We start from the raw sequence: 112,387 nt of genomic DNA, 5'->3' as shown, positions 1-112,387 counted from the left end.
ATCAAGGTTGCCGAGTTGCGGCCGGTGTTGCAGGCTGCCTTTTGCATCGACGTGCGCTCGGAGGTCTTTCGCCGATCGCTCGAAAGCGTTGATCCGGGCGTCAGGACGCTCGGCTTCGCCGGTTTCTTTGGGCTCGGCGCAAGCCACAAGGGCTTTGCCTCCGACGTCTCCGAGCATCGTCTGCCGGTTCTCCTGAAGCCCTCGGTCTTCAGCTGCAGCGCGGTAGATCACGACGGCGATGCCGATCAGCAGGCGCGGTTCAGCGCCCGCGCCACCCGCGCCTGGGGACGGTTCAAGCTGGCCGCCGTTTCCTCCTTCGCCTTTGTCGAAGCGATGGGGCCGGTCTATGCCGGCAAGCTGATCCGCGATGGTCTCGGCTTCCACAAGGGCAAGGGGCCGGATGCCGCCAAGCCTCGCCTTGCGCCCAGCCTTGATCTCGACACGCGCGTCGTCATCGCCGAAACGGTGCTGAAGGCCATGTCGCTGACGGAAGGTTTCGGCCGCTTCGTGCTGATCTCCGGTCATGGGGCGAATGTGGTCAACAACCCCTATGCCAGCGCACTTCACTGCGGCGCCTGCGGCGGTTATGCGGGTGACGTCAACGCGCGTCTGCTGGCTGATCTTCTGAACGACCGCGCCGTGCGGGAGACGCTGGCGATCAACGGAATGACCATCCCGGCCGACACCGTCTTCCTCGGTGGTTTGCATGATACGACGACCGATACCGTGACGCTTTTCGAGGACGACCTTGAGACCGACATTCAGCCGGAGGATATTGTCCGCATCCGGCAGTGGCTGGCCCAGGCTGGCCACCTGACGCGCGCGGAGCGGGCACGGCGGCTGCCACGGGCGACAGCCGACAGCGTCATCGAGCGCAGTCGGGACTGGTCGGAAGTGCGGCCCGAACTCGGGCTTGCCGGCTGCCGTGCCTTCATCGCCGCACCGCGCACCCGGACGGCTGGTCGATCGCTGGAAGGCCAGGCCTTCCTGCACGACTATGTCTGGAAGACGGACGAGGGCTTCAAGATTCTCGAACTCATCCTGACGGCACCCGTCGTCGTCGCGAGCTGGATCAGCCTGCAATATTTCGGCTCCTGCGTCGCGCCCTCGCTTTTCGGGGCCGGCAACAAGCTCCTGCACAATGTCGTCGGCGGCATCGGCGTGGTCGAGGGCAATGGCGGCAATATGCGCGCAGGGCTTCCCTGGCAGTCGGTGCATGACGGCGAGCAGTTCGTGCATGAGCCGCTGCGGTTGACGGTCGCCGTCGAGGCGCCGAAAGAGGCGATCACCGACATCCTCAAACGGCATGCCCAGGTGCAGGCGCTGTTCGACAATGGCTGGCTCAGCCTGTTTGCGCTCGACGAACGGGGCCAGATGGCATGGCGTTATACTGGCAGTCTCGCCTGGACGGATATGCGCCAGGATGCAGTGTCTGACGTCATCCAGAAGGCCGCGAGCTGATCAACGCCTGCGAAATGGCTTCCGGCCGGCCTGCGGCTGCCGGCCGGAGCCGCTGAGGCCGCGTGCCCCCCTGGACCCACGGGCTGCCTTCGGCCGAAGCTGCAGCTTCGCGGAGCTGTCGTTCGAGACCGTTGCTCAGATGCCCGTCAAGATGCCGTTGATCCTGTCGATAATACCGGCGGCCGCAGTCTCGGCGTTGAGCTGGCCGTAGGCAAAAGCTTCGAAAGTGCTGTCGAAGGCTTCTGCGACGCGCGGATTTTCATTCAGCGGAGAGACGTCGACGCCCGTACTTTGCATGACAATCTTGTTTGCCTCGATCTGCGCCGGCTCGATCGTGCCCGCCCTGGTCAGTACTTCAAGGGCGACTTTGCTGGAGGGCAAGCCGCGCGTTGCACCGAGTTTACGGATCGCTTCGGGATCGTTCAGCAAGCAGTTGACAATCTCGGCCGCCGCTTTCGGCTCCTTGCTGTATTTTGATATGGCAAACAACATCGAGGGCTTGCGATAGATGCCTTCCGTGGTTGCGCCATCGACCTTCAGCATTTCGACCGGCACGAGTTGCTGGCCTTCCTGCATCGGGCCGACGATCTTGCTGTATGTGCTGCTCCACTGATATGTTCCGGCAATCTTGCCGCTGGCCCATTCGGGGTTTTCATGCAGCGGCGCGTTGCCTCCGGCAGCCTCGTCCTGCCAGGACTTGACGACGCCCTGTTCGACCATGGATTGATAGAAGTCGAGGCTTTCTGCCAGTTCTTCCACGGTCCAGGCGACCTGCCGGGTGGCCGGGTCGATCAGATCCTTTCCGGTCTTCTGCGTGGTGCGCAGAATGACGATGAGACGCGCGTCGGGGCCGTTTCCTTCGAATGGATAGTAGTCCGGGCCGAGCCTTTGCTTCATGACAGGGGCTGCGGCGAACAAGTCGTCCCAGGTGGTTGGAATGGCAAGGCCAGCCTTGTCATAGGTGGCCTTGTTGAACATGAAGACGCGGCCCGTGATGGACACCGGCAGGCCATTCAGCTTGCCATCGACACTGCCGCTTTTCCGATCGGCCTCCGACCATTGATCGAGGTCGATGACGTCCTTGAACTGGTTGAGATCGGCAAAGCCGTTGCCGCTCTTCGAGAAGATCGGGAGCCAGGGCCAGTTGATCTGCATGATGTCGGCTTCGGTTCGCCCGGCGAGCTGGGTGGCGATTTTCTCCTGATGGCCGGTCCAGCCGGTCATTTCCGGCGCGATCGTGTGGCCGAACTTGTCGCCGCAGAACTTCAACGCTTCCTGCGTGGCGATATGGCGGTCCTCGCTGCCCCACCATGACATGCGCAGATCCGCGGCAGAGGCCGTAGCAAGGCCGTTTGCCGCGACAAATACGGCGGCGATGATCAAGGTTCTCATTCTGCGTCCTCCCGAATTGGAACGATGACGGCTTGCCTGCAATGCACTTCTTCCCTGTTGCTTCCGACGGGGAGTTCCAGCGATGAGGAAAGTCGTCCGGGCCGAGACAAATATAGGGGAGAGGTCCTAGGAAAACGTTGATCCAGTTGAGGAACGCGGAAGTCGCCTGCCGCAGTGGTGGGTGATCGGCTTTGCCGCCGGTACTCCCCCTCATCCTTGCCTCGGGGGATGGGTCAGTGAGGCCCCCCATTAAGCGCCTATTAGTCTTCCTTGCCCATGATCAGCAGGATTTAGACGTGGGCGCTTCGGCTCCGCCATTTGCGGACCGTCGGCGTTGGAGGAGACATTTCGTGTTCATCGATCGTGTATTGTCGCGCTTTAACATTCAGACAAAGGTCCTGATTTTCATCCTGCCGTTTGTCATCAGCATTTCCGCCGTCGGCTTTACAGGGCTCTATGCATCGGGCCTGCTGCAGGGGCGGATCGAGATTTCCAACAGTGTGCTTCAGTCCCTGAGCGGTTTCCGCGATGTCTCGGCCTCGATGTCCACCTTCCTCGCCAATACGACAGACGAGGCGAAGGCCGATCTGACAGGGCGGCTCGAACAGCAGCGGCGTGACCTCGATGCAACCCTTGCCCAGCTTGCTCCGGATGCCGATGGTCGAGCCGAACTGGAAGAGGCCGGCAAGCTCATCGACAAGGTCTTCATGCATATCGACGATCTCTGGACGCTGCATGCCAGCGAGACGGGCCTTGTCGATACGCTGCAGCACGGAGGCAAGCAGGTCATCATCGCCCAGGGTCGCGTGAACGCTGCCATGGCGACCATGGAGCGTGCGGTGCAGGCCGATGATGCGTCCGCCAAGACCATGCTGCGCGACGCCGAAAGCATCCGCAGCACTGGCACTTTCCTGACCGAAACCAATTCCGCCTTTACCAAGGCGAAGACACCGGACGAGAAATTTGCGGTCATAGCGGGACGGGTGGATGAAATCATCGCCCGCCAGCAGGTGCTGGCTGCTGTCCTGCCAAAGGCGAACCAATCGGCCGCCAAGACGCTAGACAAGATCGGCGGCGAACTGAAAGCGGCGGTCGCCGCCAATGACAAGTCCGAGGCCGTGATCACGGATCTCGCCGGCAAACTGCGCAATTTCACCCAGTTGAATGCCTATCTCGGCCTTGCCGCCCAGCAGAAGATGAAGGATGCGACGATCAAGTTCGGGGAACTCGATGCGCCGCTGGCCAAGGCTCAGGCCGTCATCGAAGACGGTCGTCAGGTCATGGCGGCAGGCTATGCGCTGCAGATCATGATGGCGCGCTTCCTTCTCGATCCTACCGAACAGAACCGCATGCTGCTTGCGCAGCAGTTCAATGCTGTGAAGAAGTTCCTTGCAGAACTCGACAAGACCGCCGCCGATCAGCCGATCCTGATGCAGGTGAAGAAGGATCTCGGCCCGGCTGTCGACACAATGCTCGGCGCGAGTGCAGAACTGGTGAAGGTCAGTCAGGAGCGCAAGTCAAGCTTCGAGCAGGCCGCTTCCGAACTCAATGTCATCTGGAAGCAACTCACCGCCTTTGCCGAGATGCAGAAGGTCTCGGCCGGCCAGGAGCGGCAGGAGGCCAATTCGATCTCCCTCGGGGCGACGGGACTCGGCATCCTGATCTCGATCTTTGCCGGCATCGGTCTGGTGCTTACCTTCAAGGGCCCGATCGGGCAGATCACCGGTGCCATGCGCCGGCTGGCCGAAGGCGTGCTCGACACCAAGATCAACGGTGAGGCCCGCGTCGATGAGATCGGCGAGATGGCCCGTGCGCTTGGCGTGTTCAAGCAGAATGCCCTGTCGAAGATCGAAATCGAGAGCCGCAGCGAAGCCGAGCGGGTTCAGGCCGAGGACGAACGCCGCCGCAACGATCTCGAAAAGCAGGAGATCGACCGTCAGATCGACTTTGCGGTCAATGCGCTTGCCACCGGCCTCGGTCGGCTCGCCAAAGGCGATATCTCGGAAACCATCGATACGCCGTTCCACGGCCGTCTCGAGCAGTTGCGCAACGACTTCAATCAGTCTCTCGAGCATCTGCAGGATACGATGAGGCAGATCCGCTCGAACACCTACATGATCCAGCGCAACGCTGCCGAGATGAGCACTGCGGCCGACCAACTGGCCAAGCGCACCGAACAGCAGGCCGCCTCACTGGAAGAGACAGCGGCTGCCGTCGAGGAGATCACAGTCACGGTGAAATCGTCTGCCGAACGGGCCGAAGAAGCAAATACCATCGTCGCCGACACGAAGGGCCGAGCGGACACCTCGTCCACCGTCGTGGCCAGCGCCATCGACGCGATGGGCAGGATCGAGGACGCTTCGGGGCAGATCGTCCAGATCATTGACGTCATCGATGAGATCGCCTTCCAGACCAACCTGCTTGCGCTCAACGCCGGCATCGAGGCGGCGCGTGCGGGCGAGGCGGGCAAGGGCTTTGCGGTCGTGGCCCAGGAAGTCCGCGAACTCGCCCAACGCTCGGCGGGTGCTGCCCAGCAGATCAAGGACCTGATCCACAAGTCGAGCACGGAAGTCTCCTCGGGGGCCAAGCTGGTGCAGCAGACCGGATCAGTGCTTGCCGACATCTCGGCCAACATCATCACGGTTGCGGACCGCGTCTCGGTCATCGCCATGGCGAGCCGCGACCAGTCGAATGCGCTGGCGGAGGTGAATTCCTCGGTCAACGAGATGGATCAGATGACCCAGCGCAACGCGGCCATGGTCGAGGAGACCAATGCTGCGACCCGGCAACTGGCTGACGAGGCCGATGCACTCATGCAACTGATCAATCAGTTCAAGCTCGCGCCGGAGGCCGGCCGTCCGGCGACGCAGTCGCAACGCCACGCGGCATGACTGGTTCAGGTGCCGCAAGAATCCAGAGCCGCCGGACCTTGAAAGCCGGCGGCTTTTTCGCGGCCAGGAGGCCGCGCTCGCAAGTCCGCTTGGAATGCGGCGGACAGGCGGTTATCCTCACGCCAGGAGGACAGCGCATTTGATGACGGCAACGGTACCACCCGCAAGACGATTGGCTGCTGCCCGACGCACGATCATGGCGCTTGTTCTGGTTCTCGTTGCGGCAAGTCTGGCGCTGCTGACCGTCGGCAATCGGTTCTTGACCCGCAATGTCATGGAAGAAGCCTCGCTGCAGGCCAACAGCGCGCTGCGTCTTGCGACGTCGGCCCTGGCCGGTCATCTGAGCCGCTATGAGACCTTGCCGGCCCTGATCGCCGACCATGATGACATGAAGGAGCTTGTGCTCGACCCTTCCAACCCGGCGCTTCGACAGGCGGCCAATCTCTATCTCAAGGACATCAACGCCCTGCTGGAGTCCTCGGACATCTATGTGATGACCATGGATGGTAACACGGTCGCGGCGAGCAATTTCGACGGTGCGGCAAGCTTCGTCGGCGAGAATTTCATCTACCGGCCCTATTTCTACGAAGCGGCGGCCGGAATGCAGGCGCGCTTCTACGCCCTCGGCACGACCTCGGCGAAACGCGGCTATTATTTCTCCTCCCCGATCAGGGTAAACGGAGCCGTGCGGGGTGTCATCGCCTTCAAGGTCGACATCGAGGACATCGAGACATCCTGGCGGGGCGGCGAGTACAAGATCCTCGTTCATGATCCCGAAGGGATCATCTTCATGACCGGCAATCCGGAATGGCTCTATGCCTCGGTACTTCCGCTCACGCCCGAACGGCTGGAGCGCACGACCGCGTCCCGGCGATATTCCGACGCGACGCTCCGGGAACTGCCCATCGGGGCCGGCAGGATCAGCGAGCACACGTTGATGACTGTCGACCAGGCGGGCGGGGCGCGGGAATATCTGGTGCTCGAACAATATATGCCGGATGCAGATTGGACGGTGAAGGTGTTGTTCGACACGGGCAACATTCACGCGCAGGCGCGGACCATGCTGGTCGCCATCCTTCTTTTCCTCTGCCTCTTCGTTCTGGGGCTTGCCGTCGTCATCCAGCGCCGCGCACGGCTGCAGGAGCGCATGCATATGCAGATCGAGGCGCAGGCTGAGCTCGAACGCCGCGTCGAGGAGCGCACATCCGACCTCGCGCGGGTTAACCTGCAGCTGCGGCAGACCCAGGCCGACCTCATTCAGGCCGGCAAGCTCGCCGGGCTCGGACAAATGTCGGCCGCTTTGTCACACGAGTTCAACCAGCCGCTTGCTGCCGCCAAGACCTATGCCGACAGCGCCACGATGTTGATCGACCGAGACCGGATTTCGGAAGCGCGCGACAATCTGGGCCGGATCTCCAACCTGATCGATCGGATGGCCTCGATCTCGCGGCATCTGCGCAATTTTGCCCGCAAGCCGAATGAGAAACTGGGCGCCATTGCCATCGAGGACGTGGTGGAGGAGACGCTCGAGATCGTCTCGGCCCGCCTTGGCACGGCCGATGCGACCCTCATCATTGATCTGCAGCCTGCCCTGCCGTCAGTCCGAGGCGGGCCCGTTCGTCTCCAGCAAGTGCTTGTCAATATTCTGACCAATGCTTGCGACGCCGTGGAAGGGCTGGACGACCGCAAAATTGAGCTCTCCGCCCGCAAGGCAGGCGGTTCCGTGGTGATCGAGATCGGGGATCGGGGACCAGGCGTTCCGCCCGCCATCATGCAGCGCATCTTCGACCCGTTCTTCACGACCAAGGGCGTGGGCAAGGGGCTCGGCCTCGGTCTGTCGATCTCCTACAACATCATCAAGGATTTCGGCGGCAGCCTGACGGTCGGGCAGCGTGACGGTGGTGGGGCGCTGTTCCGCATCGAGCTGCTGGAAGCGGAAGCAATGAATGAGGCGGCGGAATGAGCTCAGGACAGGTGTTGTTCGTCGATGACGAGGAGGAGCTGCGCTTCTCCACCAGTCAGGCTCTGGAACTGCACGGGCTCCAGGTAAAGGCCTTCGCATCGGGCGAGGAAATCCTGTCGCGGGTCGGCTTCGGTTTCGATGGCGTCGTCGTCAGTGATATCCGCATGCCGGGGCTCGACGGCATGACGCTGTTGCATCGGATCCGGGAGCTCGATCACGAGATCCCGGTCATCCTTGTCACCGGGCATGGCGAGGTGCAACTGGCGGTCAAGGCAATGCGCGAAGGCGCCTATGACTTCATCGAGAAGCCTTTCGCCAGCCAGGCGCTGGCCGGCGTCGTTCGACACGCACTCGACCGTCGTTCGCTCGTCTTGGAGAACCGACGGCTGAGAGCTGTTGCGGGCAAGCGCGATGATATCGAGACGCGGCTTCCCGGGCGCACGCCGGTCATGGTCGACCTGCGCTACCGTCTCCGGGCGATCGGAGCGACCGAGGCCGATGCGCTGATCATTGGTGAGACCGGTGCCGGCAAGGAGGTCGTCGCCCGCGGCTTGCACGATGTCAGTTCCCGTTCGAAGGGCCCCTTCCTCGGGATCAATTGTGCGTCGCTTCCTGAAACCCTGATCGAGAGCGAACTCTTCGGTCACGAGGCTGGCGCCTTTCCCGGTGCGCTCCGAGCGCGCTACGGAAAATTCGAGCACGGACGCGGCGGCACCATCCTGCTCGACGAGATCGGCTCGATGCCCTTCGAGCTGCAGGCGAAGTTCCTGCGGGTCCTGCAGGAGCGCACGATCACGCGTCTGGGGTCGAACGAGACGGTTCCGCTCGACGTGCGTTTCCTTGCCACAAGCAAGGTGGACCTGGAAAGCGAGGTGGCGGCGGGTCGCTTCCGGGCGGATCTCTTCTACAGGCTGAATGTCGTGACAATCCATGTCCCGTCGCTTGCACAGCGTCGCGCCGACATTCCGCTGCTTTTCCTGCATCTGGTGCGTGAAGCCTCGGCGCGATACGGCCGCGAAGACATCGAAGTCGAACCGGAGATCCTCGCCCAGATTGCGGAGCGTGACTGGCCCGGAAACGTCAGAGAGTTGCGCAACGCGGCTGACCGGTTGGTGCTCGGCCTGGAGACAGGACTTGACGGTACGGCAGACCACGAAGCGGTTGCGACACGTCTTGCAGAAAAGATGGCAGCTTACGAGAAGCAGCTGATAGCCAGCGCCATCGCGGCGCATGGTGGAGCGCTCAAGCCGGTCTACGAACAGCTCGGCATCTCTCGCAAGACGCTCTACGAGAAGATGCAGAAGCACGGTCTGGACAAGAGCCTGGCCCTGGATGGACGCGACTAGCGATCGATCAACAGGCTCACTCTTGATCGTCGGATGGGTGACTTTCCACCCACGGACTCGACAAAATGTTACGATCTCCCCCCACGACCTGCGTGAAAATCGCGCGAGACGGCTGACGCGCCCGGTCGCGCGTTGCCTCTCCGACCCAGCCGAGGCTTAGCTCATATCAGGTTCGGCCCTGAGGAGGCGCCGAATTCAGTCGCATTCAATATACAGGGAGGACTTCATGAAAAAGTTCGTGATCGCTATGGCCGGTGCCATGGCTCTGACGTTTGCTGCACCCGTTTCCGCTCAGGACAAGGCCGACTGGCCGGGCAGCATGACCATTGGCACCGCCAGCCAGGGCGGTACCTACTTCATTTATGGCACGGGTCTCGCCGGCCTGATTACGGAGAAGCTCGGCGTCAACACATCGGCTGAAGTGACAGGTGGCCCGGTGCAGAATGCCACGCTGATCGAAACCGGTGACCACCTCATGGGCCTGGTGACGATGGGCCCGGCATACGAGGCCTGGACCGGCAATAGCGAGCTTGCGCCTGGCGTCGAGCACAAGAGCCTGCGCGCCCTTTTCCCGATGTACCAGACACCGTTTCAGGTCGTTGCACTGAAGTCGTCGGGCATCACCTCCGTTGCAGATCTCGATGGCAAGCGCGTCTCCGTCGGTCCGGCCGGTGGCACGGCCGCGACCTACTGGCCGCGCTATTTCGAAAGCGTCGGCGTGAAGCCTGAGATTTCGTTCTCGGGTGCAAACGACGCAACGAGCCAGGTCAAGGATGGCCTGATCGATGCCTTCGCCTTTGCTGCCGGCGTTCCGATTTCTGCCTTCGCGCAGATCGCGGCTGAAAACGATGTCAACATCTTCGGCTTCAATGCTGACGAGCAGACGAAGATCCTCGAAGCCATGCCGGAACTGGCAGCCTTCGAAGTGCCCGGCGGCCTGTATCAGGGCTTCCCTGATCCGCAGAGCACTGTCAGCCTCTGGAACTTCGCTGTTGCCAATGCCGAAATGCCGGAATCGCTTGCCTATGAGATCACCAAGCTGGTCATGGAAAGCAATGATCGCATGATGCAGATCCATGCCACGGCTGCGGAAACCATCCCGGCGAACATCGAGAAGAACTCGTTCCTGCCGTTCCACCCCGGCTCCGTGCGTTATTTCGAGGAAAAAGGCATCACCATTCCCGATGCTCTGAAGGGCCAGTAACGCCCATACCTGCGCCTTGATGCGCAGGCAGGAGGCGGCAGCATCGGCTGCCGCCTCCTTCGTGCTAGATCCGGCTTCCTTATCGGGACACACAATCATGACACAAGCTGACAATATCTCAGCGCAGCAAGCCGCTGGGCCCATCCTGGCTCACAATGTCGATGAGGAGCCGGTTGCGAGCAACCAGCGGCTCCATGCAGGCTGGCTCAACAAGGCCATCATTGTTCTCTGCATCGCCTATACCGCTTTCCACATCGGGGTGATGAACCTCTATCCGCTCGAAACCTGGACCTATCGCCTGATCCACGTTTGCGGCGGACTGCTTCTCGGCTTCCTGATCTATTCTGCCGTGCAATTGCCGACCACCGCACCTGGGCAGTCGCGACGCAACCCGATCGCATGGCTTCTCTTGCTGGTGGGCATCGGTGGCATCGGCTATGGCTTCGCCATGATTGCCTATGCCTGGGGCGCCTACTGGATGACGGGCAATGCCCGGCCACCCGTCTTCGTCTTCTCGAGCTTCGGTCTGCCGCTTCTGGCCGGCACGGTGGCAGCCCTCGCGGCCGTGTGGTTCTTCCCCAGCCGTGACCGTACGCGTGTCGACTGGGCAGACTATGCGCTCGGTCTCGCCTCGATCGCCGTCCTCGGCTACATCCTGTTCAACGTCGGACCGCTTCGTCTGAGGGCCGGGACGGCCATGGCGCAGCCGGCGGACTTTTATGCCGCCCTCGTCGGCGTCATCCTCATTCTCGAAGTGACGCGTCGCGTTGCGGGTCTCGCCCTTGTCGTGATCGCCTCGATTTTCATTCTCTATTCCTTCGCTGGTCCCTATCTGCCCGGCTTCCTGGCGCATCGCGGATACGACCCGCGGCGCTTCTTCACCTATATCTTCACCGATCAGGGCATCCTCAGTGATCCCGTGGCGGTGTCGTCGACCTACATCATTCTCTTCATCACCTTCGCGGCCTTCCTGCAGGCGTCGAAAGTCGGCGACTACTTCGTGAACTTCGCCTTTGCCGCCGCTGGACGTGCGCGAGGTGGCCCGGCGAAGGTGGCCGTTCTCGCCTCCGGTCTGATGGGCATGATCAATGGAACCTCTGCCGGCAACGTGGTCTCGACCGGTTCGCTGACGATCCCGCTGATGAAGAAAGTCGGCTATCCGGCCAAGACATCGGCGGCCATCGAAGCTGCTGCGTCGTCCGGCGGCCAGATCATGCCTCCGATCATGGGGGCAGGGGCCTTCATCATGGCGGAAGTGACGGGCATTCCCTATACGGACATCGTGATTGCGGCGATCATCCCGTCGGTCCTCTACTTTGCCTCCGTCTACTTCATGGTCGATCTGCAGGCCACGAAACTCGGCATGAAGGGTCTTCCGAAGGAAGAATTGCCGGTCTTCAAGGAGCTCCTGAAGCAGGTCTACCTGTTCATCCCGATCATCATGCTGATCTACACCCTGTTTGCGGGGTACTCTGTCATCCGCGCCGGCACAGTGTCGATGATGGCGGCCGCCGCGGTCAGCTGGTTGACGCCGCATCGCATGGGGCCGCGGCTGCTGGCGAAGGCATTCGACATCGCCGCACGCATGTCGATACAGCTGGTGGCAGTCTGCGCCTGCGCAGGCATCATCGTCGGCGTCATTGCGTTGACCGGCGTCGGGGCGCGCTTCTCCAGCCTTCTGCTGGGGATTGCGGAACAGAACCAGTTGCTGGCGCTGTTCTTCGCGATGTGCATTTCCATCGTGCTTGGCATGGGCATGCCGACGACCGCTGCCTATGCGGTCGCGGCAGCCGTGGTTGCACCGGGTCTCGTCAATCTCGGCATTCCGGTTCTGACGGCGCACTTCTTCGTGTTCTACTTCGCCGTGATGTCCGCGATCACGCCGCCGGTGGCGCTCGCCGCCTATGCAGGGGCAGCCCTTTCGGGGTCCGATCCGATGAAGACGTCCGTGGAAAGCTTCAAGATCGGTCTTGCCGCCTTCGTGGTGCCGTTCATGTTCTTCTATTCCCAGGCCATGCTGATGCAGGGAACCTGGCTCGAGATCTTGCACGTGTTCCTGACGGCAAGCCTTGGGATCTACATGCTCGCGTCCGCGGTTCAGGGCTGGTTCTTCGGTCGGCTTGGGGTGCCGCTTCGCCTGGTGCTGCTAGTCGCCGCCCTCAGCATGATCAGCGGCGGTCTGATCTCGGATCTGATCGGTTTGTTGGTCGGCGGTTCGCTCTTTGCCTATCAAAGACGATACGTCACCCCCGTGGTGATTGCTCGCGGCGTCGACTAAGCTGGCGCCATCGGCTTCGACAAGACCATAAAGGCGGCGCCGTCATCCGACGGCGCCGCCTCTTCCGTTGATGTTGACTGTACGGGCCTGGATTCCTGCGTTTCTATTGGGCGCCGGGCGCCAGCAGCGATGTCCAGTTGCGGATGAATTCTTCCCGGGTCGCTCGGTCCTGCGCGGCGAGGAGCGCGGGGCCGACGCGAATGGGGCGGCCGATACCGGATTCGATCAGCGAGATGGGCCCGTCTACCCCGGGTGGCAAAGGCGCGTTTTCGGCGAAGTAAAAGGCCTTTTCTCGCGCGACCTTCTGCCCGCGTTCCGACACCAGATGATCCACAAAGCGGGCGGCAAGGTCTGGTTGCGGCGAGTGGGTCGGGATCATCGCGCCCCTTGTCAAGATCAGGGTGTAATCGCGCGGCACGACGACCCGCATGTCGTTGTTGCGCAGATAGCGTGCATAGGCATAGGAACCGAGGATGTTGTAGGCAATCTTCAGGCGGCGGGTCTCGATCAGGTCGAGCACTTCCTTGTTGCAGCAACTGGTCACGACTTCGGCACGGCTGAAGCTCTCCAGAAGCCGGCCGTAACTGGTCGGGGCCTGCAGGGCGTCATGGAAGGCCAGGAGATAGCCGACGCCCGAGAGCTTGACGTTGTACGTGCCGATCCGGGTCCAGTATTCGTCCGGCTTGCGGCGCAGCAGTTCGGCGATTTCCACATGCGAACGCGGCACGTCTTCCGGGGGGACCTGGGAGGCGTCATAGACGATGACGGCGGGTTCGAAGGCGAAGCCGAATATCTCGTCTCGCCAGTTGGCCCAGGCAGAGACCCGTTCGGTCTCTGACGATCGATGGGACCGGGCGCAGCCGTCATTGGCGAGCTTCACCAGATGGTCGACCGAGGAGGAAATCCAGAGGTCGCCATGGCTGCGCTTCTCGCGACACGCCAATTCCGCCTCGCGAAACAGATCGTTGCTGACATAGTCGTTGAACTCGACCGCGACATCCGGTGCCTTCTGCTGGAAGTCGCGGATCAGGGGCGCGATCACCTCCGCGTCGGTCACGCCGTTGATGACCAGCCGGGCGCGTTCCGTACCCGGCGCCGGGAAGATGGACCGGTCGCCCTCGAGCGCCAGAACGGACGTCGAGGCGAGGGAGCTCGTCAGCAGGCAAGCCATCAATGACGCGATCTTGCGCTTCAGGCTCATGGCGCAGACCTCTTGTCTAGCAGGGGGAGTTCGAGGAAGACGGTGAAGCCGCTCTGAGGCGTGGGCTCGCGGAATGCGAGGGCCCCGCTCAATGTCGTGGCCACTTCCGATGCGATGGCGAAGCCGAGACCGGAGCTGCCTTCGCCGCTCTTCGAGGAGACGAAGCGGCGGGTGACCTGTGGCCAGTCCTGTGCGGGAATGCCGGGACCGTCGTCTTCCACCTCGACCAGCACGAAGTTGCCGCGCCTGACGATCCGAACGGCAAGGCTGGAGATAACGCCGTGGCGGAGCGAATTGTCGATGACGTTGACGATGGCCTCGCGCAGACTCAAAGCATCCCCGAGCACCATCAGCGCCTCTGGCGGGGCCTCGAAGGAAACGACGATATCCGGATCGATGGTGATCGGAACGGCGGCGCGGAAGGCCTTGCGGGCCACGTCGACCACATCCACCGGCGAGAGCTGGACCGAGTCGAAGCGGTGGATGACCATGGCGTGGTTGAGCAGCTGGGTGGTAAAACGGGCAAGTTCGGAGGCGCGGTTCTTCACCCGGTTCAGGTGGCGGCGATCGTCATCGGAGAGTGCGTCCTCGTCGATCAGGCTCACCTGAGCCGAAAGTGCCGTCAGCGGCGTACGGATCTGGTGGGCGCTGTCGGCGATGAAGCGCTGCAGGAGGCGCAGACGATCGTCGAGACGGCGCATGAAGTGGTTGATCGACTCGACGAAGGGAGAGAGTTCGCGGGGCACGTCGATGGCCAGCGGCGTCAGGTCCTGGCTGTCGCGGCGCCGCAGGGTGTCGCCGAGCGCATCCAGCGGGCGGAGCGAATACCGCACGGCCAAAATGGTGCCGCCGAGGGCCAGAAGGCTCATCACGCCGACCAGAACGAGCGCGCGGGTGGTGAGTTCCGTGGTCAGTTCCTGCCGGGCTTCGGTCGTCTGCGCAATCAGGACATTCGCCCAGCCACCGATCGAGGGATCCGCGATCGCGCGGCTCGCGGCAACCATGCGAACCGGCAGGTCGCGGAAGCTCGCAGTCTCGAAAAGCGCCTGTGTCCGGGCATTGGCCACGTCGGCGGGAAAGTCGAGGTCCTCGTATCCCGTCAACGTGGTGCCATCGGGTGCCACGACGCGGTAGAAGATCTTGTCGCGCGGAGCGAGGCCGAGCAGCTCGAAGGCGCTCGGCGGCAGATCGACTGCAATTCGACCTTCCTCGACCACGAGGCTGTCGAGGATCTGGATGGCTGCGCCCTGGAGGAGGCGATCATAGGCCTCGTCGGCGGCGGCCCGCGCATAGAACCAGGCGGCGGTCATCAGAATCGCTGCGCCGCCTGCCAATACTGCAGCCACGCGAATGACCAGGCGGGCGAAAAGAGAGCGCCTAGTCCTCTGCATCTGACACCAGTTGATAGCCGACACCGCGGACGGTGACGATGCGTGCCTTTGCTCCTTCGAGCTTTTTCCTCAGGCGTCCGACATAGAGCTCGATGGCGTTGGGCCCTGCGGGCTCGTCGAAGCCGAAGATCTGGTCAAGAAGCTGGTCCTTGCTGAACACGCGGCCCGGCCGGCTCGCGAGGATTTCGAGCAGGGTCATTTCCCGGCGCTTGAGCGGCACTTCGCGATTGCCGACCTTGACGGAGCGCTGGCTTCTGTCGAGCAGCACATCGCCACAGACGATGACATTGGTCGCTTCGCCTCCAGTACGGCGCCGCATCAGGACACGCGCGCGGGCTTCCAGTTCACGAAAGTCGAAGGGCTTCACGAGATAGTCGTCGGCACCGAGATCGAGCGCGCCGACCCGATCGTCGATTTCGGATCGGGCCGTCAGCACCAGAACCGGAACGGTGCTGCCCCCATCGCGCAATCGCTTCAGGATCGAGAAGCCGTCCATGCCCGGCAGCATGACATCGAGAATGACTAGGTCGTATTCGGTGAAAACGAGGATGTCCGCCGCAGCACGGCCGTCGGTCTGCCAGTCGACCGTATGGCCGATGGTTTCAAAGCGGCGTGAAATTGCCTCTCCGACGTCGAGCGTGTCTTCCACGAGCAGAATTCGCATGGCCGGACGCTCGCATGTCTGATGTCTCCAATCAAGCTGAAGGAAAGCCTGTATTCAGCGCTTCCAGTTAACTCGACGATAAACCGGGGCCTCTAGACTTCGCCGGCAACGGGAACGGGAGACGCGGTCTTGGCAGAAGAACAGAAGGAAAGCTTCATCCGGGCTGGTTACGACCAGAATTCGTTTCGCTATCTCATGAAGCGCATCTTCTGGCGCCTGATCGCGCCGCTGCCGGACAAGCTCTATATCCAGCTCAAATTCTGGAGCATCAAGGGCGAATGGCCCGATGTCGATCAGCCGAAGACGTTCTCGGAAAAGGTCCAGTACCGGAAGATACATGACCGCAATCCGCTCTATGGAAAGCTGGTCGACAAGCTCGCGGTGAAGGATTACGTCGCCGAGAAGGTCGGAGCCCAGCATGTGATCCCGACCTTTTGGGCCGGCACGAAGCTTTCGGATGTCGACTGGTCGACGATCCCGCTGCCGGTCGTCATCAAGCCAAACCATGCGAGCGGGCTCGGTGAGTTTCTCTATACGCCCGAGGATGTCGAAGCGCTCAAGCGCAATGATCCCTGCGCCGAATGGTTGTCCATCGACCATGCCCGCTACAACAGGGAATGGGCCTATTCACAGGTCGACCGCAAGGTGGTCATCGAGCAGATGCTGAACAAGGACGGCGGTATTCCCTGGGATTATCGCTGTTTCGTCTTCAATGGGCGGCTGTCGTACATCATGATCGATACGCGCACGGACAATCAGGGCTACTCAGCGACCTATTCCCGCGATTGGGAGCGCCTGCCGTTCTATGACCCGGACTATTATCCGCCCTATCCGCATGAAATCCCACGTCCGCAATTGCTTGAGATGATGGTCTCTCTGTCGGAGGCTCTTGGACGCGACCTGGATTTCGTTCGGGTCGATCTGTTCGATACCGGCGACAATCTCTATGTCGGCGAGCTAACGCTCTATCCCGGCGGCGGCTTCGAAGCGTTTGAACCGCCGGAATATGATCGTCTTGTCGGAGACAAGTGGGCTCTGCCTGCCCGCCGGTCGTGACGCTTGCCGGTGATCAGGCCGGTGTGACGATCCGTGCTTCCATCGGCGAGACCGTCTCTGCCGGTGGAGACTTCAGCGCCTCGATCAGCGATGCCATGATCGCAGTCCGCAACGCATAGGTGTTGGCGGTGGTCTTCTTGTGGTCCAGTCTCTGAGCAGCCACGACCAGATTTGCGCCCTGCTGCATGATGATCTGATGAGCCCGGACCATCGCCCAGGTCTCTATATCCGTCTGTTCCCGCATGTCCGCATCCCCAGCTAAATCATTTAGCCTGCGAGGCTTTCTCGAATCAACCTCACCTTTCCAAGATATTTGATTATCTCGATTATTTAAATCCGCGATCCAAAAAAGGTCAAGAAAACCCATCCATGGCAAGACGGACGCATGCCATGCTCAGCGGCGTTGCCATACGGAGAACTCGGCTTGCACGAGCAGTTGTGCATCCCATCGTTCCGGGTGGAACAAGGGTGGCAGGTCGGCGTTAGCTGACGTCGGTCACCCCCACGCCAAGGATGCCAGCATGCGAGTTCCCGTTTCGACCTATCGCCTGCAATTTCGCGGCGGCATGGATTTCGACCGCGCCATCGGCCTGGTGCCCTATCTGAAGCGGCTCGGAATCACGCATCTCTATGCTGCGCCCGTTTTCGCTGCCACGGCAGGGTCGACCCATGGTTATGATGTCACCGATGCCAATCTCGTCGATCCGGTGCTTGGGGGGCGCGACGGCCTCGAACAGCTCGCAGCTACGCTGAAGGCAGAGGGGCTCGGCCTGATTCTCGACATCGTGCCCAATCACATGGCGGCGAGTCTGGAGAATCCCTGGTGGCGTAGCGTGATCGAGTGGGGGAAGGCGAGCCGCTATGGTCATTACTTCGATATCGACTGGAGCCAGCGACTGACCTTGCCTTTCCTCGGCAAGCCCTTCGAGCAGGCGGTGGCGGAGGGGGAGATCACGCTTACGCTCGACCGCGAAAACGGGGTTCTGGCGATCCGGTATTTCGACAGTTTCTACCCGGTGCACCCTTCGACCTATCCGCTTGTCCTTGAAGAATTCACCGATCCGCTCGCAGAACGGCTTGCCGATCTGGGGCGGCACGCCGATGCCGGCGCGGAGGAGGATTTTCACGCTGCGGTTCGTGCGCTTTGCGCGGGGAACGACTGCGAACCGCTGATTGCGGCTCTGAACCAACGCGCGCACGAGCCGCAATTCCTCATGTCGGTGCACGATCTTCAGCCCTATCGACTGATGTCCTGGTCTGAGGCGGCCAAGGGCCTGAGCTATCGGCGTTTCTTCGAAATCGCTGGATTGGTCGGGCTCCGCGTCGAGGCGGAGGACGTGTTCGCCGATGCTCATCGAACCATCCTGGAGCTGGTCCGATCCGGCCATGTGGACGGACTGCGCATCGACCATGTCGATGGTCTCGCCGATCCGGCCGGCTATCTGCAGCGCCTGCGCCACAGCGTCGGCAAGGACGTGTTTATTGTCGTCGAAAAGATCCTGGCACCGGGCGAGCAGCTGCCAGCCGACTGGCCTGTCCAGGGATCGACAGGATACGAATTCATCGCGGCGCAGGTGCCGGCCTTCCTCGACTTGGAGGGCTTCATCACGCTACGCCAGACCTACAATCAGCTCGCCGGTGAGACCTTGTCCATTCCGGAGCGCATGCGCGAGGCGAAGCTTCGGATGATCCGGGTGAACTTCGCCGGAGAAGTCAATGCGCTGGTCAAGCAGGGAAGAGACCTGCTCGGGCTGGACGAGGAAACGATCTGCAGGGCGCTGGAAGAGCTTCTTCTGGCCTTTCCCCGTTATCGGACCTACAGCGTGCAGGGGGAGATGTCCTCGTCGGACCACCATCTCCTCGATCAGGTGCTTGCCGCAATCAAAACTCGGCTGGACGAGACCGCCGCCGATGCCGCCTGGTCAATCGTCGATCTTCTCAAGGGGGCCGGGCGCTTCGAGGATCATCGCGTGGCGGATGATATCTTCCGCTGCCGGTTCCAGCAGTTGACCGGGCCGCTGATGGCGAAATCACTCGAGGACACGCTGTTCTTCCGGCATGTCGAGTTTCTTGCCCTGAATGAGGTGGGAGGCGAACTGGAGCCGGACGAGGGAGGTCTCGACCATTTTCATTCGTTGATGCGAGAACGGCGGGCGACCCAGCCCTTCGGCCTTTCTGCCTCGTCCACCCATGATACGAAGCGCGGCGAGGATGCGAGGGCGCGGCTCTTTGCGCTAGCGGAAGATGCCGGACGGTTCGTCAGCCTCTTCCAACGATGGCGGGAGACGAACAGGGGGACTGTCCAGGTTCTAGATGGCGGCCCGGCTCCGGATCCCGAGCTGGAATGGGCGATTTTCCAGGCAATCATCGCGCATTGGCCAGCAGAACTCGATGTCGAAGATCGGGAAGGCGTTGCCGATTTCACCGAACGTCTGCTCGCTTTCCTGGAGAAATCCATGCGCGAGGCCAAGCTGCGTACTGACTGGAACGACGTGAATGATGTCTTCGAGAGCGTGGTGAAAGACCATGTCCGGTCCCTGATGCTCGACAACCATGCCTTCGTTCGGGACGTCTCCGAAGAGATCAGGCCGATCATCCGGGGTGGGCTGATCAACGGCTTGAGCCTCACCGCGATCAAGCTGACTGCTCCGGGCATTCCCGACATCTATCAAGGCAGTGAGGGCATTGATCTCAGTTTCGTCGATCCCGACAACCGCCGCCCTCCGGCATTCTCCGCGCTATCGGAGTTCGATCCGGTTGCGCCGGTGTCCTGGAACGATCGTAAGGCACTGGAGGCCGGTTGGCTGAAGCAGGCCCTGGTGGGTCGCGGGCTTGCCCTGCGCAATGAACGCCCGGATCTCTTCTTGCGGGGAGACTATATTCCGCTGCGCTGCGAAGGTCGTCGAATGCGGCATGTGATCGCCTTTGCGCGCAGGCATGCCGAGCAACTGGTCGTCACCCTTGCCTGCCGTTGGCCCGTGGCCATGACGCGGGATGGCGAAGGGTTGAAGGCGGATCAGTTCTGGGGTGACACCAGGCTCGCTTTGCCCGAGGACATGCACCATCGAACGTGGAGCGAGATTCTCTCAAGGCGATCAGTGGCGGGGGGCGAAGCCTTGCTGATGCGGGATCTGATGGATGGTCAGACCGTGGCTATCCTGAGTTCTGATGAATGACTTCGGCGACGCTTGCGCAACACCGAAGGGGCGCGCGGCCTTGCTAGCCGCCGCCTCATGAGGCGCTGCGCTAGAGCGAACTGCGGAGCGTTTGGCTGTGTTCGGACTGCAGAGAAATCAGAGCGTTCGGTGCGGGCGGCAGCGCCCGCGCACAGGCCGGTCAGGCAACGTCGCGATTACGTTGCGGACGGAAGCTGACGTGGCGCGCCGGATTCAAGCATTGTGAAATCCCGGCTTCGGCGGCCGCGGCGAGAAAAGCGCTGCGGGCCAGTTCCGAGGAGCGGCTACCACGCAGGGCCTGCCTGCACAGGCGAATGGCACGCTCATAGGCGTAGCCACGTCGCGTCGGCCATTCGGCATCGAGAAAATCGAGTGCGTCATAGGCATTCAGGAACCGCCGTGTCAGACCGCAGGGTAGTTCCAGTTCGACGGGGCGGGTCCAGGTGATATCGGCTTCGGTCATGCCTTCCTCCATTTCGCTGCCATGAACTCACAGGCGGCTCACCGGTTCCCGGAAGGCGATCAAATAAAGATGTTAAGAGATTGATTTCTCGATTGCCGAGACGTGGGCAGCCTGTTCGCGCTGCTCCAGCCAATCTGTCGTCGTGTCTCCTGCAAGCCTTGTCGCCTCGACAATGCCGCGACCTTCGAGCAATCCATGCAGCAGGGCACCGCTGAAGGTGTCGCCGGCGCCGATCGTGTCCGGAACGCTGACCGTGCGGGCAAGAGATACGGTCTGCTCGAGATGTCCGTCAAAGAGCGAAATCCTATCCGGTCCGTCGGTCATCACGAGGTGTGTCAGGCGCTTTGTCCCGAGCTCTGCTGCAACGCGCCAGACATCTGCCAGTGCCATCCCTGGAAGATCGGCCTTCGACCCCACGATGATATCGGCCGGTCGCGGCCCACCCTCACGTATCGGCAGCTGCGACACGACAAGAGGGGCTCGTTCGAGCGAGTCCACTAAGGTCTGCGGTAGCTTTGGCGCATTCACGTAAAAGGCATCGGCATGCACGGGCTTGTCGAGCAGGAAGGTTCGAGACAGGCGGCGCTCGCTCGACAGGATGGTGCGGTCGCCGGTCGGATCGAGCAGGATATCGGCAAAGTCGGTTGCGCCTTCGCGGCGGGCGATCAGGCTTGTGTCGAAGCCTGTCGCCTCCAGGTCCGCAAGCGCAGTCTCGCCATGGTCATCCGTCATCAAGTTCGAGAGAAGTGCCACGTCATGGCCGAAGTCGAGAAGACGCTTGGCGGTGAAATATCCACCGCCGCCGAGGCGTGTATCGCGCGACGACCAAGCGATGCGTCCGCCGGGACGCAGCGGCTCGGTCAGGCGCCAGATGCGATCGTGGTTGATGTGGCCGATCACGACGACCTGGGTTGATCTTCTGTCCGTCATGTCGACTGTTCCCTCGATACGGGGCGGCTCGTTTCACGCAGGATGAGTTCAACCGGCCAGAGTTCCCTGACATCGGTCGTCTCACGGCCTGCCAAAATCTGCAGAAGGAGGTCAGTGATCCGGCTTCCGGCAGCGCGGATCGAAGAACGGGTGGTGGATAGCGACGGCGTCATGTTCTCCGCGGTCAGATAGGGGAAGACGTCGTCATGGGCTATGACGGATATGTCCTGACCGATCACCAGGTTCCTCGTCCTGGCCGCGCGATATACACCGAGTGCCGTCATCATCGAGCCGGCGACGAAGGCTGTTGGGCGCGGGCGCTGCTCGAGTGCCGCGCGGGCGAAGTGAAAGCCGATCTCGTCGGTGAAGTCGCCATGCGTGACAAGCTTCGGGTCGAAGTCGATGCCACGGTCGCGCAGCGCTTCCGTGTAACCGGCGAGCCGATGCAGGGTGAAGGTCAGGCCCTCGCGTCCGTTCAACAGTGCGATGCGCCGGTGGCCGAGATCGAGCAGGTGTTCGGTACTGCGCCGGATGGCGCCCTCGTTGTCGATATCCAGCCAGGCATGCGGCACTTCTGTGGAAGAGCGGCCGTGAACGATGAAGGGCAGTTTCAGCTGGGACAGCAGGGCGATGCGCGGATCCCTGGGGCGTGGCGAATGAATGACGACAGCATCGACGCGGCGACTTTCTGCGAGGCGTCGGTAGAGTTGAATTTCATCGCCCGTGTCGTGTTCGGCCATCGGCGTGATCAGCATGTCGATGTCTTCGCCGCTCAGGCGGTCGGCCATGCCGCTCATGAATTCGGAAAACTGGTAGTCGCCGGTCTTGGTCATGACAACGCCGATGGCGCCCGCCCGTCCGGTCGCGAGGCGAACGGCATTGATATTGGGCCGGTAGCCGAGGCGGGCGGCCTCCTGCAACACCCTGGTGCGTGTCGCTTCGTTCACCTCCGGATAGCCGCTCAAAGCGCGGCTCACCGTTGTCGGTGACAATCCGATCTGCTGGGCGAATTCCTTGAGCTTCATTCGTGCCGTCGAACTCCTGCGGGAACACCCCGGCTGCTGCCGCTTATCACATGCTCCCGGACATCTGGCAATTCTCGACCCCGGCTGTCAAAGCGCTTCCAAAGCGGTTCTGATCCGGGAGAGAGGGGCTGTCTGCAGGGCACACCCGCGAGTGCTTGAAGTCAGGAAATCGCCATTTGACAGACGTTGACCGGATTGCAAATGATGACGGCCAAAGCGGTTTCAATTATTTGCCGACATGCCCTAGTTTCGTTCGTTTTCATGCCTAGGTGAGACAGAGCGACGGGCCCATGGAGGCGTGGCGCATGGCCGGTCGCTCCGGTCTCAACCAAGGAGGAAGCACGTGGCGATCAGAACTGTTGTCTGGGGTGAAAATATTCACGAGCGGGAAAACGCAACCGTCCGGGAGATTTATCCCGATGGCATGCATGCGACGATTGCTGCTGCGCTGAACACGGATTCCGAGATCGAGGCGACGACGGCGACCCTGCAGGAGCCGGAACACGGTTTGCCTTTGGACCGGCTCGCCGAGACCGATGTGCTCGTGTGGTGGGGTCACAAGGCGCATGGCGAAGTCTCTGAGGAGGTTGTCGAGCGGGTTGCGAAACGGGTCTGGGAAGGCATGGGTCTGCTCGTCCTGCATTCCGGGCATTTCGCCAAGCCGTTCAAGCGGCTCATGGGCACTCCCTGCGCGTTGAAGTGGCGCGAAGCGGGCGAGCGCGAGCGGATCTGGACCGTCAATCCCGGCCACCCGATTGCCGCCGGAATCCCTGAGAATTTCGTCCTGGAAAACGAAGAAATGTACGGCGAATTCTTCTCCGTGCCCGAGCCGCTGGAGACCGTGTTCATCTCCTGGTTCGCCGGTGGCGAGGTGTTTCGCTCGGGCCTGACCTGGCGGCGTGGGGCCGGCAACATCTTCTACTTCCGTCCGGGCCACGAGACCTATCCGACATACCACGATGCCAATGTGCAGCAGGTCATTCGCAACGGGGTCAAGTGGGCCTATAATCCGATGCCGCGTTACGGCGCCGTGCATGATGCGCCGAATGTCCCGGTCGAAGAGGCGTTGGAGCCAATCACCGAGCGAGGGCCGCGTTTGCACCAGGCTGGCGAGGAAGGCTATAAATGAGCACTGCCCCCATCCGTCTTCTGGTGCTCGGCACCGGGGGCATGGCCAATTCCCATGCGATGAACTTTTCGACGATATCCGACGTGCAACTCGTTGCGGCGGTCGATCTCGATATGGCCACAGTGCGCGCCTTTGCGGCTCGGCACCACATTCCCAACACCTTCACCTCGCTCGACGAGGCGATCGCCTGGGGTGAATTCGATGCCGTCACCAATGTAACGCCGGACAAGGTGCATTATCCGACGACGCTCAAGCTGATTGCTGCCGGCAAGCATGTCATGTGCGAGAAGCCACTCGCGGAGAATTACGCCAAGGCCGACGAAATGGCGACGGCGGCGGAGAATTCCGGTCTCGTCAACATGGTCAACCTCACTTACCGCAATGTGGCGCAGGTGCAGAAGGCCCGGCAGATGGTGCTGGCCGGCGAGATCGGCAAGGTTCGTCATATCGAGGCTTCCTATCTGCAGAGCTGGCTCGTCTCCAAGGCCTGGGGGGATTGGGCGACCGAAAGCCAGTGGCTGTGGCGGCTGTCGACGAAACATGGCTCCAACGGCGTGCTCGGCGATGTCGGCATCCATATCCTCGACTTTGTCGGCTTTGGCGCGGTGACGGAGATCGATCATGTCTTTGCCCGGATGAAAGCCTTCGAAAAGGCGCCGGGCAACAAGATCGGCGAATATGATCTCGACGCCAATGACAGTTTCACCATGACGGCCGAGTTTACCAATGGTGCCATGGGCGTCATCCATGCGAGCCGCTGGGCAACGGGCCATTTGAACGAGCTTCGCCTACGCGTGCATGGCGACAAAGGCGCGCTGGAAGTCATTCATCGTCTGGACAAGTCCAGCCTCAGGGCCTGCCTCCAGGAGGATGTCGAGAAGGCCGTCTGGCGTGAGATCGAGGTCGATCCGGTGGAGACGAATTATCAGAAGTTCATCACCGCGATCCGTTCCGGCTATGCGCAGGAGCCGAGCTTCCGCCATGCGGCCAACCTGCAGAAAATCCTCGACCTTGCCATGTTGACCGAAGTCGAACGGCGCGAACTCGTCGTCTGACAATCACCATGAGAAGCGGAAAACGCCACCCGAGGAGGTTCGGGCGGCGTTTCCAATCTGCGCCGCCTTGCGGCAGCGCGGGAGCTCTTTGTCGTCAGTAGGCGACGGTGACTGCGGATTTGTCCCTGGCCGACCTCACTGCGGCGTCGGCGAGCGCCAGCGCGATCAGGCCGTCTTCGGCTGACGGCGCCATCGGCGTGCCGTTGTCGAGCGCGTCGATGAAGGCAGAGATCTCGGCCGCGTAGGCTGCCGTGTATCGGGTCATGAAGAAATCATGCAGCGGCGGGCGGGTATAGCCGTCCTTGTTGGCGACCTCGATCGAGACCGGCCGCTGGTTTTCGGCCGAGACCGAGCCGAGCGAGCCGTGCACCTCGATGCGCTGGTCGTAGCCATAGGATGCGCGGCGCGAGTTGGAGATGATCGCCTGGCGGCCGCTCTTTGTCGTCAGGATCAGCGAGGCGCTGTCGTAGTCGCCGAGCTCGCCGATCTTGGGGTCAACCAGCACCGAGGCCGAGGCCTGGACCGTTTCGATTTCTTCGCCCAGCAGGAAGCGGGCCATGTCGAAATCGTGGATGGTCATGTCGCGGAAGATGCCGCCGGAGACCTTGATATATTCGGCAGGAGGCGCGCCCGGGTCCCGGCTGGTGATCGTCACCATCTCCACCTTGCCGATCGAGCCCTTGTCGATTTCCTTGCGCACGGCCTGGAAGTGCGGGTCGAAGCGACGGTTGAAACCGAGCATGACCTTTCCGCCAACAGCACGCACGGTCTCAAGGCAGGCCTTCGCCCTGTTAACATCCAGATCGATCGGCTTTTCGCAGAAGATCGCCTTGCCGGCCTTGGCGAAACGTTCGATCAGGTCGGCATGGGTATTGGTCGGCGTGCAAATGATGACCGCGTCGATGTCCTTGTCCGCCTCGATTTCCTCGATCGTCTTCACAACGCAGCCGGTCTGCGTGGCGATGGCATTTGCGGCTTCCATGAATGCGTCGGCGACAGCGACGAGTTTCGCGCGCTTGTCTTCCGCGATGGCTTTTGCATGCACCTTGCCGATGCGGCCAGCGCCCAGAAGTGCCAGTCTCGTGACCATGTTCATTCCCTCCCTGCCACGCCCTGGTCTCTCGTCAAGAGGAGGCGATCGTGATGTCGTTGGGCGCTCCATATGGAGACACCTGATCAATGTTCCATTTCACGCTGGCAAAACCCGCGTTTTGGAATATATGTTCTATTTTGCTAGATCGTGACACGGATTCTGTCAAGCGTGACGATGTGTCCGGATGAGGGTGAGGGGCGGAATGAGCGAAAGCGGCGGAGCGCAGACGATCAAGGAGTTCGAGGACCGGTTGCTGGAAGTCTCCGGCAGCCTGCCCAAGCGACTAAAGCAATGCGCTGACTATGTTGCAGCCAACAAGGACCGCATCGCCGTCTCTACCGTTGCAGAGATGGCAGAGGGTGCGGGCGTGCAGCCGTCTGCCTTCATGCGGTTTTGCCAGATCATGGGGTTCTCCGGGTTTTCCGAAATGCAGAAGCTGTTTCGCGAGAGCTTTGTCGGGGGCTGGCCCGATTATTCGACACGCCTCCAGCATCTGCGAGAAAAGGCCGAGGGCTCACCTTCGGCGCTGTTGGCCGAATTTGTGGAGGCGGGCCGACTCTCGCTGGAAAATCTCGTCAAAACTGTTGATCCGCCGACGATGGAGGCCGCCGTCAGGCAGCTTTCCGAGGCGCGGATGATTCATATCATCGGTCTGCGGCGGAGCTTTCCGGTCGCGAGTTACATGGCCTATGCCTTCGAGAAGATGGGCGTTCCTGCCATGTTGCACAGCGTCGTCGGGCGGCTCGACAATCACCATGCAATCCGCGAAGGCGATGCGCTCCTCGCCGTAACCTTTTCGCCCTATTCGACCGAGACACTCGAGCTCGTCGAACAGGTTCGAGGGCGCGGTATTCCCGTCATTGCGGTCACGGATACGGTCGTCAGTCCGCTCCGGCGCATGGGGGCGACGCTGCTGTCGGTGTCGGAAGTCGATTTCGGGGCATTCCGCTCGCTGTCGGCCACGCTTTGCCTGGCAATCACGCTCTCGGTTGCTGTCGGCACTGCGCGACAGGATGACTGAATGTTCGTATTGAAATTCTGAAAAATAGAATTTATAGTCTATTTCAGAAGGGCGCCGTTCCAAATCGCGGACGGGGGCTCGAGGCGGGGCGCGAGATCCCGCGTCACAGGGAGGAAATCGCTTGGCTTCGCTCGATCTGATCACGATCGGCCGCTCGTCCGTGGACCTTTACGGGGCACAGGTTGGTGGTCGGCTGGAGGATATGGCCTCCTTCAACAAGTATATTGGCGGGTCGCCGACCAATATCGCGGCCGGAACTGCGCGACTTGGCCTCAAATCGGCGCTGATCACCCGAGTCGGTGACGAGCATATGGGGCGCTTCATTCGCGAACAGCTGGTGCGCGAGGGCGTCGATGTGCGCGGCGTCAAGACCGACAAGGAGCGCCTGACGGCGCTGGTGCTGCTTGGCATCCGCGACGAACACCAGTTTCCGCTGATTTTCTACCGCGAGAACTGCGCCGACATGGCGCTGTCGGAAGAGGACATCGACCCGGACTTCGTTTCCGAAGCGCGTTGCGTGTGTGTGACGGGTACGCATCTGTCGAACCCTCGGACCGAACAGGCCGTTCTGAAGGCGCTGGAAATCGCCCGGCAGTCGGGAGGGTTGACCGCACTCGACATCGATTACCGCCCGAACCTCTGGGGTCTTGCTGGCCATGGCGATGGCGAAAGCCGGTTCGTCGAATCCGAAAAGGTGACAGCAAAGCTGCAGTCGACGCTGCATCTGTTCAACCTGATCGTCGGCACGGAAGAAGAATTCCATATTGCCGGCGGCTCGACCGATACGATCGAGGCACTAAGAGCCGTGCGGCAGGTCTCGCCGGCGACGCTGGTCTGCAAACGCGGGCCGATGGGCGCCGTGGTCTTCGAGGATGCTATCCCTGACAGTCTCGACGAGGGGCAGGCCGGCGAGGGATTTCCGATCGAAGTCTTCAACGTGCTGGGCGCCGGCGATGGCTTCATGTCCGGGCTGCTCAAGGGCTGGCTGACGGGCGAGGACTGGCCGACATCGCTGAAATTTGCCAATGCCTGCGGCGCCTTCGCCGTCTCCCGCCATGGCTGCACACCGGCCTATCCGAGCTGGGAAGAACTGCAGTATTTCTTCAAGACCGGCATCAAGAACAAGGCGCTGCGCAAGGATGCAGCGCTCGAGCAGGTACATTGGTCGACCAACCGCAAGGCTGACTGGTCGACCATGCGGGTGTTCGCCTTCGACCACCGGATGCAGCTGGAAGCCATGGCCAGGGAGGCCGATGTTTCGGACGACAGGATCGGCGCGTTCAAGACCCTCTGCCTCGATGCCGCCCTGCGGGTTTCCGATGGCAAAGCCGGGTATGGCCTGCTCTGCGACAGCCGCCTGGGGCGCGATGCACTCTACCGCGCTGCCGGCACGGGCCTGTGGATTGGCCGCCCCGTCGAATGGCCGGGCTCGCGCCCGCTGACGCTGGAGCCGGAGATTGGTCCGGATTTCGGCGGTCTGGTCGAATGGCCGATCGATCATGTCGTGAAGGTTCTTGCCTTCTATCACCCGGATGACACGGCCGAAATGAAAGCCGATCAGGAGCAGACGGTACTTCGGCTCTTCCATGCGGCCCGCCGCAACCGGTTGGAATTCCTGCTGGAGGTCATCCCGTCCAAGGTCGGTGCCTGTGATGACGAGACCACGGCCAAGATCATCGAGCGCTTCTACGAGATCGGCGTCTATCCTGACTGGTGGAAGCTGGAGCCGATGAAGACGACGGCCTCCTGGGCGAATGCATGCGCGGCGATCGAGCGCCATGATCCCTATACACGCGGTATCGTCGTGCTCGGTCTCGACGCGCCGCAGGCGGAACTGGAGGCGAGTTTCCAGCTTGCTGCCGGCTTTCATCTCGTCAAGGGGTTTGCTGTCGGGCGCACCATCTTCGGTGACGCGGCGCGCAAATGGCTTGCCGGAAGCATCACGGATACCCAGGCGGTGGAGGATATGGCGGCGCGTTACCAAAGCCTCTGTGCAATCTGGGATGCGGCGCGGAAGGCGGCGGTTGCCGCCAAGGGAGGACAAGCATGAAGACGATCCGGCTGACCGCCGCTCAGGCGATGATGCGTTATCTCGCCAATCAGATGAACGAGGATGGCGTTCCCTATATCGCCGGCATGTGGGCGATCTTTGGCCACGGCAACGTGGCCGGCATCGGCGAGGCGCTCTACGGCATACGCGAGGAGCTGCCGACCTATCGTGGGCAGAACGAGCAGTCGATGGCGCATGCGGCTATCGCCTATGCCAAGCAGCTCGGCCGTCGTCGCGCGATGGCGGTGACATCCTCCATCGGCCCCGGTGCGCTCAATATGGTGACGGCTGCGGCTCTCGCCCATGTCAACCGCCTGCCGGTTCTCCTCATTCCCGGCGATGTCTTCGCCAATCGTGGCCCGGATCCCGTGCTTCAGCAGATCGAGGATTTTGGCGACGGTACCATGTCGGCGAATGACTGCTTCCGTCCCGTGTCGCGCTACTTCGACCGGATCATGCGGCCGGAGCAGCTTTTGACCGCTTTGCCGCGCGCCATGCGCACGATGACCGATCCCGCTGATTGCGGTCCTGTGACGCTTGCCTTTTGCCAGGATGTGCAAGCCGAGGCTTACGATTACCCTGAAAGCTTCTTCGCCAGGAAAACCTGGCGCTTCCGTCGTCCCGAACCCGATGTCGTGGAATTCGAGGCGGCGGTCGAGGCCCTGAGTTCCGCAAAGAACCCTGTGATCGTGGCCGGTGGCGGCGTGCATTTTTCCGGCGCGACGGACACGCTGAAGGCTTTCGTCGAGAAGCACCAGATCCCCGTCGTCGAGACGCAGGCCGGCAAGTCTGCGCTCGCCTGGGACCATGGTCTGAACTTCGGCCCTGTTGGCGTGACCGGGGCCGAAAGCGCCAATCTGGTCTCGGAAAAGGCCGATCTCGTGATCGGCGTCGGCACACGTTTCCAGGATTTCACCACCGGGTCCTGGGCACTGTTCAAGAACCCCAGCCGAAAGATCCTCGCGCTCAACGTGCAGGCGTATGACAGCGCCAAGCATGATGCGATTCCACTCGTGGCTGACGCCAGGATCGGGCTGGAAAAGCTCTCGGCTGCGCTCGGCGATCACAAGTACGGTGCGCCCGATGCCGGTCTCAAGGCCTCCTGGTTCGCCAAGGCGGATGCCGTCACTGCTGCCCCGGTCGATAGCAATTCGCTTCCGACGGACATGCAGGTGATCGGCGCCGTGCAACGCGCGTCGCGCGACAACACCGTCGTCATGTGCGCCGCCGGCACCATGCCGGGCGAGTTGCACCAGCTGTGGAAATCAACGCTGCCGCTCTCCTACCATATGGAATATGGCTTCTCCTGCATGGGCTATGAGATCGCCGGCGGTCTCGGCATCAAGATGGCAGAGCCCGATCGTGACGTTATCGTCATGGTCGGCGACGGCTCCTACATGATGATGAACTCGGAACTCGCGACCGCAGTCGGCATGGGCGTGAAGATCACGCTGGTGATCACCGACAACAGGGGTTACGGCTGCATCAACCGGCTGCAGATGGGCACCGGCGGTGCTGAGTTCAACAATCTCTACGCCCATACGAATGTCAGCCCGATGGCCATCGACTTTGCCGCCCACGCTGCGTCGATGGGTGCGCGGTCCCACAAGGTGTCGTCGATATCAGAGCTGGAAACCGCACTCGATGCCGCCCGTGCGGCGACCGAGACAACCGTCATCGTCATTGATACCGATCCTTATCCGACCACAGGAGCCGGCGGCTACTGGTGGGATGTCGCGGTGCCGGAGGTTTCGGCCCGCAAGGAAGTCACGCAAGCCCGCGCAGCATATGAAGCCGCACTCAAGGAAAGAAACTGAGATGATCCTGTTCGGTACCAATCCGATTGCATGGTCCAACGACGACGACCGCCGCCTCGGCGCCCATATCAGCCTCGAACAATGCCTCGACGAAACCGCAAAGATCGGTTTCGACGGCATCGAGAAGGGTCACAAGCTGCCGACCGATCCGGGCGAATTGACGTCGGTGCTGGAGCCGCGCGGCCTGAAATTCGTCTCCGGCTGGCATTCGTTGAACCTGCTCACGAACTCGATCGAAGAGGAAAAGGCCGCCATGCAGCCTTTCCTCGACGTGCTGAAGGCCATGGGCTGCAAGGTGATCATCGTCTGCGAAACCTCGAACGCCATCCATGGCGCCGATGACACGGCTCTTGCCGACCGTCCAAAGCTCATCGACGCCGAATGGGCAAAGTTCGGCGCCGGCGTCGAGGCGCTGGCCGAGTTCTCGGCCTCTCAGGGCATCTCGCTGGTCTATCACCACCATATGGGCACGGTGGTCGAGACCGAGACCGAAATCGACAAACTGATGGAGCACACCGGCCCGCATACGAAGCTGTTGCTTGATACCGGTCATTGCTATTTCGGCGGCGGCAATCCGGAAGCGATTGCCGCAAAATACATGCACCGCGTCGGCCATATCCACGCGAAAAATGTACGCCCGGTGATTGCGGATCAGGTGCGCAGCGAAAATCTGTCCTTCCTCGAAGGCGTGCGTCGCGGTGTCTTTACCGTGCCCGGCGACACGGAAGGTGGTGTGAGTTTCCCGCCGGTCCTGAAGATCGCTGCCGAGCACAGCTATGAGGGCTGGATCGTCATCGAGGCCGAGCAGGATCCGGACGTGCGCAATCCCTTTGAGTATCAAAGCCTGGGTCTGAAGTCGCTCAAGAGCTTTGCCAGGGAAGCCGGGCTGATCTGAATGGAAACCCCGGGGCGGAGACTTATCTTCGCCCCGTGTTTTGACAGATGGAAGATTTGGGCTCTATTGCAGGCGACCCATTCACAAGACTGCCGGGAGCAAAGCCTTGAAGTTCCAGATCCTCGACCCGACCCACCCTTTCTTCAAGCCGCTATGGCGCCGCATTCTCTGTGTTGTGCTGCCGCTGGCCTGGGCCGGAGTGGAGTATTGGAACGGCGCCACCGGCTGGACGATGGTCTTCGTCGTGGCCGGCCTCTATGCGGGTTATGAGTTGCTGTTCATGTACGACCACACGATGAAAAAGGCCGAAGCCAAGGCGGAGGCCGAGCGTATCAGGATCGCGGCAGAGGCCGAGCGCTCCGACGCCGACTGAGCTTAAGACACGGGAGACGAGGAATGACCGATCTGTTGCGCAAGCCTACGGGCACATCCAGCAAGGTGCACGACATCACACCTGCCAGCGCCGGCTGGGGTTATGTCGGTTTCGGGCTTTATCGCCTGAAGGCGGGCGAGAGTGCCGCAGAGGCCACGGGTGAGACGGAAGTCATTCTCGTTCTCGTGGAAGGCAAGGCAACGGTCTCCGGTGGCGGCAAGGACTTTGGCGAACTCGGCGATCGCATGTCGGTCTTCGAAAAGACGCCGCCGCATTGCGTCTATGTGCCGGCGGGTGCCGACTGGGCGGCAAAGGCCACGACCGACTGCGTGCTTGCAATCTGCACGGCGCCCGCCATGCCGGGCCGCGAGGCCCAGCGGATCGGGCCAGAGGGCATTTCGCTTGTCGAGCGTGGCAAGGGCGCCAATACGCGGCATATCTATCCGATTGCCATGGAAGACCGTGATGTCGCCGACAGCCTCCTGGTGACGGAAGTCTTTACGCCCTCGGGCAATTGGTCGTCCTACCCGCCACATCGGCACGACGAGGACAATTTCCCCGAGATGACCTATCTCGAAGAGACCTATTACCACCGCCTCAATCCGGCTCAGGGCTTCGGCTTCCAGCGTGTGTTCACCGAGGACGGCTCGCTGGACGAGACCATGGCCGTCTCGGACGGTGATGTCGTCTTGGTGCCGAAGGGGCATCACCCCTGCGGCGTGCCGCATGGCTATGAGATGTATTATCTCAATGTCATGGCCGGACCCTTGCGCAAATGGCGCTTCCAGAATCATCCGGAACACGACTGGATTTACCAGCGCGACAACGGCTGACAGGATGCAAAGGCGGCGTGTGTGCCGCCTTCACAAACGCGTTTGCCGGGCCGGGGCAAAATCCGGCCGTCCATCCTTTGCGTAGTGGTCTGCACAACGTCAATGATGGAGATGCCAATCATGCCGAAGCTCACCTTGGCCCTTGTCGGGCTAGCCATGAGCCTGCTGCCGTCCACCGGACAGGCCGCCGACAATTTCACTTTCGAGGACTATTTCACCGGTCGCACGGAAGCGGTGGGTTCGTTCAGCGCGATCAACGGGATGAAGCGCAAGTTCACCGTTGATCTGACCGGCAAGTGGGACGGCAAGACGCTGACACTGCGCGAAGACTTTGTATTTGACGACGGCACCAAGGACCGCAAGACATGGCGTTTCGTCAAGACCAGCCCGACCACCTATCTGGGCACGCGCGAGGATGTCATCGGTGAGACGAAAGTGACTCTGAATGGCACTGTTGCCCGCTTCAACTACCTCGTCTATCTGAGCCCCGAGACGAAGGGCAACAAGGTTCACTTCTGGGACAAGATGGTGCTGCGCAAGGACGGTACGGTGCTGAACACGGCGCTCGTCACCAAATTCGGTTTCCCGGTCGCAAAGACCACCGTCGAGTTCCGCAAGCCGGGAAAATAGGACGACAAGGCTCGCCGCTAAGGCTCAGCCGTCCGGCGCCGTGCGCCATTGGTCTATGCCACGTGCCGCGGCAATGCCGGTCGCGAAGCAGGCGGTGAGCAGGTACCCCCCTGTTGGAGCTTCCCAGTCGAGCATTTCTCCGGCGATGAAGGTGCCAGGGCGGCTTTTCAGCATGAAGCGCTCATCGATAGCCTCTAGCGCTACTCCGCCCGCCGTCGATATCGCTTCCTCGATTGGGCGAGGACGATTTACGGTCAGCGGCAGGGCTTTGATGAGGTTTGCCAAGCCCTCCGGATCGAGTTGGTTGGCGTCGGTTCTCACCTCCCGCAGCAGGGCGATCTTTACTTTGTCGAGATTGGCGGCCTTTTTCAGTCTTGTCGAAAAACTCGCCTTGCGATCCTGACGTGCGAGGTCCGCGGAAAGCTTCTCCGCCGTTCGCCCCGGTGTGAGATCGAGCGTAAGCGCAGCATGACCTTCCTGGTCGAGCGCGTCCCTCAATGCCGCCGAATGCGCGTAGATCAGGCTGCCCTCGATCCCGCCCCGGCTGATGACGAATTCGCCCTGGGTGGTGCCGGCGGTCGAGGTGGCCTTCACCGATTTTACCGGATGGCCGGAGAAGCGGCTGTCGAAGCTGTCGGAGAAGTCGCAGTCGAAGCCGCAATTGGCCGGGCGGAGCGCGGTGATGTCCACGTCTGAGGCTTGCAGCAGCGGCACCCAGGCAGCAGTCGAGCCGAGCTTCGGCCAACTTGCGCCGCCAAGCGCAAGAAGCGTTGCGTCGGCGGCCACGCGCTTCGATCCCTCGGGTGTGTCGAAGAGCAGGGCATCTCCATCGAAGCCCGTCCAGCGGTGGTGGGTGAGAATAATCACACCCATTCCGTCCAGCCGCCGCAACCAGGCGCGCAGCAAAGGCGAGGCTTTCATGGCCTTCGGGAAGATCCGACCGGAGGAGCCTACAAAGGTTTCCGTACCCAAGCCGGCGGCCCAGCTTCGGATCGCCGTCGGCGTCATCAGATCGAGCACGGGGCGCAGCCGGTCGTTCGCCGCGCCGAAGCGCGTAACAAAACGCGCATAGTCCTCGGCATGGGTGATATTGAGGCCGGATTTGCCGGCGAGCAGGAACTTGCGCCCCACCGTGGGCATCGCGTCATAGACGGTGACGGCATGGCCTTTGCCGGCGAGATGTTCCGCCGCCATCAGACCCGACGGACCGCCGCCGATGATCGCCACGCTTTTCTTCATGTCTGCTCAGTCCAGAGTGAAAGTCGATAGACGGGAGACCAGACCTTCGATCGTCGCGCTGTCGGCATTGGCAAAGGCGAAGCGCAGGTAGTCCTGGCAGTCATCGCCAAAATAGGCGCCGGGAATGCAGAGCACGCCTGCCTTCTTCGCCAGCCTCTCCGCGACATCAGCGGAATTCTTGCCGGGGAAGGGATGCCGGATGAAGGCGAAATAGGCGCCAAGTGAGTCCATCTTCCAGGCAGGGAGCTCTGCCATCACGCTCTTCAGCGTGTCGGCGCGCTTCAGGATCTCGATGCGATTTTCCTTGCGCCAGTCTTTCAGCGCCGGAATGGCCCTGGCGACGGCAGCCTGCGGCGCGCGGGGCGCGCAGATCTGCAGATTGTCCATGACTTTTGCGATCTCGGAGACGGCGCGGGGACCGGCCGTGATCGCACCGAGGCGGTGGCCCGGAATGCAGAAGGATTTCGAGAAGGAATAGAGGAGAACGAGGTTCTCTTCCCAACCTGTGATCGACAGGAGGTCATGCGGGCGGTCTGCGCTGGCCAGGAAGTCGCGGTAGGTCTCGTCGAGGATGAGGAAGGCACCTGCCTTGCGGCAGGCGTCGAAGGCCTGGTGCAGCAGCTCGGCCGGGTAAATTGCGCCTGTCGGGTTGTTCGGCGACACCAGCGCCACGGCCTTTACGCCTTTCGCCAGGGCCGCCTCGATGCCTTCGATGGCGGGCACGAAACCGGTGGCCGGATCGAGCGGGATCAGCTCGCGGCGGATGCCCATCATCGCCAGCGTGGTTTCCTGGTTGAAGTAGAAGGGATCGGTCAGCGCCACCGCATCGCCACTGGCTGCGATGGCCGAGACCACGGCCATGAAGGCCTGGTTGCAGCCGGCCGTGATGTGAATGTTTTCAGCCTTGACCGGTGCGCCGTAAACCGCGGCAACCTCTGCCGCATAGGCCTCGCGCAGGGGCGTCTCGCCTTCAATCGGGCCATAGCCGGCATTCGCGCGAGCGGACGCGGCCTCCGCCAGCCAGGCGAAAAGATCGGGATGTGGTGGGTAACCGGGCACGGCCTGACTCAAGTCGATCATCGGGCCGGCTGCGCCATCATAGGCGCGCGCCCATGCAAACACCGAAGGCACTGGCGGGGCCGAGAGATCAGCAACGTGCGGATTGAAGGGGGCGGCGGGCATGGCGGGGTCCTCGGCTTTGTCAGCTCTCTTCCAAGAGTGTGGCAGTGGTATTGGTATTGGTGTTGCGCTTGCGCGGGGAGGTCAGGCCTCGTCCTGCGCTGCGGCTTGCCGGGCGCGGCTGGGCGGCCCGCTCGGTCTCGATCATGTCGAAGATCCAGTCGATGAAAACCTTGGCGATCGGGGCTGAGCGCACGTCGTTGCGGGCGGCGACGTAGAAAGCGTCAGGTGCGGGGACGGCGAGATCGAAGGGGATCACGAGTTCGCCGGCGGCGATCAGGCTGGAGGCCGTGATGCTGTCGCCGAGCGCCACGCCCTGGCCATGGCGGGCAGCCTCGGTCGAGAGCCTGGCGTCGCCCATGAAATGTTCGCGCGCTCTGGGCATGTCCAGTTGATCGGCCGCGGCAAGCCAGCTGCGCCATTCCCGACCGTCATCGCCATGCAGCAGGACATGGTCGTGCAGATCGCGGACGGAGCGCAGCGGCCGCGTGTTGAGCAGCGTCGGGCTGACGACAGGGAAAAGGTCGAAATTGCTCCAGAGCCTCGTCCAGCAATCCTTCCAGCCGCCAGGGCCATAGAGGATCGCGATATCGATGTCGGGCGAATAGATGAGGCTGGAATCGTTGCTCGATGTCAGGGTCAGGCTGATCTCGGGGTAACGATCGACAAAGGAACCGAGGCGGGGCACCAGCCAGAGCGAGAGCAGTGCCGGTACGCAGGATATGCGCAGGTTGCCGCTGGTCGATGGTCGGTTCATCAGGGCGGTTGCTGCCGCGATGCCGTCGAAGGCCTGGGTCACGGCCGGCAGGAGAAGTGCGCCCTGCGGCGTCAGCTTGAGCCGCTTGCCGCCGCGCTCGAACAGTGCCGTCTTCAGCGTTTCTTCCAGACTGCGGATCTGATGCGAGATGGCGCCATGGGTCACGCTCAGTTCTCGCGCCGCGGCCGAGATGGAGCCGCGTCGGGCTGCAGCCTCGAAGGCACGCAAGGGGTTGAGCGGGGGCAGGCGGCTTGCCATGGCGATTCAATATCCGTGAATTTTTCTCACATGGATTGCTATAACATCGTGAATTGATTTTCCAAGTGGGTTGCGGGTTAATGCTCACAATAAGGGCAGGCAAGGACCGTGCCGTAAAAATGGACGGTGGCTGGCCCGTCGTTCACAAACAGGGAACGAGACATGACCTTCGACGAAAAGCGCCTTGCGGCGCTGCGCGAGAAATACGGAAACGACAAGGCCGGCGAGATCTTCGACCCGAAGTTTGCCAAGGTCGGCGAGAAGATTTTTTCGAACGGGACGCGGGCGGCACCCTATGCCGGTGTGCCGACCTTCGTGTCTGCCCCCTATCGCCAGGTCGACCAGCGTGACCCTGATGTCCGCGATCTCGATGTCGCGATCGTCGGCGTGCCCATGGATCTCGGCGTCACCAACCGGCCCGGGTCGCGCTTCGGACCTCGCGCCTTGCGGGCGATTGATCGCATCGGACCCTATAACCATGTGCTCGATTGTGCGCCGGTCTTCGATCTCAAGGTGGCCGATATCGGCGACGTGCCGTTTTCCAGCCGATACCGGCTGGAAATGAGCCATGACGACATCGAGGCCTATCACACGAAGCTTGTGAGCCAAGGCGTTCTGCCGCTTTCTGTCGGCGGTGACCACTCGATCACCCATCCGATCATGAAAGCGATCGCGAAAAAGCATGGGCCCGTCGGCATGATCCATATCGACGCCCATTGCGACACCGGCGGCGCGTTCGACCAGACCAAATTTCACCACGGCGGTCCCTTCCGCAATGCCGTGCTCGACGGCGTGCTCGATCCTGTCAGGACGATCCAGATCGGCATTCGCGGCCCGGCCGAATATCTCTGGGAGTTCTCCTACGAGTCTGGCATGACCGTCATTCATGCGGAAGAAATCAACGGTCTCGGCATTGCCGCGATCATCGAGAAGGCCAAAGCTGTGATCGGCGACGGCCCGACCTATCTGTCCTTCGACATCGACAGTCTCGATCCGAGCGTGGCACCCGGCACCGGTACACCCGAAGTGGGCGGCCTGACGTCGCGCGAGGCGCTGGAGCTCATTCGCGGCTTCAAGGGTGTGAATCTCGTCGGCGGCGACGTTGTCGAAGTCGCGCCGCAATATGACGCGAACCACAATACCGCTCACGTCGGCGCACAAATCCTCTTCGAAATCCTCAGCCTGATGGTCTATAGTCCGGCCATCAAGGCGCGCTGAGGGCGCTTATCCCGGCCAGTTTTGCTGGCCGGCTACAGAGGCAGTTCAAAGGGCGAAAACGCCTCAACCACAACAAGGGAACAGGACCATGAAAGACATCTTCTCCACTTCCGTCAGCCGTCGCGGCGTGCTGGCCGGCTCGCTCGCAGCCGCCGGCGCACTCGCCATGCCGACAATCCTCAGGGCGCAGGACAAGTCGATCAAGATCGGCGTCTATGGCGGCTACTTCAAGGATTCCTTCGACAAGAACATCTTCCCGGAATTCACCAAGGCGACCGGCATTGCCGTCGAATCGATCGCCGAGCCGACGGGGGAAGCCTGGCTGGTGCAGCTCGAGCAGGCCGCCAAGGCCGGCCAGGCGCCGGCCGACCTCTCGATGATGTCGCAGGTGGCCATGCTGAAGGGCCAGGCGACCGAGCTCTGGGCGCCGATCGACATGGCGAAGATCACGAATGCCTCAGGCCTGATCGACCGCTTCGTCAACAAGTATCCGGATGGTCGCGTCGCCGGCGTCGGTGCCGTTGCCTGGTACATCACGCTGGTCACCAACACCGATGTCTTCAAGGAAGCCCCGACCTCCTGGGAAGCGCTGTGGGATCCGGCAAATGCCGACAAGCTCGGCCTGCTTGCCCTCGTCTCCAACTCCTTCCTGCTGGAAGTGACCGCCAAGACGTATATGGGGGGCACCAATGCACTCGATACCGAAGAGGGTATCCTGAAGGCGCTTGAGAAGCTGGCGGAAGTGAAGCCGAATGTGCGCCTCTGGTACCGCGACGAAGCGCAGTTCGAGCAGTCGCTGAAGTCGGGCGAAATCCCGATGGGCCAGTATTACCATGACGTCACGGGCCTTGCTGCTGCCGACGGCCAGCCGGTTCGCTCGACCTTCCCGAAGGAAGGCGGCATTCAGGACTCGGGTTGCTGGGCGCTGTCACGCGCCTCGGCCAAGACCGAGGAAGCGCATGTGTTCATCGACTACATGTGCCAGCCGTCGATCCAGGCGACCCTGTCGCGCAAGGTTGGCACGGCCCCGACGGTCAAGCGCGAGCTGCTCGACCTCACAGATGCCGAATTCGCGTCCGTCTCTTCGGATATCGAGCCGATCACGCCGCGTTACGACCTCTACCAGACCAAGTCGGACTGGTTGAACCAGAAGTGGACCGAGCTGATCGTCGGCTGATTTCTACTCGGCGCCAACTGTGCCTCTCCCCGCTTGCGGGGGGAGGTTAGGGTGAGGCAAAGCCTCAAATGCCAAAACGCTGTGACGCCCTCGAAGGGCCGCTCACCATTGCAAGACAATTCGTGCGTGAGATGCTATCGCCGCGCCAACGGGCTTCGAGCCTGCATCCTATGATTTCGGAGACATGATGTCCGGCCTCGCCCTCAATTCCATCACCAAGCAGTTCGGCCCCTTCACGGCGGTCGATAATGTCCAGCTTTCCGTCCCGCATGGCACCTTCGTCTGTCTGCTCGGCCCCTCGGGATGTGGAAAGACCACGCTGCTAAGGATGATCGCCGGGCTGGACAGTCCGACAGAGGGTTCGATCGTACTCGACGACCAAGACATCACGCAGGTGCCGACGCACAAGCGGGATCTTGGCATGGTCTTCCAGTCGCTGGCGCTTTTTCCGCATCTGACCGTCGGCGAAAACATCGCTTATCCCTTGCGTATCCGCGGCATCGGTCGGGAGGAGCAAGTGAAGCGGGTGGACGAACTGCTCGCGATGATCCATCTCACCGGTTATGCGGACCGTCCGGTGCACAAGCTCTCCGGCGGCCAGCGGCAACGTGTGGCGATCGCCCGGGCGCTTGCGATCTCGCCAAAACTCTTCCTGCTCGACGAGCCCTTGTCGGCGCTGGATGCCAAGCTGCGGGAGGCGATGCAGGTGGAGCTGCGCAAGCTGCAGCAGCAGCTCGGCATCACCACCATCGTCGTCACGCATGACCAGCGCGAGGCCATGACCATGGCGGATACCGTGGTCGTCATGAATGGCGGTAAGATCCGTCAGGCGGCGAGCCCGATCGAAATCTATCGCAAGCCGGCCGATCGTTTCGTCGCGGATTTCATCGGCTCGACCAATCTGCTGCCGCTGACAGCGCAGGCGGGAACGGCGCTTGTGCTCGGGCATGCCGTCGCCGGGATCTCGGCACCGTCAGGCCAGGCGCCGGCCAGCCTTTCGGTTCGCCCTGAAGACGTGAAGCTCTCTGCGCCCGGCGAAGGCCGGATTACCGGCAAAGTCACCTTCATCCGTGATCTCGGCGGCACGATCGAGACCTTTCTCGATGTCGCCGGCACCGAAGTTGTTGCAGTCTCGACACCACGCGAGCGGCCGGTCGTCACCGTCGGCCAGGATGTCGGCATCATCATCGATCCGGAAACTGCCGTGGTGCTGCCAGCATGAGACGCGAGGCCCCGAAAACTGCACTCGACTATGCGCCGCTCGTTTTCCCGGCGGGCATGCTGATCCTGTTCTTCGTCGTGCCTTTCGCGACGATGATCGCCGTTTCCTTCTTCCGCCGTGACCCGGCCGGCTTCTATTCGCCCGACTTTGTCTTCGACAATTACGCCCGCTTCCTGTCGTTTTTCTTCGGCGGCGTGCTCAGCTTCTCGCTTGGCCTGGCGATCGCAGTCGCCGTGGTCTGCGTGACCCTTGCGCTGCCCTTCACCTATCTGCTCGCGCGCATGTCGCGGAAGGCTCAGGTGCTGTGGTTGGTGGCGTTGCTCTCCATCCTGTCGCTTTCGGAAGTCATCATCGGTTTCGCCTGGTCGACACTGCTTTCGCGAACCGCTGGCATCACCAATCTCCTGGTCGCGATCGGTTTGATGGACAGTCCGGTGGCGCTGATGCCGAATTTCGGTGCGGTCCTGACGGGCATGGCCTATCAGGCGCTACCCTATACGGTGCTGGTGCTCTATCCCGCACTCGTCCGGCTCGATCCGACGCTGACGGAAGCGGCGCGCACGCTCGGGGCCTCGCCGCTCAAGGCCTTCTTCACGGTGGTTGTCCCGGCGCTGCGCAACACGCTGATCGCCACGCTCATCATGGTCTTCATCTTCGCGCTCGGCTCCTATCTCCTGCCGCAGATCCTCGGTCGTCCCTCTCACTGGACGCTCTCGGTGCTGATCACCGACCAGGCGATCTACCAGTCCAACATGCCATTCGCAGCGGCGATGGCGGTGTTCCTCGTGCTTGTCACGCTCGGCATGGTGGCATTGACACTGCTGATTGGTCGCAAGGGAGAGGCAGCATGAACACGGTCCTCACGCGTCTCTACTTCACCCTCATTGGCATTTTTCTCGCCGCCCCCATCGTGGTCGTCGCGGGTGTCTCGGTGAATGCCAAGCAGAGCCTGAATTTTCCTCCGCAGGGCTTTTCCTTGTCCTGGTACAGCGCGATCTTCACCGATCCGGGCTGGCGCGCGGCCCTATTCGCCTCGGTCATCCTGGCGCTCTGCGCGGCTGCACTTGCAGTCGCCATCGCACTGCCGCTGGCCTGGTTCCTGTGGCGGCGTCTTGCCCCTTGGGCGCAGATTTTCCAGCTGCTTGGCATTGCCCCGTTCACGTTGCCGCCCGTCATCACGGCGCTGGGCCTTCTCACCTTCTGGGCAGCGACCGGTTTCTATGGTCAGCCCTGGACGGCCGTGATCAGTCACGCGATCTTCTTCGTCACTCTGCCTTTGGTGACGCTGTCACTCGGCTTCTCGGCCATCGACCGCTCCCTCGTCGAGGCGGCCGCCACCATGGGCGCCGACGACCGGACAATTTTCCACACGGTCGTGCTGCCGCTGATCGCGCCCTATCTCGTCTCCGGCTATGCCTTTGCCTTCGTGCTCTCGCTCAACGAATACATCGTCGCCTACATGACGGTCGGTTTCGTGATGGAGACGCTGCCGATCAAGATCTTCAACGCGCTGCGCTACGGCTATACGCCGGTCATGGCTTCGGTGACGATCCTCTTCGTCGCGCTCGCGGCTGTCGTCTTCGGCCTCGTTGCCCGTTTCGGCGATCTGCCGAAGCTGCTCGGAGCCAATGCAGACGACCGCAGCTGATCGAAGTGGTCTGCGGTGATCCTGAAAGATCACCGCAGTCGGGGATTTGGGCTGCTATCATGGAGGGCGTGGGTGATGCCGTCTGCGATTGTCGGCATCCTCAACTGTTGCGCAGGCGACCCTCGAGCAGATCGAGCACCGAGCGCGCGGCATCCATGACATTGGTGCCGGGGCCGAACACGGCGGAGACGCCATGCTCCAGAAGGAAATCGTAGTCCTGGCGCGGAATGACCCCGCCGACGACGACGATCACGTCATTCGCGCCCTTGGCCTTCAGCGCCTCAACCAGCTGTGGGGCGAGCGTCTTGTGGCCGGCGGCAAGTGAGGACATGCCGACCACCTGCACCTTGTTGGCGACGGCCAAGTCTGCGGCTTCTTCCGGTGTCTGGAACAGGGGACCGGCCACGACATCGAAGCCGATATCGCCGAAGGCCGAGGCAATCACCTTGGCCCCCCGATCATGGCCATCCTGGCCGAGCTTGGCGATCAGGATGCGCGGCTTGGCGGCCGCCTTGCCGTAGTCCTGGAGGCGGGTCGACAGCGTCTCCATTTCCGGATCGCCTTCATAGGCCTTGCCATAGATGTCGTGCACGACTTCGGGCACGGCGACGTGATCGCCGAAGACGGCGCGCATGGCGTCCGAAATCTCTCCGACGGTGGCGCGGGCGCGGGCGGCGTCGACGGCAGCTTCCAGGATATTGCCTTGACCGGACTTGGCGACCTCCGTCAGTCGGGCGAGGGTTTCGCTGACCCGCTTCGGATCGCGCTGGCGACGCGTCTGCTCGATGCGTTTGATCTGCGACAGCCGGACTGCCGAGTTGTCGATCTGGAGGATATCGATCGGGGCCTCGTTTTCCAGGCGATACTTGTTGACGCCGACGATGACCTCCTCGGCGCGGTCGACGGCTGCCTGGCGGCGGGTCGCCGCTTCTTCGATCAGGCGCTTCGGCAGGCCGTCATCGACGGCCTTGGTCATGCCGCCCAGCCGCTCGATCTCCTCGATTAGCGCCCAAGCTTTTTCAGCCATGTCGTTGGTCAGGCTCTCGACATAATAGGAGCCGGCGAGCGGATCGACGACCTTGGTCACGCCCGTCTCATGCTGCAGGATCAGCTGGGTGTTGCGGGCAATGCGGGCAGAGAATTCGGTTGGCAGCGCAATCGCCTCGTCAAACGAGTTGGTGTGCAGCGACTGTGTGCCGCCGAGCACGGCGGACATCGCCTCAAAGGCAGTGCGGATGATGTTGTTGTAGGGGTCCTGTTCGGCAAGCGACACGCCCGAAGTCTGGCAATGCGTCCGCAGCATCAGAGACGATGCCTTCTTCGGCTCGAACTCCTGCATGATGCGGGTCCAGAGCAGACGGGCGGCGCGCAGCTTTGCTGCCTCCATGAAGAAGTTCATGCCGATGGCGAAGAAGAAGGAGAGGCGGCCGGCAAAGGCGTCGACATCAAGGCCCTTGGCGATGGCCGCGCGGACATATTCGCGACCGTCGGCGAGCGTGAAGGCGAGCTCCTGCACCAGTGTCGCGCCGGCCTCCTGCATGTGATAGCCGGAGATCGAGATCGAGTTGAACTTCGGCATCTCCTTCGCCGTGTATTCGATGATGTCGGCGATGATCCGCATCGAGGGTTCGGGCGGATAGATATAGGTGTTGCGGACCATGAACTCCTTGAGAATGTCGTTCTGAATGGTCCCGGAGAGCTTCTCGCGCGAGACACCCTGTTCCTCGCCGGTCACGATGAAATTGGCGAGGATCGGAATGACGGCACCATTCATCGTCATCGAGACGGAGATATCCTCAAGCGGAATGCCGTCAAACAGGATCTTCATGTCCTCGACACTGTCGATTGCCACGCCCGCCTTGCCGACATCGCCCTCGACGCGCGGATGGTCCGAGTCATAACCGCGATGGGTGGCGAGATCGAAGGCCACGGAAACCCCCTGCTGGCCAGCAGCAAGGGCCTTCCGGTAGAAAGCATTGCTCTCCTCTGCCGTCGAGAAACCGGCATATTGCCGGATCGTCCAGGGACGGCCGGCATACATGGTGGCGCGCGGGCCACGGGTGAATGGGGCAAAGCCCGGCAGGCTGTCGAGATGGTCGATGCCGGCGATATCGTCTGCCGTATAGAGCGGCTTCACCGGAATGCCCTCCGGCGTCTCCCAGACGAGGCTGTCTGCCGGACGCTTCAATTCCTTCTCGGCAAGCGCCTGCCAGTCGGCGATGGTTTTCTTGGTCATCCGGTCTTCTCCCTGCTCCGCACGGACTGCGGGCCGACGACTAGTGTTCCTGTTTGCCCCTCAGCCTGCCCCCGTTCCGGGCAGAGACGGTGCCGGCAGCCGGATGAGGAATTTGCATTCAAAGAAGAACGCTATCCCTCGAATTCCATGATCAGCTCATCGACGGCCAGGCTCTGGCCCGGCTTGACAAGGATCGTCTTCACAGTGCCACGCCGTTCGGCCTTCAGAATGTTCTCCATCTTCATTGCCTCGACGGTGGCCAGCGGCTGACCGGCTTCCACGGTCTCGCCTTCCTTGACCGCGACCCCGGTGATGACGCCGGGCATCGGGCAGAGCAGCATTCTGGAGGTGTCCGGCGGCAGCTTTTCCGGCATGAGTTTGGCGAGTTCGGCGACACGCGGCGAGCGCACGCGGGCGGTCACGTCCATGCCACGCCAACGTAGCCGAATGGCGGCACCCCTGAGGTCGACCTTGACCGAAAGCATGTCGCCGCCGTTGTCGATGATCGCCAGCGTTTGGCCGGGTTGCCAGTCGGTGGCGATAACAAACTCGGTGCCGGAGGCGAGCGAGACGCGCGTGTTGCCAGTGCCTTCGGTGACCGTCACGGCATGATCCGACCCCGCAAGGTTCACAACCCAGTCCTTGCCGAGCTTGCGGGCGTGGTTGCCGATTGTGCCGGAGATCTGGATGGCACGCGCCTGCAGACGGTGGTTGATGACGGCGGCAATCGCCGCGAGCGTTTCGGCGGAGGTCGCATCCGGCGTGACGCCGGTAAAGCCTTGCCCGAATTCTTCGGCGATATAGGCCGTTGTGATCTTGCCGGAGCGGAAGCGCTCCTGCCCCATGACCGCCGAGAGGAAGGGCAGGTTGTGGCCGATACCTTCGACCTCGAAGCTGTCGAGCGCCTCGCTCATGGCGTCGATGGCAGTGATGCGGTCGGGCGCCCAGGTGCAGAGCTTGGCGATCATCGGGTCGTAATACATCGAGATCTCGCCGCCCTCGAAGACACCGGTATCGTTGCGGATAACCGTGCCGTCGGCGGTCGTACCCTCGGCCGGCGGGCGGTAGCGGGTGAGACGGCCGATCGAGGGCAGGAAGTTGCGATAAGGGTCTTCGGCGTACAGGCGGCTTTCGATCGCCCAACCATTCAGCTTCACGTCGTCCTGGGCGAAGGCGAGTTTCTCGCCCGAGGCGACGCGGATCATCTGCTCGACGAGATCAAGGCCGGTCACCAGTTCGGTCACGGGATGTTCGACCTGCAGGCGGGTGTTCATCTCGAGGAAGTAGAACTTGTTTTGCTTGCCATCGACGATGAATTCAACCGTGCCAGCCGAGTGATAGCCGACGGCCTTGGCGAGTGCGACGGCCTGTTCGCCCATAGCCTTGCGGGTGGCGGCATCCAGGAAGGGCGAGGGGGCCTCTTCGATGACCTTCTGGTTTCGCCGCTGGATCGAACATTCGCGTTCGCCGAGATAAAGCACGGTGCCGTGCTTGTCGCCGAGGACCTGGATCTCGATATGGCGCGGTTCGGTGACGAATTTCTCGATGAAAATGCGGTCGTCGCCGAAGGAATTCTTCGCCTCGTTCTTCGACGACTGGAAGCCTTCGCGGGCCTCCTCTGCGTTCCAGGCGATGCGCATGCCCTTGCCGCCGCCACCGGCCGAGGCCTTGATCATCACGGGATAGCCGATCTGATCCGAGATCTTCACCGCCTCGTCGGCATCGGCAATCAGGCCCATATGGCCGGGCACGGTCGACACGCCGGCTTCGGCGGCAAGCTTCTTCGAGGTGATCTTGTCGCCCATGGCCTGGATCGCGCCCACAGGCGGACCGATGAAGGTCACGCCCGCCTTCTCCAGTGCCTCGGCAAATGCTGCGTTTTCAGACAGGAAGCCGTAGCCGGGATGCACCGCATCCGCGCCGGTCTGCCTGATCGCGTCGAGGATCTTGTCGATCACGATATAAGACTGGTTCGACGGCGCCGGGCCGATATGCACGGCCTCATCGGCCATTTCGACATGCAGCGCGTTGCGGTCCGCATCGGAATAGACGGCAACGGTCTTGATGCCGAGCTTCTTGGCGGTCTTGATGACCCGGCAGGCGATTTCGCCCCTGTTGGCGATGAGGATTTTCTCGATCATTGTTGTCACTCGGCAGCTTGAGCAGGCGGGATGGCGCCGGGAGCAGCGCCCCCGATGATGAGCGCCTTGGCGCTCACGTACTTGTCACAGGTCAAATTCATCATTCCCACCTTCTCCCAGCATTGATCCCAAACGTCGGGCTATTCCTGCGCCTTCTTCTTCAAGCCCTTCGCCACGCTCTGCTCGTTCTTCACGTCGCCGAAGGCTTCCGGGAAGTTCTTGCGCGCCAGCTGCTCGTTGATCTTCAGCTTGGCAAAGTAGGATTGCGGATCAAATCCGCGTTCGGCGGCGATGATTTCACGACCGAACAGGCGGCAGAGGCGTTCGCCGTCGAGGTTGCCACGCTCGAAGGTTTCCGTGCCAAAAAACTGCCAGAGCGCCTGCATGAAGCCGAGGTCGGCCAGTGCTACGGTCGGGTCCATGGTCCGGTGGCGCGGCCAGTTGGTGAGTGGTGTGACCTTGGGGTTCGGCCGGCGGATCGTGAATTGCCATTGCGTTCCAGGCAGCCCGAGTGGGAAGCCCTGGTGTTTCGGCATGAGCGGATCTTTTGCCATGGCGTTACACCTCGAACACGTCGTCGAAGGATTCGGGGAAGCTCTTGCGCGCCACCTTTTCGTCGATGACGAGCATGGCCTCGTAGGAGAGCGGGTCGAACTCCTTGGTGGCGGGGACCACTTCGCGCCCGAAGAGAAGGCTCAGGCGTGCGGCATCGAGATTGCCGCGCTCGAAGGGTTCCGCGCCGAAATGGTGCCAGAGCGCATGCAGGAAGGCCGCGTCGATCCGGTGTTCCTTGGTGCCTGGCCGTGCCTTGCGGGGGAAGGCCTTGATGGGGGTCACGCCACGCGGATTGGCGCGGCGGATGGTGAATTGCACACCGGTCCCCGGCATGCCGCCGGGGAAACCGCGATGTTTGGTCATGTCGGGCAAGCTCGGCATGGTCTCTCCTTACGCCGCAGCGATCTTGTCCTGCGTCTTCGTCAAGAAGTCGGAGGCATCGTGGCGTTCATGCAGCTGTTCGGAAAGCGGGCCGGAGGTCTTGTTGACCATGGCGCCACGCTTCACACCCGGGCGTGCTGCGAGCTGCTTGGTCCAGCGCTGGACGTGTTCATATTCGTCGACCGACAGGAAAGTGCCGGCATCGTCATAGGCGCCATGCAGGGCAAGACGACCATACCAGGGCCAGATCGCCATGTCGGCGATGGTGTAGTCCTTGCCGGCCATGAATTCGTTGTCGGCGAGGTGGCGGTTCAGCACATCCATCTGGCGCTTCACCTCCATCGCATAGCGATCGATGGCATACTGGATCTTCATCGGCGCGTAGGAATAGAAATGGCCGAAACCGCCGCCGAGGAAGGGGGCCGAGCCCATCTGCCAGAACAGCCAGTTCAGCGTCTCGGCGCGGGCACGGGTTTCCGACGGCAGGAAGGCGCCGAATTTTTCCGCCAGATAGGTCATGATCGAGGCGGATTCGAACAGGCGGATCGGCTTGCCGCCGTCCTTCGGGGCATGGTCCATCAAGGCCGGAATCTTGGAGTTCGGATTGACCTCGACAAAGCCCGAGCCAAACTGGTCACCCTTGCCGATATTGATCAGCCAGGCATCGTATTCCGCGCCCTTGTGACCAGCCGCCAGCAGCTCTTCCAAAAGGATCGTCACCTTCTGGCCGTTCGGCGTTGCGAGCGAATAAAGCTGCAGCGGATGTTTGCCAACCGGACGTTCCACCTCGGTCTGCGCCCCGGCTGTCGGGCGGTTGATGCTGGCAAAAGCGCCGCCATTGCCAGGCTCCCAGGTCCAGACCTTCGGCGGCACATAGCCGGCCGGCAGGTTCTTCTCGGGCGGGAATTTTTCGTCGGTCATGGATTGCCTCTGTTCCTTGGTTCACGAAGGGTCGAAGACGACTTCCGCTCACTCTTTCGCACGCTGTTCGTGATACTCGGCTCGCTCGGGATCTTTGAGAAGTCGATATGTCTTCGCCAGCATCAGGTGAGCCCCTTGATCCTTGGCGTCAAGCTCCAACACCGAGTTAAAGAACTCCACAGCCTTCCCGTAATCACCATCGATCCCCAGGTGGGTTCCGATCATGATCAGCGCTGCTCTTTGTCTTTCACTACGGTCGATAGCGGCTTGTAGGCAAAATTCCTTCTTTTCCAACTGGTTCATCAAACGATAGATGTCTACAAAACCAATGTATGGGTAAGGGCTCTTGGGGTCGAGCACGGCCGCCTCGCTAAAAGCTTTCGAAGCCGAAGCGAAGTCCAGCTCATCCAGAGCTTGGAACCCTTTGTTTGCAGCCGCACCAGCTGCCTTCCTGAAGTCCCCACCAAACTCATCGGTGACAGATGCTAGAACACTATCTTCCCATGCTCTCGTTTTGTCATTCGTCGATCTTTCCCAAGGGGGCACGACCAGAGATTGGATTTGACTAGGATCGATGTGGACCATCTCCACTTCGGTCGGCTGCGCCATCGACAGGTCTGCCACTAGGGTGCCCAATAACAAAAACGATGCGAATGCTCTCACGGCAAAGCTGGAGGTCATTGTCGGCCCCTCACAACGGGATGGTGTCGTGCTTCTTCCAATGGGTGCCGACCTGCTTGTTGCGGAGGCTGGCGAATGCCCTGGCAATGCGGCGGCGGGAGGAGTGCGGCATGATCACTTCGTCGATGAAGCCGCGCTCGGCCGCCTTGAAGGGGTTGGCGAAGTTGACTTCGTATTCCCGGGTGCGCTCGGCAATCTTCTCGGCATCGCCAAGTTCCGAACGATAGAGGATTTCGGCAGCACCTTTCGCGCCCATCACAGCGATTTCGGCGGTCGGCCAGGCATAGTTGACGTCGGCGCCGATATGTTTGGAGGCCATGACGTCATAGGCACCGCCATAGGCCTTGCGGGTAATCAGGGTCACCATGGGCACCGTCGCCTGGCTGTAGGCGAAGAGGAGCTTGGCGCCGTGCTTGATGACGCCCCCATATTCCTGGGCGGTGCCGGGCAGGAAGCCGGGCACGTCGACCAGGGTCAGGATCGGGATCGAGAAGGCATCGCAGAAGCGGACGAAGCGGGCGGCCTTGCGCGATGAATCGATATCGAGGCAGCCGGCAAGCACCATGGGCTGGTTGGCGACGACGCCGACCGTCTGGCCTTCCATGCGGATAAAGCCGGTGATGATGTTCCTGGCAAAGGCTTCCTGGATCTCGAAGAAATCGCCCTCGTCGGCCAGCGCGTAGATCAGCTCCTTCATGTCATAGGGCTTGTTGGAACTGTCCGGGATCAGCGTGTCCAACCGGATTTCGATGCGGGCCGGGTCGTCGTGGAAGGGACGGACCGGAGGCTTTTCACGGTTGTTGAGGGGTAAGAAGTCGAAGAGCAGACGGACCTGTTCGAGCGCCTCGATGTCGTTCTCATAGGCGCCATCGGCGACGGAGGATTTCTTCGTGTGGGTGGAGGCGCCGCCCAGTTCTTCCGCCGTGACGATCTCGTTGGTGACCGTCTTCACCACATCGGGGCCGGTGACGAACATGTAGGATGAGTCCCGCACCATGAAGATGAAATCGGTCATGGCGGGCGAATAGACCGCACCGCCGGCGCAGGGTCCCATGATCACGGAGATCTGCGGGATGACGCCCGAGGCATCAACATTGCGCTTGAAGACATCGGCATAACCGGCAAGCGAGGCCACGCCTTCCTGGATGCGGGCGCCGCCCGAGTCATTGAGGCCGATCACGGGCGCTCCCACCTTCATCGCCATGTCCATGATCTTGCAGATCTTCTGGGCATGGGTTTCCGACAGCGAGCCGCCGAGCACGGTGAAATCCTGGGAGAAGACATAGACCTGGCGGCCGTTGATCGTGCCCCAGCCGGTGACCACGCCGTCGCCCGGCACCTTCTGCTCGGCCATGCCGAAGTCCACGCAACGATGGGTGACATACATGTCGTATTCTTCGAAGGACCCTTCGTCGAGCAGGACTTCCACGCGTTCGCGGGCGGTCAGCTTGCCCTTGCCATGCTGGGCGGCGATACGCTTTTCGCCGCCGCCGAGGCGGGCCTCTTTGCGGCGGGCTTCGAGCTGGTCCAGGATTGTAAGCATAAGTCCTCCCGAAGGTCTTCTGGCTTCTGAGCCTTGATGTGACACCTATTCCACTGTGCCGCAGAAGAAAACGGTTGAACAGGTGCATCTGTGGATTTATGAATTTGCAAATTGAAAATTGCGAATTTGCGAAATGGCCATCGGGAAACTCTTCATCGGCCGCAAGGTCCGCGACATCCGCCAGGCAAACGGGGCCACCCAGGCGCAGTTTGCCGACATGGTCGGCATTTCCACGAGCTATCTCAACCAGATCGAAAACAACCAGCGTCCGGTCTCGGCCTCGGTGCTGCTGTCGCTGGCGGAAAAGTTCGGCATCGACATTACCGAGCTGTCGTCGGGCCAGAACGACCGGTTGCTGTCGGCGCTGACGGAGGCGCTCTCGGATCCCCTGTTCGAGACTTATTCGCCGAGCCTGCAGGAGCTGAAGCTTGTGACCCAGAATGCGCCGGGATTTGCCCATGCGCTGATTGCAGCGCATCAGACCTACAGGCGTGGCAACGAGCAGCTGGCGAGCCTCGACGACCGGCTGGGGGCAGCGCCCAGCCAGGAGGTGACGCCTTATGACGAGGTGCGCGACTTCTTCCACTTCGTCGATAACTACATCCATGATCTCGACCTCGCCGCCGAGCAACTGGCCGACGATCTGACCCTCGGGGAGGGGGAGAATTACGCAGCACTTTCAGGTCATCTGGAAGCGAAACACGGTGTGCGCGTGGTGCGCGGCGAGGCCGGCGACGAGGCGATCCGCCGCTTTGATCCGGTGGGGCGGATCCTGACCGTCAGCCGCTATGCATCCGCTCCGACCCGCGATTTCCAGATCGCCATCCAGATCGCCCAGCTGGCGGCGGCCACGAAGATCGACCAGGTGCTGAAACAGGCGAATTTCCGCAGTGAAGAGGCGGTCGAGATCTGTCGCATGGGTCTCTACAACTATTTCGCCGGGGCGCTGATCCTGCCCTATCGTAGCTTCCTTACCGCCGCGCGCGACCTGCGCCACGATATCGAACTGCTCGCCGCCCGTTTCGAGGCCTCGCTGGAGCAGGTCTGCCACCGGCTTTCGACCCTGCAGCGGCCGGGCCTCAAGGGCGTGCCGATCTTCTTTGCCCGCATCGACCGGGCCGGCAATATCACCAAGCGGCACAGTGCCGCGCGCCTGCAATTCGCCCGCTTCGGGGCGGCCTGTCCGCTGTGGAATGCGCACCAGGCCTTCGAGACGCCCGGCCGGATCATCCGCCAGACGGCGGAAACGCCCGATGGCGTGCGCTATCTCTGCATTGCCACCCAGGTGTCGAAAGGCTCCGCCGGCTTCCGCGCCGCCAATCCGCGTTATGCCTTGGCGCTCGGCTGCGAGATCTCCTATGCCGGCGCCTTCGTCTATGCCGACGACCTCGACCTCAGCAATCGCGGTGCCTTCGACCCCATCGGCATCTCCTGCCGCATCTGCGAGCGCGTCAAATGCACCAGCCGCGCCGTGCCGCCGCTGAAGCGGAAGCTGGTGGTGGATCACCGGGTCAGGAACCCGATGCCGTACGAGATTGAGTGAGCATCCTATCCCAGCTTGTGCAGAGGGGTAGTCAAAAATCATTAGTGTTGACTTATCAAATAGTCCGTGCTAATGATTTCTCATGATCGAAACAACAGCCGTCAACACCGTCATGCGCGCACTCGCCGACCCTACCCGGCGGGGCATCTATGAGCGCATTGCCAATACGAGCGAAATCACCGTGGTCGAACTGACCCGGGGCAGCGGGGTGACGCAAGGCGCGATTTCCCAGCACCTCAAGACGTTGAAGCAGGCGGGGCTCGTCGTTGAGCGTCCGGACGGGCGCAGCACCTTTTACCGGGTCCGCCCGGAAGGTCTCGAACCCCTGTTCGACTGGATGAGTCATTACGGCGTCTTCTGGCGGGAGCGCTTCGGCAATCTCCGCACCCTTCTCAAGGACATCGACCCATGACCGACGCCGCTCACGTTTCTTCTCGACAGCAGATCGTCGTTGACGAGTTTTTTCCGCATGCGCCTGATGTCATCTGGCGTGCCCTGACCTCGGGCGAGATCATGGCGCGCTGGTTGATGGAGCCGAAAGGCTTTGAACCGGTTGTCGGCAATCGCTTCACCTACCAGACCAAACCGGCCGGCGCCTGGGATGGCACTATTCATTGTGAAGTGCTGGAGGTCGTTGAATACAGCCGCTTTGCCTATGCCTGGCGGGGCGGCGATGCCTCCAATCCGGGCTATGGATCGAAGCTGGATACGGTCGTGACCTGGACTCTGGAACCGGTGGCAGACGGCACCCGTGTGCGCCTCGTTCATTCCGGTTTCGAGCTTCCGAAGAACGAGGTTGCCTTCCGCAATATGGGGGACGGCTGGAAAGTGGTCGTGCCACGCCTCGAAGCGACAATCCGGCAACCCGATTAGGGGTGCCTTCACTCAAACTGCGTCATCAAACAAGGAGTACAGCGATGTCCAAGCCCTTTCGTGGCGGATGCGCCTGCAAAGCCGTGCGTTATGAAGTGATCGGTGAGCCTGTCGCCATGGTCGATTGCCAATGCCGGCAATGCCAGATGGACAGCGGAACCGGCCATGCCTCGCATGTGGTCTTCGCTGGTGCCGAGGTGAAGCTTGAGGGCGAGGCTCAGACCTGGGATCTGGTCGGAGATGGCGGAACGCGCAAACGCCGCGGCTTCTGCCCGGTCTGCGGATCACCGGTTCTTCTGGTCTTCCCCGATGCTCCTCAGATATTTTCCGTTAGAGCGGCAAGCCTCGACGAACCGGAGCGATATGCACCTCAGTTCGTCACTTGGACCGCCTCCGCCCAGCCATGGGACTGCATTGACCCGACCCTGACCAGGTTCGAGCGCATGCCTCCCGGCCAGTAAGAGTCGAGCTACGGCCGACTAGCCGAAGAGTCGCTCACGCCTTTTCAGAAAGAACGCGTCTACACTCTCCGGCGCCACATCCTCCAGCGCCGCCGGGGACCATTTCGGGTTCCTGTCCTTGTCGATGATCGCGGCGCGGATGCCTTCATAGAAATCGGGGACCTTCACCACCTGGAGGGTGCCTAAGAATTCGCGCTCCAGGCAGGTTTCGAGGTCCGTCGAATGGCGCGCTTCGCGCAGCATCTTGAGCGTCACCTTTAGGCTGGTCGGCGACTTGGCGCGCATGGCGGTGAGGGTTTTGGCGGCAAGGTCTCCGCCTTCCTTTTCGAGAGCGGCGATGATCTCTTCGACGGTGTCGAAACGCAAGCAGCGGTCGATCATGTCACGGCCTTCGCAGAAGATGCCTTCCGGGCCGTCCACCGTGTAATCGCGGATCGTCGAGGCGATCGACTGACCCAGCGCCGGGGCGGGCAGGGCGGCGACGCGCTCCAGGAGTTCGGCTACCCGATCCTGCGGCACATACCAGTCGGCGAAGCCTGCGGTGATCGCATCGGCCCCGTTCACCGCCTCGCCTGATAGCCCCATCCAGGTGCCGAGTTCGCCGGATGCGCGGGAGAGCAGCCAGGTGGCGCCGATGTCGGGGAAGAAGCCGATGCCGGTTTCGGGCATGGCGAGTTTCGTGGTTTCGGTGACGATGCGGTGGCTGCCATGGCTGGAGACGCCAACGCCGCCGCCCATGGTGATGCCGTCCATCACGACGACATAGGGCTTTTTAAAGCCGGCGATACGCGCATTCAGGCGGTATTCGGCCTTGAGGAATTCGGAGGCCTTGCCATCGCCGGACTTGCCGCTCTCGTAGAACATCCTGATGTCGCCGCCGGCGCAGAGGCCGCGTTCGCCCTCGCCAGTGACGAGCACGGCCGCGACGTGTGGATCGGCCTCGAATGTGTCGAGCGCCTTGCCGAAATCCAGGATCATGTCGTGGGACAGGCTGTTCAGGACCCGGGGCCGGTTGAGCGCAATTAGCCCGAGCGCACCTTTTCTTGCCGTCAGGATCTCACTGCCCTGATAATCCGCCTCCAGATAGCGCATGCCGTCCTCCCTGTCTTTTGAGAGAGTTAGACATGCGTCGCTGAGAAAGGGCAAGGGCTGCGATAGCAGGATCAGGTCACGAGATTGCGTGGGGTTCCCGCCAGAAAGAGCTCGATGTTCTCGATCAGCTGGTCGGCCAGCGCCTGGATTGCTTCGCGGCTTGCCCAGGCGACATGGGGCGTGAGGATGACGTTCTCACGGTTCGCAATGCGCATCATCGGGCTATCGGGCGCGGGCGGTTCGCCGTCCGTTACGTCGAAGCCGGCGCCTGATATCTGGCCTTGGTCGAGCGCCTTTTCCAGCGCCAGTTCATCGACGAGCCCGCCGCGACCGGTGTTGATGAGGAGCGGTTTGCGCTTCATCAGCGCGAATTCGCGGGCGCCGATCACGCCGCGCGTTTCTGGCGTCAGCGGGCAGTGCAGGGTGATCACATCTGCGCGCTCCATCACCTCGTCGAAGGCGGTCTGGCCGGGTTTCAGATCAGTCGCACCGCGACGGCCGGCGGCCAGCACCGTCATGCCGAAGGCTTCGGCGATCTTCCCGACCGACTGGCCAAGCGTGCCGTGGCCGATGATGCCGAGCGTCGAGCCGCCGAGGTCTGCGATGGGATAATCGAAATAGCAGAATTGCGCGGCCTCTTGCCAGCGTCCCTCGATCACCGACTGGCGATAGGGCAGGATGGAGCGGCGCAGCGCCAACATCAGCGCGAATGTGTGTTCAGGGACGGTGTGCCTGGCGTAGTTCCGGATATTGCAGACAGCGATGCCGCGTGCCTTGGCTTCGACAAGGTCAACAATGTCGGTGCCGGTGGCGGAGACGGCGATCAGCTTCAGTTTCGAGGCTCCCGCCAGCGCCTCGGCTCGGACAGGAGCCTTGTTGGTGATGACGACATTGGCGTCGCGGATCCGTTCGGCGACTTCGTGCGGGGCAGTCCGGTCATGCACCACCATCTCATGCGGCATCGCGGGCGCGCGAACCACAGTTTCCGGCGACAGCGTATCCCGGTCGAGAAAGACGATGCGGATCATGGCGGACCTCCCTGCTGGTTCCCCGACCTAGCCGCTCTGATCTCTGCCATCAAGGCAGGTCAGTGGTAATCCGGTACGCCTGGCATGGTGATGAAGCCCGGTAGTGCGCGGAAGCGGCGCAGCCAGCGACGAAGTGCGGGATATTCATCGTGATCGATGCCGCAGTCGCGCGAGAGCGCAAAGCTCGGCAGAAGCGCGAGATCGGCCAGCGTCGGGGTGTCGCCGACAAACCAGCCTGCGCCGTCGATCTGCCGCAGCGTCATGTGCTCTTCCATGATGCGGAAGGCTTTGCGCGCGGCCTTTAGGTCGCTGTCGCTTGCGCCCTCCGAGGTGAAGAGCGCCGCCTCGCGGGCGTCGATTGCGGGCTTCAGCTCGCGGCCGGAAAAGCCCAGCCATTGCTGGACACGACCGAAATCGGCGGGATCTGCCGGCAGCCAGGGGCTATCAGGCGCATGGGCGCGAACAAGATAGGTAAGGATTGCGGCTGTACCGAAGAGCCTGACCTCTCCGTCTTCGAGGATGGGCAGCGTGCCGGTCGGGTTGAGCGCCAGCATATGCGGCTTTTCCTGCTCGCGGCCCGGTGCCTTGTCGACGGCAACGGTCTCGACGGCGAGGCCGAGCATGGAGAGGAGGAGGCGGACGCGAAAGCCGTTTTCGTCGAGGTGGTAGTCGTAAAGCTTGATCATCACGCCGCCTCCATTGCCTGAGCCTCGATGCGGTTGCGCAGGTCCGCAGCCCAAAGCGCGAGGCTGCGGCGGGTGGCAGCGGAGGTGTCGTCGGACACCGTGATGTGCAAGGCTGTCCGTCCGGCATCGCGGGGCTGGGCCGCGATCAACACGCTCCCCTCATTGCCTTGCAGGGTGACCGTGCCGGAAACCCCTGGAACGGGACGATACCCTTCGGGCGGGGCTGCCGTCACCGCCAGCAGCGCCGCATTTGCCGACAGTTCGAGGAAGAGGCTGCGGACCGGTTCGCCGCTTCCCGGCAATCCGGCGAGGCTGGCCGGGTCGGCGCCTTCACACGCCATCCAGACGATGCCGGCGCGTTCGATGGCGGCGAAGGTCGGGACCTTGATGGTCTTGGGCACCTCCAGATCGGGATGGGCCGGAATGTGGCGGCACTGTCCGCCGGTATCGTAGCGCCAGCCGTGATAGAGGCAGGCGATGTGGTCGCCGCGCACGAAGCCGAAGCTCATCCGCATGCCGCGATGCGGACAACGGTCCTCCCAGACATGCACGTCGCCTTTCTCGTCGCGCCATACGACGCGTTCCTCACCGTTGACGAGCGTGCCCGCGGAGGTGCCGGCTTCGATGTCGGCGGAGAGCGCAACGGGGATCCAGGCAAAATCTGATGTCATGATGGGGCCTTTTCGGGCGTGTCTTTTGACGGAGAGAAACGGGTCACGTCGAGCACGATGCTGTCATAGGGGCCGAGGCTTGCGGCCATCTCGAAGGCGTCGATCAGCGCCTCTGGTCCTGACAGGGTCAGGCGACAGTGCTCGTTGTCGCAAGCGCTGATATCAAGCCCGAGCGACAGTCGTGCTGCGCGGTGCTCGGCAAAGGCGATGAAACCAGCCGGTTCCAGCCTACCGGAAAAGGTGAAGCCGACCGTCGTCTCGCCGGTCTTCGGCGTCATCGGATGGGGATCAGTGGTGCCTTGCAATTGTGCGCGCTCTAATTTTTGGGCAATCTAGCGGGCGACGAGATGGGGGTTCAAGTGCTTTCTCCCCTGCTCCAGAGGAAAGACTGAACCATGCAGGACGGAATTGACAAGGCTTCGCTCGACCAATGGTATGTGCTCGATACCGAGACGGTCATTCCGGTGGGGGTGTCGGGCAACCGGCTGCTCGGAACGGATCTGACAGTCGTCAAACAGGCGGACGGGGGGATCGAGGTCTTTGCGGAAGGACGTCCTCATGCGCTGCCGATCCGTCATCGCTTCGGCTTTCTCTGGGCGACGCTCGGCCAGCCGGAGCGTGAGATCTTTCCGCTGCCCGAGGCCGACGAGCCCGATCGCCGCTACGTCCCTTGCGGCGTGGTGACGGTGAAGGCGTCCGGTCTGCGGATCGTCGAGAATTTTCTCGACATGGCGCATTTCCCGTTCGTGCATACGGATGTGCTTGGCGCTGAGCCGCACACGGAAGTCGAGAGCTATGACGTCGAGATCCGGCGCGAGGAGGATGAGGTCTGGGCGACGAACTGCACCTTCTTCCAGCCACAGGCCGCCTTGTCCGCGCAGGATGGCATTGCCACGCAATACATGTACCGGGTGATGACACCGTTTACGACGATCCTCTACAAGACCTGCCCGAATGCGGCCAATCGCTGGGATGTCATCGGCCTCTTCGTCCAGCCGCTCGATCCGGGCCGTTGCCGGGCACATCCGATCATGTACCTGATCGACGACGTGTCGACGACGACAGAACTCATTCACTTCCAGCAGATGATCTTCCTCCAGGATCGGATCATTCTGGAAAATCAGCGGCCGGTGCTCCTGCCACTTGAGCCGCGCAAGGAAATCCCGACGCGGGCAGATGCATCCTCGATCGCCTATCGCCGCTGGCTGAAGGAAAAGGGTGTGACCTACGGGGCGACGACGACTGCCAACTGAACGCAGCGAAAGACCCGGGGCCAGAGACCCCGGGTCTGTTCCAACTAAAGCTGGATGGACTTAGCTGCGGGCGATCCAGTCGTCGATTTCGCGGTCGGCTTCTTCCTGGGTCTTGCCGTAAGCTGCCTGGATCTTGCCAGACAGTTCCTTGCGCTTGCCGGCGACGACGTCGAGATCGTCCCCTGTCAGTTTGCCCCACTGGGTCTGGGCCTTGCCCTTGAACTGCTCCCAATTGCCTTCGATCTCATTCCAATTCATCGGAAATCTCCCGTGTCTGGTGTTTGTCGAGGCTCGGTGTCCTCGGGTCTGGAAACGCCGGCTGCCCTCGGAAGTTCCTTCGCCATCTTCGGGCGGTCAGGGCTCGCGCGCGCCAGAACCATGCTTCCGAGAATATATTGGGAACCGGTGGAACACTCGCCCCGCGCTCGGCGTTGCTGAGGGGAACAGCAATCGATTGAACGAATGAAGGATATCCCCATGGCCCAGATACCGAGCGCTTCCGGCAACAAGGTAGAGAGCAAGGCGAACGACCTTGCCGATCGGATCGAAGCGAAAGCCGACACCGTCGGTGGCGCCACCAGCGAGGACATCCAGGCCGATCTGGAAGCCCTTCGCCGCGATATCGCCGCGCTGACGCAGACCATGGCGTCGTTCGGAACCAGCAAGATCCGGCAGGCTGGCGAAACCTCTCAGCAGTATGTCGACAGCGCCCGCGAGGGCATCGCGAATGTCGAGGAAGATCTGGAAGCCTATGTGCACGCACGACCGTTCCAGTCGCTCGCCATTGCAGCCGGCGTCGGCTACGTGCTCGCACTGCTCACCCGGCGCTGATCATGCTGCCACTCTTCAGACATCTCGGCGTCCTTGCCTTCGGCAAGGTACAGCCGACGGCCACCCGGATCACGCGCTCCCTCATCGGGGGCGCGATTGTCGGCATTCTGGCGCTCACCGCCTACGTGGCTTTGCTCCTGGCTCTCGGGATCTACCTGTCCGGTGAACTTGGGGCGATCTATGCCGCACTGATCATCGCCGGTCTGACCGCCATGTGTGGCGTCATCGTCATTCTCGTGATTCAGGCCATGAACAAGGCGACCGAACGCCGGATGGAGGCGCGACGCCGCGCTGCGAAGTCGCAGCTGCCGGATCCGATGACCTTGCAACTCCTCGCGGGCGTTCCTGGAATGATGAAGGGACGATCCTTGCTGACCACCGCAGCGATTGCCGCGCTCGTCTTCGGCGTAGCCAAAATGCAGGGTGTTGGTCGTGACGGACGTGACGACTGATAGCCGAACGAAAATTACACGGCCAGGGTCGCAAGGCTCTGGCCGTTTTTGTCTGCGTGACTATTTCTTCGTCTTGGATTCCGCGTCGTGCAACCGTTCCAGGAGATCGAGCAGATGAGAGGGCGTTCCCTCATCGATGATGCCGTCATAATAGCCTCGCAGCTTCGAGGCGATCATCGCATTGGCGTTCTGGCGTTGTGCTTCAGAGGGCTTTTTTTTCGGTTTAGCCAGCTTGTCCGCGGGGCCTTCAGCCATGGTCAATCGGTTCCATTGTTTTTCTAGGCCTAGTGAGAATTACCCCTATAAGATTTTGGATGTAAAAAAGTTCCACACGGCCGGAACTTTTTTGCAGGAGCCACGTTTTCAACCGAGTCCGCACCTTGTTCCATATCGATTGGAGAAATGCATGTCCCTTACTGCCCGCGTCGCTGTCCATCTTCCCTATTTGAGGCGATATGCGCGCGCCGTCACCGGCTCGCAGACATCCGGGGATGCCTATGTCGCCGCCGTTCTGGAAGCGCTCATTGCCGACATCTCGATCTTCCCGGATACCGGCGACGATCGCGTGGCCCTCTACAAGCTGTTCGTGACGATCTATGATTCCACGAAGGTCGAGCTTCCCCCGATCACCTCGCCGTTTGCGTGGGAAAAGCGCGCCGCAGCAAATCTCGCATCGGTGCCGACACGTGCGCGTCACGCCTTCCTTCTGATCACTGTCGAAGGCTTCTCCACAAACGAGGCAGCCGCCATTCTCAGTGTCGGCGAAAGCGAATTCAACGCCCTGTTCAACGAGGCGTCGATGGAGATCTCCCGGCAGGTCGCAACCGATATCATGATCATCGAGGACGAGCCTCTGATTGCGCTCGATATCGAGCAAATGGTCGAGGATCTCGGTCATCGGGTCACTGGCATCGCCCGCACGCATGCCGAAGCCGTCGACCTCTACAAACGGACCAGCCCAAAGATGGTGCTGGCCGACATCCAGCTTGCCGACGGCTCGTCCGGCATCGATGCGGTCAATGACATCCTCAAGGTTGATACCATCCCGGTCATCTTTATCACGGCTTTCCCGGAGCGCCTTCTGACTGGCGAGCGACCGGAGCCCGCCTTCCTCGTGACCAAGCCGTTCAATCCCGACATGGTCAAGGCCTTGATCAGCCAGGCGCTGTTCTTCAACGAGCGTGTGACAGAACGGGCTTGAACTCAGAATGGGGATTGAAGGGCGAGGTTGCAGCGCCATGCTGCCCGCCGGGCCAATAAGCCGAACACGGCGGAGCAGGACACTTGGTACATCGACTGACATGGTTTGAACCTCAGCGCGGCGACGAGCAGCTGCGGGAGTTCTTCATAACCGCGCTCATCGACATGGGCGCCAGCCTTATCCTCCAGGATAAGGACGGGACATATGTGTGCATCACATCATTGCCGGCCCGCTGGCGCCTGGCGCCCGGCACAATCCCTTCCGACAGTGCTGTCTTCGGACCCGAGATCGGCCAAAAGCTGGCCGATCTCAAATCCGGACTGGTGAAGGCTGGGGACCGGGCGGAGCTGGAAATCGAAGCGGGCGACGATACCTTCTTCGAGTTCCGCTGTCGCATGGTCGAAATGACGGATCACGACCTGCACCTCATCACCGTGGTGATCGACCGTACCGAGGACCGGCGTCGTGAGAGACTGTTGCGTGCCCTGTTGCGCGAAGTCAGCCACCGCTCGAAAAACCTGCTCGCGATCATCCAGAGCATCGCTTCTCAGACTGCGCGTTACTCCGGCACGCTCGACATGTTCCTGGGCAAGTTCCGTGGACGGCTGCATGCGCTTTCGCAGTCGCAGGATCTAATCACCGATTCGAGCTGGCGTGGGGCCTATTTCCGCGATCTGCTCAAGCAGCAGGTCGACCGTTATGTCCAGGAGAATGCCGATCTCGTGAAGGTTTCCGGCGACGATGTGTTGCTGACCCCGAACGCTTCGCTGCATATCGGGCTTGCCCTGCATGAGCTTGTCGTCAATGCGGTCAGTCACGGGGACTTCCTGCAGCGACGCCAGCCCATCGAGGTTTCCTGCGAAAAGATTGATACGAAGAATGGCCCGGCGGTCGTGATCATCTGGACCGAACCCTTCACGCCTCGCGCTGATGAAGAGGCCAAGGCCGCACGGTTCGGCAGCACCGTTCTGGAACGCGTTGTGCCATCCTCGGTCAATGGTGAGGCCAGGCATGAATTGAGCGATGGCCGCGTGCGGTACGAATTGCGCTTCCCCCTCGAAATCTTCGACTGATCCTGCCCGCGCCAGGTCCGGCGTCTACCTGAAAGAAAACGATTCCATGCGCCTGTTCAGCTGCAGCAATTGCGCCAATGTCGTGCATTTCGAAAACGACGGCTGCGTCACATGCGGTGCTCGCCTGGCTTTTCGGCCGGCGGCGCTCGACATGGTGGCGCTGGACGCGTCGGGCACACATGTCCTCGATCGTGGCGAGGTTCTACCAGATCCTGTCCGCCCTTGCGCGAATGCCGCGCTCGGGGGATGCAACTGGCTCGTCGATGACGGTGACGACAGCGGTTTCTGTGTCGCTTGCCGGCACAATGTGACAATTCCAGACCTGTCTTTGCCTGAAAACCTTCACAACTGGCAAAGAATTGAACTCGCCAAGCGCGGCCTCTTCTATTCGCTTCTCCGTTTCAAGCTGCCGATCACCACGCGGACCGCTGCTCCCGAAAGCGGGCTCGGTTTTGAATTCCTGGCGGATGACACTGCGGTGGGAGGCGAGGGGCCGGTGCTGACCGGCCATTCCGAAGGCCTGATCACACTTAACATCGCAGAGGCTTCCGATGCCGAGCGGGAAGCGCGGCGTGTGGCGCTGGGTGAACCGTTTCGCACGCTGCTGGGTCACTTTCGCCATGAGGTGGCGCATTATTACTGGAATGTGCTCGTGCGCGATCGCGGTGCTTTCGATGCCTGCCGCGCCGTATTCGGCGACGAGCGCCAGGACTATGGCGCAGCGCTCAAGCGGCACTATGCGGAAGGGCCTCCCCTTGGCTGGGAGAACAACTTCATTTCTGCTTATGCGGCCAGTCACCCGTGGGAAGATTTTGCAGAGACCTTTGCCCATTACTTCCATATCGTCGACGCGCTGGACACCGCCGATGCCTTCGGGCTGAGGACGAACCCCGATATCGAAGCCGACATGCCGGAAGTCGAACTCAAGCGCACCTTCGACAGCTATACCGTCGAGAGGACTGAGGCGCTCATTCGCGCCTGGGTGCCGCTCACGCTTGCGATCAACAGTATCAATCGCAGCATGGGGCAGCCGGATCTCTATCCCTTCGTTTTATCCGAACCTGTTTTCAACAAGCTGAGGTTCATTCACGCTCTCATCCACTCCTGATCCACTTCTGATCGACAGTGGGGCTCTACTTGGAGGCCCAACCGGAACCTCTGCCAAGTCTCTGCGTTAACGTTTAAGTAACACGGAGACCGATGATGAATAGCATGGCTGCCCTACTGGTCATTGTGGCCTGCCATCCCCAAGACACCACTTGTCTGCAGGATCCGGTCGCTGTCATTTCTTACGATACCGACGAAGCTTGCTATCAGGCGCTGCCGATGGAACTTCAGCGCGCGAAGGCCATGGCTGACGTGATCTATGGAGACTGTTTCCCGGTCGCCGCTGATCTCGTCGCGGGGCGCAGCATTCGTCAGACCATCAGTCCCGAAAAACTTGCCGCTCTCGACGGCCCCGCCGCTTCGGGAGGTCCGGCCCAAGCCCAGGCCCAGGCCTTGGCTCTGGTCCCACCCATCCCCGCTGAACGGTATGGAGCAATGCGATGAATTCACCCACTTCGACACCCTCCGAGGCGCCCGGTATCGACGCGCAAAACCGTCATATCGCGCAACAGGCCGGGTTGGATCTGGATCTCGAATCTAAGGTTCCGCCCCGGTATGGCGCGTTTACGGTCACAACGCTCAGTGTCATTCTCGTCCTGTTGTTTGCCGCGCTGATCTGGATCCTCATCTGATTTTGCATTCTCAAATAGAAAGAGGCCGCGCCCTTGGGCACGGCCTCTTTTCATGATCCTCTCTTCCGATCACGCCTGGCGGAACAGGCGCATGGCAAGCGAGATCAGGAAAAGGATGATGAAGATGCCGAAAAGGATCTTGGCGATGCCGGCGGAAGCGCCTGCGATGCCACCGAAGCCGAGAACACCTGCGATGAGGGCGACTACGAGAAAGACAAGGGCGTAATAAAGCATGTTTGGTTCTCCCTGTTTCGATGTCGGGAGAACGTCGAATCTGAGGCTTTGTTCCATCCTGACCCGGGTTTCGCCAGCCTGAGGGCAAGTGCCGGAATGCGTTCAAAAAACTTCCTCGCCACGGAACCTTCTAGGATTCGAGGCGTTGTCAGGCCATACTGTATCAAACCCGTTGGACCCAATGACAGAACATTCGAAGAAAGCGCCTGTCTCGAACGGCCTGCCTGGACTGGCGGCGTTTCATCCAGGTGTCTCCGCGCAATTGCGCGAATTCTATCAATCGGTAGAGGAGGAGGGGATACCGGACCGGTTTCTCCAGCTTCTCGAGCGGCTGGATATGGCGGAACGCCAGGCCGGTGAAGACAACCGCATCAAGGACACTGCTCGATGACCGTTGGCGATCAGTCGACCGACCACTCGTTCAAGCGCGACCTTCTGGCAGCACTGCCAAATCTTCGCGCCTTTGCCGTTTCTCTGACCGGACGTCATCATGTTGCGGATGATCTGGTGCAGGATACGATCATGAAGGCTTGGGCCAAGCAGGACCATTTCGAGCCCGGCACGAACATGAAGGCCTGGCTGTTCACCATCCTGCGCAACGAATTCTATTCGCAGATGCGCAAGCGCGGCCGTGAGGTGTCCGACACGGACGGTATTTTCACCTCGCAGCTGTCGACGCATCCGCAGCAATATGGGTCGCTCGACTTGCAGGATTTCAAGCGCGCACTCGACCAGCTGCCGAGCGACCAGCGTGAAGCCATCATCCTCGTGGGTGCCTCGGGCTTTGCCTATGAGGAAGCTGCCGAAATCTGCGGTTGCGCCGTCGGTACGATCAAGAGCCGTATCAATCGGGCGCGCAACAAGCTGCAGGAAATTCTCGGCGTTAGCGGCGAGGGCGACTATGGCCCCGATTCGCACAGTTCTGCAGTGATCAAGAAGGCCTTTGCCGTTTAGGGATCAGCGACGATGCGCCGCTTCAAAGACCGCCGCAGCCAGTTCTTCGGATTGCGGCGGTTTCGGCACAACTGGATGGGCAGAGACCACTGTGCCCTTGGCCGCCACGTGATCATAGGACGACAAAAAGACCGGTCGGGCGCCGGCGTCGATGATGGCGCGCGTTCGCTCAACGTTCTCGGATTCCGCCAGAACGGCTTCCACGATCACCACATCAAACTTTTCTCTGGCCAATGTTTCGCCAAGATGCGCCAATGGGGTTATCGTCACCTCACATGGTACAGTCTCGCCAAGCAACCGCTCCACTTCCATCGCGATCAGATACTGGTTCTCTGCAACGAGAACACGGAGCGGCGCTGGGCTCATAAATTTTCCTTTTGTCAGGGACGCTTTATGGGGTGCCACCTGATCAACGTCATTTAAAAAAGACATGTCGAAGTCTTGTTGTTCCATAAGGAACATACTGGCAGACAAACGAGGTGATCCCATGGCAATCGAACCACGCCAAAATCCGACCAGGGTCAGTTGTTTCGAATGTCCCTTGCGACACATGAGGCGTTTCAGGCCATTCTCCGATTCGGAACTGGAATTTGTCTCGACCTTCAAGCGCGGGGAACTGCTCGCCGACACCGGCACCACCGTGCTCGCCGAAGGCGCGCGAAGCGCCCATCTCTACACGGTGCTGGCTGGGTGGGGGTTCCGCTACAAGATCCTCGAGGACGGGCGTCGGCAGATCCTCAATTATGTCGTGCCGGGAGACATGGTCGGCCTGCAGGGTGCGGTCATGGCGGAGATGCAGCATTCGGTGGAGGCTTTGACGCCGATGACGCTCTGCGTCTTCGAACGAAGCCGGCTGTTTTCCCTGTTCGAGCTTCATCCCGGGCTCAGCTTCGATCTGACGTGGCTTGCAGCGCGTGAAGAATCCATTCTCGACGAACACCTGCTCAGTATCGGCCGTCGTTCGGCACTGGAACGAGCGTCCTATCTGCTGGCTTTCCTGTTTGACCGAGGGATGGGCGCCGGCATACTCGGGGACAATCACCGGCATGTTCCGGTGACCCAGATGCACTTTGCCGATACGCTCGGCCTGTCCATCGTGCACACCAACAAAACGCTGAAGAAACTTGCGGATCGGGGACTTATCCGGTGGCGCGATCGTGGTTGTGACGTGCTGGATCCGGCGGGGCTTCAGGATCTCGCCAAATGGAAGCCCGAAGAAGCTCGCGTCAGACCCTTTATCTGAAACAGCGCCTTTCAATATTCAAAAGCCCGCGACGCGGTTGGCGTTGCGGGCTTCCTGCTGTCGATGAAATCGGCGTCACGCGACGATGATCACGCCCGTAAACAGCGCGATGATCATGACGATCAGGACAATGAAAATCAGGATCTTCGCAATGCCGGCGGAAGCGCCGGCCACACCGCGAAAGCCGAGAAGGCTCGCGACTGCGGCGATGAGAAGAAGAATGAGGATCCATTGCAGCATGTGTGTCTCCTTGCGTTGTTCCCTCAGACAACAGGAAGCAGATCGAATTGTTCCATGGTTGCCGCCCGACCCGTTCGTGTGCATCGCAACAAAAATCGTTTAAAGCCGTCGCCTCCTGATCGAAAACCGTCATATGCTTCGCCTGCTGGACTAGACAGGGGGCCTTACTTCTGTTCGTGTCCGCGACCGGAGCGTCCTTCGACTTTAGACGAGGGACAGTGGTTGAACCCGTTCGAACGGAGTTGGGGAGATGGGATTGAAGATCGGAGCGCCAAGGGAAATTTATGCCGGCGAGGCCCGCGTCGCGATGACGCCTGATAGCGCCGTCCAGTTGCAGAAACTCGGCTATGATTGTGTGATCGAGAGCGGCGCCGGAAAGGCGGCGGGCTTTTCGGACGATACCTATCGTACCGCCGGCGTGACTGTGGTGGAGACAGCCGCTGCCCTGTTTGAAACGGCCGACATCATTGCCAAGGTGCGCCCGCCCGAGACTTCGGAGGTCGATCGCCTCGGTCCCGACAAGACGCTGATTTCCTTTTTCTATCCGGCCCAGAATTCGGCTCTGCTCGAGCAGGCCAAGGACAAGGGTGCGACCGTCGTCGCCATGGACATGGTGCCGCGCATTTCGCGCGCCCAGAAGATGGACGCGCTCTCGTCGATGGCAAACATCGCCGGCTACCGCGCCGTGATCGAGGCGGGCAACAATTTCGGCCGCTTTTTCACCGGCCAGGTGACGGCTGCTGGCAAGGTGCCGCCGGCCAAGGTTCTGGTGATCGGTGCGGGCGTTGCCGGTCTTGCCGCCATCGGGACGGCAACCTCGCTCGGTGCCATCACTTATGCGTTCGACGTTCGTCCTGAAGTCGCCGAGCAGATCGAGAGCATGGGGGCGCAGTTCGTCTATCTCGAATTCGAAGCTGCCCAGGATGGTGCCGCAACGGGAGGGTATGCCGCTCCGTCCTCGCCGGAGTTCCGGGAAAAGCAGCTCGCAAAGTTCCGCGAACTGGCGCCCGAAATCGATATCGTCATCACCACGGCGCTGATCCCCGGTCGTGATGCGCCGAAGCTCTGGCTCGCTGATATGGTTGCCGCGATGAAGCCGGGCTCCGTTGTCATCGACCTTGCCGCCGAGCGCGGCGGCAACTGCGACCTCACCATTGCCGACCAGAAGATCGTCTCCGATAATGGCGTGACCATCGTTGGTTATACCGACTTCCCAAGCCGCATGGCCGCACAGGCATCTACGCTCTATTCGACCAATATTCGCCACATGATGACGGATCTGACGCCCGGCAAGGACGGTGTGCCGGTCCACAATATGGAAGACGACGTCATCCGTGGGGCGACCGTCACCAAGGATGGTGGGATTACTTACCCGCCGCCGCCACCGAAGATCCAGGCGATCGCGGCTGCCAAGCCGAAGGAAAAGGTGAAGGAACTCACGCCTGACGAGAAGCGGGCGCTGGAAAGTGCCGCCTTCAAGATGCAGACCCGCAACCAGGTGGCGATGCTCGCCGGCGGTGGCGCGCTGATCCTGCTTGCCGGTCTTTATGCACCTGCCAGCTTCATGAGCCATTTCATCGTCTTCGTGCTCGCCTGTTTCGTCGGTTTCCAGGTCATCTGGAATGTCAGCCATTCGCTCCACACGCCGCTCATGGCGATCACCAATGCCATTTCCTCGATCATCATCCTCGGCGCCCTCATGCAGATCGGATCGGGGAACCTCCTGGTGATCATCCTCGCGGCGCTGTCGATCCTGATGGCCGGCATCAACATCTTCGGTGGCTTCATGGTGACGCGGCGCATGCTCGCCATGTTCCAGAAGTCTTGAGTTAGGGGAGGGGACACACACATGGAATATGGATTCACCACAGCGGCCTACGTCGTCGCAGCCGTTCTCTTCATCCTGTCGCTCGGCGGGCTCTCGGGTCAGGAAAGCGCCAAGCGTGCCGTCTGGTATGGCATCGTCGGCATGGGGCTCGCGGTCGTCGCGACCCTTCTCGGTCCCGGTGCCGGCAACTGGTTCATCTCTGTCCTCATGATCGCCGTTGGCGGCGGGATCGGATGGGTCGTCGCCCAGCGGGTGCAGATGACCGAAATGCCGCAGCTCGTCGCGGCCATGCACTCTCTGGTCGGTCTGGCCGCCGTCTTCATCGGCTTCAATGCCGAGATCGAGATGTGGCGCATCGCCAGCGCGCTCACCGAAGCCGGCATCGCGTTTTGCGACCCCGCCGTCAATGCGGTTGCCTGTGCCATGCAGGCCGGGCACACCGAGCTTTTCAAGGACTTCACCGGGTTCGCCTTGAAAATCGCCGAGAAGACGGGGCCTGAAATCGCCGTCCTCAAGATCGAGGTTTTCCTCGGCGTCTTCATCGGTGCGGTCACCTTCACCGGATCGGTCGTCGCCTATGGCAAGCTCGCAGGCAAGGTCGACGGCAAGGCGAAGAAGCTGCCGGGCGGTCATATGCTGAATGCCGGTGCCGCCCTTGGCTCCCTGATCCTGCTGGTGCTCTATTTTAATGGCGCCGGCAGCTGGACGCTGATCCTGATGACGCTTCTGGCGCTCTTCATCGGCTACCATCTGATCATGGGTATCGGCGGCGCCGACATGCCGGTCGTCGTTTCCATGCTCAACAGCTATTCCGGCTGGGCGGCGGCGGCCATCGGCTTTTCGCTATCGAACGACCTTCTGATTGTCGTCGGCGCGCTGGTGGGTTCGTCGGGTGCGATCCTCTCCTACATCATGTGCAAGGCGATGAACCGCAGTTTCATCTCGGTCATTCTCGGCGGCTTCGGCGGCACGACGGGACCGCAGATGGAGGTGACGGGCGAGCAGATCGCGATCGATGGCGATGGTGTCGCCAATGCACTCAACGACGCGGACTCGGTGATCATTATCCCGGGCTACGGCATGGCGGTGGCGCAGGCGCAGCAGTCGGTGTCGGAACTGACCCGCAAGCTGCGGGCCTCCGGCAAGACCGTGCGTTTTGCGATCCATCCGGTCGCGGGTCGTCTGCCGGGTCACATGAACGTGCTGCTCGCGGAAGCGAAGGTGCCCTACGACATCGTCCTGGAAATGGACGAGATCAACGAGGACTTTCCCGAGACGGATGTCGCGATCGTCATCGGCTCAAACGACATCGTCAATCCGGCTGCCCAGGAAGATCCAAACTCACCGATCGCCGGCATGCCGGTCCTGGAAGTCTGGAAGGCCAAGCAGGTCTTCGTATCCAAGCGCGGTCAGGGCACCGGCTACTCCGGCATTGAGAACCCGCTGTTCTACAAGGAGAATACGCGCATGTTCTACGGCGACGCGAAAAAGTCGATCGACAGCATCCTGCCGTTGATCAAGTAAGCTTCGGATCAGTTTTGCTCTTTAAAGCCGGGTGGTAGTGCCCGGCTTTTTTTCTTGCAAAGGTTGCTGACGAAACCGGGCGTTAACCATGTGTCGCTTAACTGGTGGCGAGTGTGACCGCAGGAGTTTTCGTGAGCACCAAGTTCTTTTTTGCTAGTCTTTCCGTCGGCTTAATTGCCACGACTGCGACATCCGCCGATCTCGGTTCGGTTGATGCGCCCCGGCCGCTCCCGCCACAAGGTGCGGTTGCCGATATCATTCACGACTGGAGCGGCGGCTATGTTGGCGTCGTCGGTGGCGGCGCGGTCGGCGAAGTGGAAACACAGACCGGATCCGGCACGCTCTTTTCCGAGACCCCGTTGCGCGGCGGCCTTGTCGGTGTGACCGCAGGCTACAACGTCCAGAGCGGCAACATGGTCTACGGCGTCGAAGCGGATGTTTCCTGGGCCAAGGTCCAGGGTGACAAGGCATGTGCGGGTTTCCCGTCGCAGACGTGCCGCTACGAGCTCGGCTGGCAGGGCACCGCGCGTGCGCGCGTCGGCGTCGCCATGGACCGGACGCTGTTCTACGTGACGGGCGGTCTTGCCGTCGCCGAGGGAAATGGTGGCGTCGACCCGATCGTCGGTGCGATCGAGGGCGAAGACCAGCAGACATATTTCGGTTATGTCGCCGGCGTTGGTGCGGAATATGCGATGACCGACGCGCTGAGCTTCAAGGCCGAGTATCTCTACACCGATTATGCCAAGCGCACGTCGCCGCTGGGCACGGTCAGCCCGTTGGACAGCTACGAGTCGGACCCGTCGAGCCATCTGATCCGGGTGGGCGTGAATTACAGATTCTGATCCGCGCTCAGGTGCGTGGCAAGTCAGGACCGCAACAGAAGCCGGGTGGTGACGCCCGGCTTTTTCTGTGTTCGGCCCAGAAACGCAAGACCCCGCCACATGAGCGGGGTCCGGTGATCACGTTCGGGGTTCAGACATCCGCCTTGAACGTCTGCTTCTGCGTGCCGAGCCCCTCGATTCCAAGCTCGACCACGTCGCCGGCCTTGAGGAACTGCGGCGGCTTCATGCCGAGGCCGACGCCCGGAGGGGTGCCGGTGGAGATGACGTCGCCGGGATGCAGGCTCATGAACTGGCTGAGGTAGGAGACGAGGTGGGCGACGCCGTAGACCATGGTCTTGGACGAGCCGTCCTGCATCATCTTGCCATTGACCGAGAGCCACATCTTGAGGTTCTGCGGATCGGCGATTTCATCCTTGGTGACGAGCCAGGGGCCGATCGGGCCGAAGGTGTCGCAGGACTTGCCCTTGGTCCACTGGCCCGCGCGCTCGGTCTGGAAAGCCCGTTCGGAAACGTCGTGGGAGACGCAATAGCCGGCAACGTAATCCATGGCATCGGCTTCCGAGACATATTTCGCCGTCTTGCCGATGACGACGCCGAGTTCGACTTCCCAGTCGGTCTTTTCCGAGCCGCGCGGGATCAGCACGTCGTCATCCGGACCGCAAATGGCCGAAGTCGCCTTCATGAAGATGACCGGCTCCGGCGGCACGGCAGCGCCGGTTTCTGCCGCGTGGTCGGAATAGTTCAGCCCGATGCAGATGAACTTGCCGGTGCCGGCGACACAGGCGCCGATGCGGTCGGCGGCAATCTCCGGCAGGGAAGCCGGATCGATCGCGGCGATCTTTGCCAGGCCTTCCGGTGAGATGGCATGACCGCCGATATCGGCGACGTGGGCGGAGAGGTCACGGATCTTGCCGTCCTTGTCGAGGATGGCCGGCTTTTCCTGGCCAAGCGGGCCGACGCGCATGAGTTTCATGGTCTTTTTCCTTTCCGAAAGTCGCGGCCCAGCCGCTCAGTGTCTTTTGTTCGCAATACCGGGCGGAAAACCGCTTCACACTTTTCCTGGCATTGTTCAGATGGTCCAGCCGCCGTCGATGGCGAAGGCCTGACCGGAGGTATAGGTGGCGCCGGCGATGTAGACGGCGAGGTCGGCGATTTCTTCCGGGGTGCCAAGCCGCCCCATGGGCTGGCGGGCGATGAAGGCGGCACGGGCGGCGTCATAATCGCCTTGGGCGCGCATGCGGTCCTGAAGCGACGGGCTTTCGACGGTGCCCGGGCAGATGGCGTTGCAGCGAATGCCTTGCGTCACGTAGTCGGCGGCGACCGACTTGGTCAAGCCGATGACGGCGGCCTTGGTGACGGTGTAGGCGAAGCGGTTCGGCACACCCTTGATCGAACTCGCCACCGAAGACATGTTGATGATCGATCCATCGCCACGTTCGAGCATGGCTGGCAGCACTGCCCTGATGGTGCGGATCATGGCACGGACGTTGAGGTCGATGGCGAAGTCGAGATCCTTGTCGGCCATGTCTAGCACAGTCCCGCCGTGGACCACGCCGGCGCAGTTGAACAGTATGTCGAAGGGACCGCTTTGCGAAACGAGAGCCTTGACCCCATCGTCATCCAGGACGTCGAGCCGGTGCGTCGTGATGCCGGTTTCACCGGCGAGGCTTGCCAACGCATCCATGTTGATATCGGTCGCGACCACTGTTGCTCCGGCGCGCGCGAAGGCGAGCGCGCTCGCGCGCCCGATGCCCTGGCCGGCTGCCGTCACCAGCACATGCTTGTTTTCAAGGGGTAGGTTCATCCTCTTGGTTCCTCCAGCCGATCCACTGTCTTCCCTCCCGCGTCAAACGACCCCTTGCATATTCGATCTCTCGATGCGAGCATCATTCATATGCAAAACATTTATTCATGAACGTCAAGGCCAGTCGCCAGACTTCAAGGAGAGAAATGCGTGAATGACCTGGATCGGGATCGTTACCGAGCGCCGGCACTGGACAAGGGGCTCGACATTCTCGAGCTGCTCGCGGGCGTCGATGGGGGATTGAGCCAGGCGGAAATTGCCAAGCGGCTCGAGCGCAGCCCGAATGAATTCTACCGCATGCTCGACCGCTTGGTGCGGCGCGGCTACGTCGCGCGGCTGGAGGGCGACCGCTACTTGTTGACGCTCAAGCTCTTCGGCCTGGCGCAGATGCATGCGCCGACGCGGCGGCTTGCCTCCTTCGCCACGCCCCTGATGCGCAAGCTTGGAGAAACAACCCAGCAGGCAAACCATATCGTGGTCTATGACCGGGGCCATCCCGTTGTCATTGCCCAGCAGGAGGCCCCAGGCTACTGGGGTATCTCGATCCGTGTCGGTTCGCGTATGGGGCTGTTCGATACCGGATCCGGCCACGTGCTGCTCGCGTTTCGCAGTCCGGAGCTGCGGGCGATGATGGTCGCCGAACATGTCGGAAGCGGCGGACCGGAGGGACGGATGACGGAAACCTTCGAGGCGCGGCTGGAGCAGATCCGCCAGCGCGGCTACGAGATGATGCCGAGCGCCCAGACGGCGGGTGTCATCAACCTTTCTGCGCCGATCGTCAGCGCCGACGGCACTGCGATTGCTGCACTGACGGTTCCCTATATCACGCTGATCAACACGCCGGGTGCCGCTGACATCGACACCACCATTCTCAGCCTTTGCGAGACGGCCAAACGTCTGTCCGATCTTGCCGGGGCAGGTATCGTCAGTGATGCCTTGCCGGATTGACGGATCCGCTGAAACGGCCTTCGGAGGGGCCAGACATGATCATCGATACCCATCTACATCTCATCTACCGGGATCGCCTGTCCTATCCCTGGTTGCGGGAGGTGCCGGCGCTGGATGCCGACTTCACCTATGAACGCTACATCAGCGAAGCAGCGCGGCTCGGGATTTCCTCAGTGCTGCACATGGAAGTGGATGTCAGGCCCGATGATATTCCAGCCGAAACGAGGATTGTCGAGGACCTGTCGCGTGAGCCGGGCAGTTTGCTGCGTGGCGTGATTGCATCCTGTCGGCCGGAAGACCCGGGCTTTGCTTCCTATCTTGAGACGCAGCAGGCCAATCCCTTCGTCAAGGGTTTTCGCCGCGTGCTGCATGTGGTGCCTGATGATGTCTCGGAGGGGGCGCTGTTCCGGGAGAACATCAAGCGGCTTTCCGGAACGGGCCTCACCTTCGACCTTTGCATGCTGCCGCACCAGATCGACAAGGCAAACGCGCTGATCGATCTCGCTCCTGATGTCACCTTCGTTCTGGACCACTGCGGCGTACCCGACATCAAGGGCCATGGTTATGATGTCTGGAAGACGGGGATCACGGAGATTGCGAAACGGGACAATGTTCTGGTGAAGATTTCCGGTATCCCGGCCTATGGCGATCTCGACAACTGGACACTCGAAGACCTCAAGCCGTATTTCGAGCACACGATCAGCGCCTTTGGTTTCGGACGGGCGATCTGGGGTTCGGACTGGCCGGTCTGCACGCTTGGCGGCGGGCTTTCAACCTGGGTCGCGACGACGCAAGCGCTTTTGCACGGTTGCACGGTGGAAGAGAAGAACAGGCTTTTCTCCGGCAATGCCAGGCAGCTCTGGCAGCTCGGCTAGCGCGCCTTGTCGCGTTCGACCAACAGACGGCGGAGGTAGCCGCGCATCGCCGTGATCAGGGCCTCGATGTCATCGTTCGAGGCAGAGAGGTCCTGCAATGCGTAACTCTGCAGAATGATGCCGTCGATGCCGATCAGCATCTGGCGGGCGACGGCTCTGCCGATCCGGCGCAGGTCCTCATCCCGGTCATCGGCGAAGACGAGGTGCCCGTAGAAGTCGATATAGGCGTTGTACTGGCGGGCTGCGAGCCATTCCGAGCCCTTGGTGCGCAGCGCGTAGAGGGTCAGTTCCGTCTGGGAGATCTGCTTGTTGCGGGTGCGCTGGATATAGCGCCAGCTGGCGCGGATCAGAGCCTCAACGCGGTCCTCGGGCGCCTCGGGAAGTGCGACGTCCTGGCGATAGGTGACCTCCATGTCCGCGATCAGATCTTCGAGCACGGCGAGCAAGAGGCTTTCCTTGCTGTCGAAGTAGTAGTGGAGCGTTGCGAGCTTCACCCCGGCCGAGGCGGCGATGCGGCGTGTGGTGAGCGCTTCCATTCCACCCTGTTCCAGAGCCTCGCGCGCACCCTTGATAATCCTGTTGCGCGTTTCGACGCCCTTGCGCGTGGCGCCGGCTGGCGCAGTTTTTGTCCGAGTTTTCGGTTTTGTTTCGCGCATCATGCCGACTGTGTCTTGTGTGTGATCCTGCCATCGCAGATCGTCAGAGCCACCTCGATGTTCGCAATCTCCTCGCTGGCCACGGTTGCGATATCACCGGTCAAGACGACGATATCCGCGTAATATCCCGGCTTCAGCATGCCCTTCCGGTCTTCCATGAACTCGACCCAGGCGCTCGTCTTCGTGTAGGCGGCGAGTGTTTGGTCAAGGCTCAGTCGGTGGTCCGGCATGTCGTTGTCCCAAAGTCTGCGTGTCATCGCATCGCGGATGCAATGAAGCGGTGGTAGCGGCGAGACGGGCCAATCCGTGGCGAAGACGATTTTCGCGCCAGCATCGACCAGTGTCTTCCAGGCGAAAGCATAAGGCCAACGTCGGCGACCGATAAAGGTGAGATAGGGTTCGAGCGGTAGGCCGGCGGATCCGGGAGGATGGGTCGGCTGCATCGAGGCGACGGTGCCGGTCGTCGCAAAGCGCGCGATATCGTCGGGATGAACGACCTCGATATGTTCGATACGGTTGCGGTTGTCGCGTGGGCCATTGGCGTCAATCGAGGCCTGATAGCCATCGAGGACCAAACGCACAGCCCCGTCCCCGATGGCGTGAACGGCAACGGGCAGGCCGAGGCGGTTCGCCTCGGCGGCCACCTGGCCAAAGTGTTCGGCGGAGAAGAGCGGTTCGCCTTTCCAGCCTGGCTTGTGCGCATAGTCGTCGACAAAGGCGGCAGTCTCGCCTTCCGTCACGCCATCCATGAACAGCTTCACGAAGTTGCAGCGCAGCTTGTCGCTGTCGAAGCGCGCTCGCCAGGCAACCGCCTTGTCGGTGAGGTCGGAGAGCGGCATGAAATTCTTCATGTGAAAGGGCATGCGCACGCGCACCGGCAGGCCGTCGGTCTTGTCGATCTCCTCCAGCATTTCCAGCTGGTAGAGATTGCCGTCCATGTTCTGGAACGAGGTGATGCCGAGCGAGGCGCAATAGGAAAGCCCGTTCTTCAGGATTGCGATGTCGCGCGCGCGTTCTGCCGCCGTCACCGCCTCCGGCTCTCCGCCGGTGCCGACGCCCAGACCCTCGCGGCCACCCGTCGCGCTCATCGACGCGACGGGTCGCATGGCATTGGTTTCACGCAGTTCGCCGTTTGCCAGTCCGTCTTCGCCCATGACGATCTCGTTGCCGACGCCGACATCGCGTCCTTCAAGGATACCGGCCATGTGCAAGGCAATGGTGTTTGCCCAACCAGTGTGGCGGTCCGGGGCGACCAGCAGCAGCGGACGGTCGGAGATGATGCGGTCGAGATGATGGCGGGTGACGCGCTCTTCTTCGGAGAGGATGGTGTAGTCGGTCGATTGGCCGACAAGCAAAGGCAGATGCGGATTGGCGGCGGCATAGGCGGTCACAGCCTGAGACAGCGCATCGAACCCTTTGATGCCGAAGAGCGAGAGCTCACCCAGCGCCACCGAGCCGCCAAAAATGTGCATATGCGCTTCGTTGAAGCCGGGCATGACCGTGCCGCCTCGGGCGTCGATATGGCGCGTCGAAGGACCGGCCAGCGAAGAGATTTCGGCATTGCTGCCAACAGCCAGGATGCGGTTGCCGGAGACCGCCACGGCTTCGGCGACCTCCTGGCTGTCGTCCATGGTGCGGACCCGGCCGTTGAGGATGACCATGTCGGCAATCGCGGTCATCGGTGTCCTTTCGGTCATGTTGCGCTCAGGCCTGCTGTTGCGCCTGATAGGTGATCTTGCCGTCGCAGATGGTGACGGCGGCGCGCACCGTATCCATGATCGCATCCGGTGCCACGGCTTCGATATCGGTGTTGAGGATGACGATATCGGCGAGAAAACCTGGTTTCAGGCGACCCTTGCGATCTTCCATGAACTCGACCCAGGCCCCGATCGCCGTATAGGCCTCCAGCGATTCCTGCAGGGTGAAGCGTTCGTCGGGGAGGCCGTCCTTCCATGGCGTGCGGGTCATGGCGTCCTGAATGCACTGGAAGGGTGAGACCGGGGAAACGGGCCAGTCCGAGGCGAAGACGACCGTTGCACCGGCATTCTTCATCGTGCGCCAGGCATAGGCATATTCCCAGCGATCCTCGCCGATCTTGTCGATCGTCGGCTCGGCCGGGAAACAGGTGCCGCCGGGATAATGCACGGGTTGCATGGACGCAACGACACCGAGGGAGGCGAAGCGGGTGATATCGTCGGGGTGGATTACCTCGATATGCTCGATGCGGTGGCGATTGTCCCTCGGGCCGTTCGCCTTCACGGCCGCTTCGTAGCCGTCGAGCGTCTGGCGGATCGCGGCACTGCCGATGGCATGGACGGCCACCTGGAGGCCGAGCGCGTCGGCTTTGGTCGCAATCGCGTTGAAGGCTTCCGGCGTAAACAGCGGCTCATAGGTGTAGCCGGGACGGTCGCCATAGCCGTCGAGCATATAGGCGGTCTGGCTGTCGATGACGCCGTCCATGAAGACCTTGACGAAATCGCCGCGGAGCATGTCGGTTGAAAATTCCGCCTTCCAGCTTGCGGCCTTGTCGAGGTCCTCAAGTGCCATGAAATTCTTCATGTGATAGGGAATACGGATGCGGCAGGAAAGTTCGCCGGCCAGTTCCAGATCGCGCATCAGGCGCAGCTGATAGCGATTGCCGTCGAAATTCTGGATCGAGGTGACACCCCAGGAGGCGCAGTAGTCGAGGCCGGCTTTCAGGATCGCGCGGTCGAGCGCGAACTGCTCCGGCGTGACGTTCTCCGGGTCCATGCCGGTTACCATGCCGAGTTCTTCGCGGCCGCCGGTGGACGCGAGCGCCGAGACCGGGCCGAAGGCATTGCCCTCTCGCAATTCGCCGTTTGCCAGGCCATCCGCGCCCATGACGATCTCGTTGCCGACACCGACATCCTTGCCCTCCAGTATGCCGGCCTTCTTCAGTGCGGCCGTGTTGGCCCAGGCGGTGTGATGGTCGGGTGCGAACATCATGAAGGGGCGGTCGGGGAGGATGGCGTCGAGGTGGTGGCGGGTGCAGGGCTCGGTCAACGAGATGATCGAGTAATCTGCGGAAAATCCCATCAGAAGCGGCTCTTGCGGGTTCTTCTCAGCATAGGCGAGGATCGCGGATTTCAGCGCCTCGAAGCCCTGGATGCCATGCAGGTTCAATTGTCTGAGCGAGACGGAGCCTGGGAAAATATGCATATGGGCTTCGTTGAAGCCCGGCATGACGGTGGCGCCTTGCGCGTCAAGCCTGTGGGTGGCGGAGCTAGCCAGGGCTTCGACTTCCGACGCTGTCCCGACCGCAAGAATGCGGTTGCCGGCCACAGCGACGGCTTCGGCCTTCGGGCAATCCGGGTCCATGGTGAGGACGCGGGCATTGGTGATGATCAGTTCAGCGGTCTGGGCCATGGGCATTTCCATCAGGGCCTTCGTCAGAGATCCAGCGCAGAAAGCGCGCGGAAGAAGGCGAAATTGTCGTGTTTCAGTTCGTCGTCGAGCGGATTGGGTTGCGAGGAGAGCTTGACGATCACGGTCTCGTGGGAGGGGTCGACATAGAGCCATTGGCCATGGATGCCGATCGCGCAGAAGGCTCCGTCGGTCTCGCCGGACTGGTACCACTGGCTGCGGTAGCGACCATTCGGGAAGAAGTTCGGTTCACCATCCACCCAGGCCTCGTGGTCCCCGGCGGTGAGCATGTCGGTGAGCCAGGTTTCAGGAATGATGCGCCGGCCGTCGACCATGCCGCCGTTCCGCAGCATTTCACCGACGCGGGCGAGGTCGCGAGCGGTGACCGAAATGCCACCGGCGGCCCGTGCCGTGCCTTCGGCATCGACGGTTACGCTGCCGTGGTTCTTCGCGCCGAGCGGCTTCCACAGGCGCTTCGACAGGACGTCGACGTAACGCTCGCCGGATGCGCGCTCGATCAGGATTCCGAGCAGGTCGGAATTGGGCGAGGCATAGAAATGCGCGTCGCCATGGGCATGAGCGTCCTTTTTCAGCGTCAGCAGGAAGGCCAGCAAGGTTTCATCCGGGCGGGATGGATCGGCCGGGTTCCAGAGCGTTGCGCGGCGATAGCGGGCATAGGCGCCATCGGTGTTGAGGTAGGCTTCGTCGAAGGCCAGGCTGACGCGCATGTCGAGCACGTCGCGGATCGTGCAGTCACCATAGGCGGAGCCGGCGGCCTCGGGCAGCAGGCTTGTGACCTCGGCCTGCGGGTCCATCAGCCCGTCGGCTTCGAGTGTCGCAATGATAAGGGCCGTCAGTGACTTGCTGATCGAAAAGACGAGATGGCGCTGGTCGATGCCGGCATGCGGCGCATAGTGTTCTGCGACGATGCGACCCGCCTTCATCAGAACGAAAGCGTCGGTATGGGCATAACCGAGATAGGCACCGACATCCTGCTGTCCGGCCAGACCTTCGCCAAGCTTCTTATGCAGCAAGCCGGACGTGACCGGCGCGCCTTCGGCGGTCTCTGCGGTTGCCTCGATCATGGCGCTCGGAACGACTTCTCCGGCATGACCGAAGCTGAAGCGGCTGAAAGGGGCCGTGCGCCATGTGGCGAGCGTCACGGCACTTCTCTCAAAACCATAGATTTCGGCAAACTGGGTCGTCATCCGGGTATGCTCCAGCTGCGGGAGGGCCATCGGCCCTCCCGTTCGTGTCAATTCGATTGTCGGATCGAGGTTACTTCTGAACTTCGGTCCAGATCCTGGTGTAGAGCTGCAGTACTTCGGGTTCGCAGCTCTGCAAGAATTCTCCGGCGCTTTCGAATTCCGCCGGTATGACCAGCTCCGGTGCATCCTTCATTTCCGGCAGCATGAACGCTTCCGAACCGGTGATGCCGTTTGCGTATTTTGCAAAATTTGAGATCATCGCCGCGTTTTCCGGGTCCATGATGAAGTTCATGAAGGCCTTGGCGTTGTCGACGTTCTTGGCGTCCTTGAGGATGGCGACGCTGTCCATGAAGACCGGATAGCCTTCCTTCGGGTAGCCGAACTTGACGTCCGCATTCTGCAGGCGTGACCGCATGATTGCGCCGTTCCAGTAGTAGACGCCGGCATAGTCGCCCGTGGGCAGCTTGTCGGTGACGCTGTAGTCCATGGCCAGCCACTTGCCCTTGGCTTCAACCAGCTTGTCACGCACCTTGAGCAGCACGTCCTTGTCCGTCGTGCACCAGTCGCCGCCGAAATACTTGATCGTCGCGAAGAGCACGTCGTTCATTTCAGGCGCGACGTTCAGCTTGCCGACCAGCTCTTCCGGCGGATCGAGGAAGATGGCCGAGGTGTTGATGTCGCCACTATAGAACTTGGTGTTGACGCCGATGCCGGTCACGCCCCACTGCCACGGAACGGAATAGTGGCGGCCCGGATCCCAGTGTACGTCGACCCAGCGCGGATCGACATTCTTGAAGTTTTCCATCTGGTCCGGCCGGGCTTCAAGCAGAAGCCCTTCCTTCACCCAGATGGGAATGTAGTTGGCCGAGGGCACGACGATGTCGAAGCCGTGGCCGCCGGCGCGAACCTTGGACAGGGCCGTGTCGTTCGAGTCGTAGTCGGTGATCGTCACCTTGACGTCGAACTGTTCCTCGAACTTCTTGATCAGTTCCGGGCTGGTATAGTCGCCCCAGTTGTAGATGTTCAGCTCGCCGGCGGCAGAAGCCGCACCTGCGAAACTCAGCACCGAGATGGCGGCTATGGCCGTGGTCGTCGTCCATTTCATAGTCATTCTCCGTTCCTCTCTTTTTGGTTGTCGTTATGCTTGTGGCTTGCGGCGGTTGATGAAGAAGAAGATCACGATCAGGACGGTGGAGGCCGCAAGGAAGATCGTGGCGATGGCGTTGATCTCCGGGGTCGTTTCGCGCCTGATCTGGCCGAGCATGTAGGTCGGGAGCGTGTCCTGCCCGCCGGATTTGACGAATTCGGTGATGACGACGTCATCCAGCGAAATGACGAAGGCGAGCATGAAGCCCGCAATGATGGCAGGCCGCAGGAGCGGGAGTGTCACGAAACGGAAGGCCTGCCACGGCGTGGCGTAGAGGTCGGCGGCCGCGCGCTCCAGCGTCAGGTCCATGCTTTCCAGCCGCGCCCGGATGGGCAGATAGGCGAAGGGGATGCAGAAGGCCGTGTGCGCCAGAATCAGATAGCCAAGGCCGGAGTATCCGGTCCAGACCTTGATGCGCGAAAACACGATCAGAAGTGCGACCGCGGTAACGATTTCCGGGATCATCAGGGGCTGGTTGATGACGGCATATTTGGCGGTCAGTCCGCGATAGGGCTCGGTGCGCGTGGTTGCGAGCGCCGCCATGGTGGCAGCGATTGTCGCAAGCGCTGCCGCCCAGAGCGCGATGATGATCGATCGCATGGCGGCAGCCTGCACGGCGTCGTTGTCCAGGGCCGATGCGAACCAGCGCAGAGAGAAGCCTCCCCATGTCGACAGCGAGTCATTCGCGTTGAACGCATAGGCGACGAGCGTGGCGATCGGCAGGTAGAGCGCGAAGAAGGTGAAGAGCGCAATCGTGCCGAAGCCGGGCTGGGAGCGGATGTCGAAACGACGTTCAGCCATGACGCACCCCCGACCTTGCCGCGTTTCGGACATAGAAGAGCAGGGCAATCATGACGAGCGCCATCAGCGTGATCGACATGGCAGCCCCCAGGGGCCAATTGCGACCGGCACCGAACTGCAGTTCGATCAGGTTGCCGAGCATCAGATTCTTGCCGCCGCCGAGAACGCGCGGGATAACGTAAGCGCCAAGCGACGGAATGAACACCAGGATGGAGCCGGCGATCAGGCCAGGTTTCACCAGAGGAATGACGATCCGCCTGAGCACCTGCAGGCGGTTGGCATAGAGGTCGTATCCGGCCTCGACCAGCCGGAAATCGAGCTTTTCGATCGAGGCATAGAGCGGCAGCACCATCAGCGGCAGATAGACATAGGTCATCCCGAGAAGGGTGGCGGTATCGGTATAGATGATCTGCAGCGGCGTATCGATGATGCCGAGCCAGATCAGCAGGTTGTTGAGAATGCCTTCGTTGCGGATCACCTGCTGCATGGCAAAGGTGCGGATCAGAAGGTTTGTCCAGAAGGGAATGGTGATCAGGAAGACCCAGATCTCGCGCGTGCGGGCCGGCCGTGTCGCAATGAAATAGGCGGTGGGGAAGCCGAGGATCAGGGTCAGGATCGTCGTGTAGAGCGACAGCTTGATCGAGCGCCAGAAGATCGCCAGATGCGCGTCGGCAATGCCCCACGTGTCGTCGAAAATGTCGCGTTGCATGAAGACCGAGGTCCAGCCTTCGAGCGAAAAAATGCCGAATTTGACATCCCCATAATCACCCTTCTCCAGGAAGGAGTAGAGGACCATCACGAGGAGCGGACCAAGCGCTGCGACGAAGATGATCGCAAGCGCGGGAAGGCTCAGCAACCAGCGGTTCTTGACGTCGCGTGATCTGGCGCTTTCGGGGGCCGTTTTCATCGCGCTCATGCTCAATCCTTCAGGATCTGCGCGACATCGTCGCTGACCAGGATACCGACGGATTGGCCTTCGGTCCGGCCGCAACTGCCACTTCGACTGTTCTGCTGGCGGACGGTGAAGAGCGATCCGCCTTCGAGCTGCACAGTGATGTTCGTGTCCGTTCCCAGATAGACGACGTTTTCGATGACGCCTTTCAATGTGGCCTCATCCGTCGGGTCAACGATTTCAGCGTGCTCCGGCCGGATGACGATGGTCACCTTGTCTTTCGGCGTGGTGCCTTCGGGAAAAGTCGCCGGGATTTCTCGTCCGGAGCGCAGACGAACGCTTGCCCGGTCGCCTGTGACCGAGGCAACCTCGACCTCCAGAAAATTCGACTCGCCGATAAAGTCGGCGACGAAGCGTTCGGCCGGACGATCATAGATGTCCCAGGGGGAACCCACCTGGCGCAGACTGCCCGCCGACATGACCGCGATGCGGTCCGACATGGTCAGCGCCTCTTCCTGGTCATGGGTGACAAAAATGAAGGTGATCCCGGTCTCGGCCTGCACCCGCTTCAATTCGATCTGCATTTCCTTCCGAAGTTTGTAATCCAGCGCCGACAGGGGTTCGTCCAGCAACAGGACCTTCGGCTTCGGGGCCAGCGCGCGGGCGAGCGCCACACGCTGCTGCTGGCCACCGGAGATCTGGCTCACCTGCCGGTCGCGCATCTCGGTCATGTGTACGAGGTCGAGCATCTCGGCGACCCGCGCCTCGACCTCGGCCTTGGGTTTGCCGAGCATCTTGAGGCCGAAGCCGATATTGTCGGCAACCGTCATGTGCGGGAAAAGGGCGTAGGACTGGAAGACGGTGTTGACCGGCCTCTTGAAGGGGGGAAGGGGCGCGATATCCTCGCCGTGGAGGAGGATTCCGCCCGTCGTGGGGAAATCAAAGCCGGCGATCAAGCGCAGAAGAGTCGTCTTTCCGCAACCGGACGGGCCGAGCAGCGTGAAGAACTCGTTTTCCCTGATGTCGAGGAAGATCCCGTCGAGTGCAGTGACCTTGTCGCGTCCGGTTCCGTAGATGCGGCTGACGCCGCGGATTTCGATGGCTGCCTTGTCAGATGCGGAACTCAAGCTGTGCCCCCTGGCGTTCGGATTGTGCGCGATAGGCTTCGTTCGCCCCAGGGCCCGGCAAAAGGCTGCCGTTCCAGGGGTGGCGCAGGTGGTATCACGCAAGTGGCGTGCCAGCTTTCGGGCATGCTGATCTCTCCCTTTTGACGGAGCCCACAATGCTGTCTCCTGAGGGACAACAGCCGGCTTTCGCCTGATTTCGTCGATGTTCCCGTATTTGGTCATGCAGTTCGACGAGACCCGCATCACCTTCTTTTGGGGCATGTTGCCTCTAATTTGGTCGTTTGACCATTTTTATTTTGGCCGGTCTGGAAGATTTTCCGATCTGCATGGCAGGGGTGCATGGAGCGCTCGGCCCGAAGCTTGACAGGGCCGCATTGGCAAGCCCATCGTCTCGAACTGCCCGATCTGCTCGTCCCTTTTAACGGAGCCATGCGTGTCCGATCCGATCTCCCTGTGCCTGACCGACCTCCTCAAGACCCTCGACGAGGGACGGCTGACGGTCGAAGAGGTCATGCTCTCCTGTCTCGACAGAATCGACCGGCTCAATCCCAGGATCAATGCTCTCGTGAGCTTGCGAGCGCGTGATGTGCTGCTCGCCGAAGCCCGGGCCAAGGATGTGGAGCGAAGGCAGGGCGCTGCTCGCGGTGCGCTGCATGGCGTACCCATCGCGATCAAGGATTTGAGCGAGGCCAAAGGCATTCTCTGTACCTATGGCTCACCGCTCTTCCACGACTACGTGCCCGATTTTGACGACATCCAGGTTGCGCGCATCCGTGCAGCCGGCGCCATCATCATTGGCAAGACCAACACGCCGGAATGGGGTTTCGGCTCCCATTCCTACAACCCGGTTTTCGGTGTTACGCGCAATCCCTGGGATACGAGGCGATCGGCCGGCGGTTCCAGCGGCGGGGCAGCGGCAGCGCTGGCGGCGCGTCTCGTGCCCATAGCAGACGGTAGCGACATGATGGGATCGCTGCGCAATCCGGCGGCCTTCAACAATGTCATAGGCTTCCGGCCGAGTTTCGGGCGCATTCCGGCGCTGCCCGGGCGTGACGCCTTTCTCAACCAACTTGCGACGCTCGGGCCGATGGCGCGCTCTGTCGAGGATGTGGTCACACTCCTCAACGTCCAGTCCGGGTTCGATCCGCGTGATCCGACGTCCTTCGAGAGCGGACCGCTCCGCCTCGACCGGGACCATGCGGCAAAGGGCGGACGGATCGGCTGGCTCGGCGATTTCGGCGGACATCTTTCCTTCGAGCCTGGTGTGCTGGCGCTGAACGAAAAGGCGCTTTCCGTGTTCGAAAGCCTCGGCTACGCCGTCGAGCCTGTCAAAATCGATTTCGATATGGAAAGGCTCTGGTGGGCCTGGACGACCTTGCGCAGCTTCTTCACCGCCGGAAGCATGCGGAACTATTATGAAGACCCTGGCAGGCGAGGCTCGCTCAAGCCGGAGATTCTCCATGAGGTTCGAGCCGGTCTGCGCATCAGGGCAGCTGATGTCTACGAGGCCTCGGCCGTCCGGACGGCCTGGTATCAGGCTGTCATGAAGGTCTATGAGCGCTTCGACTATCTCGTCGCGCCGGCCGCGCAGGTATTCCCCTTCGACGCCGATATTCCCTGGCCACGCGAGATCGCCGGCAGGCACATGGATACCTATCATCGCTGGATGGAGGTGGTGATCGGCCCCAGCATGGCCGGGCTTCCGGTGGCCGCATTGCCGGTCGGCTTCTCAGCCGAGGACCTGCCCAACGGGTTCCAGCTGATCGGGCCGCCAAGGAGCGATGCTGCCGTACTCTCTGTCGCTGCGGCCTATGAGGCTGCCACCGACTGGCTTACGCGCGTTCCACCCCTGTCTTGACGTCTTGCACGATAAGTTGCCGTGCGACCTGAAGCGCGACATGATTTCGTCAAACGATTCCGAAAGTTTTGCTCCGACGTCCCTCCATTCCTCCCCGTCCGGTCCACTGCCCGGATGTCATTTCTGGATCAGCCTTCATGGATCTCGTATTCGACGGTCACAACGATGTTCTCCTTCGCCTCTGGCGCAGTCGAAACGAGGGCCGCAATCCCGTTGCCGAGTTCCGCAACGGGACCAGCGCCGGTCACATCGATGCCCCCCGCGCCAAACGTGGCGGGCTCGCCGGTGGCCTTTGCGCTATCTATATCCCATCGCCGCACGACTTCAGCCTGCGTGAGCCGGATGCGAACGGGCACTATGCGACACCGCTCGATCCGCCGCTCGAACGGACGTCATCGCTCGACATTGCGCTGCAGATGGCGGCGATTGCCCACCGTCTGGATCAGGACGGCAGCTGGCGACTCTGCCGGAGCACGGCCGAGATCCGGCAAGCCATGGCGGACGGCGTGTTCGCGGCTGTACTTCATATGGAAGGCTGCGAGGCGATCGATGCGGATCTGGAGACGCTCGAGGTCTTCTACGCTGCCGGACTTCGGTCGCTCGGGCCGGTGTGGAGCCGCAACAATATTTTCAGCCACGGCGTCCCCTTTGCCTATCCGAGTTCGCCCGATACAGGCGCGGGTCTGACACGGGCCGGCGAAGATCTGGTACGTGCCTGCAACCGGCTGGGTATCCTGATCGATCTTGCCCATATCACAGAGAAAGGTTTCTGGGACGTCGAGCGTCTCAGCGACCAGCCATTGATCGCCAGCCATTCCAACGTGCATGCGCTGACACCCGTCGCCCGCAATCTGACCGACCGGCAGATGGACGCGATCAAGGCAAGCCATGGCCTTGTCGGTTTGAACTATGCCGTCACCATGCTCAGGCCCGATGGCCGTGACGATGCCGACACATCGCTTGCGACGATGATCAGCCATGTCGACTATCTCGTCGACCGCATGGGGATAGATTGTGTTGCGCTCGGCTCGGATTTCGACGGTGCGACGATCCCTAACGTCATCGGCGACGCAGCCGGCAACCAGCGACTGGTTACGGCCCTGACGAAGCGCGGCTACGGTCCGGCCGAGCTCGACAAGATCTGTCGGGAAAACTGGCTGAGGGTGCTGGCCTCCGCCTGGCACGAGTGAGCGTCGGGGGCGCGCCTTCCCGTCAGGCGACGCGGTGGCCCGAACGCCAGGCCGATTTGACGAAGGGGTGACCATCCTGCAGGCCGACGCGGATCAGGTCGGCTTTCAGGCCTGCCTCGATCGCGCCGCGATCCGGCAGGTTCCCGGCAAGGGCCGGACTGCGCGTGACCATGGCGACAGCGCTTGGAAGATCGTAGTCGAGGCCCAGATCGGCCGAGATCATGAAGGCCGCATCGAGCATGGAGCGGGGGACGTAGTCGGAGGCGAGGATATCGACGAGCCTTGCTGCCAAGAGGTCGCGCACGGCGATGTTTCCGGATTGGGAGCCGCCGCGCACGAGGTTCGGAGCACCGGCAACGATTGACATCCCCGCTGTCCTTGCCGCTTGCGCTGCTTCCATCGAGCAGGGGAATTCCGAAATGGACACACCCTCGGCGATCCCTTCCTCGATATGCGCGACGTCGGTGTCGTCGTGGCTCATCAGTGGCATGGAATGCGCGCGGGCAAGGGCGACGATATCCGGCCGGGTGGTCGCGGCGATATGGCTCTTTTCCGCGACCAGGACCTTGATCTTCCCACGAACCAGTTCCGGGCTTTCACCCGTCGACTTGCAGGCTCTTGCGACATAGGCCTCGATATCACGGCTCTGGCGGATGCCGGGCAGGTGCTCCATGACCGAGATGACGCGGACGATGTCCCGGTCGATATTGTCGGCCGTCAATTGCGGGGTCACCGGATCCGTCAGTTCGCAGCGCAGGTGGACAAGATGTTCGGCGCGCAGCATGCCTGCGGCTTGTGTCTGTTCCAGCGCCTCGATCATCGGTGTCAGGATCTCGGCGCGTTCGGGATTGTCGGTGGTCGCGCCGACGCAAAGGCTGTCGAAGACGGTTGTGACACCGCCGCCGATGATCTGGGCGTCATGGGCGAGGGCCGCGCGCATGAAATCCCAGCGCACATGGGCGCGCGGATAGAGATGCTTCTCGAAGTGATCGGTGTGGATGTCGACGAGGCCGGGCAGGAGGTAGTCGCCGGCGAAATCGAGTGCATCGGCGTGGTTTGACGCACCTTCGTGTATCTCCAGGATCCTGCCGTCCTTGACCACCACCGAGCCGTGCAGCACATGGTCTGGTGTCACGACCCGAGCATTCGAGAGGATCAGCACCTCGTCGTGCGCCGCTTCACTGGCTTCACCCGTCGCATCCGTCTGCCTCAGCATGACCGCATCTCCATCCGCTCTCGTGGAAGCGTCTCTAGGCGCGTTTCATGACGCTTTGGTGTCAGATGCGGCGGATCTTCTCAGCCAAGCAGTCTCAGGCAGTCATCGGCGATCACCTGTTCCTCGTCGGTTGCGATCACGCGGATCTTCACCCGGCTTTCCTCGCGCGAGATGACGGCTACGTTGCGGTCGTTCGCTTCGCCGTCGAGCTGAAGTCCGAGGAAGCGCAGGCGCTCGACGACCGAGCGGCGGATTGCCGGCTGGTTCTCGCCGATGCCGGCCGTGAAGACCAGTGTGTCCAGTCCGCCCAGCGAGGCTGCGAGCCGCGCCACTTCGCCCGCTATGCGAAACGTGAAGACATCGATCGCTTCGCAGGCAGTTTTCGAAGGTGTCTCCAGCAGCGCCCGGCTGTCGGCGCTGATGCCGGAGAGACCGAGCAGGCCCGACTGCTTGTAGATCATTTCCTCCAACTGTTTCACGCTCAGCCCATGGGCGTCGATCAGATGGAAGAGCACGCCGGGATCAATTGCGCCCGAGCGGGTGGCCATTGGCACGCCATCAATGGTGGAAAAGCCCATGGAGGTGTCGCGGCTCGAGCCGTGTTCCAGCGCGCAGAGGCTGGCACCCGAACCGAGATGGGCAACGATCGCCCGGCCTCCGGCCGTCTGCGGTTCCAGCCGGTTCAAGGCGCCGGCGATATAGGCATAGGACAGGCCGTGGAAGCCGTAGCGCTTGACGCCCTTGTCAAACCAGGCGCGTGGGATGGCGAAGCGGCGGACGGTATCGGAGAGTGTGCGATGGAAGGCGGTGTCGAAGGACGCCGTCTGCGGCATGCCGGGTTTCAGTTCGGTGATGGCGCGGATCAGCCGCAGGTTCTGCGGCTGGTGCAGCGGCGCCAGCGTCACCAGGCTCTCAATGCCGGCAAGGCTTGTGTCATCGACCTTCACGGCATCCGCGAAGAGATCTCCGCCATGCACGACGCGGTGGCCGACTGCGGAGACCGCGTCGAGATCGTAATGTTCGCTGAGCCAATCGAAGACCTCTTCCAGCACGTCGTGCAGGAGATCATCGGTCTTTGCGACCAGCGGCACGTCGAAGACGGCGGGTCCCTCGACCAGATGAAAGGTGAGCGGCTCGGCGCGGAAGTCGATGACACCCTTGCCGATACGTCTTACTCCCCCGGTTTCCCGGGCGAATATGCCCATCTTCACCGTCGACGAGCCGGCATTGAAGGTCAGCAGCAGTTTCTGGTTCATGCCATCGGTCCGAGCGCCGCCGCACGTCTGGCTGCGACGAGTTTGGCCAGTGCAGCCGACGCAATGCGGACACGCAGGCTGTCCGAGCGGCTGGTCAGGATGATCGGCACGCGGGCGCCGAGCACGAGGCCTGCGGCATCGGCATTGGCAAAATAGAGGAGCTGCTTGGCCAGCATGTTGCCGGCTTCGAGATCCGGGACCAGCAGGATATCGGCGTCGCCGGCGACGGGGGATATGATGCCCTTGGTGCGGGCGGCCTCCATGCTGATCGCATTGTCGAAGGCGAGCGGGCCGTCGACCTTGGCGCCCCTGATCTGGCCGCGCGCTGCCATGACAGTCAGCGCCGCTGCTTCCAGTGTTGCCGGCATCTTGTCGTTGACCGTCTCGACGGCCGCAAGCACGGCAACCTTGGGGTCCGGGACCCCCAGCATATGCATGAGATCGATGGCGTTCTGGCAGATGTCGCGCTTGTGTTCGAGCGTCGGGGCGATGTTGATCGCGGCATCCGTCACGATCAGGAGCTTGGAATAGGCAGGCACATCCATGACGTAGACATGGCTGACGCGGCGCTCGGTCTTCAGTCCCGAGCCGCTGCCGACAACCGCTCCCAAAAGCTCGTCCGAATGCAGGCTGCCTTTCATGACGGAACCGACCTTGCCGGCGACGGCGAGTTCGACGGCGAGTGCTGCAGCGGCATGGCTGTGTTCGGCGTGAAGGATCTCGAAGCCGTCGATGGATATGCCCGCCTGTTCGGCCGCCTTGCGGATCTTGGGCTCGGGACCGATCAGGATCGGGTCGAGCAGGTTTTCGTCGCGGATCTCCACGGCTGCCTCGATTGCTTCCGGCGAGCAGGGGTGGACGAGCGCAGTCTTGACCATCGGCAGGCTGCGGGCTTCCGCAACGATGGCGTCGAAGCGGTCATGGCGCTGAAGCGAAACACCGGGCACTGTATTTTCCGACCAGCTGATGCGGGCCTCCGGCGCGCGGACACGTGCCTTGCCGGCCAGTACCGGTTCGCCATGCTGGTTGACGCAGCGCGTGTCGAAGAGAAGCGTGCGGCCGTCGCTTTCCTTGGTCATCAGCGTGACGGTCGCAGTGAGCCGGTCGCCGGTCGCGATATCCTTCCAGAATTCAAGATCCTGGCCGAGATAGACGGTGCCGGGACCGGGCAGGCGGGTGTCGAGGACTGCCGAGATCATGCCGGCCGGGATCAGCGACTGGCCGAGCGGCGCCGGATTGTTGTCGCCGGACAGGGCTGCAAACAGCTCGATGTCATCTGGTCCGATGATGCGTGTCATGCTCGCAGCATCGCCAAGCTTCAGCTCGTCGAAGGTGCGGTTGGTGAGAACAGGTCTTTCCATGTCGCCTTCATCTTCCATTGTCCGACCGGCCTCCCTTCCGATCCGTTGTTCCTGCGGCTGCTCTGCGTCAAAGACATGACCAACCTTGGCGGGCAATCTCCGTGGTGGAGGGTGGGTTGTCCTTGACTTGGGTCAAGGGTGGGGTGGACGAAAGTCTTGGGGGCCGCGTCTTCGCCCCTTGTGGGGAAACGGCCAAGCACTGTCGGGCCCCCAGGGTGATGGGCGGACGAGATCATCCCCACCTGTCACGCCAGGCTGGTTGCGCGCCGGCATAGGGCAGCGCTGCGGCCTCATACACCCCGCGCGCAATCGCCCGCGCTGTCACCAGTGTCGCGAGATGGCAGAGTTCCATCAGGTCGGCGGCACCATTGCTTTCACGCTTGCCCGTCGAGGCGGCAAACATCGTGTCGCCGTCAAGCGGCAGGTGGGCGGGGAGAACGGCGCGGGCGAGGCCGTCATGGGCAGAGATCGACAGCCGGTGCAGTTCGGCCTTCGACAAGGCGCAATCGGTGACCACGGCGCCGATCGTCGTTGCCGTCAACCGCAGGCCCTTGATGCGCATGGCCCGATCCTCGGCGCTCCCATGGCTCGGCTGACCCAAGCCGCCGAATTCCTGTCCCTCCTCGAAAGGGGCTGCCCAGAAATGCGGGCCGTCGCCCACGACCACCGATCCCATGGCATTGACGGCAACGATTGCTGCGATGGTGTGGCCTGACGACGAGACGGCACTGGCCGAGCCGAGGCCGCCCTTGAAGTTCGCGGTCGTCGCTCCCGTACCCGCACCGACGGTTCCGAGCGGGAAAGCGCCGTTTCCCGCATTGAGGAACGCCTGGTAACCGAGGTCGCGATAGGGGGCATGCAGGCCCCAGTCCTTATTGCCGCCGTTCAGAAGGTCCATCAGGATCGCCTGCGGCACGATCGGCACACGGACTGACCCAACGGCAAAGCCCCGGCCTGCTGCCCTCAGCCCAGATTGGACGCCGCCTGCCGCATCCAGCCCGAAGGCCGAGCCGCCCGAAAGCACGAAGGCATCGACCTGCTGCACCGTCATCGAGGGATCGAGCAGGCTCATATCCCGCCCGCCCGGTGCGCCACCGAGCACCGTGCCGGAGGCAGCCGCCGGTTCGTCGAAGAGGATGACCGACACGCCGGAGCCGAGGGCAAGATCGGTCGCATGGCCGACGGAGAGGCCGTCGATGTCGGTGAGGAGGTTCAGGGGGCCTTGAGGCATGGAAAGTCTCCGGTGGGTGGACGGAGAGTGGCGGGGGTGGGAGAGAAGATCAAGCATGTGGTTCGATCTTGGCATGCAGTCGGCGCGGGCGCTCCCGGCGTTTGCCCCTCATCCCGCCTGCCGGCACCATCTGCCCCTCAAACGGGAGGAAGGCCGAAACGGGTACTGCATGTGCCACTTTTTGCCCTTGCGGGGAGACGGAGATCATGGGCGAAGACCGTGCTCACCCTAGGCGGCGTGCCCCCATTTCCAGTCGGAACCACGAGGAAGGCTCAACGAGTTGATGGAACAACCGGGACCCGCCCACATTTGCTTCCCGCGTCTCGGTTGACGCGCGCGCCTTGCGACGCGATGTAGAGCCAAAGTTACCGATCAGGACCTATTCGCCGATGATCCCTTTCAAGCACCATCTCACCCGCATCGCCTCGGTTGCGGAAAAGCGTGTCTGGCTGACGGCGCTGGTCGCAGCCCTTGTCGCTTATTTCCTGTTTGAACTCACGGGCGAGGTCCTCGAGGGCGAGACGCGGGCGTTCGACGAAGGCGTGCTCCTGATGCTGCGGGATGCTACCGATCCGGCCATGCCGGCCGGGCCCGCCTGGCTCACCAAGATGATGGTGGACATTACAGCTCTCGGCGGGGTCACCGTGCTGGCGCTGCTGGTCACGTTGGTCGTGATCTATCTCGCGCTCCGCCGCAAATTCCGTACCGCTGCCTTCGTTACCGTCTCGATTCTCGGGGGCTGGGCTCTGAGCAGTGCGTTGAAGCTCGGAATCGCCCGGCCGAGACCGGAAGTGGTTCAGCATCTGGTCGAGGTGACCGATATGAGTTTCCCGAGCGGCCATGCCATGCTGTCCGCCATCACCTATCTGACGCTCGGCGCCATGCTGTCACGCCTCGAAGACAGGCCTTCGCTGCGCTACTTCTTTCCGCTGGTCGCCGTCTTTCTGACGTTCATCATCGGCCTGTCCCGCATCTATCTCGGCGTGCATTACCCGACTGACGTTCTCGGTGGCTGGGCGGCGGGCATGGTGTGGGCGTGCGGGAGCTGGTTCGTCGCCCGATGGATGCTGGGAAGTCCGAGCGGGCGCTAGAGCGCCCGCTTTTTCTCAATGTTTCAACGCCTTCGGGTCCAGCGCATCGCGGATCGCATCGCCGATATAATTCACGCTCAACACCGTCAGCGAGATCGCCAGGCCCGGCCAGATGACGCGGGAGGGGTTGATCTGCAGGAAGTTTGCGCCGTCGAAGAGCAGGCGGCCCCAGGTGGGGAAGTCTGGCGGGAAGCCCAACCCTAAGAATGACAGCGCGGATTCGGTGATGATGGCGGTGGCGATACCGAGCGTCGCCGAGACCATGATCGAGGACATCACGTTGGGCAGGATGTGCTTGATGATGATGCGGTGTTCGCGCATGCCGCTCGATTTGGCCGCCAGGATGAATTCCTGGCTCTTGATCGCCAAAACGTCGCCGCGGACGATTCGGGCGGTGTGCATCCAGCTGGTGATGCCGATGACGAAGACGATCAGGATGAAGATGCCGGTTTCCGGACCGAAGGCCGCGCGCAGCGTGTCGCGGAAGAGCATGATGATGACAAGCAGCAGCGGCAGGAGCGGCAGTGCCAGGAAGAGGTCGGTCAGGCGCATCAGCGGGCCGTCGAGCTTTCGGGAATAGCCCGAGAACACGCCGACCAGCGTTCCCACCAGGAGCGCCAGAGCCATGGCTGCCATGCCAACGGCCAGCGAGATCTGGCCACCGGCCAGAACCTGGGCCAGCATGTCCTTTCCGAGATTGTCCGTGCCGAAGGGATGGAGCAGGGAAGGGCCCTGGTTCTTGGCTCGGATATCGATCTTGTTCGGGTCGATCGTGTGGATGTAAGGGCCGATGAAGACGGCGGCGACGATGAAAACGAAAACGATCAGGCCGGCGACGCCGCCCGGATGGGCGCGGAACTGGCGCCAGAGCATGGGCCAGAAGGCGCCGCTCTGAGGTCTCGTCTGTGGCGACGGCGTGGTTGCGATTGCAGCATCACTCATAGCGGATCCTCGGATCGAGTATGCCGTAGAGTACGTCGGCAATCAGGTTGAAGAGCACGATCAGGATCGCGAAGATGAAGGTCAGCGTCTGGACAAGCGGGATGTCGGCGCCCTGGATCGCGGTGATCAGAAGCTGGCCGAGACCATTCACGCGAAAGACCTGTTCGGTGATGATGGCGCCGGAGAAGATCGTGGGCACACCGAGTGCGATAACGGTGACAACAGGGATCAGGCTGTTGCGCAGCACATGCACGAGGAGCACGACCTTTTCCTTCACGCCCTTGGCGCGCGCCGTGCGGACATAGTCCATGTGCAGATTGTCGAGCATGGAGGCGCGCACGAAGCGGCTGATCTGCGAGACATTGAAGAGCGTCAGCACCAGCACGGGCAGGAACATCTGCTTCACCTGCAGCACGAAACTCGACCAGCTGTCGACCACCAGCGTGGTGTCGTAGATCGACGGAAACCACTGCAGCCAGGAGGAGAAGATGACGATCAGCAGGACGCCGGTGAAGAAGGTCGGCACGGAATAGCCAACCATCGAGACGAAAGTGCCGATCTGGTCGAACCAGGAATACTGGCGATAGGCGGAGATGACGCCGATCGGGATCGCGATCAGGACACCGAAAAGATAGGAGAGGCCGACGACCCAGAGCGTCTGCGGCAGGCGCTGGACGATCAGGTCGACCACAGGGCTGCGTGTCGCCCAGGACAGAACGCGCATGCGCTCGCCGGAGCCGACGGTGAGACCGGTGATCTGTTCGAAGATGTTGAGCGGTTCATTGATGAAGAACTGCTGCAGCCATTTCATGTAGCGAATAATGAAAGGCTGATCGAGACCCATGGCGTCGCGGATCTGCTGGCGCACTTCCGGCGGGATGGTCAGCGGCAGATCACTCAGCGGGTCGCCCGGAGAGAGGTCGAGCAGGGCAAAAATAATGAAACTGATGGCCAGTAGCGTCGGGACTGCGAACAGCAGTCGCCGGACGGTGAAGGTAAACATCGGCTGGTCTCCAGACTGTCACTGAAAAATGCTGGCGCCGCGTCTGCCGGTGAAGGCAGGCGCGGCGCCAGTGGCATTACTTCGCGCGAGACCAGTCTGCGACGTTCCAGAGTTCGCTGTCCCAGGCATTCATCTTGACGCCGAGCAGCGTGTTGTTGACAGCCGAGGGCTGACCACGATGGATGAGCGGGATCTGTGCGACGTCGTTCGAGAGCATGTCGTTGAGCTGTTTGGCGATGGCAGCACGATCTTCGAGCTTGCCGGTGGTGCCGAGCTGCTTGACGAGAGCGTCATATTCCGGGTTGCAGTAGCGGACGATGTTTTCACCCTGCCAGCCGGTAGCCGGGCTTGGGATCTTGTCGCACATCCAGCCGGCCATGTACTTCTCCGGGTCGGTGCCGTCGAAGTTGTTGGTGTACATCTGGACGTCGGCCATGAACTTCTGGAACGTGTCCGGAGATGCTGGATCGCCGCCGAAGAAGACGTTGGCGGAGATGTTGCGCAGTTCGACGGAAACACCGATCTGGCTCCACATGTCCTTCACGAGGGCCTGGGTGCCCTGGCGAACCGAGTTGGTCGAGGTCTGGTAGAGGAAGGATAGCTTGACGCCATCCTTTTCACGCACACCATCCGAGCCCATGGCCCAGCCGGCATCATCAAGCAGCTTGTTGGCGCCTTCGATGTCCTGCTTCAGGCACCAGTCGACAGCGGTCGAGACATAGATATCCGGAGCGGGCAGGATGTTGCAGGTCGGCTGGCCGTTCGGGCCATAGCCGGCTTCGTCGATGATCTCGCGGTCGATGGCGATCGACAGCGCGCGGCGAACGGCCGGGTCGGAGAGGGCCGGATGCGGGCCGGCTTCCTTGGTCGAGCGCTTGTCGCCGAGGGAGGCATCGACACCGTAGGGGTTGATGTCGATACGCTCGACCTGGGTGCCGAAGGCGACTTCGATCTTGCCCTTGCCGGCGGCCACCATCTGTTCAAGGATCTCAGGCTCGACCTGCATGTTCCAGGCATAGTCGAATTCGCCGGTTTCCAGAACCGAGCGGGCAGCCGATGCGGCATCGCCGCCACCCTTCAGGGTGACCGAGGCGAAGGCGGGCTTGGCCGCATCGCGGTAATTGCCGTTGGCCTCGAAGGTCACGACGTCGTTCGGCTTGAATTCCTTGACGGTGAAGGGGCCGGTGCCGATCGGACCAAAATTGGCAGAGGTGCATTCCGGTGCCTTTGCACCGAGGCAGTCCTTGAACTGCGCTGCCTGGATGATCGGAGACTGAGCGCCGACAAAGGCGCTGTAGGGGTAAGGCTTGGCTTCGGCGAAGGAGACCTTGATGGTGGACGCGTCGACAGCCTCGACATTGGAGACGCCCTCGAAATAGGCGCCCTGTGCGCAGCCGCCATCCGGGGCCGTGCAGTATTTCCAGGTGAAGATCGCATCTTCGGCGGTCACGGCCGAGCCATCGGACCACTTGAGGTCGGGCTTCAGCTTCCAGGTGATGCTCTTCAGGTCTTCGGAGACGCCGCCGTTCTCAACGGTCGGGATCTCGGTGGCCAGCATCGGGACCAGGTTGCCGGTCTCGTCGTAGCGGGCCAGCGGCTCGATGACCATCGAGGCGGCATAGACTTCCTTGGTGCCGCCGGACAGATACGGGTTCATCGTCGAAACGGCCTGCCAGAAGATGATCTTCAGGTCGCCATCGGTGCCCCGTTCTGCCATGGCCGGCGCGCCTGTCAGCGCGAAGGCGGCAGCGGACGCCGCCAGCATCAGTTTACGTGCAATCATGTGCTCATTCCCCATTATTTTTGTTTGCAGGCATGATGGTGATCCGATCTGCCGGCCCGCGATGTGGCCAGCCTGTTCGCCAAATGTCAACCACCTATCGTCTTGGTATTCTTGGAAAAATTTTCAGGTAATGGCGCAATTTCGGAGTCGCGGCGGACGTTCCCGGACAGCTGCGCTTCTGTCGGGTTGGCTAAAATTTAGGCCATGTAAACACAAGCCTATTTTCCATGCAAGATGGAATTTTGCGGCTTGCCAAAGCTACGCATCGCTGCACAGTATGCGCGAAATCCTGCGGGGAACAACGAGAAAATAAGAGGTCATTTCATGCCCGTGCTCAACCGCGCCAGCGAACTCCAGCCAGAGGTCGCTGAGTGGCGCCGCCATCTGCACCAGAACCCGGAACTCCTGTTCGATGTGCATGGCACGGCCGCCTTCGTAGCGGAGAAGCTGCAGGAGTTCGGATGCGACGTGGTGAAGACCGGAATCGGCCGCACTGGGGTGGTCGGCCTCATCAAGGGCAGTCGTGGCGATGGCCCGGTCTTCGGCTTTCGTGCCGACATGGATGCGCTGCCGATCCACGAGATGTCGGGCAAGTCCTGGGCATCCAAGACGCCCGGCAAGATGCATGCCTGCGGTCATGACGGTCACACCGCCATGCTGCTTGGCGCGGCCAAATATCTGGCCGAGACGCGCAATTTCCGGGGTTCGATTGCCGTCATCTTCCAGCCGGCCGAAGAAGGTGGCGGTGGTGCCCGCGAAATGGTCGCCGACGGCATGATGGAGACCTTCGACATCAGGCAGGTCTATGGCATGCACAACCATCCCGGCATGGCGGTTGGTACATTTGCCACCCGCAAGGGTTCGGTGATGGCTGCGGCCGACCAGTTCGACATTGTCATCGAGGGCCGCAGCGGCCATGCCGCCCAGCCGCACAAGAGCGTCGATCCAGTGTTGGCGGCCGCGCAGGTGGTCGTGGCGCTGCAGTCGATCGCGTCCCGCGAGACCGACCCTCTGGGTTCGGTCGTGGTTACAGTGACCAAAATCCACGGCGGCGATGCCTATAATGTCATTCCCGACGCTGTGACGCTGTCCGGCACCGTGCGCACGCTCCTGCCGGAGACCCGCGATATGGCGGAGACCCGCATCGGCGAGATCGCCTCAGGCGTGGCCATGGCCATGGGTTCCAAGGCGACGTTTCGCTATCATCGCGGTTACCCCGTGACGATGAATCACGAGGCCGAAACCGAATTTGCACTCGACATCATGCGCAAGGTGGCGGGCAATCATGCCGTCAGCGACGCCTTTCCGCCTGCCATGGGCGCGGAGGATTTTTCCTACATGCTGGAAGCGCGGCCGGGCTCCTTCGTCTTCATCGGCAACGGCAATACAGCGAACCTCCACAACTCGGCCTATGACTTCAACGACGAGATCATTCCCTATGGCATCAGCTACTGGGTGACACTCGCCGAAACGGCGCTCGCTGCCTGAACCAACGACCAAATCTCGACAGACAAGAAAAACGGGGAAACGGGATATGGCTGCTGTGGAACAGGATACGATGACGAGTGAATTGCCGGTCCTGTCCGTTCGAGGGCTGACAACCTCGTTCCGGATCGGGACCGAATGGCGCTCGGTGGTGCGCAACATGAACCTCGACATCGCGGCCGGCGAGACGGTTGCGATCGTCGGCGAATCGGGGTCTGGCAAGAGTGTCACGTCTCTGTCCATCATGCGGCTTCTGCCGCAGTTGACGAGCCGCCTCGAGGGCAGCGTCAAGCTTGAGGGCCGCGAGTTGCTGACGCTCGATGGCGAGCAGATGCGTCAGGTGCGCGGCAATCAGATCGCGATGATCTTCCAGGAGCCGATGACCTCGCTCAACCCGATCTTCCCGATCGGAAAGCAGATCGCCGAAGCGATTACCTGTCATCGCGACATTTCCAATGCCGAGGCCAAGACGGAGGTGCTGCGGTTGCTTGATCGCGTGCGCATCCCGAACGCCGCGAGCCGCTTCGACGAATATCCGCATCAGTTTTCCGGCGGCATGCGCCAGCGCGTGATGATCGCCATGGCACTCGCCTCCCGGCCGAAGCTTCTCATTGCCGATGAGCCGACGACGGCGCTCGACGTCACCATCCAGGGTCAGATCCTCGATCTCATCAAGACGCTGCAGGACGAGGAGGGCATGGCCGTTCTCTTCATTACCCATGATATGGGCGTCGTCGCGGAGGTCTCCGACCGGACGATCGTGATGTTCCGCGGCGAAGCGGTAGAGACCGGAACAACCGACGACATCTTCAATCGTGGCCATCATCCCTATACGCGCGCCCTGCTTTCGGCGGTGCCGAAGCTCGGATCAATGGGCGGGCGTGAGCGGCCGATGCGCTTTCCGGTCATCGACATCAATACGGGGGCCACACTGATCCCGGAAGCAGAGGCGGGGGTACCCGCACATGGTAGCCGCCCGCTCCTGGAGGTGAAGAACCTGACGACCCGTTTCGACATCCGTTCGGGTATTCTCGGTCGCAAGAGCGGGGCCGTGCATGCCGTCGAAAACGTTTCCTTCGATCTGCGGCCGGGAGAAACCCTGTCGCTGGTCGGCGAATCGGGTTGTGGCAAATCCACGACGGGTCGATCGATCACCCGTCTGGTCGAGCCGACTTCCGGCCAGGTCGCCGTCGATGGACAGGATGTCGGAAGTCTCGACCAGGCGGCGCTCAGAACGATGCGTCGCAGCATCCAGATGGTCTTTCAGGATCCCTTTGCGAGCCTCGATCCGCGCATGAGTGTCGGGCACGCCGTCATGGAGCCGTTTGTCGAGCACAAGCTGGGCTCGAGGGCGCTGGCGCGGGACAAGGCTGCGGACCTTTTGGAGCGCGTCGGGCTTTCAGCCGACATGATGCCGCGTTATCCGCACGAGTTTTCGGGCGGCCAGCGCCAGCGCATCGCGATTGCCCGCTCGCTGATGCTCGATCCGAAAATCATCGTGGCGGACGAGGCCGTGTCGGCGCTCGACGTCTCGATCAAGGCGCAGGTCTGCAATCTGCTGCTTGATCTGCAGCAAAGCTTCAACCTCGCCTATCTGTTCATCAGCCACGACATGGCCGTCGTCGAGCGGGTGAGCCACCGGGTGGCGGTGATGTATCTTGGTGAGATTGTCGAGATCGGCCCCCGTCAGGCCGTCTTCGAAAATCCGCAGCATCCTTATACGAAGAAGCTCATGGCGGCCGTGCCGGTGCCGGATCCTGCGCGGCGCAAGCTGAAGCGGAACCTATCCATCGACGAAATCAAGAGCCCGATCAGGCCCGTCGGCTACCAGCCGCCGGTGCGCGAGTACCGACAGGTGGCCGAGGGGCATCTCGTTCGGCTATAGCGTCGGTGTCGATTACTCGACCGGTGCCTCGCCGAAGCCGACCAGAGAGACATGCGCCGTCCATTCGTATTTCGTCGCATCCACGATCTGGGGACGTGGATGGGCGAACCCATGAAAGAGCAGAGCGTAACACCGCGTCATGGCTTCGTCAGGCGCGAGCGGCCCGTTGTGGCGAAGGGTGCCGCGATAGGCGACGCGCGTTGCTTCCGGCTCTCTTCCGATCAGATCGAAGGACAGGCGGTTGACCGCTTGGCCCGACGCATTGGTGATGGTTGCGGCGATCGGCAATTGCGGATCCACGCAGACCGTCGGGTCGGCGGCTACCGTTACCGTCACGGCGGAGACTGCATTCTGCTGCTGGCGCGATTGATCGGCACTGAAGAGCCAGACGGCCGTACCAACGACGGCGACGAATGCGGTAAGCGCAATCGCCCAAGGGCGGCGCCTGAGGAAGAGCTCGATCAGCAGCAAGGCGATGGCGCCCGTGACGATAAAGGCCATCAGAAGAGGTCGGCTTTGATTACGTGTTCCATTGCCTGAAGATAAGGTTGAAGACGAGAAAGGCAACTGCTCTTCGTCTGCCTTGGAGTTGCCGCTTGCCTCCGCTAGGCAAGCGGCTCTAACCTTTGGTTTCAACCTCCGTGGCATACAGGTGCATGATGCTGATTTCGCTCTATCAAATGCAACCGCTCTCGGGCGACGTCCCGGGCAATATCGGCAAGATTGCACAGGCGGCCATTGCGGCAGCGGAAATGGGTGCTGAGCTCCTCGTGACGCCCGAGCTCGGCACCAGCGGTTATGCGCTGGGTGCTGCGTTCGAGAAGGTCGCGGAAGGGCGTGACGGGTCGATCATCGAAGCGCTCACCGAGATTGCCGCTGATTGCGGGCTTGCGATCTGCGCCGGCTTTCCCGAGCGTGACGGCAGTCAGGTGTTCAATTCCTCGGTGCTCGTCCGACCCGACGGCAGCACGGAATTCTATCGAAAGAGCCATCTCTATGGCGAGGCGGAAAGGGAGGCCTTCGTACCGGGTTCGGAGGCCGCGCATGTCTTTGATCTGAATGGCATCAAGACAGGCATGCTGATCTGCTACGATGTCGAGTTTCCCGAAAACGTACGGACGCTGGCGCTCGCCGGCGCCGAACTGATCCTGGTGCCGACGGCGCTGCCTGAGGGCATCATCAGCCGGCGGGTCGCCGATATGGTTGTGCCGACACGCGCCTTCGAGAACGGTGTCTTCCTCGTATATGCCGATCTCTGTGGCACGGAAAATGGCTTGTCCTATGGCGGCCGTTCGGTGATCCTCGCTCCTGACGGTGACGAACTGGCCCGGGCCGGCATGCGCGAAACGCTGTTGGTCGCGGAGATCGATCCCACAGCCTATGACGATGCGAAGGCGCAGAATCCCTATCTGATTGACCGGCGGCCTGGCCTCTATCGTCTCGGCTGACGCCCCGCATTGCAGCGGGGGCTTCGGTCTCCTACATCACAGCGACAGATGAAGGAGACCCGGATGATTTTCGACGCTGCCGCCTTGTCCTTGCGCAACCTGTTCGCACCCGAGACGCGGACCGTCTTCTGGAAGACGCTGGGCTTGACGATTCTCGTGCTCATCGGCCTCTGGTTCGGGCTGCGGGAGAGCTTCATCGCCTTCATCATGCCACTGCTCCAGGGCTTCATACCCGAGCTTCCGGATTGGGCCGGCTGGCTGACCTTCATTTTCGGGATCCTCGCCAGCATCGGTCTGGCACTTGGACTGGCCCTGCTGCTCTCGCCCGTGACTGCGATCATCGCGGGCCTCTTCCTCGACGATGTGGCCGAAGTGGTCGAGAAACGGGACTACCCGAATGATCCGCCGGGCACGGCAATGCCGATGGGCCAAGCGATCATCGCCTCGATCAAGTTCTTCGGGGTGGTCATCGTCGGCAATCTTTTCGCGCTGATGCTGCTCTTCATCCCCGGGATCAACATTCTCGCCTTCTTCCTGGTGAACGGTTATCTGCTCGGCCGGGAATTCTTCGAGTTTGCCGCCATGCGCTTCCGCAGCGTTGAAGAGGCCAAGCTGCTCCGGTCACGGCATTCCGGCACGGTCTTCATGGCCGGCCTGTTGATTGCCGGCTTCCTCGCCGTACCGATCCTCAACCTGCTCACGCCGCTTTTCGCAGCCGGCCTCATGGTCCACCTGCACAAGGCGCTGACGGCACGGCACGGGTCGCTCGCCCGTTGAGCGTCACTCGACTGCGTTGATCGCCTGCGGCGGCAGTTCGACAAGCGGGGCCGGCACGTCCACCGTCTTTTCCGGTGACTTGCAGATATCGGCAATCACGCAGCGCTCGCATTCGGGGCGCCGCGCCTTGCAACAGTAGCGCCCATGCAGGATCAGCCAGTGATGGGCGTGGAAGAGATATTGCTCGGGGATGATCCGCATCAGAATGTCTTCGATCTCGTCAGGCGTCTTGCCGGGCGCGAGCTTGATGCGGTTGCCGATCCTCAGGATATGCGTGTCGACCGCCATGGTCGGGATGCCGAAGGCCATGGACAGCACGACATTGGCGGTCTTGCGGCCGACACCGGGCAGGGTCACAAGCTCTTCGCGGGTGCGCGGCACTTCGCTGCCGAAGTCATCCACCAGCTTCTGGGAAAGTGCGATGACGTTCTTCGCCTTGTTGCGGTAGAGCCCGATCGTCTTGATATAGTCACGGACCCTTTCCTCGCCAAGCGCGAGCATCTTCTCCGGGGTGTCTGCCACCTTGAAGAGGGCGCGTGTCGCCTTATTTACGCCCGCGTCCGTCGCTTGGGCCGAGAGGGCCACGGCAACGACGAGCGTGAATGGATTGACGTGTTCCAGTTCGCCCTTGGGCTCTGGCCGCTGGATCGAAAAGCGGCGGAAGATCTCTTCCAGTTCCGCCTTTGAGTAAGCGGTGCGACGGCGTGCCGCTGGCTTGCGGCGGGTCGCGGTATTTGACTTTTTCAAGGTTTGGGTGCTGGATTTCGTCTTCGATAGAGTCATGGAAAACCTATAGTCGGGCGCAGTGATGGAAGGCAATCTCGAGCAGGCGGCGGACCAGCCGATTTTCGCAGCGGAACTGACACCCTATCGGTCGCTCGGCCGCAGGGGCTATCGCATCCTGTTTGCGATCACGGGGACTGTGTGCCTTGTGCATGCGATCTTTTTCATGGTGACCGGGGCCTGGCCGATCGGCCTGTTCTTCGGGATCGATTTCCTGCTGCTCTACGGCGCCTTCTGGCTGAACTACCGCGACGCCCGCGCCCGGGAGGAAGTCACGGTGTCGCGCACGAGCCTTTCGATCCGCAAGTTCACGCCAGCGGGCCGCATGACCGAGCATAATTACAAAACGCTCTGGGCGCGCTTCTTCGTGCGACGGCATGAGGAATTCGGCATCACCTCCATGGCGGTTGCAGGAGAAGGGCGGCAGACGGATGTCGGCTCCTTCCTCAATCCCGATGATCGCGAAAGCTTCGCCAAGGCCTTCAAGGGGGCATTGGCGACGGCCAGGCAGCGGATCTGACCGGTCAGGACACCATGCAAGAAACGGGTGGCATCGGATGCCGTCCCGTGGTGAAGTCCGGATGAGATTGAGGATTTCGCCATGACGCTTGCCCAGCAGATCGACCTTTCGCGCAGCACCGACGTTACGCCGGACGGCTCTGATTATGAGGCCGTTCGGCAGGTGATCGAGATGCTGACGCTCGACTATCAGAGCCAGCCGGCGCTCGAGGTGATCGCCGAACGGCTGGGGCAATCACCGACCCAGTTGCAAAAGACATTCACGCGTTGGGCGGGCCTTTCCCCGAAGGCCTTCCTGCAGGCCGTGACGCTCGACCATGCCAAGCGGCTGCTCGGTCGGGAAGAACTGCCGCTGCTCGAGACATCGCTGGAGTTGGGCCTTTCGGGGCCGGGTCGGCTGCATGATCTCTTCGTCACGCATGAGGCGATGAGCCCCGGCGAATGGAAGGCGCGCGGCGCCGGTCTCACCATCCGCTATGGCTATCACCCGTCGCCTTTCGGGCTGGCGCTCGTGATGATCACGGAGCGCGGTCTCGCCGGCCTTGCCTTTGCTGATGCGGGCGGCGAGGTTGCCTGTTTCGACGACATGGCGCAACGCTGGCCGAATGCGCACTATGTCGAGGATGTGCGTGCGACGGAACCGTATGCTGCGCGCGTCTTCCACCCGGAACGCTGGTCGGCTGAGGAACCCTTGCGCGTCGTGCTGATCGGCTCCGACTTCCAGATTCGCGTCTGGGAAAGCCTTCTCCAGATCCCGCTTGGCAAGGCCGTCACCTATTCCGACATCGCGCAGAAGATCGGTCAGCCGACTGCCAGTCGCGCGGTTGGTGCTGCCGTCGGCCGCAATCCGATCTCGTTTGTCGTGCCCTGCCACCGGGCGCTCGGCAAGAGTGGCGCGTTGACTGGCTATCACTGGGGGCTGACGCGCAAGCGGGCGATGCTCGGCTGGGAGGCTGGGAAGGGGTGAGGGGCAGCGCTTTTCTGATGGCTGCTTCTGTGAGAGGACGAGCCATGCGCAACACGGTTGAACTCGCCTAAGACGTCAGCCACCGGATCGACAGTCTGGCCGAGTCCGCTCGCTTCGATCATACTGATGATGTGCTTCGCGAAGGACTTCGGCTCGTTGAGGAGAAGGCCATCCGACAGGCCGACAAGCGGCTGGGGGACGATGGTTGAGGTTCGGCTTTCGACCGAAGGCGAGCCGACATCCTCGATATCCTGACCAGAACCTATGCTGACTTCGGCGGGGACGCGCTAGTCCGCTACGAGTTTCTGCGTCACTGCTGTCTCGGATCTCGCCGTCTCGAACTGGCGAAATAGCGTCATGCCACGGCCTGAGCTTGGGCCTGAGATTCAATCTACCATCTACGCCACAGCCGCGATCGTGCGCGCCATCCTGCATGATGCGATGGAGGTGGAGCGACATCTGCCACGCAGCTTCGGTGGCGAGTGGGTGACTTACTCCGCCGCCAACCCCAGCAACTCCCGCGCCGCCGCCTCATCGGTGATCAGCGTGTTACAGCCGATCCGCCGGATCGTCGCCCTGATGGCCTTGGCGCGATGGGCGCCGCCTGAGGACAGCACGATGTGCTTGGCCTTTTTCAGCGTGTCCAAATCGACCGACATGACCCGCTCGTTGATCGGATGGGCGACCGAGTTCCCGTCCGCGTCGAGGAAATTGAACATCGTGTCGCAGACGCAGCCGGCGTCGACTAGTTCCAACAGCGTCTGGTGGCTGATGAAGCCTTCGGAGAGCGAGGTGGAATGCGGGCCGATATCTCCGCAAGACACGATGGCGAGGTCGAGATTTTCGGCGAGGTCGTAAATCGCCTTCAGTCCGCAATCTTCGATCAAGGCGCGTTTCGTGGCGACGGAATCGACGAGAAGTGGTGCCAGGAACATGTAGCATTCGGCGCCGAGCTGGCTCGCCAGCCGCCAGGTATAGTCGATCGGGTTTGTCTGGCGCACCGCGACGATGCCGCCGAGCAGCGAGACCACCTTGCAGTTCTCCCGGGCGGGCGACCGGAAGGCGGCGAGCGAGGCGGTCATGGTGCGGCCCCAGCCGACGCCGATCGTCATGTCATTGGTGATGACCTCCGCAAGAAATTGCCCCAGTGCCAGTCCGACGGCCTTGGCGATCGAGGCGGCGTCTTCCGTGGCGGGCGACGGCACGACAACCGCCTCGTCGAGGCCATAGGCCTTTTCCAGCCGGACGGCGAGGTCCACACAATCGGCGACACCATCGCTGATCCAGATCTGTACCTCGGCGCGCTTTCGCGCTTCGTCCAGCATGCGGATGACCGTCGAGCGGCTGACGCCGAGCCGATCGGCCACGTCCTTTTGTGTCAGGCCCTCGTTGTAATAGAGCCAGGCGGCGCGGATGCGCAGCGCGGCTGCATCCGTCGTACTCGAATGGGTGTCGCGTCGGAGCTTGGCCAAGATCTCTCTCGTATCGGGAAGTTCCAGGCGCCACTATCCGTTTCAATGATACTTATGTCAAATTCAAAGGACATATGTCTTGACTTTGCCATCTTCTGACGGTGATAGTCCGGGCAACGAGACCGACATCCGGATGCCGGTCTCCAACGCTTTCCGCGCAGCCGAAGGATGACCCGATGACCTCGAAACTCGAACAGCTTCGTTCCATGACAACCGTGGTCGCCGATACCGGCGATATCGAGGCCGTCCGCCGCCTGAAGCCGGTCGATTGCACCACCAACCCCTCGATCGTTCTGAAGGCGCTCGGCACCGACGCCTTCAAGGATGCCTTTGAGGAAGCGATCACCTGGGGCAAGGCCAAGGGTGGCCAGGACGAGGCCGTGATCGGCGCGATTGCCGACCGCATGGCCATCTCCGTCGGTGCGGCCCTGGCCGAGCTCGTTCCGGGCCGCGTGTCGACCGAAGTCGATGCCGACCTTTCCTTCGACACGCAGGCGTCGATCGACAAGGCGCACCAGATCGTCGCCGGCTACAAGGAGCGTGGCATCGAGAAGGATCGCATCCTGATCAAGCTCGCCTCCACCTGGGAAGGCATTCGCGCCGCCGAAGTGCTGCAGAAGGAAGGCATCGATTGCAATCTGACGCTGCTCTTCTCCAAGGCCCAGGCGATTGCCTGCGCCGAGGCCAAGGTGTTTCTCATCTCGCCCTTCGTCGGCCGCATCCTCGACTGGTACAAGAAGTCGACGGGCGAAAACTACACGTCGGAAACCGATCCGGGCGTGGTGTCGGTGCGCGCCATCTATGATTATTACAAGGCGAATGGCATCAACACGATCGTCATGGGCGCCTCCTTCCGCAATGCCGGCGAAATCGAGGCGCTGGCCGGTTGCGACCGGTTGACGATCAGCCCGCAGCTGCTCGACGAGCTGAACGCGACCGATGGTAACCTGCCGCGTGTGCTTTCGCCGGAAAAGGCAAAGGCAGAGCCGCTGGTCTCGCTCGACGAGAAGGCCTTCCGCTGGGCGATGAACGAAGATGCCATGGCGACCGAAAAGCTTTCCGAAGGCATTCGCGGCTTCGCCAAGGATCTCGGAACCCTGCGCGGCCAGATCGCAAAGGCGCTGGCTGCCTGATCAGGCAACCGATCCGTCAATTTCGAGTTTGATGATGGCCGTGGCGAAAGCTGCGGCCATTTCTTGTGCGGCGAGCAGAGACGGAGGGAGGAGATGGCGAACATCACAGGCGGTTGCGTTTGCGGCAAGGTGCGGTTCGAGGCAGACGGCGAGCCGGATCGTGTCGGCATCTGCCATTGCCTCGATTGCCGGAAGTATCACGGCGCCCTTTTCTACGCTGCGGCGATCTATCCGGACACGCATGTGAGGATCACGGGTGAGGCGCAGATGTATGAGGGCCGCTACTTCTGCCCGACCTGCGGGTCGCGGGTTTTCAATCGCAACGGTGCAGAGGTGGAGCTTCATCTCGGGGCTCTCGACGCCGTCAATCAATTCCGGCCGAGCTACGAGCTCTGGACGATCCGACGGGAGAGCTGGTTGCCGGAGTTCCCGGTGGAACGGCGGCATGAGCGAGATCGGCCCGGCGAGGGGCGGGAGGAGGATTGAAGCGGAGCCGGATGGCTCAGGGCCTTCTCGGCCTCGGGAAGGGATCGATGATGATTTCCGGCTCGAACGAGGGATTGCGCATGTCGTCCGGCGGTGCAAAGCCTGCCTCCTCGAGCAGGAAGCGGCCGTCGACCCAGCCCGAGATACGGGGAAGTTCGACGGTCGCGACACGGCACCAATAGCCGCCACGGCTGTCTCTGCAGGACAGTCGCTCGATCGGCTCGCCCTCGTCGAGTGCATGGATGACGCGGAAGTTCGGACCGGCGCCGGAATGGACGGCGAGGCGCTGACCGGGGGGCAAGCCGCGGACATGCCAGAGATAGGTGTCCATCAAGGTCCCGCCGCCGTCAATGTCGGGGGCGGGGATGACTTGCGGTTGCTGGGCATGAGCAACGATGCTTGCGCTGGCGATCCCGATGATGGCTGTCAGGATCTTCAAGGTTATCTGATGGCGCATACATAGCTCCTGATTTGGAGCGCCATTATATCGGCGGCGTTTTGTCCCCGCCACCGATTTGCCATGTCAGGGTAAACCGCGCCGTTGAAGGGCAGGATTTCGCAATCGGAAACCCCACCCTTCTCGCCCCGCAGGCCCCCACGGAACTTAGTGCGCGATCATCACATGGCGCACGGTCGTATAATCTTCCAGCGCATAGACCGACATGTCCTTGCCATAACCCGACTGCTTCATGCCGCCATGGGGCATTTCGTTGCAGAGCATGAAGTGGGTGTTGACCCAGGTGCAGCCATAGCGGAGCTTGGCGGCGGTCTGCATAGCGCGGGAGATGTCCTTGGTCCAGACGGAAGACGCAAGGCCGTAATCGCTATCATTGGCCCAGGCGACGGCCTGTTCGGCCTCGGTGAAGCGGGTCACGGAAACCACGGGACCGAAGACTTCGCGGCGAACGATCTCGTCGTCCTGGCTGGCGCCGGCGATGACGGTGGGCGTGTAGAAGAAACCCTTGTCGGAACCGAGCTTGCCGCCGGTGACGACCTCCATGTGCTTGTGTTCGGCAGCCCGTGTGACGAAGCTTTCGACGCGGTCGCGCTGACGCTTGGAGATCAGCGGCCCAATTTCGTTTTCGGCATCATCGGCCTGATTGAACTTGATCGTGGAGACGGCGCTCGCGAGATCGGCGACGAAACGGTCGTAGATCTTGTCGGCCGCATAGATACGGCAGGCAGCGGTGCAGTCCTGGCCGGCATTATAAAATCCGAAGGTGCGGATGGCCTGGACGACGGCATCGATATCGGCGTCGTCATGAACGATGACGGGCGCCTTGCCGCCGAGTTCGAGGTGGGTGCGCTTCACCGTCTTGGCGGCTGCCGTCATCACCTTCTTGCCGGTGGCGATATCGCCGGTGATCGACAGCATCTGGATTTTCGGGTTGTTGATCAGTGCATTGCCGACACTTTCGCCGCGGCCGAGTATGACATTGACCACGCCTTCCGGCAGGATGTCGGCCATGACCTTGGCGAGCTTCAGGGCCGTCAGTGGCGTCTGCTCGGAGGGCTTGAAGACGATGGTGTTGCCACCGGCAAGCGCGGGTGCCAGCTTCCAGGCCATCATCATCAACGGGTAGTTCCAGGGTGCGATCGAGCCGATGACGCCGACGGCATCTCGGCGGATCATCGAGGTAAAGCCAGGCAGGTATTCACCTGACACCGGCGCCTGCAAGGTGCGGATCGCGCCGGCGAAGAAGCGGTAGCAATCGACGATTGCCGGGATTTCATCGTTCAGGACGGCGTTGATCGGCTTGCCGCAGTTCAGGCTTTCGAGCGCGGCGAAACCGGCGGCATCCTTTTCGATCGCATCGGCAATGGCGAGCAGGTAACCGGCGCGCTGGGAGGGTGTCGTCTGCGACCATGAAACGAATGCGCCTTCGGCGGCATCGACGGCCGCCTCGACCTGGGCGAGCGAGGCTTCCGGGAGATCGACGATGGTGTCGCCGGTCTTGGGGTTCAGGATCTTTTCGTCCGTCTCTGTGCCGGCTTCGAACTTGGCGCCGATCAGCATCTGGGTGTCCATGTCGTTCTCCCTTTTATCAGACTTCAATTGCGAGACCGGGCGTTGGAAGCGGCTCGGTGCCGGTGGTTTATCATTTGCCGCTGCCCGCGATCTGGTCAGTATCGCGAGTCAGATAATAGGCGGCCAGGATCGGCAGGAAGGTGACAATCACGACGATCATCGCCACGACATTGGTGACGGGGCGCTGGCGTGGGCGGATCAGTTCTTCCAGCATCCAGATCGGCAGGGTCGATTGCTGGCCGGCGGTAAAGGTGGTGACGATGACCTCGTCGAAGGACAGGGCGAAAGCAAGCATGCCGCCGGCGAGAAGGGCTGTTGCAATGTTCGGCAGGATTACATGGCGGAAGGTCTGGAAGCCGTCGGCGCCGAGATCCATCGAGGCCTCGATCAGTGAACCGGAGGTGCGGCGAAAGCGGGCGACGGCGTTGTTGTAGACGACGACGACGCAGAAGGTCGCGTGGCCGAGGATGATCGTCCAGAAGGAGAAAGGGATATCCGCCAGCGAAAAGGCAGAGCGCAGCGCGATGCCTGTGATGATGCCGGGAAGCGCAATGGGCAGGATCACGAGCAGCGAGACCACTTCGCGGCCAAAGAACTTGGTGCGGGCGACGGCGGCGGCTGCGAGCGTGCCGAGTACCATGGCAATGACGGTGGCGATGCTCGCGACCTTCACCGAAAGCATCAACGCTTCCCAAATATCCGGGCGGTTCCAGGCGACGGCGAACCACTTCGTGGTGAAGCCCGGCGGCGGCCACTGGAAGCTCTTTTCCTCGGTGGTAAAGGCATAGACGAAAATCAGGAGGATCGGCAGGTGCAGGAAGGCGAGGCCGGCGCCGGCCGCGAGTTTCAGCGACAGGCCTGCGGACTGGGAGCGGTCAGAGCGCATCGAAGGCCCCCATGCGTTTGGCAATGGTGAGGTAAATGCCCATGATGACGATCGGAACGACCGAGAAGGCAGCGGCGAGCGGGATATTGCCGGCGGTCCCCTGCTGGGCATAGACAGCCTGGCCGATGAAGAGGCGCGAGGTGCCGACGATCTGCGGGATGATGTAATCGCCCATGGTCAGCGAGAAGGTGAAGATCGAGCCCGCGACAATGCCTGGCAGCGCCAGCGGAAAGAGCACATGGCGGAAGGTCTGGCGGGAATCTGCACCAAGATCGCCTGATGCTTCGATCAGGTTGCCCGGCACACGTTCCAGGGCTGCCTGGGTGGGCAGGATCATGAAGGGCAGCCAGACATAGACAAAGACGATGAAGGTGCCGAGATAGCTGATCGACAGCGAATTGCCGCCGATAACGGGGATGGCGAGCAGTCCGTCGAGCAGCCAGGTGAGGTGCAGCTTGGCGAAGATCCAGGTGAGGATGCCTTCCTTGGCGAGGATCAGCTTCCAGGCATAGACCTTGACGAGGTAGCTCGACCAGAGGGGCAGCATGATACCGAGATAGAAGACAGCCTTCCAGCGGCCCTTCGCATACCGCGCGGCGTAATAGGCGATGGGGAAGGCGATGACGGCAGAGGCGAGCGTCACGGCGGCCGACATCAGAAGCGTACGCAGGATGATGTCGAAATTGGCAGGGCGAAGGAGTTCGCCATAGGTCGAAAACGTGAATTCGTAGTTGATCAGCCCTGAAAACTCATCGATCGAGAAGAAGCTCTGCAACAGGAGTGCGAGCAGAGAGCCGACATAGATGATGCCGAGCCAGAGCAGGGGCGGCACCAGCATCAGGACCAGCAGCAGGTTGGGCCGCCGCCAGAGCTGATCCGAGAGCCGCGCCATCAGGCCCTGACGGCCATGGGTGATGGCGGTTGAGGAGATTGCCGTCATGTGCCGGCCTCCATGTAATGCAGGTCGGTAGGGAGCCAGGCAATGCGGATGCTTTCGCCAGCTTGCGGCGCGGACTGGCCGGCAGGCAGGGAGATCGTCAGGGCTGTCACCGCCGTTTCGACGAAGAGTTTGGTGGAGGCGCCAAGGAAGCTGGCCGAGCGGACGGTCGCCTCGACGCCGCCTTCAGAGACGATGCGGATGGCTTCAGGGCGCAAGCTTGTCCAGCGGGCCTCGCCACCCAGTGCCTTCATTGCGTCCGGTGCAATCACATTCGAGGAGCCGACGAAATCCGCAACAAAGCGGGTGCGGGGGCGGTTGTAGATTTCGTGTGGTGTGCCGGCCTGAATGATCCTGCCATCGTTGAAGACGGCGACGCGGTCGGCCATGGACAGGGCCTCGCCCTGGTCGTGGGTGACGAAGACGAAGGTGATGCCGAGCGAGCGCTGAAGGCTTTTCAGCTCCTCCTGCATCTGCTCGCGCAGCTTCAGGTCGAGCGCGCCGAGCGGCTCGTCGAGCAGGAGAACCTTCGGCTTGTTGACGAGGGCGCGGGCAAGGGCCACGCGCTGGCGCTGGCCACCCGAGAGCTGGCCGGGTTTTCGGGTGCCGTAGCCCGGGAGCTTGACCATGTCGAGCGCCTGTTCGGCCTCACGGTGGCGCTCGGCCCTGGCCACGCCCTTGACCATCAGGCCATAGGCAACATTGTCGAGGATGTTGAGATGCGGGAAGAGGGCATAGTCCTGGAAGACCGTGTTGACGTTGCGGCGATAGGGCGGCACGCCTTCGGCGGTTTCGCCGAAGATCTCGATATGGCCTGTCGTCGGTTGTTCGAAGCCGGCAATCAGGCGCAGGCAGGTCGTCTTACCCGAGCCGGAGGGGCCGAGCATGGCGAAGAACTCGCCGGGCTCGACGGTCAGGTCGACGGCATCGACGGCTTTCACGCTGCCGAAATGGCGCGAGACCTTCGAGAAGGAGACGGCTGCGGACATCAAGGGCTCCAGAATTTCCATGAGTGCCGGCAAAAGGCCAGCGTTGGTCTTCACCCTCCCCGTGAGGGGAGGGTCGGACCGAAGGTCCGGGCTGGGGTAACCACCAGCGTCACATCAGGCTGTTGATCACCCCGACCCGCGCGTTCCGCGCGACCTCCCCCCTTCAAGGGGGAGGCGGGATGTTACCGTCCGCCGATCACGCCGATATAGTCGGAGACCCAGCGGTGGTAGGGGACGCATTCGTCCTGGCTTTCGCATTTGGAGACCGGGGTCTTCCAGAACCTGATCTGCTCGAAGTTCTCAAAGCCATTGGTCTTGCAGCCGTCGTCGGTCAGCAGGGCATTGCCCTTGCAGGCGGCGGGAACCGAGGGAACCGTGCCGAACCAGGCGGAGACGTCGCCCTGGACCTTGGGCGAGAGCGAATGCTCCATCCACATATAGGCGCAGTTCGGGTGCTCGCTCTCGGCATGCAGCATGGTTGTGTCGGCCCAGCCGGTGACACCTTCCTTCGGGAAGACCGAGGCGATCGGCTGATCGGCCTTGAGGAGGTTGACCTG

The 112,387-nt window shown here is 61.8% G+C and carries 108 protein-coding genes (2 of these 108 only partly in view); 53 read left to right on the top strand and 55 right to left on the bottom strand.

All coding sequences use genetic code 11. The features are described 5' to 3' along the window. Positions 1-1,461: the 3' portion of a YbcC family protein gene (locus LJE98_RS08650; protein ID WP_229574749.1), read on the top strand. It extends 954 nt beyond the left edge of the window; 1,461 of the gene's 2,415 nt are visible here — the last part of the coding sequence; its start codon lies beyond the left edge, outside the window; the stop codon is at positions 1,459-1,461. Positions 1,462-1,596: 135 nt separating this feature from the next. On the opposite strand, the gene LJE98_RS08645 is transcribed toward LJE98_RS08650, so the two are convergent. Beyond that, a complete protein-coding gene (locus tag LJE98_RS08645; protein ID WP_229574748.1) occupies positions 1,597-2,853 on the bottom strand; it encodes an ABC transporter substrate-binding protein in 1,257 nt (418 codons plus the stop codon). Positions 2,854-3,203: 350 nt separating this feature from the next. Here LJE98_RS08645 and LJE98_RS08640 point away from each other — a divergent pair, with 350 nt between their 5' ends. From LJE98_RS08640 to LJE98_RS08620, 5 genes are all read left to right on the top strand, one after another. Further along, entirely contained in the window at positions 3,204-5,744 is a 2,541-nt protein-coding gene (locus LJE98_RS08640) for a methyl-accepting chemotaxis protein (RefSeq protein WP_229574747.1), read from the top strand. Positions 5,745-5,886: 142 nt separating this feature from the next. Further along, entirely contained in the window at positions 5,887-7,707 is a 1,821-nt protein-coding gene (locus tag LJE98_RS08635; protein WP_229574746.1) for a sensor histidine kinase, read from the top strand. After that, entirely contained in the window at positions 7,704-9,053 is a 1,350-nt protein-coding gene (locus LJE98_RS08630) for a sigma-54-dependent transcriptional regulator (protein WP_229574745.1), read from the top strand. The genes LJE98_RS08635 and LJE98_RS08630 overlap by 4 nt, the downstream gene beginning before the upstream one ends. 226 nt (positions 9,054-9,279) lie before the next feature. Beyond that, the gene (locus tag LJE98_RS08625; RefSeq protein ID WP_229574744.1) at positions 9,280-10,257 is read left to right on the top strand and encodes a TAXI family TRAP transporter solute-binding subunit; all 978 of its coding nucleotides are present in this window, start codon (positions 9,280-9,282) and stop codon (positions 10,255-10,257) included. A 97-nt stretch (positions 10,258-10,354) separates the two neighbouring features. Then, complete coding sequence (locus LJE98_RS08620; RefSeq protein WP_229574743.1) at positions 10,355-12,535, top strand: TRAP transporter permease; 2,181 nt, start codon at positions 10,355-10,357, stop codon at positions 12,533-12,535. Positions 12,536-12,638: 103 nt separating this feature from the next. Here the strand turns inward: LJE98_RS08620 and LJE98_RS08615 are convergent, their stop codons facing one another. From LJE98_RS08615 to LJE98_RS08605, 3 genes are read right to left on the bottom strand one after another with little or no spacing between them, the layout of a single operon-like run. Next, positions 12,639-13,736, bottom strand: a complete 1,098-nt coding sequence (locus LJE98_RS08615) for an ABC transporter substrate-binding protein (RefSeq protein WP_229574742.1) — start codon at positions 13,734-13,736, stop codon at positions 12,639-12,641. Next, positions 13,733-15,127 carry a sensor histidine kinase gene (locus tag LJE98_RS08610; protein ID WP_229574741.1) on the bottom strand — a complete coding sequence of 465 codons (1,395 nt, stop codon included), beginning with the start codon at positions 15,125-15,127 and terminating at the stop codon, positions 13,733-13,735. The genes LJE98_RS08615 and LJE98_RS08610 overlap by 4 nt, the downstream gene beginning before the upstream one ends. Further along, entirely contained in the window at positions 15,114-15,791 is a 678-nt protein-coding gene (locus tag LJE98_RS08605) for a response regulator transcription factor (protein ID WP_229574740.1), read from the bottom strand. The genes LJE98_RS08610 and LJE98_RS08605 overlap by 14 nt, the downstream gene beginning before the upstream one ends. A gap of 129 nt (positions 15,792-15,920) precedes the next feature. On the opposite strand from LJE98_RS08605, the gene LJE98_RS08600 reads away from it, so the two are divergent. Then, positions 15,921-16,847: an ATP-grasp fold amidoligase family protein gene (locus LJE98_RS08600; RefSeq protein WP_229574739.1), complete on the top strand. Its 927-nt coding sequence runs from the start codon at positions 15,921-15,923 to the stop codon at positions 16,845-16,847. Between the two features lie 13 nt (positions 16,848-16,860). Here the strand turns inward: LJE98_RS08600 and LJE98_RS08595 are convergent, their stop codons facing one another. After that, entirely contained in the window at positions 16,861-17,091 is a 231-nt protein-coding gene (locus tag LJE98_RS08595) for a hypothetical protein (RefSeq protein ID WP_229574738.1), read from the bottom strand. Between the two features lie 277 nt (positions 17,092-17,368). Here LJE98_RS08595 and treY point away from each other — a divergent pair, with 277 nt between their 5' ends. Then, on the top strand, positions 17,369-20,023 hold the full coding sequence (treY, locus tag LJE98_RS08590) for a malto-oligosyltrehalose synthase (protein ID WP_229574737.1): 2,655 nt from the start codon (positions 17,369-17,371) through the stop codon (positions 20,021-20,023). 160 nt (positions 20,024-20,183) lie between these two features. On the opposite strand, the gene LJE98_RS08585 is transcribed toward treY, so the two are convergent. The 3 genes from LJE98_RS08585 to LJE98_RS08575 all read right to left on the bottom strand — a co-directional run bounded on the left by LJE98_RS08585 (position 20,184) and on the right by LJE98_RS08575 (position 22,441). Beyond that, positions 20,184-20,486: a DUF982 domain-containing protein gene (locus LJE98_RS08585; protein ID WP_229574736.1), complete on the bottom strand. Its 303-nt coding sequence runs from the start codon at positions 20,484-20,486 to the stop codon at positions 20,184-20,186. A gap of 72 nt (positions 20,487-20,558) precedes the next feature. Further along, positions 20,559-21,416, bottom strand: coding sequence for a PfkB family carbohydrate kinase (locus LJE98_RS08580; RefSeq protein WP_229574735.1), 858 nt, complete (start codon positions 21,414-21,416; stop codon positions 20,559-20,561). Continuing rightward, positions 21,413-22,441: a substrate-binding domain-containing protein gene (locus LJE98_RS08575; protein ID WP_229574734.1), complete on the bottom strand. Its 1,029-nt coding sequence runs from the start codon at positions 22,439-22,441 to the stop codon at positions 21,413-21,415. Before LJE98_RS08575 ends, LJE98_RS08580 begins: the two co-directional genes overlap by 4 nt. A 343-nt stretch (positions 22,442-22,784) precedes the next feature. Here LJE98_RS08575 and LJE98_RS08570 point away from each other — a divergent pair, with 343 nt between their 5' ends. Then, positions 22,785-23,570 carry a ThuA domain-containing protein gene (locus LJE98_RS08570; protein WP_229574733.1) on the top strand — a complete coding sequence of 262 codons (786 nt, stop codon included), beginning with the start codon at positions 22,785-22,787 and terminating at the stop codon, positions 23,568-23,570. After that, on the top strand, positions 23,567-24,625 hold the full coding sequence (locus LJE98_RS08565) for a Gfo/Idh/MocA family protein (protein WP_229574732.1): 1,059 nt from the start codon (positions 23,567-23,569) through the stop codon (positions 24,623-24,625). The genes LJE98_RS08570 and LJE98_RS08565 overlap by 4 nt, the downstream gene beginning before the upstream one ends. A 94-nt stretch (positions 24,626-24,719) precedes the next feature. Here the strand turns inward: LJE98_RS08565 and iolG are convergent, their stop codons facing one another. Continuing rightward, a complete protein-coding gene (iolG, locus tag LJE98_RS08560) occupies positions 24,720-25,715 on the bottom strand; it encodes an inositol 2-dehydrogenase (RefSeq protein ID WP_229574731.1) in 996 nt (331 codons plus the stop codon). A gap of 205 nt (positions 25,716-25,920) precedes the next feature. Between iolG and LJE98_RS08555 the strand changes: the two genes are divergently transcribed. From LJE98_RS08555 to LJE98_RS08525, 7 genes are all read left to right on the top strand, one after another. Beyond that, the gene (locus LJE98_RS08555; protein WP_229574730.1) at positions 25,921-26,739 is read left to right on the top strand and encodes a MurR/RpiR family transcriptional regulator; all 819 of its coding nucleotides are present in this window, start codon (positions 25,921-25,923) and stop codon (positions 26,737-26,739) included. A gap of 121 nt (positions 26,740-26,860) precedes the next feature. Continuing rightward, complete coding sequence (locus LJE98_RS08550) at positions 26,861-28,789, top strand: bifunctional 5-dehydro-2-deoxygluconokinase/5-dehydro-2-deoxyphosphogluconate aldolase (protein WP_229574729.1); 1,929 nt, start codon at positions 26,861-26,863, stop codon at positions 28,787-28,789. Further along, on the top strand, positions 28,786-30,606 hold the full coding sequence (iolD, locus tag LJE98_RS08545; RefSeq protein ID WP_229574728.1) for a 3D-(3,5/4)-trihydroxycyclohexane-1,2-dione acylhydrolase (decyclizing): 1,821 nt from the start codon (positions 28,786-28,788) through the stop codon (positions 30,604-30,606). Before LJE98_RS08550 ends, iolD begins: the two co-directional genes overlap by 4 nt. Before the next feature lies 1 nt (position 30,607). Further along, positions 30,608-31,501 carry a myo-inosose-2 dehydratase gene (iolE, locus tag LJE98_RS08540; RefSeq protein ID WP_229574727.1) on the top strand — a complete coding sequence of 298 codons (894 nt, stop codon included), beginning with the start codon at positions 30,608-30,610 and terminating at the stop codon, positions 31,499-31,501. A 106-nt stretch (positions 31,502-31,607) separates the two neighbouring features. Then, positions 31,608-31,874 carry a hypothetical protein gene (locus tag LJE98_RS08535; RefSeq protein ID WP_229574726.1) on the top strand — a complete coding sequence of 89 codons (267 nt, stop codon included), beginning with the start codon at positions 31,608-31,610 and terminating at the stop codon, positions 31,872-31,874. A gap of 23 nt (positions 31,875-31,897) precedes the next feature. Further along, positions 31,898-32,707, top strand: a complete 810-nt coding sequence (iolB, locus tag LJE98_RS08530) for a 5-deoxy-glucuronate isomerase (RefSeq protein ID WP_229574725.1) — start codon at positions 31,898-31,900, stop codon at positions 32,705-32,707. A gap of 120 nt (positions 32,708-32,827) precedes the next feature. Next, positions 32,828-33,337, top strand: a complete 510-nt coding sequence (locus LJE98_RS08525) for a DUF3833 family protein (RefSeq protein ID WP_229574724.1) — start codon at positions 32,828-32,830, stop codon at positions 33,335-33,337. Positions 33,338-33,361: 24 nt separating this feature from the next. On the opposite strand, the gene LJE98_RS08520 is transcribed toward LJE98_RS08525, so the two are convergent. From LJE98_RS08520 to LJE98_RS08510, 3 genes are read right to left on the bottom strand one after another with little or no spacing between them, the layout of a single operon-like run. Further along, the gene (locus LJE98_RS08520; RefSeq protein WP_229574723.1) at positions 33,362-34,576 is read right to left on the bottom strand and encodes a TIGR03862 family flavoprotein; all 1,215 of its coding nucleotides are present in this window, start codon (positions 34,574-34,576) and stop codon (positions 33,362-33,364) included. A gap of 6 nt (positions 34,577-34,582) precedes the next feature. Then, the gene (locus LJE98_RS08515; RefSeq protein ID WP_229574722.1) at positions 34,583-35,758 is read right to left on the bottom strand and encodes an aminotransferase; all 1,176 of its coding nucleotides are present in this window, start codon (positions 35,756-35,758) and stop codon (positions 34,583-34,585) included. Positions 35,759-35,777: 19 nt separating this feature from the next. Next, positions 35,778-36,770, bottom strand: a complete 993-nt coding sequence (locus tag LJE98_RS08510) for a LysR substrate-binding domain-containing protein (RefSeq protein WP_229574721.1) — start codon at positions 36,768-36,770, stop codon at positions 35,778-35,780. Positions 36,771-36,932: 162 nt separating this feature from the next. Between LJE98_RS08510 and speB the strand changes: the two genes are divergently transcribed. The 5 genes from speB (at position 36,933) to LJE98_RS08485 (ending at position 42,035) form a co-directional block, all read left to right on the top strand. Next, positions 36,933-37,988 (top strand): agmatinase, encoded by a 1,056-nt coding sequence (gene speB, locus LJE98_RS08505; protein ID WP_229574720.1) that lies wholly within the window; start codon positions 36,933-36,935, stop codon positions 37,986-37,988. Between the two features lie 88 nt (positions 37,989-38,076). Next, positions 38,077-39,165 (top strand): ABC transporter substrate-binding protein, encoded by a 1,089-nt coding sequence (locus LJE98_RS08500; RefSeq protein WP_267498970.1) that lies wholly within the window; start codon positions 38,077-38,079, stop codon positions 39,163-39,165. Between the two features lie 187 nt (positions 39,166-39,352). Beyond that, a complete protein-coding gene (locus tag LJE98_RS08495; RefSeq protein ID WP_229574719.1) occupies positions 39,353-40,387 on the top strand; it encodes an ABC transporter ATP-binding protein in 1,035 nt (344 codons plus the stop codon). Next, complete coding sequence (locus LJE98_RS08490) at positions 40,384-41,238, top strand: ABC transporter permease (RefSeq protein WP_229574718.1); 855 nt, start codon at positions 40,384-40,386, stop codon at positions 41,236-41,238. The genes LJE98_RS08495 and LJE98_RS08490 overlap by 4 nt, the downstream gene beginning before the upstream one ends. Beyond that, the gene (locus LJE98_RS08485) at positions 41,235-42,035 is read left to right on the top strand and encodes an ABC transporter permease (protein ID WP_229574717.1); all 801 of its coding nucleotides are present in this window, start codon (positions 41,235-41,237) and stop codon (positions 42,033-42,035) included. Before LJE98_RS08490 ends, LJE98_RS08485 begins: the two co-directional genes overlap by 4 nt. Before the next feature lie 100 nt (positions 42,036-42,135). On the opposite strand, the gene scpA is transcribed toward LJE98_RS08485, so the two are convergent. The 7 genes from scpA to LJE98_RS08450 form a co-directional block, all read right to left on the bottom strand. Then, complete coding sequence (gene scpA, locus LJE98_RS08480) at positions 42,136-44,271, bottom strand: methylmalonyl-CoA mutase (RefSeq protein WP_229574716.1); 2,136 nt, start codon at positions 44,269-44,271, stop codon at positions 42,136-42,138. A 131-nt stretch (positions 44,272-44,402) separates the two neighbouring features. Then, positions 44,403-46,412, bottom strand: a complete 2,010-nt coding sequence (locus tag LJE98_RS08475; RefSeq protein ID WP_229574715.1) for an acetyl-CoA carboxylase biotin carboxylase subunit — start codon at positions 46,410-46,412, stop codon at positions 44,403-44,405. 140 nt (positions 46,413-46,552) lie between these two features. Further along, the gene (locus LJE98_RS08470; RefSeq protein WP_229574714.1) at positions 46,553-46,966 is read right to left on the bottom strand and encodes a hypothetical protein; all 414 of its coding nucleotides are present in this window, start codon (positions 46,964-46,966) and stop codon (positions 46,553-46,555) included. Positions 46,967-46,970: 4 nt separating this feature from the next. Next, positions 46,971-47,348: a hypothetical protein gene (locus tag LJE98_RS08465; protein ID WP_229574713.1), complete on the bottom strand. Its 378-nt coding sequence runs from the start codon at positions 47,346-47,348 to the stop codon at positions 46,971-46,973. A 9-nt stretch (positions 47,349-47,357) separates the two neighbouring features. Further along, positions 47,358-48,269, bottom strand: a complete 912-nt coding sequence (gene yghU, locus LJE98_RS08460) for a glutathione-dependent disulfide-bond oxidoreductase (RefSeq protein ID WP_229574712.1) — start codon at positions 48,267-48,269, stop codon at positions 47,358-47,360. 48 nt (positions 48,270-48,317) lie between these two features. After that, the gene (locus tag LJE98_RS08455; protein WP_229574711.1) at positions 48,318-48,950 is read right to left on the bottom strand and encodes a tetratricopeptide repeat protein; all 633 of its coding nucleotides are present in this window, start codon (positions 48,948-48,950) and stop codon (positions 48,318-48,320) included. A 10-nt stretch (positions 48,951-48,960) separates the two neighbouring features. Continuing rightward, positions 48,961-50,493: an acyl-CoA carboxylase subunit beta gene (locus LJE98_RS08450; RefSeq protein ID WP_229574710.1), complete on the bottom strand. Its 1,533-nt coding sequence runs from the start codon at positions 50,491-50,493 to the stop codon at positions 48,961-48,963. A 133-nt stretch (positions 50,494-50,626) separates the two neighbouring features. On the opposite strand from LJE98_RS08450, the gene LJE98_RS08445 reads away from it, so the two are divergent. The 4 genes from LJE98_RS08445 to LJE98_RS08430 all read left to right on the top strand — a co-directional run bounded on the left by LJE98_RS08445 (position 50,627) and on the right by LJE98_RS08430 (position 53,370). Continuing rightward, entirely contained in the window at positions 50,627-52,036 is a 1,410-nt protein-coding gene (locus LJE98_RS08445; protein ID WP_229574709.1) for a helix-turn-helix domain-containing protein, read from the top strand. Between the two features lie 82 nt (positions 52,037-52,118). Then, positions 52,119-52,448 (top strand): ArsR/SmtB family transcription factor, encoded by a 330-nt coding sequence (locus tag LJE98_RS08440; RefSeq protein WP_229574708.1) that lies wholly within the window; start codon positions 52,119-52,121, stop codon positions 52,446-52,448. After that, a complete protein-coding gene (locus LJE98_RS08435) occupies positions 52,445-52,909 on the top strand; it encodes an SRPBCC family protein (protein WP_229574707.1) in 465 nt (154 codons plus the stop codon). The genes LJE98_RS08440 and LJE98_RS08435 overlap by 4 nt, the downstream gene beginning before the upstream one ends. Positions 52,910-52,953: 44 nt before the next feature. Then, a complete protein-coding gene (locus LJE98_RS08430) occupies positions 52,954-53,370 on the top strand; it encodes a GFA family protein (protein ID WP_229574706.1) in 417 nt (138 codons plus the stop codon). Between the two features lie 18 nt (positions 53,371-53,388). Here LJE98_RS08430 and LJE98_RS08425 read toward each other — a convergent pair whose 3' ends face one another. From LJE98_RS08425 to LJE98_RS08405, 5 genes are all read right to left on the bottom strand, one after another. Continuing rightward, a complete protein-coding gene (locus LJE98_RS08425; RefSeq protein WP_229574705.1) occupies positions 53,389-54,462 on the bottom strand; it encodes an enoyl-CoA hydratase/isomerase family protein in 1,074 nt (357 codons plus the stop codon). Positions 54,463-54,533: 71 nt separating this feature from the next. After that, entirely contained in the window at positions 54,534-55,490 is a 957-nt protein-coding gene (locus LJE98_RS08420) for a D-2-hydroxyacid dehydrogenase (RefSeq protein WP_229574704.1), read from the bottom strand. Positions 55,491-55,549: 59 nt separating this feature from the next. Next, complete coding sequence (locus tag LJE98_RS08415) at positions 55,550-56,176, bottom strand: glutathione S-transferase family protein (RefSeq protein WP_229574703.1); 627 nt, start codon at positions 56,174-56,176, stop codon at positions 55,550-55,552. Further along, positions 56,176-56,847, bottom strand: coding sequence for a Rieske (2Fe-2S) protein (locus LJE98_RS08410; protein WP_229574702.1), 672 nt, complete (start codon positions 56,845-56,847; stop codon positions 56,176-56,178). The genes LJE98_RS08415 and LJE98_RS08410 overlap by 1 nt, the downstream gene beginning before the upstream one ends. Then, entirely contained in the window at positions 56,844-57,125 is a 282-nt protein-coding gene (locus tag LJE98_RS08405; protein ID WP_229574701.1) for a hypothetical protein, read from the bottom strand. Before LJE98_RS08405 ends, LJE98_RS08410 begins: the two co-directional genes overlap by 4 nt. 117 nt (positions 57,126-57,242) lie before the next feature. Here LJE98_RS08405 and LJE98_RS08400 point away from each other — a divergent pair, with 117 nt between their 5' ends. Then, on the top strand, positions 57,243-58,100 hold the full coding sequence (locus tag LJE98_RS08400) for an aromatic ring-hydroxylating oxygenase subunit alpha (protein WP_229574700.1): 858 nt from the start codon (positions 57,243-57,245) through the stop codon (positions 58,098-58,100). Between the two features lie 60 nt (positions 58,101-58,160). On the opposite strand, the gene LJE98_RS08395 is transcribed toward LJE98_RS08400, so the two are convergent. Beyond that, the gene (locus tag LJE98_RS08395; RefSeq protein ID WP_229574699.1) at positions 58,161-58,358 is read right to left on the bottom strand and encodes a CsbD family protein; all 198 of its coding nucleotides are present in this window, start codon (positions 58,356-58,358) and stop codon (positions 58,161-58,163) included. 219 nt (positions 58,359-58,577) lie between these two features. Here LJE98_RS08395 and LJE98_RS08390 point away from each other — a divergent pair, with 219 nt between their 5' ends. Together LJE98_RS08390 and LJE98_RS08385 are read left to right on the top strand one after the other, a co-directional pair. Then, complete coding sequence (locus tag LJE98_RS08390; protein ID WP_229574698.1) at positions 58,578-58,931, top strand: DUF883 family protein; 354 nt, start codon at positions 58,578-58,580, stop codon at positions 58,929-58,931. 2 nt (positions 58,932-58,933) lie between these two features. Beyond that, positions 58,934-59,383 carry a hypothetical protein gene (locus LJE98_RS08385; RefSeq protein ID WP_229574697.1) on the top strand — a complete coding sequence of 150 codons (450 nt, stop codon included), beginning with the start codon at positions 58,934-58,936 and terminating at the stop codon, positions 59,381-59,383. Positions 59,384-59,443: 60 nt separating this feature from the next. Here the strand turns inward: LJE98_RS08385 and LJE98_RS08380 are convergent, their stop codons facing one another. Then, a complete protein-coding gene (locus LJE98_RS08380; RefSeq protein WP_229574696.1) occupies positions 59,444-59,638 on the bottom strand; it encodes a NepR family anti-sigma factor in 195 nt (64 codons plus the stop codon). Between the two features lie 151 nt (positions 59,639-59,789). On the opposite strand from LJE98_RS08380, the gene LJE98_RS08375 reads away from it, so the two are divergent. The 5 genes from LJE98_RS08375 (at position 59,790) to LJE98_RS08355 (ending at position 63,396) form a co-directional block, all read left to right on the top strand. Further along, on the top strand, positions 59,790-60,584 hold the full coding sequence (locus tag LJE98_RS08375; RefSeq protein WP_229574695.1) for a response regulator: 795 nt from the start codon (positions 59,790-59,792) through the stop codon (positions 60,582-60,584). A gap of 83 nt (positions 60,585-60,667) precedes the next feature. Then, the gene (locus tag LJE98_RS08370; RefSeq protein ID WP_229574694.1) at positions 60,668-61,657 is read left to right on the top strand and encodes a sensor histidine kinase; all 990 of its coding nucleotides are present in this window, start codon (positions 60,668-60,670) and stop codon (positions 61,655-61,657) included. 46 nt (positions 61,658-61,703) lie between these two features. Continuing rightward, positions 61,704-62,765, top strand: coding sequence for a zinc-binding metallopeptidase family protein (locus LJE98_RS08365; protein ID WP_229574693.1), 1,062 nt, complete (start codon positions 61,704-61,706; stop codon positions 62,763-62,765). A 92-nt stretch (positions 62,766-62,857) separates the two neighbouring features. Next, entirely contained in the window at positions 62,858-63,208 is a 351-nt protein-coding gene (locus LJE98_RS08360) for a hypothetical protein (RefSeq protein ID WP_229574692.1), read from the top strand. Then, positions 63,205-63,396, top strand: a complete 192-nt coding sequence (locus LJE98_RS08355; RefSeq protein WP_229574691.1) for a hypothetical protein — start codon at positions 63,205-63,207, stop codon at positions 63,394-63,396. The genes LJE98_RS08360 and LJE98_RS08355 overlap by 4 nt, the downstream gene beginning before the upstream one ends. Positions 63,397-63,465: 69 nt before the next feature. On the opposite strand, the gene LJE98_RS08350 is transcribed toward LJE98_RS08355, so the two are convergent. After that, positions 63,466-63,630: a DUF1328 domain-containing protein gene (locus LJE98_RS08350; RefSeq protein ID WP_069043330.1), complete on the bottom strand. Its 165-nt coding sequence runs from the start codon at positions 63,628-63,630 to the stop codon at positions 63,466-63,468. Positions 63,631-63,811: 181 nt separating this feature from the next. Between LJE98_RS08350 and LJE98_RS08345 the strand changes: the two genes are divergently transcribed. Next, entirely contained in the window at positions 63,812-64,021 is a 210-nt protein-coding gene (locus LJE98_RS08345; RefSeq protein ID WP_229574690.1) for a NepR family anti-sigma factor, read from the top strand. Further along, positions 64,018-64,584 carry an RNA polymerase sigma factor gene (locus LJE98_RS08340; protein ID WP_229574689.1) on the top strand — a complete coding sequence of 189 codons (567 nt, stop codon included), beginning with the start codon at positions 64,018-64,020 and terminating at the stop codon, positions 64,582-64,584. Before LJE98_RS08345 ends, LJE98_RS08340 begins: the two co-directional genes overlap by 4 nt. 3 nt (positions 64,585-64,587) lie before the next feature. Here the strand turns inward: LJE98_RS08340 and LJE98_RS08335 are convergent, their stop codons facing one another. Then, on the bottom strand, positions 64,588-65,136 hold the full coding sequence (locus LJE98_RS08335) for a hypothetical protein (protein ID WP_229574969.1): 549 nt from the start codon (positions 65,134-65,136) through the stop codon (positions 64,588-64,590). Here LJE98_RS08335 and LJE98_RS08330 point away from each other — a divergent pair. Continuing rightward, on the top strand, positions 65,072-65,827 hold the full coding sequence (locus LJE98_RS08330) for a Crp/Fnr family transcriptional regulator (RefSeq protein WP_229574688.1): 756 nt from the start codon (positions 65,072-65,074) through the stop codon (positions 65,825-65,827). The two genes, LJE98_RS08335 and LJE98_RS08330, sit on opposite strands and share 65 nt — an antisense overlap. Positions 65,828-65,902: 75 nt before the next feature. Here LJE98_RS08330 and LJE98_RS08325 read toward each other — a convergent pair whose 3' ends face one another. After that, positions 65,903-66,067, bottom strand: coding sequence for a DUF1328 domain-containing protein (locus tag LJE98_RS08325; protein ID WP_148166894.1), 165 nt, complete (start codon positions 66,065-66,067; stop codon positions 65,903-65,905). Positions 66,068-66,323: 256 nt separating this feature from the next. Between LJE98_RS08325 and LJE98_RS08320 the strand changes: the two genes are divergently transcribed. The 3 genes from LJE98_RS08320 to LJE98_RS08310 all read left to right on the top strand — a co-directional run bounded on the left by LJE98_RS08320 (position 66,324) and on the right by LJE98_RS08310 (position 70,261). After that, the gene (locus tag LJE98_RS08320) at positions 66,324-67,895 is read left to right on the top strand and encodes a Re/Si-specific NAD(P)(+) transhydrogenase subunit alpha (protein WP_229574957.1); all 1,572 of its coding nucleotides are present in this window, start codon (positions 66,324-66,326) and stop codon (positions 67,893-67,895) included. Positions 67,896-67,916: 21 nt separating this feature from the next. After that, on the top strand, positions 67,917-69,419 hold the full coding sequence (locus tag LJE98_RS08315) for an NAD(P)(+) transhydrogenase (Re/Si-specific) subunit beta (protein ID WP_229574687.1): 1,503 nt from the start codon (positions 67,917-67,919) through the stop codon (positions 69,417-69,419). 131 nt (positions 69,420-69,550) lie between these two features. Then, the gene (locus tag LJE98_RS08310; RefSeq protein ID WP_229574686.1) at positions 69,551-70,261 is read left to right on the top strand and encodes an outer membrane protein; all 711 of its coding nucleotides are present in this window, start codon (positions 69,551-69,553) and stop codon (positions 70,259-70,261) included. Positions 70,262-70,391: 130 nt separating this feature from the next. Here the strand turns inward: LJE98_RS08310 and LJE98_RS08305 are convergent, their stop codons facing one another. Both LJE98_RS08305 and LJE98_RS08300 read right to left on the bottom strand, forming a co-directional pair. After that, the gene (locus LJE98_RS08305) at positions 70,392-71,234 is read right to left on the bottom strand and encodes a fumarylacetoacetate hydrolase family protein (protein WP_229574685.1); all 843 of its coding nucleotides are present in this window, start codon (positions 71,232-71,234) and stop codon (positions 70,392-70,394) included. 96 nt (positions 71,235-71,330) lie between these two features. Beyond that, positions 71,331-72,065 carry an SDR family oxidoreductase gene (locus LJE98_RS08300; RefSeq protein ID WP_229574684.1) on the bottom strand — a complete coding sequence of 245 codons (735 nt, stop codon included), beginning with the start codon at positions 72,063-72,065 and terminating at the stop codon, positions 71,331-71,333. Positions 72,066-72,215: 150 nt separating this feature from the next. Between LJE98_RS08300 and LJE98_RS08295 the strand changes: the two genes are divergently transcribed. Then, positions 72,216-73,013 carry an IclR family transcriptional regulator gene (locus LJE98_RS08295; RefSeq protein WP_229574683.1) on the top strand — a complete coding sequence of 266 codons (798 nt, stop codon included), beginning with the start codon at positions 72,216-72,218 and terminating at the stop codon, positions 73,011-73,013. A gap of 35 nt (positions 73,014-73,048) precedes the next feature. After that, positions 73,049-73,888 carry an amidohydrolase family protein gene (locus LJE98_RS08290; RefSeq protein ID WP_229574682.1) on the top strand — a complete coding sequence of 280 codons (840 nt, stop codon included), beginning with the start codon at positions 73,049-73,051 and terminating at the stop codon, positions 73,886-73,888. Here the strand turns inward: LJE98_RS08290 and LJE98_RS08285 are convergent. The 8 genes from LJE98_RS08285 to LJE98_RS08250 all read right to left on the bottom strand — a co-directional run bounded on the left by LJE98_RS08285 (position 73,885) and on the right by LJE98_RS08250 (position 83,103). Continuing rightward, positions 73,885-74,547: a TetR/AcrR family transcriptional regulator gene (locus LJE98_RS08285; RefSeq protein WP_229574681.1), complete on the bottom strand. Its 663-nt coding sequence runs from the start codon at positions 74,545-74,547 to the stop codon at positions 73,885-73,887. The genes LJE98_RS08290 and LJE98_RS08285 overlap by 4 nt on opposite strands. Then, positions 74,544-76,241, bottom strand: coding sequence for an amidohydrolase (locus LJE98_RS08280; RefSeq protein WP_229574680.1), 1,698 nt, complete (start codon positions 76,239-76,241; stop codon positions 74,544-74,546). The genes LJE98_RS08285 and LJE98_RS08280 overlap by 4 nt, the downstream gene beginning before the upstream one ends. A gap of 7 nt (positions 76,242-76,248) precedes the next feature. Beyond that, positions 76,249-77,931, bottom strand: coding sequence for an amidohydrolase (locus tag LJE98_RS08275; protein ID WP_229574679.1), 1,683 nt, complete (start codon positions 77,929-77,931; stop codon positions 76,249-76,251). 23 nt (positions 77,932-77,954) lie between these two features. Then, positions 77,955-79,136, bottom strand: coding sequence for a serine hydrolase domain-containing protein (locus tag LJE98_RS08270; protein WP_229574956.1), 1,182 nt, complete (start codon positions 79,134-79,136; stop codon positions 77,955-77,957). A gap of 70 nt (positions 79,137-79,206) precedes the next feature. Then, positions 79,207-80,241, bottom strand: a complete 1,035-nt coding sequence (locus tag LJE98_RS08265) for an extracellular solute-binding protein (RefSeq protein ID WP_229574955.1) — start codon at positions 80,239-80,241, stop codon at positions 79,207-79,209. A 33-nt stretch (positions 80,242-80,274) separates the two neighbouring features. Beyond that, positions 80,275-81,084 carry an ABC transporter permease gene (locus LJE98_RS08260; RefSeq protein ID WP_229574678.1) on the bottom strand — a complete coding sequence of 270 codons (810 nt, stop codon included), beginning with the start codon at positions 81,082-81,084 and terminating at the stop codon, positions 80,275-80,277. After that, positions 81,077-81,991 carry an ABC transporter permease gene (locus tag LJE98_RS08255; protein WP_420710123.1) on the bottom strand — a complete coding sequence of 305 codons (915 nt, stop codon included), beginning with the start codon at positions 81,989-81,991 and terminating at the stop codon, positions 81,077-81,079. Before LJE98_RS08255 ends, LJE98_RS08260 begins: the two co-directional genes overlap by 8 nt. A gap of 11 nt (positions 81,992-82,002) precedes the next feature. Continuing rightward, positions 82,003-83,103 (bottom strand): ABC transporter ATP-binding protein, encoded by a 1,101-nt coding sequence (locus LJE98_RS08250; protein ID WP_229574676.1) that lies wholly within the window; start codon positions 83,101-83,103, stop codon positions 82,003-82,005. Between the two features lie 433 nt (positions 83,104-83,536). Here LJE98_RS08250 and LJE98_RS08245 point away from each other — a divergent pair, with 433 nt between their 5' ends. Continuing rightward, the gene (locus LJE98_RS08245; RefSeq protein WP_229574675.1) at positions 83,537-84,961 is read left to right on the top strand and encodes an amidase; all 1,425 of its coding nucleotides are present in this window, start codon (positions 83,537-83,539) and stop codon (positions 84,959-84,961) included. A 137-nt stretch (positions 84,962-85,098) separates the two neighbouring features. Continuing rightward, positions 85,099-86,151 (top strand): dipeptidase, encoded by a 1,053-nt coding sequence (locus LJE98_RS08240; RefSeq protein ID WP_229574674.1) that lies wholly within the window; start codon positions 85,099-85,101, stop codon positions 86,149-86,151. A 22-nt stretch (positions 86,152-86,173) separates the two neighbouring features. On the opposite strand, the gene LJE98_RS08235 is transcribed toward LJE98_RS08240, so the two are convergent. The 4 genes from LJE98_RS08235 to LJE98_RS08220 form a co-directional block, all read right to left on the bottom strand. Then, positions 86,174-87,367 (bottom strand): alpha-D-ribose 1-methylphosphonate 5-triphosphate diphosphatase, encoded by a 1,194-nt coding sequence (locus LJE98_RS08235; protein ID WP_229574673.1) that lies wholly within the window; start codon positions 87,365-87,367, stop codon positions 86,174-86,176. Positions 87,368-87,447: 80 nt separating this feature from the next. Further along, a complete protein-coding gene (locus LJE98_RS08230) occupies positions 87,448-88,623 on the bottom strand; it encodes an acetate/propionate family kinase (protein ID WP_229574672.1) in 1,176 nt (391 codons plus the stop codon). After that, positions 88,620-89,984, bottom strand: coding sequence for a bifunctional enoyl-CoA hydratase/phosphate acetyltransferase (locus LJE98_RS08225; RefSeq protein WP_229574671.1), 1,365 nt, complete (start codon positions 89,982-89,984; stop codon positions 88,620-88,622). Before LJE98_RS08225 ends, LJE98_RS08230 begins: the two co-directional genes overlap by 4 nt. 232 nt (positions 89,985-90,216) lie before the next feature. Beyond that, positions 90,217-91,215, bottom strand: a complete 999-nt coding sequence (locus LJE98_RS08220) for a P1 family peptidase (protein WP_229574670.1) — start codon at positions 91,213-91,215, stop codon at positions 90,217-90,219. Positions 91,216-91,604: 389 nt separating this feature from the next. Here LJE98_RS08220 and LJE98_RS08215 point away from each other — a divergent pair, with 389 nt between their 5' ends. After that, complete coding sequence (locus LJE98_RS08215) at positions 91,605-92,306, top strand: phosphatase PAP2 family protein (protein ID WP_229574669.1); 702 nt, start codon at positions 91,605-91,607, stop codon at positions 92,304-92,306. 15 nt (positions 92,307-92,321) lie between these two features. Here LJE98_RS08215 and LJE98_RS08210 read toward each other — a convergent pair whose 3' ends face one another. The 3 genes from LJE98_RS08210 to LJE98_RS08200 all read right to left on the bottom strand — a co-directional run bounded on the left by LJE98_RS08210 (position 92,322) and on the right by LJE98_RS08200 (position 96,034). Further along, entirely contained in the window at positions 92,322-93,248 is a 927-nt protein-coding gene (locus tag LJE98_RS08210) for an ABC transporter permease (RefSeq protein WP_229574668.1), read from the bottom strand. Further along, on the bottom strand, positions 93,241-94,251 hold the full coding sequence (locus tag LJE98_RS08205) for an ABC transporter permease (RefSeq protein WP_229574667.1): 1,011 nt from the start codon (positions 94,249-94,251) through the stop codon (positions 93,241-93,243). The genes LJE98_RS08210 and LJE98_RS08205 overlap by 8 nt, the downstream gene beginning before the upstream one ends. A 76-nt stretch (positions 94,252-94,327) precedes the next feature. Continuing rightward, the gene (locus LJE98_RS08200) at positions 94,328-96,034 is read right to left on the bottom strand and encodes a peptide ABC transporter substrate-binding protein (protein ID WP_229574666.1); all 1,707 of its coding nucleotides are present in this window, start codon (positions 96,032-96,034) and stop codon (positions 94,328-94,330) included. A 324-nt stretch (positions 96,035-96,358) separates the two neighbouring features. On the opposite strand from LJE98_RS08200, the gene LJE98_RS08195 reads away from it, so the two are divergent. Together LJE98_RS08195 and LJE98_RS08190 are read left to right on the top strand one after the other, a co-directional pair. Beyond that, a complete protein-coding gene (locus tag LJE98_RS08195; RefSeq protein WP_229574665.1) occupies positions 96,359-97,522 on the top strand; it encodes a M20 aminoacylase family protein in 1,164 nt (387 codons plus the stop codon). Between the two features lie 46 nt (positions 97,523-97,568). Further along, positions 97,569-99,404: an ABC transporter ATP-binding protein gene (locus LJE98_RS08190; protein ID WP_229574664.1), complete on the top strand. Its 1,836-nt coding sequence runs from the start codon at positions 97,569-97,571 to the stop codon at positions 99,402-99,404. Between the two features lie 12 nt (positions 99,405-99,416). Here the strand turns inward: LJE98_RS08190 and LJE98_RS08185 are convergent, their stop codons facing one another. Further along, positions 99,417-99,905 carry a hypothetical protein gene (locus tag LJE98_RS08185; protein ID WP_229574663.1) on the bottom strand — a complete coding sequence of 163 codons (489 nt, stop codon included), beginning with the start codon at positions 99,903-99,905 and terminating at the stop codon, positions 99,417-99,419. Positions 99,906-100,060: 155 nt separating this feature from the next. Between LJE98_RS08185 and LJE98_RS08180 the strand changes: the two genes are divergently transcribed. Beyond that, positions 100,061-100,852, top strand: coding sequence for a carbon-nitrogen hydrolase family protein (locus LJE98_RS08180; protein ID WP_229574662.1), 792 nt, complete (start codon positions 100,061-100,063; stop codon positions 100,850-100,852). Between the two features lie 63 nt (positions 100,853-100,915). Continuing rightward, positions 100,916-101,629: a sulfate transporter family protein gene (locus LJE98_RS08175; RefSeq protein WP_229574661.1), complete on the top strand. Its 714-nt coding sequence runs from the start codon at positions 100,916-100,918 to the stop codon at positions 101,627-101,629. Positions 101,630-101,632: 3 nt separating this feature from the next. On the opposite strand, the gene nth is transcribed toward LJE98_RS08175, so the two are convergent. Next, positions 101,633-102,412 (bottom strand): endonuclease III, encoded by a 780-nt coding sequence (gene nth, locus LJE98_RS08170; protein WP_229574660.1) that lies wholly within the window; start codon positions 102,410-102,412, stop codon positions 101,633-101,635. A 25-nt stretch (positions 102,413-102,437) separates the two neighbouring features. Here nth and LJE98_RS08165 point away from each other — a divergent pair, with 25 nt between their 5' ends. Both LJE98_RS08165 and LJE98_RS08160 read left to right on the top strand, forming a co-directional pair. After that, complete coding sequence (locus LJE98_RS08165; RefSeq protein ID WP_229574659.1) at positions 102,438-102,932, top strand: DUF2244 domain-containing protein; 495 nt, start codon at positions 102,438-102,440, stop codon at positions 102,930-102,932. Between the two features lie 81 nt (positions 102,933-103,013). Then, on the top strand, positions 103,014-103,898 hold the full coding sequence (locus LJE98_RS08160) for a methylated-DNA--[protein]-cysteine S-methyltransferase (RefSeq protein ID WP_229574658.1): 885 nt from the start codon (positions 103,014-103,016) through the stop codon (positions 103,896-103,898). A 491-nt stretch (positions 103,899-104,389) separates the two neighbouring features. Here the strand turns inward: LJE98_RS08160 and LJE98_RS08155 are convergent, their stop codons facing one another. Beyond that, complete coding sequence (locus LJE98_RS08155; protein WP_229574657.1) at positions 104,390-105,370, bottom strand: sugar-binding transcriptional regulator; 981 nt, start codon at positions 105,368-105,370, stop codon at positions 104,390-104,392. Positions 105,371-105,546: 176 nt separating this feature from the next. Between LJE98_RS08155 and tal the strand changes: the two genes are divergently transcribed. Both tal and LJE98_RS08145 read left to right on the top strand, forming a co-directional pair. Further along, on the top strand, positions 105,547-106,503 hold the full coding sequence (tal, locus tag LJE98_RS08150) for a transaldolase (protein ID WP_229574656.1): 957 nt from the start codon (positions 105,547-105,549) through the stop codon (positions 106,501-106,503). A gap of 93 nt (positions 106,504-106,596) precedes the next feature. Next, entirely contained in the window at positions 106,597-106,989 is a 393-nt protein-coding gene (locus LJE98_RS08145; protein ID WP_229574655.1) for a GFA family protein, read from the top strand. 16 nt (positions 106,990-107,005) lie between these two features. On the opposite strand, the gene LJE98_RS08140 is transcribed toward LJE98_RS08145, so the two are convergent. The 6 genes from LJE98_RS08140 to LJE98_RS08115 all read right to left on the bottom strand — a co-directional run. Next, positions 107,006-107,446: an SH3 domain-containing protein gene (locus LJE98_RS08140; protein ID WP_229574654.1), complete on the bottom strand. Its 441-nt coding sequence runs from the start codon at positions 107,444-107,446 to the stop codon at positions 107,006-107,008. Positions 107,447-107,593: 147 nt separating this feature from the next. Next, positions 107,594-109,018, bottom strand: coding sequence for a gamma-aminobutyraldehyde dehydrogenase (locus tag LJE98_RS08135; protein WP_229574653.1), 1,425 nt, complete (start codon positions 109,016-109,018; stop codon positions 107,594-107,596). Positions 109,019-109,088: 70 nt separating this feature from the next. Further along, a complete protein-coding gene (locus tag LJE98_RS08130; protein ID WP_229574652.1) occupies positions 109,089-109,904 on the bottom strand; it encodes an ABC transporter permease in 816 nt (271 codons plus the stop codon). Continuing rightward, entirely contained in the window at positions 109,894-110,844 is a 951-nt protein-coding gene (locus tag LJE98_RS08125) for an ABC transporter permease (protein ID WP_229574651.1), read from the bottom strand. The genes LJE98_RS08130 and LJE98_RS08125 overlap by 11 nt, the downstream gene beginning before the upstream one ends. Further along, positions 110,841-111,830 carry an ABC transporter ATP-binding protein gene (locus tag LJE98_RS08120; protein WP_229574650.1) on the bottom strand — a complete coding sequence of 330 codons (990 nt, stop codon included), beginning with the start codon at positions 111,828-111,830 and terminating at the stop codon, positions 110,841-110,843. The genes LJE98_RS08125 and LJE98_RS08120 overlap by 4 nt, the downstream gene beginning before the upstream one ends. 182 nt (positions 111,831-112,012) lie before the next feature. Beyond that, positions 112,013-112,387, bottom strand: the 3' end of a protein-coding gene (locus LJE98_RS08115) for an ABC transporter substrate-binding protein (protein WP_229574649.1). It continues 783 nt past the right edge of the window; the window shows 375 of its 1,158 coding nt (coding positions 784-1,158); its start codon lies off the right edge, out of view — the gene reads right to left on this strand; it ends in the stop codon at positions 112,013-112,015.

It is taken from the genome of Rhizobium sp. 'Codium 1' (assembly GCF_020889605.1).
Taxonomy (GTDB): domain Bacteria; phylum Pseudomonadota; class Alphaproteobacteria; order Rhizobiales; family Rhizobiaceae; genus Allorhizobium; species Allorhizobium algae.
The sequence above is the reverse complement of the archived record's forward strand: the minus strand, read 5'-3'. Positions and strand labels throughout refer to the sequence as shown.

Excerpts from the sequence above, each read along its gene's own strand:
- LJE98_RS08645 (WP_229574748.1), bottom strand. The coding sequence starts at position 2,853 with ATGAGAACCTTGATCATCGCCGCCGTATTTGTCGCGGCAAACGGCCTT.
- LJE98_RS08635 (WP_229574746.1), top strand. The coding sequence starts at position 5,887 with ATGACGGCAACGGTACCACCCGCAAGACGATTGGCTGCTGCCCGACGC.
- LJE98_RS08630 (WP_229574745.1), top strand. The coding sequence starts at position 7,704 with ATGAGCTCAGGACAGGTGTTGTTCGTCGATGACGAGGAGGAGCTGCGC.
- LJE98_RS08625 (WP_229574744.1), top strand. The coding sequence starts at position 9,280 with ATGAAAAAGTTCGTGATCGCTATGGCCGGTGCCATGGCTCTGACGTTT.
- LJE98_RS08620 (WP_229574743.1), top strand. The coding sequence starts at position 10,355 with ATGACACAAGCTGACAATATCTCAGCGCAGCAAGCCGCTGGGCCCATC.
- LJE98_RS08615 (WP_229574742.1), bottom strand. The coding sequence starts at position 13,736 with ATGAGCCTGAAGCGCAAGATCGCGTCATTGATGGCTTGCCTGCTGACG.
- LJE98_RS08610 (WP_229574741.1), bottom strand. The coding sequence starts at position 15,127 with ATGCAGAGGACTAGGCGCTCTCTTTTCGCCCGCCTGGTCATTCGCGTG.
- LJE98_RS08605 (WP_229574740.1), bottom strand. The coding sequence starts at position 15,791 with ATGCGAATTCTGCTCGTGGAAGACACGCTCGACGTCGGAGAGGCAATT.
- LJE98_RS08595 (WP_229574738.1), bottom strand. The coding sequence starts at position 17,091 with ATGCGGGAACAGACGGATATAGAGACCTGGGCGATGGTCCGGGCTCAT.
- treY (WP_229574737.1), top strand. The coding sequence starts at position 17,369 with ATGCGAGTTCCCGTTTCGACCTATCGCCTGCAATTTCGCGGCGGCATG.
- LJE98_RS08585 (WP_229574736.1), bottom strand. The coding sequence starts at position 20,486 with ATGACCGAAGCCGATATCACCTGGACCCGCCCCGTCGAACTGGAACTA.
- LJE98_RS08580 (WP_229574735.1), bottom strand. The coding sequence starts at position 21,416 with ATGACGGACAGAAGATCAACCCAGGTCGTCGTGATCGGCCACATCAAC.
- LJE98_RS08575 (WP_229574734.1), bottom strand. The coding sequence starts at position 22,441 with ATGAAGCTCAAGGAATTCGCCCAGCAGATCGGATTGTCACCGACAACG.
- LJE98_RS08565 (WP_229574732.1), top strand. The coding sequence starts at position 23,567 with ATGAGCACTGCCCCCATCCGTCTTCTGGTGCTCGGCACCGGGGGCATG.
- iolG (WP_229574731.1), bottom strand. The coding sequence starts at position 25,715 with ATGGTCACGAGACTGGCACTTCTGGGCGCTGGCCGCATCGGCAAGGTG.
- LJE98_RS08555 (WP_229574730.1), top strand. The coding sequence starts at position 25,921 with ATGAGCGAAAGCGGCGGAGCGCAGACGATCAAGGAGTTCGAGGACCGG.
- iolD (WP_229574728.1), top strand. The coding sequence starts at position 28,786 with ATGAAGACGATCCGGCTGACCGCCGCTCAGGCGATGATGCGTTATCTC.
- iolE (WP_229574727.1), top strand. The coding sequence starts at position 30,608 with ATGATCCTGTTCGGTACCAATCCGATTGCATGGTCCAACGACGACGAC.
- iolB (WP_229574725.1), top strand. The coding sequence starts at position 31,898 with ATGACCGATCTGTTGCGCAAGCCTACGGGCACATCCAGCAAGGTGCAC.
- LJE98_RS08525 (WP_229574724.1), top strand. The coding sequence starts at position 32,828 with ATGCCGAAGCTCACCTTGGCCCTTGTCGGGCTAGCCATGAGCCTGCTG.
- LJE98_RS08520 (WP_229574723.1), bottom strand. The coding sequence starts at position 34,576 with ATGAAGAAAAGCGTGGCGATCATCGGCGGCGGTCCGTCGGGTCTGATG.
- LJE98_RS08515 (WP_229574722.1), bottom strand. The coding sequence starts at position 35,758 with ATGCCCGCCGCCCCCTTCAATCCGCACGTTGCTGATCTCTCGGCCCCG.
- LJE98_RS08510 (WP_229574721.1), bottom strand. The coding sequence starts at position 36,770 with ATGGCAAGCCGCCTGCCCCCGCTCAACCCCTTGCGTGCCTTCGAGGCT.
- speB (WP_229574720.1), top strand. The coding sequence starts at position 36,933 with ATGACCTTCGACGAAAAGCGCCTTGCGGCGCTGCGCGAGAAATACGGA.
- LJE98_RS08500 (WP_267498970.1), top strand. The coding sequence starts at position 38,077 with ATGAAAGACATCTTCTCCACTTCCGTCAGCCGTCGCGGCGTGCTGGCC.
- LJE98_RS08495 (WP_229574719.1), top strand. The coding sequence starts at position 39,353 with ATGTCCGGCCTCGCCCTCAATTCCATCACCAAGCAGTTCGGCCCCTTC.
- LJE98_RS08490 (WP_229574718.1), top strand. The coding sequence starts at position 40,384 with ATGAGACGCGAGGCCCCGAAAACTGCACTCGACTATGCGCCGCTCGTT.
- LJE98_RS08485 (WP_229574717.1), top strand. The coding sequence starts at position 41,235 with ATGAACACGGTCCTCACGCGTCTCTACTTCACCCTCATTGGCATTTTT.
- scpA (WP_229574716.1), bottom strand. The coding sequence starts at position 44,271 with ATGACCAAGAAAACCATCGCCGACTGGCAGGCGCTTGCCGAGAAGGAA.
- LJE98_RS08475 (WP_229574715.1), bottom strand. The coding sequence starts at position 46,412 with ATGATCGAGAAAATCCTCATCGCCAACAGGGGCGAAATCGCCTGCCGG.
- LJE98_RS08470 (WP_229574714.1), bottom strand. The coding sequence starts at position 46,966 with ATGGCAAAAGATCCGCTCATGCCGAAACACCAGGGCTTCCCACTCGGG.
- LJE98_RS08465 (WP_229574713.1), bottom strand. The coding sequence starts at position 47,348 with ATGCCGAGCTTGCCCGACATGACCAAACATCGCGGTTTCCCCGGCGGC.
- yghU (WP_229574712.1), bottom strand. The coding sequence starts at position 48,269 with ATGACCGACGAAAAATTCCCGCCCGAGAAGAACCTGCCGGCCGGCTAT.
- LJE98_RS08455 (WP_229574711.1), bottom strand. The coding sequence starts at position 48,950 with ATGACCTCCAGCTTTGCCGTGAGAGCATTCGCATCGTTTTTGTTATTG.
- LJE98_RS08450 (WP_229574710.1), bottom strand. The coding sequence starts at position 50,493 with ATGCTTACAATCCTGGACCAGCTCGAAGCCCGCCGCAAAGAGGCCCGC.
- LJE98_RS08445 (WP_229574709.1), top strand. The coding sequence starts at position 50,627 with ATGGCCATCGGGAAACTCTTCATCGGCCGCAAGGTCCGCGACATCCGC.
- LJE98_RS08440 (WP_229574708.1), top strand. The coding sequence starts at position 52,119 with ATGATCGAAACAACAGCCGTCAACACCGTCATGCGCGCACTCGCCGAC.
- LJE98_RS08435 (WP_229574707.1), top strand. The coding sequence starts at position 52,445 with ATGACCGACGCCGCTCACGTTTCTTCTCGACAGCAGATCGTCGTTGAC.
- LJE98_RS08430 (WP_229574706.1), top strand. The coding sequence starts at position 52,954 with ATGTCCAAGCCCTTTCGTGGCGGATGCGCCTGCAAAGCCGTGCGTTAT.
- LJE98_RS08425 (WP_229574705.1), bottom strand. The coding sequence starts at position 54,462 with ATGCGCTATCTGGAGGCGGATTATCAGGGCAGTGAGATCCTGACGGCA.
- LJE98_RS08420 (WP_229574704.1), bottom strand. The coding sequence starts at position 55,490 with ATGATCCGCATCGTCTTTCTCGACCGGGATACGCTGTCGCCGGAAACT.
- LJE98_RS08415 (WP_229574703.1), bottom strand. The coding sequence starts at position 56,176 with ATGATCAAGCTTTACGACTACCACCTCGACGAAAACGGCTTTCGCGTC.
- LJE98_RS08410 (WP_229574702.1), bottom strand. The coding sequence starts at position 56,847 with ATGACATCAGATTTTGCCTGGATCCCCGTTGCGCTCTCCGCCGACATC.
- LJE98_RS08405 (WP_229574701.1), bottom strand. The coding sequence starts at position 57,125 with ATGACGCCGAAGACCGGCGAGACGACGGTCGGCTTCACCTTTTCCGGT.
- LJE98_RS08400 (WP_229574700.1), top strand. The coding sequence starts at position 57,243 with ATGCAGGACGGAATTGACAAGGCTTCGCTCGACCAATGGTATGTGCTC.
- LJE98_RS08395 (WP_229574699.1), bottom strand. The coding sequence starts at position 58,358 with ATGAATTGGAATGAGATCGAAGGCAATTGGGAGCAGTTCAAGGGCAAG.
- LJE98_RS08390 (WP_229574698.1), top strand. The coding sequence starts at position 58,578 with ATGGCCCAGATACCGAGCGCTTCCGGCAACAAGGTAGAGAGCAAGGCG.
- LJE98_RS08385 (WP_229574697.1), top strand. The coding sequence starts at position 58,934 with ATGCTGCCACTCTTCAGACATCTCGGCGTCCTTGCCTTCGGCAAGGTA.
- LJE98_RS08380 (WP_229574696.1), bottom strand. The coding sequence starts at position 59,638 with ATGGCTGAAGGCCCCGCGGACAAGCTGGCTAAACCGAAAAAAAAGCCC.
- LJE98_RS08375 (WP_229574695.1), top strand. The coding sequence starts at position 59,790 with ATGTCCCTTACTGCCCGCGTCGCTGTCCATCTTCCCTATTTGAGGCGA.
- LJE98_RS08365 (WP_229574693.1), top strand. The coding sequence starts at position 61,704 with ATGCGCCTGTTCAGCTGCAGCAATTGCGCCAATGTCGTGCATTTCGAA.
- LJE98_RS08360 (WP_229574692.1), top strand. The coding sequence starts at position 62,858 with ATGATGAATAGCATGGCTGCCCTACTGGTCATTGTGGCCTGCCATCCC.
- LJE98_RS08355 (WP_229574691.1), top strand. The coding sequence starts at position 63,205 with ATGAATTCACCCACTTCGACACCCTCCGAGGCGCCCGGTATCGACGCG.
- LJE98_RS08350 (WP_069043330.1), bottom strand. The coding sequence starts at position 63,630 with ATGCTTTATTACGCCCTTGTCTTTCTCGTAGTCGCCCTCATCGCAGGT.
- LJE98_RS08345 (WP_229574690.1), top strand. The coding sequence starts at position 63,812 with ATGACAGAACATTCGAAGAAAGCGCCTGTCTCGAACGGCCTGCCTGGA.
- LJE98_RS08340 (WP_229574689.1), top strand. The coding sequence starts at position 64,018 with ATGACCGTTGGCGATCAGTCGACCGACCACTCGTTCAAGCGCGACCTT.
- LJE98_RS08330 (WP_229574688.1), top strand. The coding sequence starts at position 65,072 with ATGGCAATCGAACCACGCCAAAATCCGACCAGGGTCAGTTGTTTCGAA.
- LJE98_RS08335 (WP_229574969.1), bottom strand. The coding sequence starts at position 65,136 with ATGTGTCGCAAGGGACATTCGAAACAACTGACCCTGGTCGGATTTTGG.
- LJE98_RS08325 (WP_148166894.1), bottom strand. The coding sequence starts at position 66,067 with ATGCTGCAATGGATCCTCATTCTTCTTCTCATCGCCGCAGTCGCGAGC.
- LJE98_RS08315 (WP_229574687.1), top strand. The coding sequence starts at position 67,917 with ATGGAATATGGATTCACCACAGCGGCCTACGTCGTCGCAGCCGTTCTC.
- LJE98_RS08305 (WP_229574685.1), bottom strand. The coding sequence starts at position 71,234 with ATGAAACTCATGCGCGTCGGCCCGCTTGGCCAGGAAAAGCCGGCCATC.
- LJE98_RS08300 (WP_229574684.1), bottom strand. The coding sequence starts at position 72,065 with ATGAACCTACCCCTTGAAAACAAGCATGTGCTGGTGACGGCAGCCGGC.
- LJE98_RS08290 (WP_229574682.1), top strand. The coding sequence starts at position 73,049 with ATGATCATCGATACCCATCTACATCTCATCTACCGGGATCGCCTGTCC.
- LJE98_RS08285 (WP_229574681.1), bottom strand. The coding sequence starts at position 74,547 with ATGATGCGCGAAACAAAACCGAAAACTCGGACAAAAACTGCGCCAGCC.
- LJE98_RS08280 (WP_229574680.1), bottom strand. The coding sequence starts at position 76,241 with ATGACCGAAAGGACACCGATGACCGCGATTGCCGACATGGTCATCCTC.
- LJE98_RS08275 (WP_229574679.1), bottom strand. The coding sequence starts at position 77,931 with ATGGCCCAGACCGCTGAACTGATCATCACCAATGCCCGCGTCCTCACC.
- LJE98_RS08270 (WP_229574956.1), bottom strand. The coding sequence starts at position 79,136 with ATGACGACCCAGTTTGCCGAAATCTATGGTTTTGAGAGAAGTGCCGTG.
- LJE98_RS08265 (WP_229574955.1), bottom strand. The coding sequence starts at position 80,241 with ATGAAATGGACGACGACCACGGCCATAGCCGCCATCTCGGTGCTGAGT.
- LJE98_RS08260 (WP_229574678.1), bottom strand. The coding sequence starts at position 81,084 with ATGGCTGAACGTCGTTTCGACATCCGCTCCCAGCCCGGCTTCGGCACG.
- LJE98_RS08255 (WP_420710123.1), bottom strand. The coding sequence starts at position 81,991 with ATGAAAACGGCCCCCGAAAGCGCCAGATCACGCGACGTCAAGAACCGC.
- LJE98_RS08240 (WP_229574674.1), top strand. The coding sequence starts at position 85,099 with ATGGATCTCGTATTCGACGGTCACAACGATGTTCTCCTTCGCCTCTGG.
- LJE98_RS08235 (WP_229574673.1), bottom strand. The coding sequence starts at position 87,367 with ATGCTGAGGCAGACGGATGCGACGGGTGAAGCCAGTGAAGCGGCGCAC.
- LJE98_RS08230 (WP_229574672.1), bottom strand. The coding sequence starts at position 88,623 with ATGAACCAGAAACTGCTGCTGACCTTCAATGCCGGCTCGTCGACGGTG.
- LJE98_RS08225 (WP_229574671.1), bottom strand. The coding sequence starts at position 89,984 with ATGGAAAGACCTGTTCTCACCAACCGCACCTTCGACGAGCTGAAGCTT.
- LJE98_RS08220 (WP_229574670.1), bottom strand. The coding sequence starts at position 91,215 with ATGCCTCAAGGCCCCCTGAACCTCCTCACCGACATCGACGGCCTCTCC.
- LJE98_RS08215 (WP_229574669.1), top strand. The coding sequence starts at position 91,605 with ATGATCCCTTTCAAGCACCATCTCACCCGCATCGCCTCGGTTGCGGAA.
- LJE98_RS08210 (WP_229574668.1), bottom strand. The coding sequence starts at position 93,248 with ATGAGTGATGCTGCAATCGCAACCACGCCGTCGCCACAGACGAGACCT.
- LJE98_RS08205 (WP_229574667.1), bottom strand. The coding sequence starts at position 94,251 with ATGTTTACCTTCACCGTCCGGCGACTGCTGTTCGCAGTCCCGACGCTA.
- LJE98_RS08200 (WP_229574666.1), bottom strand. The coding sequence starts at position 96,034 with ATGATTGCACGTAAACTGATGCTGGCGGCGTCCGCTGCCGCCTTCGCG.
- LJE98_RS08195 (WP_229574665.1), top strand. The coding sequence starts at position 96,359 with ATGCCCGTGCTCAACCGCGCCAGCGAACTCCAGCCAGAGGTCGCTGAG.
- LJE98_RS08190 (WP_229574664.1), top strand. The coding sequence starts at position 97,569 with ATGGCTGCTGTGGAACAGGATACGATGACGAGTGAATTGCCGGTCCTG.
- LJE98_RS08185 (WP_229574663.1), bottom strand. The coding sequence starts at position 99,905 with ATGGCCTTTATCGTCACGGGCGCCATCGCCTTGCTGCTGATCGAGCTC.
- LJE98_RS08180 (WP_229574662.1), top strand. The coding sequence starts at position 100,061 with ATGATGCTGATTTCGCTCTATCAAATGCAACCGCTCTCGGGCGACGTC.
- LJE98_RS08175 (WP_229574661.1), top strand. The coding sequence starts at position 100,916 with ATGATTTTCGACGCTGCCGCCTTGTCCTTGCGCAACCTGTTCGCACCC.
- nth (WP_229574660.1), bottom strand. The coding sequence starts at position 102,412 with ATGACTCTATCGAAGACGAAATCCAGCACCCAAACCTTGAAAAAGTCA.
- LJE98_RS08165 (WP_229574659.1), top strand. The coding sequence starts at position 102,438 with ATGGAAGGCAATCTCGAGCAGGCGGCGGACCAGCCGATTTTCGCAGCG.
- LJE98_RS08160 (WP_229574658.1), top strand. The coding sequence starts at position 103,014 with ATGACGCTTGCCCAGCAGATCGACCTTTCGCGCAGCACCGACGTTACG.
- tal (WP_229574656.1), top strand. The coding sequence starts at position 105,547 with ATGACCTCGAAACTCGAACAGCTTCGTTCCATGACAACCGTGGTCGCC.
- LJE98_RS08145 (WP_229574655.1), top strand. The coding sequence starts at position 106,597 with ATGGCGAACATCACAGGCGGTTGCGTTTGCGGCAAGGTGCGGTTCGAG.
- LJE98_RS08140 (WP_229574654.1), bottom strand. The coding sequence starts at position 107,446 with ATGCGCCATCAGATAACCTTGAAGATCCTGACAGCCATCATCGGGATC.
- LJE98_RS08135 (WP_229574653.1), bottom strand. The coding sequence starts at position 109,018 with ATGGACACCCAGATGCTGATCGGCGCCAAGTTCGAAGCCGGCACAGAG.
- LJE98_RS08130 (WP_229574652.1), bottom strand. The coding sequence starts at position 109,904 with ATGCGCTCTGACCGCTCCCAGTCCGCAGGCCTGTCGCTGAAACTCGCG.
- LJE98_RS08125 (WP_229574651.1), bottom strand. The coding sequence starts at position 110,844 with ATGACGGCAATCTCCTCAACCGCCATCACCCATGGCCGTCAGGGCCTG.
- LJE98_RS08120 (WP_229574650.1), bottom strand. The coding sequence starts at position 111,830 with ATGTCCGCAGCCGTCTCCTTCTCGAAGGTCTCGCGCCATTTCGGCAGC.